The organism is Microbulbifer harenosus, assembly GCF_005771435.1.
In the GTDB taxonomy this organism is placed as follows: Bacteria; Pseudomonadota; Gammaproteobacteria; order Pseudomonadales; family Cellvibrionaceae; genus Microbulbifer; species Microbulbifer harenosus.
Genome location: NZ_VANI01000001.1, coordinates 1 through 115,343, shown reverse-complemented (window position 1 = coordinate 115,343; position 115,343 = coordinate 1). Strand labels below are relative to the sequence as shown.

94 protein-coding genes, 1 tRNA gene, 1 other RNA gene, 1 pseudogene and 1 riboswitch (1 of these 98 running past the window's edge) are annotated in these 115,343 nt (G+C 58.8%); of the genes and pseudogenes, 38 read left to right on the top strand and 59 right to left on the bottom strand.

The window, feature by feature from the left end:
- The 18 genes from FDY93_RS00490 to FDY93_RS00405 all read right to left on the bottom strand — a co-directional run.
- Window positions 1–5,701: the beginning of a DUF11 domain-containing protein gene (locus tag FDY93_RS00490; RefSeq protein WP_220446064.1), read on the bottom strand. 7,955 nt of this gene lie to the left of the window's left edge; only the first 5,701 of its 13,656 coding nucleotides appear in the window; the start codon lies at window positions 5,699–5,701; its stop codon lies beyond the left edge, outside the window.
- Window positions 5,702–6,143: 442 nt separating this feature from the next.
- Window positions 6,144–7,523, bottom strand: a complete 1,380-nt coding sequence (locus FDY93_RS00485; protein ID WP_138233778.1) for an AgmX/PglI C-terminal domain-containing protein — start codon at window positions 7,521–7,523, stop codon at window positions 6,144–6,146.
- A 9-nt stretch (window positions 7,524–7,532) separates the two neighbouring features.
- A complete protein-coding gene (locus tag FDY93_RS00480) occupies window positions 7,533–8,108 on the bottom strand; it encodes an ExbD/TolR family protein (RefSeq protein ID WP_240914326.1) in 576 nt (191 codons plus the stop codon).
- Complete coding sequence (locus FDY93_RS00475; RefSeq protein ID WP_138233777.1) at window positions 8,105–8,707, bottom strand: ExbD/TolR family protein; 603 nt, start codon at window positions 8,705–8,707, stop codon at window positions 8,105–8,107. The genes FDY93_RS00480 and FDY93_RS00475 overlap by 4 nt, the downstream gene beginning before the upstream one ends.
- A complete protein-coding gene (locus FDY93_RS00470) occupies window positions 8,707–9,483 on the bottom strand; it encodes a MotA/TolQ/ExbB proton channel family protein (RefSeq protein WP_138233912.1) in 777 nt (258 codons plus the stop codon). The genes FDY93_RS00475 and FDY93_RS00470 overlap by 1 nt, the downstream gene beginning before the upstream one ends.
- 287 nt (window positions 9,484–9,770) lie before the next feature.
- Window positions 9,771–10,079, bottom strand: coding sequence for a hypothetical protein (locus tag FDY93_RS00465; RefSeq protein ID WP_138233776.1), 309 nt, complete (start codon window positions 10,077–10,079; stop codon window positions 9,771–9,773).
- Window positions 10,079–10,663: a tetratricopeptide repeat protein gene (locus FDY93_RS00460; protein WP_138233775.1), complete on the bottom strand. Its 585-nt coding sequence runs from the start codon at window positions 10,661–10,663 to the stop codon at window positions 10,079–10,081. The genes FDY93_RS00465 and FDY93_RS00460 overlap by 1 nt, the downstream gene beginning before the upstream one ends.
- On the bottom strand, window positions 10,663–13,935 hold the full coding sequence (locus FDY93_RS00455; protein WP_246068399.1) for a tetratricopeptide repeat protein: 3,273 nt from the start codon (window positions 13,933–13,935) through the stop codon (window positions 10,663–10,665). Before FDY93_RS00455 ends, FDY93_RS00460 begins: the two co-directional genes overlap by 1 nt.
- Window positions 13,928–16,021 (bottom strand): tetratricopeptide repeat protein, encoded by a 2,094-nt coding sequence (locus FDY93_RS00450; RefSeq protein ID WP_138233773.1) that lies wholly within the window; start codon window positions 16,019–16,021, stop codon window positions 13,928–13,930. The genes FDY93_RS00455 and FDY93_RS00450 overlap by 8 nt, the downstream gene beginning before the upstream one ends.
- 2 nt (window positions 16,022–16,023) lie before the next feature.
- Window positions 16,024–16,533, bottom strand: a complete 510-nt coding sequence (locus FDY93_RS00445; protein ID WP_138233772.1) for a hypothetical protein — start codon at window positions 16,531–16,533, stop codon at window positions 16,024–16,026.
- 358 nt (window positions 16,534–16,891) lie between these two features.
- Window positions 16,892–17,392 (bottom strand): molybdenum cofactor biosynthesis protein MoaE, encoded by a 501-nt coding sequence (locus FDY93_RS00440; protein WP_138233771.1) that lies wholly within the window; start codon window positions 17,390–17,392, stop codon window positions 16,892–16,894.
- 1 nt (window position 17,393) lies between these two features.
- On the bottom strand, window positions 17,394–17,642 hold the full coding sequence (gene moaD / locus FDY93_RS00435) for a molybdopterin synthase sulfur carrier subunit (protein ID WP_138233770.1): 249 nt from the start codon (window positions 17,640–17,642) through the stop codon (window positions 17,394–17,396).
- Window positions 17,639–18,130, bottom strand: a complete 492-nt coding sequence (gene moaC, locus FDY93_RS00430) for a cyclic pyranopterin monophosphate synthase MoaC (RefSeq protein WP_138233769.1) — start codon at window positions 18,128–18,130, stop codon at window positions 17,639–17,641. Before moaC ends, moaD begins: the two co-directional genes overlap by 4 nt.
- Before the next feature lie 8 nt (window positions 18,131–18,138).
- Complete coding sequence (gene moaB / locus FDY93_RS00425; protein ID WP_138233768.1) at window positions 18,139–18,654, bottom strand: molybdenum cofactor biosynthesis protein B; 516 nt, start codon at window positions 18,652–18,654, stop codon at window positions 18,139–18,141.
- A gap of 285 nt (window positions 18,655–18,939) precedes the next feature.
- Window positions 18,940–19,923 (bottom strand): GTP 3',8-cyclase MoaA, encoded by a 984-nt coding sequence (moaA, locus tag FDY93_RS00420; protein WP_220446063.1) that lies wholly within the window; start codon window positions 19,921–19,923, stop codon window positions 18,940–18,942.
- A riboswitch (molybdenum cofactor riboswitch) is annotated at window positions 19,906–20,059 on the bottom strand. It overlaps the preceding gene by 18 nt.
- A 168-nt stretch (window positions 20,060–20,227) precedes the next feature.
- Window positions 20,228–21,703 (bottom strand): pyruvate kinase, encoded by a 1,476-nt coding sequence (pyk, locus tag FDY93_RS00415; RefSeq protein WP_138233766.1) that lies wholly within the window; start codon window positions 21,701–21,703, stop codon window positions 20,228–20,230.
- 16 nt (window positions 21,704–21,719) lie between these two features.
- Window positions 21,720–23,036: a glycerate kinase type-2 family protein gene (locus tag FDY93_RS00410; RefSeq protein ID WP_138233765.1), complete on the bottom strand. Its 1,317-nt coding sequence runs from the start codon at window positions 23,034–23,036 to the stop codon at window positions 21,720–21,722.
- 89 nt (window positions 23,037–23,125) lie between these two features.
- On the bottom strand, window positions 23,126–24,436 hold the full coding sequence (locus FDY93_RS00405; protein ID WP_138233764.1) for an NCS2 family permease: 1,311 nt from the start codon (window positions 24,434–24,436) through the stop codon (window positions 23,126–23,128).
- A gap of 199 nt (window positions 24,437–24,635) precedes the next feature.
- Here FDY93_RS00405 and FDY93_RS00400 point away from each other — a divergent pair, with 199 nt between their 5' ends.
- Complete coding sequence (locus FDY93_RS00400) at window positions 24,636–25,361, top strand: YebC/PmpR family DNA-binding transcriptional regulator (RefSeq protein WP_138233763.1); 726 nt, start codon at window positions 24,636–24,638, stop codon at window positions 25,359–25,361.
- A gap of 50 nt (window positions 25,362–25,411) precedes the next feature.
- On the opposite strand, the gene FDY93_RS00395 is transcribed toward FDY93_RS00400, so the two are convergent.
- The 12 genes from FDY93_RS00395 to rlmE form a co-directional block, all read right to left on the bottom strand.
- On the bottom strand, window positions 25,412–26,227 hold the full coding sequence (locus FDY93_RS00395; protein ID WP_220446062.1) for a metallophosphoesterase: 816 nt from the start codon (window positions 26,225–26,227) through the stop codon (window positions 25,412–25,414).
- Window positions 26,228–26,609: 382 nt separating this feature from the next.
- Window positions 26,610–26,882, bottom strand: coding sequence for a hypothetical protein (locus tag FDY93_RS00390; RefSeq protein ID WP_220446061.1), 273 nt, complete (start codon window positions 26,880–26,882; stop codon window positions 26,610–26,612).
- Between the two features lies 1 nt (window position 26,883).
- The gene (locus tag FDY93_RS00385) at window positions 26,884–27,447 is read right to left on the bottom strand and encodes a hypothetical protein (RefSeq protein ID WP_138233761.1); all 564 of its coding nucleotides are present in this window, start codon (window positions 27,445–27,447) and stop codon (window positions 26,884–26,886) included.
- 285 nt (window positions 27,448–27,732) lie between these two features.
- Window positions 27,733–30,126 carry a S8 family peptidase gene (locus FDY93_RS00380; protein ID WP_246068398.1) on the bottom strand — a complete coding sequence of 798 codons (2,394 nt, stop codon included), beginning with the start codon at window positions 30,124–30,126 and terminating at the stop codon, window positions 27,733–27,735.
- Window positions 30,127–30,261: 135 nt separating this feature from the next.
- Entirely contained in the window at window positions 30,262–31,248 is a 987-nt protein-coding gene (locus FDY93_RS00375; RefSeq protein ID WP_138233759.1) for an AAA family ATPase, read from the bottom strand.
- A 423-nt stretch (window positions 31,249–31,671) separates the two neighbouring features.
- Window positions 31,672–31,756: transfer RNA gene (locus FDY93_RS00365), tRNA-Leu, on the bottom strand.
- 35 nt (window positions 31,757–31,791) lie between these two features.
- Window positions 31,792–32,238, bottom strand: a complete 447-nt coding sequence (gene secG, locus FDY93_RS00360) for a preprotein translocase subunit SecG (RefSeq protein ID WP_138233758.1) — start codon at window positions 32,236–32,238, stop codon at window positions 31,792–31,794.
- 58 nt (window positions 32,239–32,296) lie between these two features.
- Window positions 32,297–33,043, bottom strand: a complete 747-nt coding sequence (gene tpiA / locus FDY93_RS00355; RefSeq protein WP_138233757.1) for a triose-phosphate isomerase — start codon at window positions 33,041–33,043, stop codon at window positions 32,297–32,299.
- A gap of 109 nt (window positions 33,044–33,152) precedes the next feature.
- Window positions 33,153–34,499 (bottom strand): phosphoglucosamine mutase, encoded by a 1,347-nt coding sequence (gene glmM / locus FDY93_RS00350; RefSeq protein ID WP_138233756.1) that lies wholly within the window; start codon window positions 34,497–34,499, stop codon window positions 33,153–33,155.
- A 145-nt stretch (window positions 34,500–34,644) separates the two neighbouring features.
- Complete coding sequence (gene folP / locus FDY93_RS00345; RefSeq protein ID WP_138233755.1) at window positions 34,645–35,481, bottom strand: dihydropteroate synthase; 837 nt, start codon at window positions 35,479–35,481, stop codon at window positions 34,645–34,647.
- A 95-nt stretch (window positions 35,482–35,576) separates the two neighbouring features.
- Window positions 35,577–37,487 carry an ATP-dependent zinc metalloprotease FtsH gene (gene ftsH / locus FDY93_RS00340; protein WP_138233910.1) on the bottom strand — a complete coding sequence of 637 codons (1,911 nt, stop codon included), beginning with the start codon at window positions 37,485–37,487 and terminating at the stop codon, window positions 35,577–35,579.
- 226 nt (window positions 37,488–37,713) lie between these two features.
- Entirely contained in the window at window positions 37,714–38,334 is a 621-nt protein-coding gene (gene rlmE / locus FDY93_RS00335) for a 23S rRNA (uridine(2552)-2'-O)-methyltransferase RlmE (protein ID WP_105103419.1), read from the bottom strand.
- A 220-nt stretch (window positions 38,335–38,554) separates the two neighbouring features.
- Between rlmE and FDY93_RS00330 the strand changes: the two genes are divergently transcribed.
- Window positions 38,555–38,857: a YhbY family RNA-binding protein gene (locus FDY93_RS00330; protein WP_138233754.1), complete on the top strand. Its 303-nt coding sequence runs from the start codon at window positions 38,555–38,557 to the stop codon at window positions 38,855–38,857.
- A 128-nt stretch (window positions 38,858–38,985) separates the two neighbouring features.
- Here the strand turns inward: FDY93_RS00330 and FDY93_RS00325 are convergent, their stop codons facing one another.
- From FDY93_RS00325 to FDY93_RS00280, 10 genes are all read right to left on the bottom strand, one after another.
- Complete coding sequence (locus FDY93_RS00325) at window positions 38,986–39,759, bottom strand: rhamnogalacturonan acetylesterase (protein ID WP_138233753.1); 774 nt, start codon at window positions 39,757–39,759, stop codon at window positions 38,986–38,988.
- A 56-nt stretch (window positions 39,760–39,815) separates the two neighbouring features.
- Window positions 39,816–41,807, bottom strand: a complete 1,992-nt coding sequence (locus tag FDY93_RS00320) for a hypothetical protein (RefSeq protein ID WP_138233752.1) — start codon at window positions 41,805–41,807, stop codon at window positions 39,816–39,818.
- Window positions 41,808–41,976: 169 nt separating this feature from the next.
- On the bottom strand, window positions 41,977–43,374 hold the full coding sequence (gene pntB / locus FDY93_RS00315) for a Re/Si-specific NAD(P)(+) transhydrogenase subunit beta (protein ID WP_138233751.1): 1,398 nt from the start codon (window positions 43,372–43,374) through the stop codon (window positions 41,977–41,979).
- A gap of 12 nt (window positions 43,375–43,386) precedes the next feature.
- The gene (locus FDY93_RS00310) at window positions 43,387–44,931 is read right to left on the bottom strand and encodes a Re/Si-specific NAD(P)(+) transhydrogenase subunit alpha (RefSeq protein ID WP_138233750.1); all 1,545 of its coding nucleotides are present in this window, start codon (window positions 44,929–44,931) and stop codon (window positions 43,387–43,389) included.
- Window positions 44,932–45,541: 610 nt separating this feature from the next.
- Complete coding sequence (gene modA, locus FDY93_RS00305) at window positions 45,542–46,417, bottom strand: molybdate ABC transporter substrate-binding protein (RefSeq protein ID WP_138233749.1); 876 nt, start codon at window positions 46,415–46,417, stop codon at window positions 45,542–45,544.
- Window positions 46,418–46,494: 77 nt separating this feature from the next.
- A complete protein-coding gene (gene mobA / locus FDY93_RS00300; protein ID WP_138233748.1) occupies window positions 46,495–47,133 on the bottom strand; it encodes a molybdenum cofactor guanylyltransferase in 639 nt (212 codons plus the stop codon).
- A 293-nt stretch (window positions 47,134–47,426) separates the two neighbouring features.
- Window positions 47,427–48,209: an outer membrane protein OmpK gene (locus tag FDY93_RS00295; protein ID WP_220446060.1), complete on the bottom strand. Its 783-nt coding sequence runs from the start codon at window positions 48,207–48,209 to the stop codon at window positions 47,427–47,429.
- Complete coding sequence (locus FDY93_RS00290) at window positions 48,206–49,459, bottom strand: cytochrome c (protein WP_138233747.1); 1,254 nt, start codon at window positions 49,457–49,459, stop codon at window positions 48,206–48,208. The genes FDY93_RS00295 and FDY93_RS00290 overlap by 4 nt, the downstream gene beginning before the upstream one ends.
- The gene (locus tag FDY93_RS00285; RefSeq protein ID WP_138233746.1) at window positions 49,460–50,005 is read right to left on the bottom strand and encodes a (2Fe-2S)-binding protein; all 546 of its coding nucleotides are present in this window, start codon (window positions 50,003–50,005) and stop codon (window positions 49,460–49,462) included.
- A gap of 13 nt (window positions 50,006–50,018) precedes the next feature.
- Window positions 50,019–52,832 (bottom strand): xanthine dehydrogenase family protein molybdopterin-binding subunit, encoded by a 2,814-nt coding sequence (locus FDY93_RS00280; RefSeq protein WP_138233745.1) that lies wholly within the window; start codon window positions 52,830–52,832, stop codon window positions 50,019–50,021.
- A 352-nt stretch (window positions 52,833–53,184) separates the two neighbouring features.
- Here FDY93_RS00280 and FDY93_RS00275 point away from each other — a divergent pair, with 352 nt between their 5' ends.
- The 15 genes from FDY93_RS00275 to FDY93_RS00205 all read left to right on the top strand — a co-directional run bounded on the left by FDY93_RS00275 (window position 53,185) and on the right by FDY93_RS00205 (window position 72,758).
- On the top strand, window positions 53,185–53,388 hold the full coding sequence (locus FDY93_RS00275; RefSeq protein WP_138233744.1) for a hypothetical protein: 204 nt from the start codon (window positions 53,185–53,187) through the stop codon (window positions 53,386–53,388).
- A gap of 30 nt (window positions 53,389–53,418) precedes the next feature.
- Complete coding sequence (locus FDY93_RS00270; protein ID WP_138233743.1) at window positions 53,419–54,009, top strand: ANTAR domain-containing response regulator; 591 nt, start codon at window positions 53,419–53,421, stop codon at window positions 54,007–54,009.
- Between the two features lie 58 nt (window positions 54,010–54,067).
- On the top strand, window positions 54,068–55,120 hold the full coding sequence (locus FDY93_RS00265) for a CmpA/NrtA family ABC transporter substrate-binding protein (protein ID WP_138233742.1): 1,053 nt from the start codon (window positions 54,068–54,070) through the stop codon (window positions 55,118–55,120).
- Window positions 55,121–55,609: 489 nt separating this feature from the next.
- Window positions 55,610–57,088 carry a NarK family nitrate/nitrite MFS transporter gene (locus tag FDY93_RS00260; protein ID WP_138233741.1) on the top strand — a complete coding sequence of 493 codons (1,479 nt, stop codon included), beginning with the start codon at window positions 55,610–55,612 and terminating at the stop codon, window positions 57,086–57,088.
- A gap of 184 nt (window positions 57,089–57,272) precedes the next feature.
- Window positions 57,273–58,751 (top strand): NarK family nitrate/nitrite MFS transporter, encoded by a 1,479-nt coding sequence (locus FDY93_RS00255; protein ID WP_138233740.1) that lies wholly within the window; start codon window positions 57,273–57,275, stop codon window positions 58,749–58,751.
- Between the two features lie 133 nt (window positions 58,752–58,884).
- The gene (locus FDY93_RS00250; RefSeq protein ID WP_138233739.1) at window positions 58,885–60,633 is read left to right on the top strand and encodes a bifunctional protein-serine/threonine kinase/phosphatase; all 1,749 of its coding nucleotides are present in this window, start codon (window positions 58,885–58,887) and stop codon (window positions 60,631–60,633) included.
- Between the two features lie 448 nt (window positions 60,634–61,081).
- The gene (nirB, locus tag FDY93_RS00245; RefSeq protein ID WP_138233738.1) at window positions 61,082–63,610 is read left to right on the top strand and encodes a nitrite reductase large subunit NirB; all 2,529 of its coding nucleotides are present in this window, start codon (window positions 61,082–61,084) and stop codon (window positions 63,608–63,610) included.
- A 292-nt stretch (window positions 63,611–63,902) separates the two neighbouring features.
- Window positions 63,903–64,259 carry a nitrite reductase small subunit NirD gene (nirD, locus tag FDY93_RS00240; protein WP_138233737.1) on the top strand — a complete coding sequence of 119 codons (357 nt, stop codon included), beginning with the start codon at window positions 63,903–63,905 and terminating at the stop codon, window positions 64,257–64,259.
- A gap of 27 nt (window positions 64,260–64,286) precedes the next feature.
- A complete protein-coding gene (locus FDY93_RS00235; protein ID WP_138233736.1) occupies window positions 64,287–66,989 on the top strand; it encodes a nitrate reductase in 2,703 nt (900 codons plus the stop codon).
- A gap of 317 nt (window positions 66,990–67,306) precedes the next feature.
- The gene (gene moeA / locus FDY93_RS00230) at window positions 67,307–68,560 is read left to right on the top strand and encodes a molybdopterin molybdotransferase MoeA (RefSeq protein WP_138233735.1); all 1,254 of its coding nucleotides are present in this window, start codon (window positions 67,307–67,309) and stop codon (window positions 68,558–68,560) included.
- Window positions 68,561–68,763: 203 nt separating this feature from the next.
- Entirely contained in the window at window positions 68,764–69,057 is a 294-nt protein-coding gene (locus tag FDY93_RS00225) for an antibiotic biosynthesis monooxygenase family protein (RefSeq protein WP_138233734.1), read from the top strand.
- A gap of 218 nt (window positions 69,058–69,275) precedes the next feature.
- The gene (trmH, locus tag FDY93_RS00220) at window positions 69,276–69,962 is read left to right on the top strand and encodes a tRNA (guanosine(18)-2'-O)-methyltransferase TrmH (RefSeq protein ID WP_138233733.1); all 687 of its coding nucleotides are present in this window, start codon (window positions 69,276–69,278) and stop codon (window positions 69,960–69,962) included.
- Between the two features lie 232 nt (window positions 69,963–70,194).
- Window positions 70,195–70,923 carry a dienelactone hydrolase family protein gene (locus FDY93_RS00215; protein WP_138233732.1) on the top strand — a complete coding sequence of 243 codons (729 nt, stop codon included), beginning with the start codon at window positions 70,195–70,197 and terminating at the stop codon, window positions 70,921–70,923.
- Window positions 70,924–71,029: 106 nt separating this feature from the next.
- Window positions 71,030–71,977: an ABC transporter ATP-binding protein gene (locus tag FDY93_RS00210; protein ID WP_138233731.1), complete on the top strand. Its 948-nt coding sequence runs from the start codon at window positions 71,030–71,032 to the stop codon at window positions 71,975–71,977.
- Between the two features lie 19 nt (window positions 71,978–71,996).
- Window positions 71,997–72,758 carry an ABC transporter permease gene (locus FDY93_RS00205; RefSeq protein ID WP_138233908.1) on the top strand — a complete coding sequence of 254 codons (762 nt, stop codon included), beginning with the start codon at window positions 71,997–71,999 and terminating at the stop codon, window positions 72,756–72,758.
- Window positions 72,759–72,932: 174 nt separating this feature from the next.
- Here FDY93_RS00205 and FDY93_RS00200 read toward each other — a convergent pair whose 3' ends face one another.
- Entirely contained in the window at window positions 72,933–73,577 is a 645-nt protein-coding gene (locus tag FDY93_RS00200) for a TetR/AcrR family transcriptional regulator (RefSeq protein WP_138233730.1), read from the bottom strand.
- Between the two features lie 230 nt (window positions 73,578–73,807).
- Here FDY93_RS00200 and FDY93_RS00195 point away from each other — a divergent pair, with 230 nt between their 5' ends.
- Entirely contained in the window at window positions 73,808–74,965 is a 1,158-nt protein-coding gene (locus FDY93_RS00195) for an efflux RND transporter periplasmic adaptor subunit (protein ID WP_138233729.1), read from the top strand.
- Between the two features lie 73 nt (window positions 74,966–75,038).
- On the top strand, window positions 75,039–78,080 hold the full coding sequence (locus FDY93_RS00190) for an efflux RND transporter permease subunit (RefSeq protein WP_138233728.1): 3,042 nt from the start codon (window positions 75,039–75,041) through the stop codon (window positions 78,078–78,080).
- Between the two features lie 107 nt (window positions 78,081–78,187).
- On the opposite strand, the gene FDY93_RS00185 is transcribed toward FDY93_RS00190, so the two are convergent.
- From FDY93_RS00185 to FDY93_RS00165, 5 genes are all read right to left on the bottom strand, one after another.
- Entirely contained in the window at window positions 78,188–79,000 is an 813-nt protein-coding gene (locus tag FDY93_RS00185; RefSeq protein WP_171018841.1) for a glycerophosphodiester phosphodiesterase family protein, read from the bottom strand.
- An 11-nt stretch (window positions 79,001–79,011) separates the two neighbouring features.
- Window positions 79,012–80,400: a hypothetical protein gene (locus FDY93_RS00180; protein WP_138233726.1), complete on the bottom strand. Its 1,389-nt coding sequence runs from the start codon at window positions 80,398–80,400 to the stop codon at window positions 79,012–79,014.
- Window positions 80,401–80,615: 215 nt separating this feature from the next.
- Window positions 80,616–81,740 carry an ABC transporter permease gene (locus FDY93_RS00175; protein WP_138233725.1) on the bottom strand — a complete coding sequence of 375 codons (1,125 nt, stop codon included), beginning with the start codon at window positions 81,738–81,740 and terminating at the stop codon, window positions 80,616–80,618.
- Window positions 81,737–82,708: an ABC transporter ATP-binding protein gene (locus FDY93_RS00170; protein ID WP_205828109.1), complete on the bottom strand. Its 972-nt coding sequence runs from the start codon at window positions 82,706–82,708 to the stop codon at window positions 81,737–81,739. Before FDY93_RS00170 ends, FDY93_RS00175 begins: the two co-directional genes overlap by 4 nt.
- Window positions 82,709–82,710: 2 nt before the next feature.
- The gene (locus FDY93_RS00165) at window positions 82,711–83,841 is read right to left on the bottom strand and encodes an HlyD family secretion protein (protein ID WP_138233724.1); all 1,131 of its coding nucleotides are present in this window, start codon (window positions 83,839–83,841) and stop codon (window positions 82,711–82,713) included.
- 481 nt (window positions 83,842–84,322) lie between these two features.
- Between FDY93_RS00165 and FDY93_RS00160 the strand changes: the two genes are divergently transcribed.
- From FDY93_RS00160 to FDY93_RS00130, 7 genes are all read left to right on the top strand, one after another.
- On the top strand, window positions 84,323–84,916 hold the full coding sequence (locus tag FDY93_RS00160) for a response regulator transcription factor (RefSeq protein ID WP_138233723.1): 594 nt from the start codon (window positions 84,323–84,325) through the stop codon (window positions 84,914–84,916).
- Window positions 84,917–84,918: 2 nt separating this feature from the next.
- Complete coding sequence (locus FDY93_RS00155) at window positions 84,919–85,365, top strand: curli production assembly/transport protein CsgE (RefSeq protein WP_240914329.1); 447 nt, start codon at window positions 84,919–84,921, stop codon at window positions 85,363–85,365.
- Window positions 85,365–85,784, top strand: a complete 420-nt coding sequence (locus tag FDY93_RS00150) for a curli assembly protein CsgF (RefSeq protein ID WP_240914330.1) — start codon at window positions 85,365–85,367, stop codon at window positions 85,782–85,784. The genes FDY93_RS00155 and FDY93_RS00150 overlap by 1 nt, the downstream gene beginning before the upstream one ends.
- 124 nt (window positions 85,785–85,908) lie before the next feature.
- A complete protein-coding gene (locus FDY93_RS00145; protein ID WP_138233722.1) occupies window positions 85,909–86,772 on the top strand; it encodes a CsgG/HfaB family protein in 864 nt (287 codons plus the stop codon).
- 22 nt (window positions 86,773–86,794) lie between these two features.
- Window positions 86,795–87,349: a hypothetical protein gene (locus FDY93_RS00140; RefSeq protein WP_166217555.1), complete on the top strand. Its 555-nt coding sequence runs from the start codon at window positions 86,795–86,797 to the stop codon at window positions 87,347–87,349.
- Between the two features lie 40 nt (window positions 87,350–87,389).
- Window positions 87,390–88,283: a hypothetical protein gene (locus FDY93_RS00135; RefSeq protein ID WP_138233720.1), complete on the top strand. Its 894-nt coding sequence runs from the start codon at window positions 87,390–87,392 to the stop codon at window positions 88,281–88,283.
- A gap of 520 nt (window positions 88,284–88,803) precedes the next feature.
- Window positions 88,804–89,691, top strand: coding sequence for a hypothetical protein (locus tag FDY93_RS00130; RefSeq protein ID WP_138233719.1), 888 nt, complete (start codon window positions 88,804–88,806; stop codon window positions 89,689–89,691).
- Between the two features lie 204 nt (window positions 89,692–89,895).
- Here FDY93_RS00130 and greA read toward each other — a convergent pair whose 3' ends face one another.
- The 7 genes and pseudogenes from greA to dapB all read right to left on the bottom strand — a co-directional run bounded on the left by greA (window position 89,896) and on the right by dapB (window position 98,580).
- Window positions 89,896–90,372, bottom strand: a complete 477-nt coding sequence (gene greA, locus FDY93_RS00125) for a transcription elongation factor GreA (RefSeq protein WP_138233718.1) — start codon at window positions 90,370–90,372, stop codon at window positions 89,896–89,898.
- Between the two features lie 114 nt (window positions 90,373–90,486).
- Window positions 90,487–93,717 carry a carbamoyl-phosphate synthase large subunit gene (carB, locus tag FDY93_RS00120; protein ID WP_138233717.1) on the bottom strand — a complete coding sequence of 1,077 codons (3,231 nt, stop codon included), beginning with the start codon at window positions 93,715–93,717 and terminating at the stop codon, window positions 90,487–90,489.
- Window positions 93,718–93,838: 121 nt separating this feature from the next.
- The gene (gene carA, locus FDY93_RS00115; protein WP_138233904.1) at window positions 93,839–94,975 is read right to left on the bottom strand and encodes a glutamine-hydrolyzing carbamoyl-phosphate synthase small subunit; all 1,137 of its coding nucleotides are present in this window, start codon (window positions 94,973–94,975) and stop codon (window positions 93,839–93,841) included.
- Window positions 94,976–95,557: 582 nt separating this feature from the next.
- On the bottom strand, window positions 95,558–96,181 hold the full coding sequence (locus tag FDY93_RS00110) for a YfiR family protein (RefSeq protein WP_246068396.1): 624 nt from the start codon (window positions 96,179–96,181) through the stop codon (window positions 95,558–95,560).
- Between the two features lie 164 nt (window positions 96,182–96,345).
- The gene (gene rimK, locus FDY93_RS00105; protein ID WP_240914358.1) at window positions 96,346–97,266 is read right to left on the bottom strand and encodes a 30S ribosomal protein S6--L-glutamate ligase; all 921 of its coding nucleotides are present in this window, start codon (window positions 97,264–97,266) and stop codon (window positions 96,346–96,348) included.
- Between the two features lie 84 nt (window positions 97,267–97,350).
- Window positions 97,351–97,752 (bottom strand): annotated as a pseudogene (locus FDY93_RS19670) (ATP-dependent zinc protease family protein); the annotation flags it as partial.
- A gap of 18 nt (window positions 97,753–97,770) precedes the next feature.
- Window positions 97,771–98,580, bottom strand: coding sequence for a 4-hydroxy-tetrahydrodipicolinate reductase (dapB, locus tag FDY93_RS00100; RefSeq protein ID WP_138233715.1), 810 nt, complete (start codon window positions 98,578–98,580; stop codon window positions 97,771–97,773).
- A 184-nt stretch (window positions 98,581–98,764) separates the two neighbouring features.
- Between dapB and FDY93_RS00095 the strand changes: the two genes are divergently transcribed.
- The gene (locus tag FDY93_RS00095; protein ID WP_138233714.1) at window positions 98,765–99,208 is read left to right on the top strand and encodes a hypothetical protein; all 444 of its coding nucleotides are present in this window, start codon (window positions 98,765–98,767) and stop codon (window positions 99,206–99,208) included.
- 83 nt (window positions 99,209–99,291) lie between these two features.
- Here FDY93_RS00095 and dnaJ read toward each other — a convergent pair whose 3' ends face one another.
- The 3 genes from dnaJ to grpE all read right to left on the bottom strand — a co-directional run bounded on the left by dnaJ (window position 99,292) and on the right by grpE (window position 103,314).
- A complete protein-coding gene (dnaJ, locus tag FDY93_RS00090; RefSeq protein WP_138233713.1) occupies window positions 99,292–100,410 on the bottom strand; it encodes a molecular chaperone DnaJ in 1,119 nt (372 codons plus the stop codon).
- Between the two features lie 167 nt (window positions 100,411–100,577).
- Window positions 100,578–102,521: a molecular chaperone DnaK gene (dnaK, locus tag FDY93_RS00085; protein WP_138233712.1), complete on the bottom strand. Its 1,944-nt coding sequence runs from the start codon at window positions 102,519–102,521 to the stop codon at window positions 100,578–100,580.
- A gap of 187 nt (window positions 102,522–102,708) precedes the next feature.
- Window positions 102,709–103,314, bottom strand: coding sequence for a nucleotide exchange factor GrpE (gene grpE / locus FDY93_RS00080; RefSeq protein ID WP_138233711.1), 606 nt, complete (start codon window positions 103,312–103,314; stop codon window positions 102,709–102,711).
- A gap of 318 nt (window positions 103,315–103,632) precedes the next feature.
- On the opposite strand from grpE, the gene recN reads away from it, so the two are divergent.
- Together recN and FDY93_RS00070 are read left to right on the top strand one after the other, a co-directional pair.
- A complete protein-coding gene (gene recN, locus FDY93_RS00075; protein ID WP_138233710.1) occupies window positions 103,633–105,285 on the top strand; it encodes a DNA repair protein RecN in 1,653 nt (550 codons plus the stop codon).
- Between the two features lie 173 nt (window positions 105,286–105,458).
- Window positions 105,459–106,052 (top strand): 1-acyl-sn-glycerol-3-phosphate acyltransferase, encoded by a 594-nt coding sequence (locus FDY93_RS00070; RefSeq protein WP_138233709.1) that lies wholly within the window; start codon window positions 105,459–105,461, stop codon window positions 106,050–106,052.
- Between the two features lie 84 nt (window positions 106,053–106,136).
- On the opposite strand, the gene fur is transcribed toward FDY93_RS00070, so the two are convergent.
- Complete coding sequence (gene fur / locus FDY93_RS00065) at window positions 106,137–106,547, bottom strand: ferric iron uptake transcriptional regulator (RefSeq protein WP_138233708.1); 411 nt, start codon at window positions 106,545–106,547, stop codon at window positions 106,137–106,139.
- Between the two features lie 363 nt (window positions 106,548–106,910).
- Between fur and FDY93_RS00060 the strand changes: the two genes are divergently transcribed.
- On the top strand, window positions 106,911–107,255 hold the full coding sequence (locus tag FDY93_RS00060; RefSeq protein ID WP_138233707.1) for an outer membrane protein assembly factor BamE: 345 nt from the start codon (window positions 106,911–106,913) through the stop codon (window positions 107,253–107,255).
- 30 nt (window positions 107,256–107,285) lie between these two features.
- Here the strand turns inward: FDY93_RS00060 and FDY93_RS00055 are convergent, their stop codons facing one another.
- Window positions 107,286–107,612: an RnfH family protein gene (locus FDY93_RS00055; RefSeq protein ID WP_138233706.1), complete on the bottom strand. Its 327-nt coding sequence runs from the start codon at window positions 107,610–107,612 to the stop codon at window positions 107,286–107,288.
- Window positions 107,609–108,064 (bottom strand): type II toxin-antitoxin system RatA family toxin, encoded by a 456-nt coding sequence (locus tag FDY93_RS00050; RefSeq protein ID WP_138233705.1) that lies wholly within the window; start codon window positions 108,062–108,064, stop codon window positions 107,609–107,611. Before FDY93_RS00050 ends, FDY93_RS00055 begins: the two co-directional genes overlap by 4 nt.
- Window positions 108,065–108,319: 255 nt before the next feature.
- Between FDY93_RS00050 and FDY93_RS00045 the strand changes: the two genes are divergently transcribed.
- From FDY93_RS00045 to FDY93_RS19890, 8 genes are all read left to right on the top strand, one after another.
- On the top strand, window positions 108,320–109,738 hold the full coding sequence (locus tag FDY93_RS00045; RefSeq protein WP_138233704.1) for a sodium-dependent transporter: 1,419 nt from the start codon (window positions 108,320–108,322) through the stop codon (window positions 109,736–109,738).
- A gap of 46 nt (window positions 109,739–109,784) precedes the next feature.
- Window positions 109,785–110,264 (top strand): SsrA-binding protein SmpB, encoded by a 480-nt coding sequence (smpB, locus tag FDY93_RS00040; protein ID WP_138233703.1) that lies wholly within the window; start codon window positions 109,785–109,787, stop codon window positions 110,262–110,264.
- Between the two features lie 131 nt (window positions 110,265–110,395).
- Window positions 110,396–111,742: a sodium-dependent transporter gene (locus FDY93_RS00035; protein WP_138233702.1), complete on the top strand. Its 1,347-nt coding sequence runs from the start codon at window positions 110,396–110,398 to the stop codon at window positions 111,740–111,742.
- A gap of 48 nt (window positions 111,743–111,790) precedes the next feature.
- Entirely contained in the window at window positions 111,791–113,182 is a 1,392-nt protein-coding gene (gene rlmD / locus FDY93_RS00030) for a 23S rRNA (uracil(1939)-C(5))-methyltransferase RlmD (protein WP_138233701.1), read from the top strand.
- A 122-nt stretch (window positions 113,183–113,304) separates the two neighbouring features.
- Window positions 113,305–113,693, top strand: a transfer-messenger RNA (tmRNA) gene (gene ssrA, locus FDY93_RS00025).
- Between the two features lie 373 nt (window positions 113,694–114,066).
- Window positions 114,067–114,369: a type II toxin-antitoxin system HigB family toxin gene (locus FDY93_RS00015; protein WP_138233699.1), complete on the top strand. Its 303-nt coding sequence runs from the start codon at window positions 114,067–114,069 to the stop codon at window positions 114,367–114,369.
- A 17-nt stretch (window positions 114,370–114,386) separates the two neighbouring features.
- A complete protein-coding gene (locus FDY93_RS00010; protein ID WP_138233698.1) occupies window positions 114,387–114,755 on the top strand; it encodes a helix-turn-helix domain-containing protein in 369 nt (122 codons plus the stop codon).
- Complete coding sequence (locus FDY93_RS19890; protein ID WP_421654322.1) at window positions 114,748–115,143, top strand: TOTE conflict system archaeo-eukaryotic primase domain-containing protein; 396 nt, start codon at window positions 114,748–114,750, stop codon at window positions 115,141–115,143. Before FDY93_RS00010 ends, FDY93_RS19890 begins: the two co-directional genes overlap by 8 nt.
- Window positions 115,144–115,343: the final 200 nt, after the last annotated feature.

Genomic DNA, 115,343 nt, shown 5'->3' with positions numbered 1-115,343 from the left:
AAGAGGATTCGAAGCGCACTTCCGGCGGCAGAATATCCAGCACATTCAGGTCGAAGGCATCGACCGTAGAAGCACCGGTGTGACGGATGGTCAGTACATATTCAAGTACATCGCCGCCCTGGGCGAGGCCGGCGGATCCGGTGGTGTTGGTGACCGCCTTCAGGATTTCCAGATCCGGTTCCACCGCGGTAATTGCCGCCGTGGTGTCGGTGATTGCTTCTTCCGCACTGGTTTCGCCATTGCTGTAATTCAGCGTGGCATCGTTGCGCAGGCTATTGCCGTTCTGGGTCTCGACAATTTCATTATCGATACGGGCAAAGTAAGTGATGGTGATGGTCGGCACTACAGGGGTAGCACCCGCATCGTCCTCACTCACGGTATCCACGGTGCCGATGTCCCACACCACATCGCCGGTCGCATCGGCGGCGGGAACGCCGTTGAAATTACATGCGCCATCGACCGGTGCGGCGCCGTTGATCAGCTCGATGCCGACATAGGTACAGCGGATGTCGTAATTGGCATCGCGGGCCAACACATAACTGGTACCCCCCGCTGCAAGGCGGTCGGTGATGCGCACATTGTTGGTGACACCATCGGGCAGTACGACATCCAGCTGGAACTCGCGGTGTGCACCAATGGTGCGGTTTTCCGCCGCGGCGCCGTTTGCGGTGATGTCCTGTTTGGTGAATGCGAGCGCGGCCAACACGGTATCCACCGAATTGCTGCTCGCCTCGTAATCGTTGATGCCGTCACTGGCGTGGGGCAACTCGCCGATACGCTGGCCGTCCAGGGCGCCGTCGATACCGATCTCGCCGGTGGGGTTGAGCGCGGTGCTCTGTCCCGGCAAAGAGGTCCAGGCGGCGTGGGCAATATTGCTCAGCTGCTGCAGTGGCTGGGCGGTATCGTCGATGCGGACCTGGAAGCTGAACTCGCGGCTGGCACCGGGTGCCAGCGGGTTTTCCGGGTTCCACACAAATACCGGGCGATTCGCCCCGAAGGTGGTGATATCCACACTGTCCGGCACCGCGGCGCCGGTAACGCTGGTGTCGACGAACGTCATTTCGCTGTCGAGCAGATCGTCCCAGATGCGCAGGTTGTAAGCGTTGGCAGTGCCGTTGTTGGTCGCGGTCAGGGTGATGGTGATGAGATCACCGGCATCCATATCCGCCACGGCATTCCAGCTCTTGGTCAGCGCAACGAGCGGCTCGGTCACCTGCACTTCCACCTGGCCGTAATCCAGGCTGTGATCACTACCGCTTTCATCGCGCCATTCCAGGGTCGCGATGGTGGCTGGCTGGCCGTTGATCAGCGCCGTGCCGTCATTGTTTGCCGCACTGTTCTGAACACGGGCGACAAATTTGAGTTCGAAGGTGAAGCGGTTCGGGTCGCGATCCGACGAGGGATTGGTAAGCACCACATCGCCGAAGGACCACTGCACCTGACTGTCGCTACAGACTGGCGCAACATCGCCCACATTCGAGAGATCCGGGCGTTTGAATCCGGCCGCGCTCCACGGCGCATCGGTACTCAGGTCGATGGTGGGTGCATCCGCACACACCAGGCCCGCAGGCAATTGGTCGGTAACCGTGAGGTTGCGCAGCTGCGCCACCGGCAATTCGGCAGTGAGCGTGTATTCGATTTCCTCGCCGATTTTTACCGTCTGAACACCACTGCCTGCCAGCGGCGTTTCCGACAGGCCGGTAATGGTTTTCGGCTCGGTGGTCGGCTCACTGAACGTCAGCGATGCTTCCGCTTCGGTGTTCGCATCGGCCGCCGCGGGATAGGTGCGTGCGCCGCCCAGTTCGCCGCTGTCGGACATAACGACGGTCTGGTTGCCGTGCTCATTGCCACTGCCTTCCAGCGAATCGTAATAGGTCACGACGACGGTGTTAGTGAGGACTTCCGACGGCGCAATACGATCGTCCGGGTCTACCCGGTAATACATATATGCGCTGGCGCCCGACTCCAGGCGGCGCAGACCGGTACCGTCCACACCCTGGGTGTGCGAGAAGGTAATGGTGGTGACGTTGCCGTCGTTCATGACGTTGCCGACGATGCTGCCTTCACCATCGGTATCGGCACCATCCACCAGGCCATCGCCATCGTTGTCGATGCCATCGGCATTCAGGTCTTCGATGAACAGTAAATCCGGCAGCGTGTCTTCTACGGTCAGGTCGTATACCGGCGGCCGCGGATGGCCGTCAGCCGTGGCTTCACTGTTGACGGTCAGGCGGTAGATGTAGTCGTTGGTGGTCACAGCGCCTTGATAATCATCCGTCCAGCCGGCGCCACAGGCCCCGCTTGCCGCGTTGAAATCAGAAGCCGCACAGATTTCCTTCACCACACTGATCAGCGGTTCGGTAACCACAACGTCCACGCGGCGGATGGGTTCCTTGGGGTAACCCACGGTCTCTCCGCCGCCATAGCTGCCGAACTCGTACTCTTCCCAGATACCGGTGTTGTTGTTAAAGAAAACCCCTTTAAAAGAAGAGTCCAGCACGTTGGCGCTGTCGCTGCCGTGCGCGTTGGGCGCGGCGCGATCATTCAGGGTTTTGTTCAGCAACCGGCTCGTATTGTTGATCGTGAACCACTGATCGATATCGATCACGTAGTCTGCATTCGGTGCACCAGTGAACCCGGAAGGTTCGGTACCGGTAAAGCGCCAGCCAAACGGGCTGAGCTCGCCCAGCGCAGTGGTGGCTGGATCGTTCGGTGCCTGGGTGGCGCCGGCAATCTGCGGCGTCACCAGAGGCGCGGTGCTGGAAATATAACTCTGACCATTCGGGATCAGGTCCAGCACCTGGATATCGCGCACACCGATAAAGTTGAAACCGCGGGAATCGAAACCGAACCAGCCGCCGGTCTGGATGCGCACAGTACATTCCTCACCGATCTGCACATGCTCAGCGGGTTTGGTCTGGCCGGGAAAGGTGTTGGCCGGCGCGCGCGTGACGGCCGCGGTGTTTTCGTTACACACACCGAGATCCGGCAGGCCACCGAAATTGCCGGACGCGGTATCACCGGCGGTCACCTGGTCTTTTTTAAGGTTGAAGCCGATACCGCGGGACCAGTGCGCGTCCAGGGAGTAGAGGTTGCCGCGATCCACTTCGCCATCGGTGCGGCTGTTGCCGGCACTGCCCGGGGCCGGGAACCACAGCGGATGGCCATTGGTAATCCCGGTGGGGTTATTGACGGTGATATTGGAAATGCTGCGGTCACCGCCACGGTCGACCTGATTTACATTGACGGTGCCGTAATTGATCTGCGCCGGCGTGATGGCGAAGTCGCTGAGAGTGAAGATTTCACCCACCACATCGGCGCGGAAAGTCAGGTCGTCTGCGGCAATACCCGCGGGGCTGGTGGTTTTGTTCACCTCGAACTCGAAGGTGGCGCTGGCGCCCGCGGCCAGTGCAGCATTGAACGGCGAGCCATCCGGCTGACACTGGTACACGGTGCCATTGGTCGGCAGCAGCATATGCATTTTGTCGACCTGATCCGGCGCCGGGTTTACGGCCCAAACCTTATAGGGATCGGGGTGTCCCATGGGGCGGCCGTTGCCATCCACACTGGTCTGCGCAATCGGTACCGCCGCACAGCTGAAGCCCATAGGCGGTGTATCGTTGACCACGTTGATAGTGGCACCGAAGCTGATAAACACACGGAAGTCACGCGCCTCGTCGCCACCGCGATTGGTCACGGTGACGGACAGCGGCGTGGTCTGGCTGCGGTCGTCGGTGATGATGAACGTGGGCTGGTCGATATTGACGTCCAGCTCCTCCGGCGAGAACTGCACCGGGGTGCCGGCGCTGTTTGCGGCGAAGGTATCGTTCAGGCCATTGCCGGTCATGCGGGATTGCAATGTGCCCTGGGTGTTACACAGGGTTTTGATCTGCATTTCGACAATATTGTCGAAACCATTGAAGCCACTCAGGTCAGGGTCCGTACGCTCTCCGGGGCGCTTGAACAGGGCAACTGCCGGGTCTTCCTCCAATACATCCAGATCTGCCGCGCGGTCGAAATACTCCGCCGCTTTCATCACCACGGCAAAACGGATCACCACCACATCGCCGTGGCGCATCAGGCCGGTGCTTTCCTGGGCCTGGTCGGCATCGGTATCCGTGGTGGTACTGGTGAGCTTGAACTGCGGCTCCGAGTTGTTCAGGTAGCTGGTGCTATCACCGGTATTGCCGGGGATTGCGCCCTGGGCGTTAACCCAGTCCAACGTGTCCACACGACCGGGGTAGGCGCCGTAGAGGGAGTTCTGGGTTTCGATTCTGGGCGCGTAGCTGGGGTCTACCACGTATTCATCCGGCAGCTCGTCGCGCAGATGCCAGGCCATCGAAGGATCAAACCAGACGGTGCCACGCCCTTCGTTGCGCAGGGTGATGGTCATCAGGCCGCGCATGCCGACGGGGCCTGTGCCGGTGATGCCGGTTAGTTGGCGCTCCACGCGCAGGGCATTGTTGCCGCCGTTCAGTCCGTAGTAGGTATCGAGACGCGCGGTCTCTGATTGATTGGAGTCGATACCACCGGGCGGCGACTGCACCGCGCAGCCGAATTCCACATCGTTGAAGGTATTGGTCAGTTGCCCCGCGGCACAGGAGCCGTTATTGCGGATTTTGCCGACCACATACAGATTGATGGACTGCCCAGCGCGAATATCAATGGCGTCGCCGGAAGTACCGGAGGTTACCGCATTCACGGTATTCGCATAGGGATTGGGGATGTCGTCATTGTGGCCAAAGGGGGCATCCACATCCCAGTCGGCCAGTACCAATCCCGTGGTTGCATCGGTAGCCACGCAGCTCGAGCCACCGGGTAACACTCCGTTATTTGCGGCAACCGCATCAGCAGCATCCGCGGAAGGACAGACGTAGTTTGCCGTCATCACATCCGCACGGCTCAGCAGATCGTCGATACGCAGATCCTGCAGCCGTGCGTCGCCGGTATTGCGGACATTGATTCGCCAGACGATATCGTCGTCGTTGTGACCAAACACCTGGTCACTGCGGGTATCCCGACGCTGGCCGCTGTCGTAGTTCCAGCCCTGTTTGTTCAGTGCAATACCCGGCTGCTGAATATAGACATTGCCGGTGTGTTGGCTGTCAGGGCGGTTGTAGTTCTGCCAGAAGTCGGTGGGATAATTGTCAGGATCCTCCCATGGCGCACAGCTGTTGCCACCACAGCCGTCGTACCAGGTATTGTCATTGCGAAAATTCTCACGCAGGCCCGGGTTATCGTTACAGCTGTCCGCCATCGTGTAGTTGATGGTGGCGGTGGCCTGGGGATTTGTGCCGTAAAGGGACTCAGGGCTGTTGGTGGGCCGGCGGTGCACCGGGATACGCAACGTCCGGGTCTCGCCTGGTGGCAGATCCGCCATATTGTTAACGGAAATGGTTGTGGTACCGCTGAGCGTGCCACCCAGCGGCAGCGATGCTGCGGCCCCCGTATACAGTTCCAGACCGTTGTTCAGGTCAATAGTCAAACCGCCGGAATTGCTGAAGTTCAAAGAGGGGTTTGAGGAGCCGTAGTCGTTATTGCGACGAGTCTGGGTTCTGGTATCGCCAAAAATGGTAACGACGCGCGTCTCATAGGGCTGGTTGCCATCGGCAGCATTGGTGCCTCTTCGATAAGGGTTGGTGATCCGAACCTCGACATAGCCGTAACCACAGAATTCACAGTAACTATTCTGGACCGTCACCAGTCTGCTAGGCGCGCTCTCCTGGCCAACCACACACATATTGGTGTACGCAGCCAATGCTTGCCCCGAACTCAACAACAGCGCAGCAGAGAGCAACCACCGCACGGAATGTCTCAGTGTCGCCAGTGCATTTCTGAAAGATTTTCGCCCAGTTACTTCAGACTTCATCGCGTTCCGCTGCCAGTCAATTTGGAATTTCGAGAACTGCCGCACAGGCGACAGCACCGGGGAAGGGGCCGGTCGCGGAACTTTATTGGAAGGGGGTAGTCGGCACCGTGAAGCAAGTCAAACTTGTTGCGCCGTGGAGGGAACTTTTTCTACGTTTGCCAAACAGTTCTCAGGTAAAGCTCAGGTAATTTGTGAACTTTTTGGAACCAGGGCACAACCGCTTCACTTTTGCGAAGCGGTTGTGCCGATTGCGGCGCTGGGGCTCCGCCCCGGGTCAGGCCGCGGGGAGGAAGTCGATCGGGTAGAGGATGGTAATGGTCGGCACACCGGCTTTTTCGCCGAAGTTGAACCGCTTCACCCTCGCTACGATCTGGGAGTTGAGCGCGGGCGAATCCATATCGCTGCTCTCGACTTTGGCTGCGGATACCGAACCGTCTGGCTCGATGGTAATACGCAGTACCATCTTGCCCTGCAGCGCCGGGTTGTTGCGCAGCTCGCGATTGTAGATCCGGTAGAGTGCCGCTTTGTAGCGATCGAAGACGATCTGGATCTCTTCGTCGGTACGAGACGGACCTACGCCATCGCTGAGCGGTCGCTCTTCGCCGGCAAAGTCGCCCTCGGTGCCAATACCGCTGGATACCCGCGAGAAGCTGACACCGTCCAGTGCCGTACCGACACCACCGGCATTGCGGCTAAGCGCGGCCGTATTGATCCCGTCGGAACCGGATTTCGCCGCGGCGGTAATCAGGGAGCGCTGGCTGCGGCTCTCCTGCTTGCCGGCGGTGCTGAGCTGGGTCTGTTGGCCGAGACGCTGGTCGAGATCGTCCTGGATCAGGTCCTGGAAGTTGTCCTTGAACGCCAGCACGCCGGCGCGCTCGACTTTCTTGCTCACCTGCTTCTTCTCAACATTGGATGGCTTGGGTTCTTCCTTCGCCACTTCCTGTTTCGGTTTCTCAGGTTCCGGCTTCTTCTCTTCCGGTTTCTGCACTACCTGTTCGGGCGGTGGCTTTGGCTTGGTTTTCTTTTCCAGAACCAACTTGGCCAGACGCTCGGGCACTTCTACCACTTCGTTTTCATCAGGCTCCGGCAACTGCCATACGTGGATGCCGAAGCCGAGGAAGAACGCCAGCAGCAGACATGCGAGCAAGCTGATACGGAAGCGGCGCTCGTCTTCGCCGTTGGTGTTCCACGGCATGATGGCGTTGCGGAAGGCGGAGTCGCCCAACTCGCGCGTGACTTCATACTCGTAATGGACATCTTCTTCGGCCTGGCGAATCTCTCGGAATTCTGCATCCAGGTCGAACAGGTCATCACGGCAGTCTTCTATCTGGTCCTGCAGCTTGCGCTTGCGCTCGTGCAGCAGATTCAGATTGGCCTGATAGATACTTACGGTTTTCTGCAGCCGATGAATCAGCGCCTTGGATGCGTCCTGCTTATAGTGCTCCGCCCAAAACAGGTCGCCGGCACCGGCCTCTTCAAGCTTGCCAAGGCGATCGGAAATCTCGTCCAGCAACTGGTGCTTGGCTTCATCCCGGCGCAGCGTATCCAGCTTGCCATCCACCTGACCGTACTCGCTTTCGAGCGCGGCCAACTGCTGGCGAACCGCTTCCTGCTTCGCTGTCAGTGCCTGTCTTTGTTGATGAAAATTATTCACAAACGCTCACTAACTCTGAGATGCTTTTTGAATGACCGCCAGGGAAATACGCGTATATCCGGCATTGGTGCAGCTGGACATGACTTTTTTCAGCACGCTGAATGGCACACCGCGGTCCGCCAGAATGTTCACTTCCGGTGGTTCTTCCAGCAGTTCCGCGGCTTCTGCGGTGACGTCTTCACCGGCGGCGGCGCGCTCTGCCAGTTTGGCCTTGGCTTCTTCCAATTCAGTACCGGCCATGGTCATGGCCTTGCCCACTTCCTGGATCATCGCCTGCTGAATGGCTTCGATTACCAGCTCTTCGCTCTGGAACAGTTCCTCGGTGGTCATCACCGGCTTAGCTTCGATCAGCACTTCGTCGTGGGTGACCATCAGGGTGACGGTTTCCCGCGGCTTGGATTCCACCACCGAGTCCGGCAGGGTGATGACCTTGGGCGCTTCGATGGCCTCGTTGCTGGAACTGTTGGTGAGCAGGAAGAACACCAGAATGGTAAACACGTCCATCAGCGAGGTGAGGTTCATGCCCGGCGTTTTGCGCTTGCGGCTGCGCGCCATGCGCTTCATACGTCTGCTTTCACGTTTCACGGCGCGTCTCCCAGGGATATATCGGGAAAGAGTTCCATTGTTTCAGCCTTCGCGTCCGGATCTGGTACTGCGCCCTCTTCCGGTGTCGGCATGACTTGCGCACTGCGCACGGTATCCATGACGCCCACAAGGTGCTCATAAGCCACTTCCGGCTCCATCAGCAGTGTGGAATCGGTTTTGTCCGGATAGGTCTGCTTGATGCGGATCAGCTGCTCGCGCAGCTTCGCCAGGTCGTACACTTCTTCGGTGGGTGGAACAATGGGCAAGCCGTGTTCGTCCACGGGCGTTTCCGCCTGTGCCGCTTCATCTTCGCCCTCACCCGCTGCGGTTTGCCCCTGGTTCAGGTTGGGAAAACGCGCAATGACTTTGGAGCCATCGCTGATTTCCAGTACGTCTTTGCGCACCACCACTTCCAGGGTCACGCCGGGGTCGTCGGCTCCGCCACCGGCGCCGGTGGGCATATTGAGCTCGAGAATGGTGACCCTCGAAAACACTGCGGATACCAGCAGGAAGGGCACCAGCACCACCATCAGATTGAGGAAGGCGGTGATGTCCAGCTCCGGCGCTTCTTTGGATCTGCTGTGACGCCTGTTTCTCATTACGCGGATTCCGGTTTGGAATTTTTGTCGGCGCCGGCGTCAGCCGCGGCGGCGTTCTGCTGCGCTTTCTGGGTCTGCTCAATGTCGCGGTTGACGGGTTTTGCCGTCGGCGCTTTTTCTTCGGCGGACGCTTCGCTGCGGCGGCGGGTGCCGGAGGACATGATGTTGAGTGCTTTGACGGAGACCATTTCGAGGCTGTCGACGATCTGGCCGGTTAGGGAGTTGAGTAGTGCGTGCACGATGAGCAGCGCGATACCGACCATCAGGCCGAAGGCGGTGGTGTTCATGGCCACGGAGATACTGGCGGACAGGAGGTCGGCTTTTTCTGCGGGGTTGGCATTGGCTACGGCGGTGAAGGCTTCGATGAGGCCCATGATGGTGCCGAGCAGGCCGAGGAGAGTGGCGATGTTGGAGCCGAGCGCGACGTAGGGGGTGCGCTTTTCCAGCTGTGGGATGGTCTCCATGATGCTTTCTTCCATGGCGATTTCGATGTCTTCGCGGCGGCGTACGGCGCCTTGACGTTCGAGGCCCATGGCGAGCAGTCGGCCTACGCCGGTGTTGTCGTCTTTGACGAGGTTGCGCGCGCGGTCAAAGTCGCCGGTGTTGAGTACCGGTTGGAGCTTTTCCCAGGTGGCGCGGTTGGTGTGGCGTTCGTAGACGAGGCGGACGTATCGTTCGATCGCTACTGCGGCGCCGAGTGCGAATACCACCAGAATGGGGTACATGAATGCACCACCGGTCTGGAAAAACGCGACTACGCTGTTCAAGAAATCCATCATTTGCCCCTCTTGGTTTTCTTTCTCGGGTCCGCGGTTTGGTTCCGCTTTGCCTTGGTTTGACCTGTTGTGGTCGATTTTTGGTTAATTACTTCGTAGCTTTTCATTGAGCTCTGGTTAGGGCTCGGTGGCGGCGGGCCACCGGGGACGAGTTTTCAAAACCGCTGTGAATACATCCCTGTACGCTGCGTCGGCAACATCCCTGTTGCCGACGCTTTTGAAAACTCGCCCCCGATGTCCCTCCTTCAATTCGTATCATTGTGCTTCGTAAGCACTAATGGCTGCTCTTACTCATCCGTGAGGCTGAGTTGATAGAACTCGAGCTCTCTTGAAAATACTTCTTTGTCCAACGGCTGCAGCCTCGGGTCTAACAGACTGGAGTTGAGGCCGCTTTCAACGCCGACTTCCGAGCTCTTCCACGGCACGATGTAAAGAGACTTCGGAGCTTCTTTGTTGCCGATGATGGAGATGCCGGAGAGTTCCTTCACCTCCTTGTCGACTTTCGCTTCGCTTTCTTTCTGCTCTTCCTGTGCATTCACCGAAATCACGGTGAGCAGCAGGAAAACGGTGGCAATCGTCTGCAATGCGTTTTTCATCAGTTGGCTCTCCGCTTGAGGTCGGTTACCCAGATGGCGACTTTGGGATCTTCAGGCTGATACTTCAGGTACTGCTCGAATTGTGCGAGTGCACAATTCACATCCTGGAGATACAGGTCGCAGAGGATGCCGAGATTTTTGATGAGCGGCAGGTTTTCCGGGTGCAGCTGCAACGAATCACTGTAGGTTTTTTTGGCTTCTTCGAAGCGCCCCTGGCGGCGGTACAGCACGGCCAATTCGTTACTGGCTACCGGGTCCAGCGGGGCGGCGCGCAGGGCCTGGAGGAAGGATTCTTCCGCGTGCTTTTCGTCGCCGGTTCTGTAGTAGGCGATGCCGAGGTTGACGTAGGGGGCGGAAAGGCGTTGTTCGCGCTCGACGACGCTCTGTAGCAGTTCGATGGCTTCGGGGTAGCGCTCGCCCTGCAGGTATTCCACGGCCTGCAGGAAGTCGCGGTTGACGCTGCCGGAGACGCTGACGTTCATGGGGTCAACCGGGCGGCTGGAGGTTTGCGGGCCGCTGGCGCAGGCGCTTAACAGCAGTACTATTGCGCAGAGGGCGAGGCGCGGGATGTATGTGAATGGCATTAGCCCTGCTCCTCCTCGGTTGCGTTTTCGGCAATGACGGCCGGTGTAGTGCTTTCGCTTTCTTGCGGTTGCTCGGGTGCCGCATGCTCTGGAGCGGGTTCTTCCACAACCGGCTCCCCTGCCGCGGCCTCTTCCGCAACTTTGGGCACAGGCACAATGGTCATGACGATATTGCCGACGTCTTCCGGGCGCTCGTAGCGCGCGGGCATGAGGCCGGCGAGCTGGTCGATACTTTTGGCGACCCAGTTGTTGTAGATGCCCGCAGCCATCAGGTCGATGTTTTTCTCGTGTACAGAGATGGCGCGTTCTTCGAACGGGTAGATCTGTTCTTCCAGCGCCAACTCGTAGTCCTCCAGCTCCATCGCGTCGAGATTGGTGGGACGCTCGGAGTCTTTGAGGGCGCGGCTGAAGTGCAGATAGATTTCACCGAGGTAGAAGGTCGCCGCGGCGGTGACGTCGGCTACCTGGTAGTCGATCAGAGCGGTAAAGGCGCTGGTGGCGGCCTTCATGCGCGCGCGTTTGGTGTTGAGATTCTGCTCCAGCGGTGCGACCAGCGCGATTTCCGCAAAGGATTCGAATTTGGGCTCCGCGAGTTTTAGGGCGGCGTTGCCCGCAAGATAGCGGGTGCGGTCATTGCGCTCGTCACCACCGCGCGCTTCAAGGCGCACCATGTCATCAAGGGTGTTGAAGTACGCTTTCTGATTGCCGCTGTTCTGGTAGATGTCGGCAATTTTCTGGCGGGTTTCCAGTGCGGGCTCCATGGGACGCGGGAAGAGTTTGACGTAGCGGTTGAGAGCCGCCAGTGCCTTGTCGTAGCTCTTGGCCGCACTGTACAGGTCCGCAGCTTGGGTAAGCGCTTCGCGACGCACGTCTTCGTCTTCGGATTCGCGCTCGATGCGCTCGAACTCTGCGGCGGCCAGCAACAGCTGCCCACTCTCCTGATAGACCACCGCGAGCTTTTTGGTGACTTCTTTCTGCAGCTCGTGTTGCGGGTGGTTGTTGCGGAATGCTTTCAGCACATCCGCTGCGCGGGTCCAATTTTCCAGCTGAATCAGAGAGGCGGCGGCGTCGTATTCGGCGGTAGCGAGGATGCTCGCACCGGGCGCGGCATTGCGGATACGCAGGAAATGCTCCGCGGCCGCCAGGTGGTCTTCGGCTTTGCGCGCCTGGTCGCCCTGCTGGTATATCGCGCCGGCGAGGTTGTCCACCAAATCCCCGCGATCCTTGGCGTCGGCGGCGGTCAGGCCCAGCGCCTGGCGGTAGCCTGCTTCCGCATCGGCGTAGAGTTCGGTATCGAAGGAGGCGTGAGCCACCAACAGCCAGGCGGACCGGCGGATCTCGCGGTCTGCTGCGGGGAATTTTTCCAGCAGCAGTCGGCCGTTCTGGATCGTTTCCGGGAAGCTCTTCAGCTTGTACAGGTCGTCCACCGCGCCCAGCAGAATCTGCGGGGCCTTTTCGTGCTGCGGGAAGGTTTCCGCAAAGGTGAGGGACGAGCGGATGATTTCTTTCTGCACACCGGTCTTCTGCGCGGTGCTGCCGGTGGCGAGATCGTTTTTCAGGTGCTCGCGGTAGGCGAATACGGCGGCATAACCGGCTTCGCTGGCGTTCTTGTTTTCACTGTGTGCGCTGTACTGATACGCGGTGCGCTCATATTCCACCGCGGCGTTGAGGAAATCCTTGTTCTCCAGCATCAGGCCGGCGAGCTGGTAGTTGATTTCCGGCGCCTTGGGTTTATCCGCGAAGGACCCGAGGTAGCGGCGATACCAGTGGATGGCCTCGAGATAGTTCTCGCTGCGCTTCTTGGCGAATTCCTGATCCGTGGTTTTCACGTTCTGGTAGGCGGCGTGGTAGTGACTGGCCAGGTCGATCAGGTTGGTCTGCAGGAATTCCACCACGGTGGCGTATTCCTGGATATCGAACACGGTCCAGTACTGCGCATCCAGTGCGTAGGTATTGGCGAACGCTTTTTTCGCATCCAGCACCAGACGGGGGAATCCGCCCTTCTGGTAAATCTCGATCACGCGGATGGAAAAGTCGGGCGCCACCTTGTGCAGCGGGTTGCGCTCCACGAAGGCATTGTAGGATTCCGCCGCATCCTGGTAGCGGCGTTTGTCCAAGTAGTATTCACCCAAGTGGCTGTATACGTAGGACTCGTAATCCCGCGCGCCCTTGCGGGTGAAGTAATCCACGATGGATTCCGCACCCCCGAGATAGGAGAAGCTCAGGCTGATAACGCGGAAGGTATCCTCGATGTGCTTGCGCTCGGTCTCGTTGGTCTGCTGTTCGAAGTCGTAGCCCTGGGCCACTTTGTAGTCGAGCATGCGCACGAAGTCGTCGAGCGCCATCTCGTACATGTCCTGTTTGAACAGGGCCCAGCCGCGCTTGTACATGGCCAGTTCGTAGAAGCTGGATACCTCGCCCATGTCGATCACACGGCCGTAGGACTCTTCTGCGTCGAGGTATTTTTTGCGGGTGAAATAGTATTCGCCAAGGCGGAAATAGGCTTCATCCAGATGGCGGGAGGCCGGGTACTTGGCCACCAGCTGACGCAGGATAGCGACGGCCTCTTCGATTTCACCGGTTTCCTCGTAGGCCCGGGAGAGCTGGTACATGACCTGGTCGTTGCGCTCATACAGCGGATACTGCACCAGCAGTTTCTTGTACAGGGCAATCGCCTCGCGGGCGTTGGCGGCGAGCAGCGCATCCGCATTGTCGCCGGGCACGGTGACATCCGCACCGCTCTGCATTCCACTCAGATCCACGGCACCACTGGCGCGGGACTCGAAGTCGGACTGACTCTCGTCCTGGATATTGGCAACGCTATCCAGTGCAGCCTCGGATGCGGTTGCGCTGGAGGCTACACCAGCCACTTCCGGTGCATCCAGTTCCGCACGCGCCGCTACGGCCTTTTTGCTCGCGAGCTGGTTCGCCGCGGCAACATCTTCTTCCGACAGGATACGGGTTTCGGTACTGCTCGGCAGAATGCCCTCTTCCGCGCGGTGCGCCTGCTTGATCTTCAGGTCGGCAATACGGCGAATGGCCTCCGGCGTGAGTGCGGTTTCCGGAGTTTCCTGCAGGTATTTCTGGTAACTGGCGAGCGCCTTTTCCAGGCTGCCATCGATATGGGTTTCCTGGATCTTGATATCGACCTTCTGCAGGCTGCCGATGGTCTGGCCGCTATTGCTGGCACAGGCGCTGAGCAACAGCGCGACGGAAGCGGCAGTGACGAGGCCGAAGGTATTGATCGCCGCGGAGAGCTGAGTTTTATTCATCGGCATCTCCCGTTTCGCGCTCCGGAGCCTCGAGTTCTGGAGGATTGTCCGTGGGCAGCGGTTCGCCATCGGGATTTGCGGCCGGCTCCGATGGCGGAACGTCGGGCTGAGCAGGTGCGGACTGTTTGAGTTCTTCCATCCGCTGCTCGTACTCCTCGATCTTGCGCTGATCCGCGCGCTGTTCCTGCAGCTCGTTGGCGCGGTCGTAGCTGTCGGCCAGGGCAAAGCGAGCCTTGATCTGGTAGCTCTCCAGCTGCGCGCGGCGCTGGTCCAGTTCGTTGATCGCCAGCTGCTCCAGCATACGACCCTGCCGCGCCATCAGCAGCTCGATGCGATCCTGGGCGCGATTGAGCCCGGCGCGCAGACTGGTGATCTGGTCGGTATAGCCCTCGTAGCTATGGGTTGCCGCCTGGCGGGTGCGCACGTATCGCTGATAAGTTTCCTGCAGGGTGGCGATGACAGTGTCCAGTTCCTGCAGGTGTTTGTAGGCTTCGGTCAGCCGCTCGTCGAATTCGCGGGACAGGCGGAATTTCAGCACGCCTTCGAGACGCGCGATGCGCGCTTCGGTTTCCTCGCTGTTCAGGCTGGGGTTGTAGGCGAGGATTTCGCGGATCCGCTCCAGGAGCAGGCGGGATTCGGTTTCGTCACTTTTCGCCAGCAGCTCGGGGCGGCGATTGACCAGCAGATTTTCAATGCGTGCGGCGAGGTGCTGGCGCTGCTCCAGGCGCATCTTGATGCGGGCGTCGACCTGGCGGAACTGCACATCCAGCCCCGGCAGGATCGGCTCGTAGTAGCCACGACGCACCGCAATGATTTCCTCAAACGCATCCAGACTCTGCAGCCAGTCCTTGTTGCGCTCCAGCAGATCGTTCAGATCCTGATAGTTGCGCAGGAATTCCTGATAATCGTTGGACGCCATCAGGTCCAGCAGGTAATGGGTTTCCGGGGCATCCGGCAGTTTGCGCAGCTCCACCACCCAGTTCTTCACCTGGCTCGCCTCTTTGCGGCGCAATGCTTCCAGCAGCTTGCCCTCGCGGATGCTGCGAATAGAGCGGGTGAGCACATCCACCTGATTGCCGAACAGGTCCAGCGCCTGGCCGTAATTCACCGCCGCGGTGCTGTGTACATCCAGCTTGCCATAGGCATAGGGCACCGCGAGCATGGCCTCCTGCACCGCGGCATTGGTGGACTGGCGCTGGGTGAGCAGTTGCCACGGCACCAGCGCGCGATCGAAGCGGCCCGCGTTGGCCTCTACCCAGCCGGCGCCCAGCAGTGCCTGATTGGAAAAGGGGCCGGAAAGCTGCACGCGATCGAAATAGGTGCGCGCGCGCTCGTATTCTTTGGCTTCCATCAGCTGGTAACCGAGCAGCAGATTGGTTTTGTCCTGCAATGCGCTTTTGGCATCGCCGCTGCCGGCGTTGCGTCCGAGGCCATCCAGTTCCAACACACCTTTTTCGGTTTCGCCCGCTTTCAGCAGCGCGATCCCCAGGTTGTACTCCACAAACCCGGACAGGGATTTTTCGCCCTTCAGGTCTTTCAGCAGCGCTACCGCCTCTTCGAAGCGGCCCAGCTGCATGTAAACCCGCGCGCGCAGGAACTGCTCTTCTGCGCGCACGCGCTCGGGCACCCGTCCCTGGATCAGCTCCAGGGCGTGCAGGGCGTTGGCAAACTGTTGTTTGTGGTAGTGAATTTTTGCCAGACGGTAGGCGGCTTCGTTCTTAATGGGTTGCGATACATCGCCGTTCAGCACCTGTTCCATGGCACGGCCGGCTTCCCGGTGCATACGATAGGAAAGCTCGAGGTCACCCACCGCAAATTCCGCCTGACCAAAGTGCAGGCTGAATGGGTCCAGTTCCGGGTCGTCCAGCAGGCGAAACTGCTTGAGCTCCGTATCCAGGCCCGTGATCGCGTCGAAATAGTTGTCCTGATACGCGTCGAACAGCGCTTCGCCGAAAAACAGATCGCGCAGCGTCTTGGTCTGCAACGCGCTCGGATCGGAATCGACGGGGGCTTTGGCCTGCGCAGGCACGGCGCACAGCGCGGCGAGCGCAGCACCAGCGATCGCACTGGCCAGACGGGAGTTCATGCTTACCAGTCCTTGAAGTTGATGGCGGACTGGTTGCCGGCGATCTGGATCTCAACGAATTTTGGACCTACCGCCTTCTCCACGCTGTAACTGGCGGTCGCGCGGTACTCCTTGCCGGACTTGGACTTGCCGAAATAAGTCACCTCCAGCGGGTGCGCACCGGTCTGCACGTTGGCGGTGTGAATACGCTGCACGCCGCCCTGCTGCAGGGCTTCGATTTCGCGGTAGGTGTAGAGGTGGTGGGCAACGATCTGGTTATCGAGCTTCACCTCGACGGATTCCAGACTGAACTCTTTACTGTTCGGCAGGGAGACAAACAGGGCAACCTGGGTGTTAGAGGGGAAGAGCAGTTTTTCTTCAAGACGGTTGAGCTCAGACGTGAGACCGATCACATCCTTCTTCACATCCTGGATCTGCTCATCGAGGCCGCGGATTTCTTCCCGGCTGACTTCTTGCGCATTGGTCGCAACCGCCAGCATCAGCGCGGCGGCTGCCATCAGAATTCTGTACATATCCCTTTTACCTCGAACCCCAACCCTGAATTGGATTTCGCTCGCCATAAATGTCAGGCAAGAGCGATTTGCCGTGGGATTGTATGGCAAGGGGGGCGCAGGGATATGTGAGGCGCTTCAAAACTCGCGCAGAGAGTTGGATAAGAATTTTTTCTTAAAATTCAAAGCACAAGAGAAAAAAGCTCGATTATGTGACAGGTTTCACGAGCGTTGCGCAAAGTACCCTTGTGCGCGCGGTCACGTTTTTGGATGCAACGGCGGAACCAAATCAAATTTCGTGCGGATAAATAGCGAGCACTTCAAATATTTCAGGGTCAAGCGCAAAAGCGAGTGCTCACTTCTGGCTGTGGAGAATTCGCTACCATTTTTTCAGGGCATCCTCGTCACTGTGGCGTGCCTGCACCCAGTGACCACTCTCTGCGCCTTGCCCGATCTCCTTTTTCCAGAAAGGTGCACGACTTTTCAGAAAGTCCATGATAAATGCACAGGCATCCAGTGCCGCTTGGCGATGGGCGGAGCTGGTGCCCACAAACACGATCTCCTCTCCAGCCCGCAACTGCCCGAAGCGATGTATCACCCGCACGCGCCCGAGCGGCCAGCGTTGGGCAGCCTGCCGTGCAATGTCAGTAAGCGCCGACTCCGCCATGCCGGGGTAATGCTCCAGCTCGAGTACTGCAACCGAATTGCCCTTACTGTTTTCGACTGGGGAGCCTACGGGCTCTATTGGCGAAAAGTCCCGCACGTTGCCCACAAACATGGCAGTGGCGCCGTCGGCGAAATTTTCGCTGCGCAGAGACCGGTATTCCTCGCCCGGATCGAATCCCTCGGCCTGTACGGAAACGGAAATTATTGCGGCCACCTCAGCCTCCCGTGACCGGCGGAAAGAAGGCGACTTCGTCGCCGTCCTTGACGTCGGCGTGCATGGTGGCGAGCCGCTGGTTCACGGCCACCTGCAATTGTTCGCTAGCAAGAGCGGACTGCCATGCAGCGTCTTTTCCGGCAAGCCGAGTGCGCAATTGGGCGATGCTGGCGATGTCCGCCGCATCCACGTCCAGTGCGTCGCAACCGAGCTGCTCCCGCAGGCCGGCAAAGAACAGTACCTTGATCACGTGTCGGTCTCCGTATTTTCCGGTGTCCAGTGGCCGCGCTTGCCACCGATTTTTTCCTGCAGTTTAGTGGGACCGATGACCATGGCGGGGTCGACGGCTTTGCACATGTCGTAAATGGTGAGTGCAGCTACGCTGGCGGCAGTAAGCGCTTCCATTTCCACCCCGGTGCGGCCGGCGAGGCGGCAGAAGCTGGAAATATTCACGGTGCGGTTTGCTTCATCCAGTTCGAAATCCACCTGCACTTTGGTGAGGGCGAGCGGGTGGCACAGGGGAATGAGATCGGCGGTTTTCTTGGCGGCCTGGATGCCGGCGATGCGTGCGGTGGCGAGCACATCGCCTTTCTTGTTGTTGCCAGCTTGGAGCTGCGCAAAGGCGTCTGCGGACATGGCGACGGCGGATTGGGCGCGCGCGGAGCGGTCGGTGATGTCTTTGTCGGTGACATCGACCATGCTGGCTTCGCCTTTCTGGTTAAGGTGTGTGAGGGTCATGGTGTTGATTACTTAGTCAGATAGCCTACGAAGTTGCAGGGGTTGTGCGAGGCGGTGAGCTGTTCTCTGAGCAGTTTGGTCCAGCCGGTTTTACAAGCGCCGGTGGAGCCGGGGAGGCAGGCGACGAGGGTGCGATTGGCGATGCCGGCGAGGGCTCTGGATTGGATGGTGGAGGAGCCGATTTCTTCATAGCTGATGGAGCGGAACATTTCGCCGAAGCCGTCGATGTGTTTGTCGAGTAGCGGGGCGATGGCTTCGGGGGTGGAGTCGCGGCCGGCGAAGCCGGTGCCGCCGGTGGAGATGATGACGTGAATCTCTGGGTCGGCGATCCAGGCGGAGACTTTGGCGCGCAGGAGATATTTGTCGTCGATGACGATGGCTTTGTCGGCGAGGGTGTGACCGTCCTCCTGCAGGGCTTCTACCAGGTATTTTCCTGAGGTGTCGTTTTCTTCGGTTCTTGTGTCGGACACCGTCAGTATTGCGATATTCAATTTTTGGTTTTTGTCTGTTGGGGCGTGAGACATATTTTGCTCCGTAGCCTTTGGGTGCTCTGTTCTTGGTCAAGTGGCGCGCGGTCATCGGGTGAAAGGTTTCAGGACCGCTGTGAACCCATCCCTGGGCGCTGCGGCGCAAACATCCTGTTTGCGACGCTCCTGAAACCTTTCACCCGACGCCCGCTCTTCAATTCTGATTCTTTTACTTCGTTAGATTTAAGGGGACCTTAAAACTCACCTCACGTCACCCCCGCGAAGGCGGGGGTCCAGTTACCTCGGGGTGAAATAACGTTGTATATGGTTACTCTTAAATAGCTACCCGCCGATTATCGAGAGGTTTTGGGTTCCACCCGTATTTCCCTGTTGCAAATAGTGGCTGACTTCTTTGTTGCCGATCAGTGCTCTCACCTTTTCTGCCAGTGCGTCGGCGTCGCCGGTGCGGATGGTTTCTCTCAGGTCGAGGCCGGTGTCGGAAAACAGGCAGAGATGCAGTTTGCCCTGGGCGGAAACGCGCAGGCGGTTGCAGGTATTGCAGAAGTCTTTGCTGTAGGGGGTGATGAGGCCGATGCGGCCGGCGTAGTCGGGGTGGACGTATTCCCGTGCGGGGCCGGCGTCGAGGGGGCGTGGCAGTAGTTGCCAGCCACTTTCGATGAGCTGTTGTTCGATGTCGGTGCCGCGCAGGTGGTTGCTGGCGAAGTAGTCGCGGTTGTCGCCGGTCTGCATGAGTTCGATGAAGCGGAGGGTGACCGGGGTGGTTTTGAGCCAGGCCAGGAACTGGTGTAGACGGGTGTGCGCACCATCGTTGAGCAGTACGGCGTTTACTTTGGTTGCAATGCCCAGTTCCAGTGCGCGGTCGATGCCGGTGAGGATTTTGGGCAGGCAGTCGTGGCCGGTGATGTGGGCGAATTCTTTCCGGTCGAGGCTGTCGATGCTGATGTTGAGCTGGTCGAGGCCGTTGTGGTGCCAGCGGTCGATGACAGAGGGGAGTTTGTAGCCGTTGCTGGTGACGGCGACGCGCTTTATGCCGGGGGTGGTTTTGGCGCTGTGGATAAGTTCCGGCAGGTCTTTGCGCAGTGAGGGTTCACCGCCGCTTAAGCGCACTTTTCTGGTGCCGAGCTGGGCGAAGGCGCGCATGACGGTGCTGGCTTCGGCGACGCTGAGGTCGGGCTGTTGGTGCCGGGCCTGGTAGCCGTGGGGCAGGCAGTAGTCGCAACGGAAGTTGCAAGCGTCTGTCACGGACAGGCGCAAATAGTAGAAGCGACGGCCGTGGCCGTCTTGCAGTATGTCGTTCTGTTTCATCACCTTTCCAAATGCGGGAGGCCGTTCGGTTTCCCTTGCGACCCTGGCGGGCTGGCGTTGCCGCCCGCGGCCATCCGCGCGTATCCGGGATCGGATCCCGGGACTTAGCGCGGCTGGCTCGGTGTAATTCGACCATTAGCGGCCGGGTTTGGTTTATTCGGTCAGTCTAGCGGTCCTTTGAACAATGTTGGCCTTTGACTGGCATCGGCTGTAGACGGTCATCTATACCGGCTTCGGCCGCTTGCTGCAAATGTTCTCGTGCAGGTTTTCCCTATGCAAAATTTCAGCCATAACGCACCAGGGGTTACTCTACATCCAGGATCTTCAGGGTATTGGTGCCGCCATGGGACTGCATCAGATCGCCCCGGATCAGTATGACCTTGTCGCCACTAGAGACGATGCCGCGGTCTTTCAGCACTTCCAGTGCGCGCAGGTTGAGCTCGCGGTCGCCCTCCCCTTCCCCTGGCACAAACAGTATCGACGTTACTCCGCGGTACAGCGCCATGCGTCGCTGGGCGAGCGGGTCGTGGGCGAGGCCGACGATGGGGAGGCCGGAGCGGATGCGCGAGGCGATGAGGGGGGTGTAGCCGGTCTGGGTCATGCAGGCGATGGCGGTGACGCCCTCCAGGTGATTGGCGGCGTACATGGCGGAGAGCGAGATGGTCTCGTCGATGCGGGTGAAGCCCTGATGCATGCGGTGGCCGGATTCCTGCGCGGAGCGCTCACGCTCGGCACCGAGGCAGAGTCGGTGCATGGCCTGTACCGCTTCCACCGGGAAATTGCCGGCGGCGGTTTCGGCGGACAGCATTACCGCGTCGGTGCCATCCAGCACTGCGTTGGCCACGTCGAACACTTCGGCGCGGGTGGGCAGTGGTGCGGTGATCATGGTCTCCAGCATCTGGGTGGCGGTGATTACCGCGCGGTTGAGCTGGCGCGCGCGCTTGATCATGCGTTTCTGCACGCCGATCAACGCGGCATCGCCGATCTCCACCCCCAGGTCGCCGCGGGCCACCATCACCGCTTCTGACGCGCAGATGATATCGTCCAAAGTCTGTTCGTCCGCCACCGCTTCCGCGCGCTCCACCTTGGCGACGAGGCCGATATGCCGGCCCGCCTCACCCAGCAGTGTGCGCGCCTCCTGCATGTCCGCGGCGTGGCGGGGAAAGGACACGGCGAGGTAGTCCACACCGATCTCCACGGCGGTTTTCAGGTCTGCCCTGTCTTTGTCGGTGAGCGCCGCGGCGGAGAGGCCGCCGCCCTGTTTGTTGATGCCCTTGTTGTTGGAGAGGCGGCCACCCACGGTTACGGTGGTGTGCACCTCGGCGTCGCTGACCGCATCTACCGCTAACACCACGCGGCCGTCGTCCAGCAGCAGCACGTCGCCGGCGGCCACATCTGCCACCAGCTCCTTGTAGTCGCAACCCACGCGCTTTTCGTCGCCCTCGTTGGTATCCAGCGCCATATCCAGCACAAAATTGTCCCCTTCGTGCAGGGTCACGGCATTGTCCTTGAAGCGGGCAATGCGGATCTTGGGGCCCTGCAGGTCACCGAGGGCGGCGACGGTCTTACCCAGGCGCTCGGCAATTTCCCGCACTTTCTGCAGGCGGCTGCGGTGGTCTTCCGCCGTGCCGTGGGAGAAGTTCAGCCGCACCACATCCACACCGGCCTTCAGCATTCGCTCCAATACGCCGGGCTTGTCGCTGGCGGGGCCGAGGGTGGCGACAATCTTGGTACGACGCAGGGGGCTGGCGGTGCGCTGACCGCCGGGCAGTTGAGACATGAACACCTCTTAGATTCTATTTTTCAGGCAGCACCAGAATAGCGCGAAAGTCGTTGACGTTGGTCCTTGTGGGGCCGGTGACGATCAGATTGCCGAGTTCCGCGAAAAAACTGTAGGCGTCGTTGTTGGAAAGATAGTTCTCGGGGCTCAGCCCCTGTGCGCGCGCTTTCTGCCAGTCCTGCGGAGAGAAACATGCGCCGGCATTGTCTTCGGAGCCATCGATGCCGTCGGTATCGATGGCGAGCCCGTAAATACCCGGAGCGCCTTCGAGCGCGCTAAACATTCCAAGCAGGTATTCCACATTGCGCCCGCCTCTGCCATTGCCCGTCACCGTCACACTTGTCTCGCCGCCGGAGAGAATCAGCAGCGGTTGCGCAGCCTGCTGCTGGCTCAGGAGTGCCAGTGCCGCGTGGGAGGCCCCCAGCTCCCGCGCCTCGCCTTCGAGATTGTCGCCCAGCACGCGCACCTCAACGCCCACTGCCGCTGCCACATCGCGCGCGGCCTCGAGCGCATCCGCGGCCTTTGCCAGCATTACCGCCCTGTCACCGGAAAATTCCGCATCCGCCGGATCGGGTGCTGTGTTCGCGGCCTGCAGATGTGCGCGCACTTGCGCGGGAATGTCGATGCCGTAGTGCTCAAGTATCGCCAGCGCGTCTGCCGGGGTTGAGGTATCCGGCAAGGTTGGGCCGGAGGCGATCAGGGTGGGATCGTCGCCGGGCACATCGGAAATCAGGTAAGTGATAACCCGCGCGGGATGTGCGGCGGCGGCGAGACGCCCGCCCTTGATCGCGGAGAGATGGCGGCGCACGGTGTTGATATCGCGAATGGGCGCGCCACTGCGCAGCAGCGCGCGGTTGATGGACTGTTTCTGCGCGAGTGTCAGGCCCGGTGCCGGTAGGCTCATCAGTGCGGAGCCGCCGCCGGAAATGAGCGCGATCACCACGTCTTCCTCACTGAATCCTGCCACCGCATTCAGCATCCTCCGGGCCGCCTGTTCACCCAGTTTGTCTGGCATCGGGTGGGCCGCTTCCAGCACCTCGATATGTGCGCAATGTGCGCCGTGCCCGTAGCGCGTCACCACCAGCCCTTCAATATCCGCGCCGGGATAACACTCTAACCACGCGCGCTCCAGCGCCGCCGCCATCGCCGCACTGGCCTTGCCGGCACCGACCACCAGGGTTCTGCGCCCGGGCTCAGGCAGAGCTGCGGGAACGAGGGCGGGCATCAGGTTGTCCGGGTGCACCGCAGCGACGGCGAGTTCCGCCAGGTTGCACAGCCACTGGTTCAGGCTGGGGACGTCCATATCGGCAGTGAGAGGCGGTAGCGGCTTCATTTTTATGTCTCCCTGGTTGTCGTGCGATTCTGCATTTCCACAACCCTGCAAAAATGGTTCCGCCCTCCGGCACACCTCCACGACGGGCCTTAGAGAAACGCGAACCTGGCGAGAAAAATCGCACTCAGAATATACAGGCTGAGGGAGATCTGCCGGTACTGGCCGGTGAACAGCTTGAGCGCGGTATAGGTCAGGAAGCCCAGCGCGATGCCATTGGCGATGGAAAACGTCAGCGGCATCATGATCATCGTCACCAGCGCGGGGATGGCGTCGGTCAGCTCCTCCCAGTCCACCCTGGCGATCCCGCCCATCATCAGCATCGCCACATAGATCAGTGCGCCGGCGGTGGCATAGGCGGGAATCATCGCCGCCAGCGGTGCAAAGAACACACACAGTACAAACAGCACCCCCACCGTCACCGCCGTCAGCCCGGTGCGCCCACCGGCAGCCACCCCGGCAGCGCTCTCCACAAAGCTCGTCACCGGCGGGCAGCCGAGGAACGCCCCCAGCACGCTGGAGGTACTATCGGCCTTCAGCGCCTGCGGCAGCTTCTCGATGCGCCCATCCGGCTGGATCAGGTCGGCGCGGTGGGCAACGCCCATCAAGGTGCCCGCGGTATCAAAAATATTGATGAACAGGAAGGCGAGCACCACGCTGATCATGCTGAGATCCAGCGCCCCGCGGATATCCATCGCCATCCATGTCGGTGCCAGGCTCGGCGGCGACGACACCAGCCCCTCGTAATGCACAAGACCTATGCCGAAGCCGATGGCGGTGACCACGAGAATACTGATCAGGATGGCGCCAAACACCCGCCAGAAACTGAGCACCCCGATCAATAGAAAACACAGCCCGCCCAGCAGCGGCTCAGGATCGCGGAACGACCCCAGTGTCAGCAGCGTCGCCTCACTGGGCACCACGATACCGGCGGATTTGAGCCCGATCAGCCCCAGAAACAGTCCCACGCCGGCCCCCATGGAATAGCGCAGGCACATGGGGATGCTGTTCATGATCCACTCGCGCACCCGCGACAGGCTCATGAGCACAAACAGCACGCCGGCAATAAACACCGCCCCCAGCGCCACCTGCCAGCTGTAGCCCATCTCCCCGACTACCGTGTAGGCGAAAAAGGCCGTCAGCCCGATGCCCGGTGCCAGCCCCACCGGCCAATTGGCGTAAAAGCCCATCAGGAAACAGGCGATGGCACTGCCTAGGCAGGTGGCGACAAAGATCGCGCCGTGGTCCATCCCCGTACCGGCGAGCATGTTCGGGGTCACAAACACCACGTAAGCCATGGTTACAAACGTGGTCAGCCCCGCCAGCAGCTCGCGGCGCGCCGTGGTGTGATGCGCGCGCAGGGCAAACAGGCGCTCAAAAACAGTGTTCGACAACGATTGCACTGACGACTCCGGCAATAATTTCGGGATTGGAGGGGGCAAGCCCCACCCAATATTGTGGTCAATATCCACAAACCTGCCCAAACCCCGCCGCTCCCGGCCAGCCCTGGCGCACGTAATGGCTTCTCATCCCCCCGGCCCGCCAGTAAAATTGCCGGCTTTCAATAATTCTTACTGATATCCAGCGATACCGGAGCACCCCATGGGCAGAGCCTACCAGAACCGCAAAGAGTCAATGGCCAAGACCTCGAACATGAAAGCCAGGGTCTACAGCCGTTACGGCCGCGAGATTTACATGACCGCGAAGTCTGGAGGCCTGGACCCCAACGGCAACCTAGCCCTGCGCAGCCTCATCGACCGCGCCAAGAAGGACCAGGTCCCCACCCACGTGATCGAAAAGGCCATCGAAAAAGCCAAGGGCGGCGCCGGTGAAGATTTCGCCCGCGCGCGCTACGAAGGCTTCGGCCCCGGCGGCTGCATGGCCATCATCGAATGTCTCACCGACAACCCCAACCGCACCTACGGCGACGTGCGCCAGGCCTTCACCAAGACCAAAACCAAGATCGGAACCGAAGGTTCCGTCAGCCACAGCTTCGATCACCTGGCCATCCTCGTGTTCAAACACGACGACGAAGAAGCCGTGCTGGAAGCACTGATGGAAGCGGATGTGGATGTAACAGACATCGAAAATGAAGACGGCAAACTCTCCGTCTTTGCCCCGCACACCGATTACTTCAAAGCCAAGCAGGCGCTGATTGAAGCTTTTGGTGATATCGACTTTGAAGTGGATGAAATCCAGTTTGTACCGCAAACCTATACCGAGATCAGCGGTGATGACGTCGCGCTGTTTGAGAAGTTTATGAATATGCTGAACGACCTGGAGGATGTACAGGCGGTTTATCACAATGTGGAAAATGCAAATTCATAAGGCGCGCAGACCATTTGCACTTTCGCGGGAAATATCCCGCGGAAGTGCCGCTAATGCGCGCTGATGCACTGGATACTCAATTCCTCGTCCGCTCCCCCGCGGTAAGAATCCAGGAAATAACAATTCCCCAGATTGACGGCCGTTGGCACAAAGGTGTGTCCCATATACACGGCGTCAATTCCCCGAATCTGAAATGGACGAATCAGCGCCGGCTCCGGAGCCAGCAGTCTGGACTTCCGATCCTCAAACGCCCGCTTATCCTCGGACGCCGTTCTATTGCCGGAACCCAGCTCCAATACTTTCTGGTACAGGCGGGTAACCAGGGTTCTCTGCCACATCAGAGGCTGCGCAACGAGGGCCAGGCGCTCATCAGAAAGCGATGCGCCCGCGGACCAGGCCGGGCTGATCTCACCGAGCAGCCTCTTTACCAGCGTCCAGTTACTGTTAGGGACATCCGCGTGCACCAGCCCGACCCGCAGCTGGCCCACTCTGACATCCAGAGCCCAGGGCCACTCCCTCACCTGCTCGACGATCGCCCGCTGCCGGCTCCGCGGCAACGCATAGAACCACGCCCCGCCATTGGCTTGATGTAATTCTACTAAGCCGGGGTCCTCGAAGCCCGCAATCAGCATCGCCTCGTGATTGCCAAGAATGCTGATATAGGTGCGCTGATCAATCATCTCCACAAGACCAGCGCTATCCGGCCCCCGATCCACGATATCACCCACAAAGAAAAGGCGATCAGCGCCGGGGTGGAACTCGAGGGCGTCCAACTGGGCTTGCAGTTGCGCCTTGTGTCCGTGCACATCCCCAACAACAAAATCCCGACCTCGGGAATTGCACTCGACACTCCAATAGGTACTCATCCCTGCCATTCTCAAAATGCTTGATTGCACAAGGGTAGCAAACCAAATGGCGAGCCCCGGGCAACGTCGAGAGTCGATTTGATGCCATCGAGGGAGAAAAATATTCAGATAGATATGAACGCCGCTTTGCTGATGTCGGGCTACCGAAAAGATACGGAAGGTCCAGAAATACAAAAGCCCCGCAATGCGGGGCTTTTGTAAGGATACCGGACTCATGAAAAATCCGGCTTTCAATGTGGTGTCCAGGGCGGGATATGAAACAGACTCTAAGCGATTGATTTACAAGGCCTAAAACTCGCCCGGAAAATCGGTACCCCCACAGGTTGGCTGTACCGCGGGTTCAAGTGACACACCCGATTTATCCACAGATTTCGGCTAAATATCACTCACTTTCGCCGCGTTTAGATCCTTCTCCCTTGTGAACTTTAAAGTGCTCACGGCGCTCTTCAGGAGTGTATTCCTCGATTTCATCGGGAAAGAGCTCCGCATCGCTCTTGTCCAGGCTGCCCGCATCACCGAAGATCGCTCCGCCGGTCTCGAAATCGGCAGGCCGGTGATCATCCCCGAGGATGTCATCCACGTGTCCCTTGGACTTCTTCTTCAGCCACTCCTTGAACTCAGGGGAGTCAATAGGAGGGCGCTTGTGATCGCTCATCTCACAGGTCCCTGTAGCAGAAGTTGCCGCGCTCATTGAAAGCGAAGCCGGGCTTGCTCAAATAGTGATCTTTCACTGCGGTGTTGACCGGATTCATGATTCGGAGCTGAGTCGCACCTATGGCATTGGCGTAGACCATGCCGGCCGCGACACTGATGTCTGTGACCAGACCATCAAGCGGAGTTCCCATTGGGTGAGACTCGATATAGTCAAGCCTCAGCTTTCCGCCGCTCCATGTGGGGCGGCCTATGCTCGCTCCGCTCAGCTCCAGCCCCTTGAACCAGATGGAAAGCTCGAACCGCTTGGGATGGGTGCGGTAGCTCTTTGATACTGCCTCCCAGTCCCAGGCCACTCTCCGCAGGCCGGATCGCTCCCAGCTTTTGAGCTTGCGCTGGGCTTCGAAGGTAAAGCCGTCGATGCCAATGTTTCCTCGAAGGATGGCCTGACCGAGTCTGTTCTTCAAAACCGGCGCCAACTGCTCGTAGGTTACCTCCCGAGAAATCTCGCGGACCTTTTCGAATTTCTCTTTTACTTCTTTGTACGATGGTTTCAACTGACCGGCCACATTCTGTTCCTTTGAATATTGACGAAGCCGACTATTTAAACATCTATCACCGCAGCCCTTGCGAAAACATCTGCCAGAATTGCCACGCCTCCACTACCAGAAAGCGAATACGCAATTTACCCCTTGACTATTCACGCTGGGCCTCCACCACTTGTCCCGAGTCCCAGGACACGGGACAGTCAGAACAAGATATTCCGGAGAATTCAATCCCGACTCCTAATAACTCTCGGCTCCCCATTTCCCTTCGAATTATCGAGGAACACTACAGATGCGATCCTCGGATAATTAAACCGACACCTCTACAACGGCCTCAATTAGGCTCTCAACCGACGTGTAAATATCAATATTTTCATCAGGGGTATCAATACTCACAACGAGGCTATACCGCACCTCATTCTTCCAGCGATCCAGCGCTGTGCGGTACTTCCACCAGCCACCGACCGGGTAAACAGCAATCGTGTGCATATCTGCAAGCGCCGCTGCAGGGCCAATCCAAGTATCGGAATGCAATGAGCCTCTCGAACGAAGGGCAGAACCTAAACCCCATCCGTCGCTGTCGCCCTCGGGGCCGGTATAATCCTCCATCGCTTCGTTTGCCACTTTGTTGATTGAAGCGCGGAAGTTCTCAAGCGATTGACCAGGGCGAATGACGTCGAACCGCAACCCATGAGATGGGTAGGTATACCGGCTTCTATAGCCGCGGCGTCCCGGGTTCGGCTCGATAAAATATGACAGGGTCACACGAAGCTGCACTTCGAGCTCAGGAGGTAATTGTTGTAGCGCATGGATTGGCCACGGTAATTCGTGCAGTCTCATTTCGTTCAGCTTCGGATCCGCTGAAGCCGACGCATTGCTAACTTTAACAAACGGTTGCAATTCACCTTGCGCAAGCAAGGTAAGAGTATGATTCGCGCTATAGCGCGCCCGCTCCAGATTCGGCACCCCGAATCCAAACGTTCGCAGCATGGTCTCTTTCGCGATTTTCGGGCTATGACTTTTATTAAGCAGTCCGAATCGCTCCCGCATCTTGGGGGTCCACTCGGCAGAATGGACAAGTAATGCGCGGATGGACTCAGGCCAAAAATCCGGATACTCCGCCATCAAAATAGCAGCATGCCCCGATACCTGAGCACAAGCTGCGCTTGTATCCGCAGATACTTCGAACAACTGCCCACTACTTCGGCCGGATGTCGTGAGCAGAGAGACGGTGTCAGCATCGGTAACTTCAGTTTTATCTGGCGAGAGCAGTCGATTTCCACCCTCTGCAACCAATTCAGGCTTAAAGGGGGCAAACTTTCTCCACTCCCAATTTACCGAGGAGCGTGAAGCGGGCGCTATATCACCGGAAACCGCCAACGGCGACCAGCCATCGAAATCGGGGTCATCATTTGTGGTACGCTCTGTATAAGCGCCAATCGTCAATGCGTTCCAGGATTGTGCGGGATCCTCTATCTCGGCCAGCTGAACTTGTTCCCAATAATCCAGATTTGCGGCTATAGAACGGTTGTTACCGGCCGAAATCACAAACAATCTCAGCTTTCCATCCTCAAACCCTGCAGAAAACTGGTCGAGCTCTGAGGACCAGGAGGATGGTAGACCACCTATAGAATCAGGCTCGGCAGTTACCGACAGAGAAAAGACCCGGTTAATATCTGGGGCGTCGATTTCCAGCTTTGAGGCTGTCCCTACCGTGATATCCCCGTACAGCTCCGGCTCGTTATTACCGCTTGGAGGCAGAATTCTGGCAGACTCGATGCAGTGATTGAGCTCGATGGTCTCCGTGCTTACCAATGCGGAGTGTAAATCCCCGAAGACCGCAAGCCCTGCCTGCCTGGTTCCATGATCATTGAAACCGAGAACGCCATAAGTATCGAAATGTGGCCAGTCAGGATCCCAGCAATCTGCCCGCTCGCTTGAACAAACCAACTGAATTAACGGGTGATTGTAGTTAACACCGGCATCAAGAATAGTTACCGCTGTGGACACATCTTCGCTGATTTGGACGCGCTCGCTCAGATTAGCAACCCATTCCTGCTGCTCTTTTGGTGATGACTCAACCAACACCGTCGGAGTTTCTTTTGCCCGTCTTAATTCTTGCAGGTTCGAGATCAATTCCGGGGCAGATTTCAGCTGATTGGCAGACGCTCGGATGAGTACCACAACGCTATCAAAAAAGCTGAGCGAGGTATTTCCTAAACAGCCCTCAATGCGCTGCGCCAGTTGGTGCGCGATACCGAGGGGATCCTCCTCTTCCGGCCGCCTTTTTAACCAAAGCTCCCACCAGACAGCTTGTTGCTCGTTTTCCGGAAACAGAGGAATATCATCAGTCCAGAACGAACGGAGATCAGCGAGCTTGACCTCAGATATGCTGCCTATCAGCTTGTGGTTACTGGGCACACCGCTCTTGTTATCTTCCTCTGGATCCAGATACAGCTCCAACTTTTTTTGGAATACATTTCTGCGATTCTCAGGAATAAATACGACGGCCACTTCTCGATTATCGACTTTCCGGCAGGATCTGAGCTTAAAGTCGCGGTTATCTAAGCTCTCCAGCGTTAGTGGGCAGTCAGGCATGCCGATTATCTCGACATAAATTCCGATATCTTCAGTGATTGGCTCAGGCGCAGCCTTTCGCTGGCTGTCATAGCCGCTCTGAATCGCGGCATACTGCTGGGTCAATGCTTGACCGTGAGAGGCTCGGTTTTGGAGTGGGACTTTCGCACCACGCCCCGTACGGCGGGACTGAAAGTCTTCGTTCTGAACAAATCCGTTCAATAATATATGGGGTTTCCTTTCCGCCATTAATTCTTCTACTTATATATTTCCAGATTGCCGACGTTTTATCGCCTTTAGCAGTAATGCCGTAGTAATTCGGGCATCGTGGTGAAGCACCGCGTCTTTGGCGGCATCTTCGCAGGCTCTCGCAACCTCTGCTGAGCTCAGCCCAACAGCAGCTGAAGAAATCTTCGGCCAATCCATTGACTCTGTATCAAATAAATTTAGCCGATTTTCAATAATTTTCCTGACTTGCTCTTCGCCCGGTTTTTCAAACGGAATGATGTCATCAAAGCGGCGATGGAGAGCCTTATCAAGCAATTCCGGGTGGTTGGTTGCCGCAACGATGACGCTTTCAGATGCATCCTGCTCTACAAATAGCAAAAATGAATTCAATACTCGACGGATTTCGCCGACGTCGTTCTGTGCACCGCGCTGCGTACCAATCGCGTCGAACTCATCAAACAAGTAAACCGCGCGAGCTTGCCGGATATGATCAAAGATCAATCTGAGCTTGGCCGCGGTCTCGCCCATAAAACGGGTGATCAGATTATCCAATACAATGGTATACATCGGTAGCCGCAGTTCAGTCGCCAAGACCGCTGCGGACATCGTCTTTCCCGTTCCAGGAGGGCCGGTAAACAGAAGTTTACGCCGGGGCAGGAGACCAAATTTAGCGAGCCGATCCTTTTGACGCTGTTCTAGCAAGACTTGGTTGAGCCGATCCTTGACCTCGGGTGAAAGGACCAACTCACCACTTCTCACTGAAGGATGGGTGAGCTCAAGCAGGCCTTTCAGGTCACCTTTGGGTTGCTGTACCAATGGGGTCGGCTTAACGGAAGAGAGGCTCGACTCTTTCTTCTCACGCTGAGATTTCTCAATCAGAGCTTTTATATCGCTAGCCAGCTTATGATGCCCCTGCCTAGCCTCCTTTGCGGCCACCTGTAGGGCAATAGAATAGAACCGCTGGTCATCATGATCAGCGTGGCTCTTCAATAGCGCCTTTATCTGTTCTGCGGTAGCCATAGTATGTTCACTCCCGTGGAGCGCAATGATAGCGAGGTTTGCCCGCTGAATGAAATTAAGCAACTCTATCGAAGATTAATGCAAAAGTATGACTGAAAATCCGGCTATAGTCACAACACTGCGGCTGCTACCGATACCCGGCCTACCCAATGTGAATCCCCGGCAGCTGCAGCTATGCCTCAAGATCATCCAGAAATTCAGACATCGGATCGACCCCACTCACCAACAAGTGATTCCGAGCTCTGGTACAGGCTACGTATAAGAGGTGTCGTTCGGTATCGTAGACCTCCTCCAGCTCCACCTGATCTGACACGGTCTCGATTCTGGTTTGCTAAGGAATGACTTCGTCATCACAGGCCAAAACGAAAAAGCCCCGCAATGCGGGGCTTTCCGGGTTGCTTCAGACATCTGAAGACTTTGATGTGGTGCCCAGGGCGGGACTTGAACCCGCACGACCGAAGCCACTACCCCCTCAAGATAGCGTGTCTACCAATTCCACCACCTGGGCAAAAACTTTTCAGTTTTTGATTTAAGCCTTGCGGCTTACTGAGGCTGTTCCTCAGTTTTCTGCTCTTCCGCTCCGGCTTCCGGCAGTTCCGCCTGAGGGGCTTCTTCTGCTGCGGGCAGGTCACCTGCCGCCGGGGCTGCATCCTGAACTTCAGGAACATCGCTTTCGATTACTGCCGGTACGTCGTCCTGCTGTTCGCGGGATTCGATCGCCGCCGGAACTTGCGGAACACCGTCCAGATCCGGGGCTTCGTCGCGGCTGGCCAACACTGCCAGACCGAAGCTGGTGGCGAAGAATACAGTGGCCAGAATTGCAGTCAAGCGGGAAAAGAAATTTCCGCTGCCCTGGCTGCCAAAAACGGTCTGGGAAGCACCCGCACCGAAGGAGGCACCCGCTTCCGCACCTTTACCCTGCTGCAGCAAAATCAGGCCGATAATACCCAACGCTGTGAGGATGTGAACCACTAAAACCAGTTTTTCCATTGTCCAGAAAACCTGTTATGGGCATGCGCCCTTGCTCAAAAATTTTCAACCGGTTGCGCTAGTCAGCAGCGCGACAGATCTGGATAAATTCGTTTGCCTCGAGAGAGGCTCCGCCCACCAGGGCGCCGTCGATGTCGTCCATGGCAAACAGTTCAGCAGCATTTGCTGCCTTGACGCTACCCCCGTAGAGGATCTGCGTTTCCGCTCCCGCGTCGCCCAGTTGCTGGCGAATGAACTGGTGCACTTCCTGCGCCTGTTCCGGGGTGGCGGTCTTGCCGGTGCCGATGGCCCAGACGGGCTCGTAGGCCACCACGGCATTGTGCCAGGTACCTGCCAGGCCCAGGTCGATAACAGCCTGAATCTGCCCGGCGATCACGTCCAGTGTTTTGCCCGCCTCGCGCTCCTGCAGCGATTCCCCTACACAGAGGATCGGCGTCAGGCCTGCGCTTTTGGCGGCGGCAAACTTGGCCGCGACCAGCTCGCTGCTTTCGCCATAGAGGCTGCGGCGCTCGGAGTGACCGACGATCACGTAGCGCACGCCGCAATCCAGCAGCATATCTGCAGAGACTTCCCCGGTGAAAGCACCGGCGGGCTGCTCGCTGAGGTTCTGAGCCCCCAGGGCCAGCTGCTCCACATTCTCTGCCGCCACACCCACTACCCCGAGGTAGGGAAAGGGCGGGCAGATAACCACTTCGGCGGAGCACTCGCCGGACTCCAGTCCGCTGTTCAGCTCGGCCAACAGTTGCTCGGCAAACGCTTTGCTACCGTGCATTTTCCAGTTGGCAGCTACCAGTGTTTTTCGCATCGGTGCTCCTCCAAGGGGCGCAAATCTTAGCGGTATTGCCGGGAACATACAACCAGGGTTTCCGGATATTTATTGATTTTTCAATGGCTTCCGGAGTCCGCTGGCCGATTCAGGTATTGCCGACCTGCTCCACCACCTTGGCGATTTCCCCCGCCAGACGTTCCACCAGCGCGGCGTCTTTACCCTCGACCATTACCCGGATCAGGGGCTCGGTGCCGGACGGGCGCAGCAGCACACGGCCGTCGTTGGCGAGGGTGGACTCCGCGTGGGATACAGCGGCCTGCACATCGCCGTGCTCCAGCACGCCGTCGCGACGGGCCAGGCGCACGTTGATCATGTGCTGCGGCAGCATCTGCATCTTCTCGCTGAGCTGGTCGAGGGACTCGCCGAAGTCGCTCACCGCACGCAGTACCTGCAGGGCGGAGATAATGCCGTCGCCGGTGGTAGTCACGTCGGTGCACACGATATGCCCGGAGGATTCACCACCCAGGGACCAGCCGTTTTTGTACATCATTTCCAGCACATAGCGGTCCCCCACCTTGGCGCGGGCGAAGGGGATCTTGCGCTCTTTCAGCGCCAGCTCGAAACCGTAGTTGCTCATCAGGGTGCCGACCACGCCGCTGCAGCCGCCGAGGAACTGCTGGCGATGGATGGCAATGAGGAACAGCAGCTGGTCGCCGTCGATCAGATTGCCGTGGCGGTCCACAAACATGACGCGGTCGCCGTCGCCGTCAAACGCGATACCGAGGTCAGCCCCGCGCTCCATCACTGCTTTCTGCAGCTGCTGGGGCTTGGTGGAGCCACAGTCCAGGTTGATGTTGAGGCCGTCCGGCTGCACACCGATGGCGTGCACCTCGGCACCCAGCTCGCGGAATACCTTGGGGGCGATGTGGTAGGTGGCGCCGTTGGCGCAGTCGAGCACGATGTTGAGCCCCTGCAGGGAGTAGCGCCAGGGCGTACTGGCCTTGCAGAACTCGATATAGCGGCCGACGGCGTCGTCGATGCGCCAGGCCTTGCCGAGGTCGCTGGCGGTTTCCATGGGCAGGTCCAGCGCCGCTTCGATCTCCAGCTCCACTTCGTCCGGCAGCTTGCTGCCGTCGGTGCTGAAGAACTTGATGCCGTTGTCGTGATAGGGGTTGTGGGAGGCGCTGATGACAATCCCCGCCTGGGCGTGGAAGGTGCGGGTGAGATAGGCGATGGCCGGGGTGGGCATGGGGCCCAGCAGGCCGACATCGACGCCGGCGTTGATCAGGCCCGCCTCAAGGGCCGCCTCGAACATGTAGCCGGATACGCGGGTGTCCTTGCCGATCAGGATACGACTGCGGCCCTTGCCCTGGCGATTGGCGCCGAGCACCTTGCCGGCGGCGTAGCCCAGGCGCAGCATGAAATCCGGGGTGATGGCGCCCTCGCCTACCTGGCCGCGGATGCCGTCGGTGCCGAAGTATTTTCTTGTCATCTTGTAACTCTCACATCTAGGTGTCGTATCGGGTGCGCTGTGCTGGGCCCAACCTACGGTCAAATTTCTTTGTTCCCCCTGCAGGCAGGCTCCTACAAGGTCTCACCCTACAAGTGGTTCGCCTGCAGGCAGACTCCTACAGGTCTCAGCTTGCAAGCTGCAGTAATTTCAGCACATCTGCGGTTGCGGCCACGTCGTGGACGCGGATGATATGGGCACCGCGCTGGGCGGACAGCATGGCCAGTGCCAGGCTGCCGGCGAGGCGCTCGTCTACCGCGCGGTCCAGCAGGCGGCCGATCATGGATTTGCGCGACAGTCCCACCAGCAGAGGCTGGTCCGGCGGCGCCAGCTCCGGCAGGCATCGCAGCAGTTCCAGGTTGTGCTGGTCGTTTTTGCCGAAGCCGAAACCGGGGTCGTAGATTACCTTTTCCCGGGCGATGCCCGCAGCCACGCAGGCGGCGAGGCGCTCGTCGAGATATGCTCGCACTTCCCTCACCACATCGCGGTACTCCGGGTTCGCCTGCATGGAGCCGGGCTCGCCCTGCATGTGCATGACACACACCGGCAGACCGGTGGCGGCGGCGGCTTCAAGGGCGCCGTCGCGCGTGAGTGCGCGCACATCGTTGATGATGCCGGCGCCCGCGGCGGCGGATTCTCGCATTACCGAGGGGGTGCTGGTGTCGACGGAGATCACAACATCGAACCGCTGGTGAATCGCTTCTACGGCTGGTACCACGCGATCCAGCTCCTGCTGCTCGGTCACCACCGCGGCGCCCGGGCGGGTGGATTCGCCGCCGATATCCACAATAGTGCCGCCCTCACGGCAGATCTGTTCTGCGCGGTGCAACACCAGATCAAGATCCAGCCCACCATCGGCGTAGTAGCTGCCGCCGTCGGAGAAGGAGTCCGGCGTGGTATTGAGAATACCCATCACCTGGGGACGGGAGAGGTCGAGGGTGTGCTTGCCGCAGTTCAGTTTCATAGAATCGTTATCAGGTCGTAAATACAAAAACGGGCCCGGAGGCCCGTTTTTTGATCGGTGTTTGTTTATTGCACCGGAAAGCGCCAGCTAAACAGTCAGTGGCCGTTGACCGGTCCACCGACTGGGTTTTCGCCTTCATCGGGTTTGGTCTCGGGCTTTTGCACATCGTCGGCGGAACCGCCGCCGGTGTAGTCATTGTCGTGCCAGTCGCGCGGCGGACGCACCTTGCGGCGGGCCATCAGGTCGTTGACCTGTTCGGCATCCAGGGTCTCATACTCCATCAGCGCGTCTTTCATCGCCTCGAGAATATCGCGGTTCTCCTCCAGCAGCTTCTGCGCGCGGGCGTAACAGGTGTCGATGATACGGCGAACTTCCTCGTCGATCTCGTTGGAGGTCTTGCCGGAAATCGGATTGCCGTGGCCGGGCTGGCGACTGTCGTCTTCACCGTAGTGCAGCGGGCCGAGCTTCTCGGACAGGCCCCACTTGGTGACCATATTGCGCGCGATGTCGGTAGCGCGCTCGATATCGTTGGAGGCACCGGTGGTGACACCGTCGATGCCCAAGGTCATTTCTTCCGCAATACGGCCGCCGAACAGGGAGCACAGCTGGGACTCCAGCGCGCGCTTGGACAGGCTGTACTTGTCCTCTTCCGGCAGGAACTGGGTCACGCCCAGCGCGCGGCCGCGGGGGATGATGGTGACCTTGTGCACCGGGTCGTGCTCCGGCACCAGGCGGCCAATGATGGCGTGGCCGGCCTCGTGGTAAGCGGTGTTGGTCTTTTCCTTCTCGTTCATCACCATGGATTTGCGCTCGGCGCCCATCATGATCTTGTCGCGGGCGCGCTCAAACTCGTCCATGGTCACCATGCGCTTGTTGGCGCGGGCGGCGAACAGCGCGGCCTCGTTCACCAGGTTGGCGAGGTCGGCACCGGAAAAGCCGGGGGTGCCGCGGGCAATGGTCTGCGGGTCGACACGCTCATCCAGCGGTACCTTGCGCATATGCACTTTCAGGATCTGTTCGCGGCCGCGGATATCCGGCAGGCCGACAAACACCTGGCGGTCGAAACGGCCCGGGCGCAGCAGCGCGGAGTCGAGCACGTCGGGACGGTTGGTGGCGGCGATGACGATCACGCCCTCGTTGCCTTCGAAGCCGTCCATCTCGACCAAGAGCTGGTTCAGGGTCTGCTCGCGCTCATCGTGACCGCCGCCCACACCGGCACCGCGGTGACGGCCGACGGCGTCGATCTCGTCGATGAAGATGATACACGGGGCCTGTTTCTTGGCCTGCTCAAACATATCGCGCACGCGGGACGCACCCACACCCACGAACATTTCCACGAAGTCGGAACCGGAGATGGAGAAGAATGGCACCTTGGCCTCGCCGGCGATGGCCTTGGCCAACAGGGTTTTACCGGTACCGGGAGGGCCCGCCATCAGCACGCCGCGGGGGATGGCGCCGCCGAGACGCTGGAATTTGGACGGGTCGCGCAGGAACTCCACCAGTTCCTGAACATCTTCTTTCGCCTCATCCACGCCCGCCACATCGGCGAAGGTGGTTTTGATCTGGTCTTCACCTAAAAGACGCGCCTTGCTCTTGCCAAACGCCATGGGGCCGGAGCGGCCACCGGCGCCGCCCTGCATCTGGCGCATGAAAAACATAAACACGGCGATGATGATCAGGATCGGGAAGCTGGCCACCAGCAGCTGCTGCCAGATGCTGGGGGACTCCGGCTCGCGGCCGTTGAACTGCACGCCGCCGCGCACCATTTCATTGGTGAGCTCGTCGTCGATGATCTGCGGCTGGATGGTCTTGAAGCGGCTGCCGTCGGCCTTTTCACCGGTGATCACCAGGCCATCTACCATCACGCTCTTCACCTGGCCGGACTGCACGTCCTGCACAAACTGGGAATAGCTGAGGGATTCGTCCCTGGACTGCGGCTTGAAGTTCTGGAAGACCATCAGCAGCACCGCAGCGATGATCAGCCACAACACCAGATTCTTTGCCATATCGTTCAAAGGGTATGCCCTCTTGCCTTAGCTTCGGCGTTTGCCTCAGCCGGTAATTCCATTCCACCCAGTATAGGCGGCGAAAATCGTAATCCTGTCGCTCCGGTCACCCGGCCGCCACCGGCGGCGGGCAATCGCGGAGATTTGGCGCTTGATCCTTTTACCATACCGGGTCGCCCGCGCCAAAACACCGGCCCGTATCGGCATCCGCGCTTGAAACCGCGAGTCAGCCCTTAAAACCGCGGGCAACTACGTAGACCTCGCGGGAACGCGGACGGGATGCACCGGGTTTGCGGGTGACCACCGTCTGGTACTGACTGCGCAGGTCGCGGATCAGTTCATCAAACCCCTCGCCCTGAAACACCTTCGCCACAAAGGCACCGCCGGGTTTCAGGGTCTGGCGCGCCATATCCACGGCCAGTTCCACCAGATACATGGCAGCGGGCTGGTCTGCCGCGCGTATCCCACTCATATTGGGGGCCATGTCGGAAATCACAAGGTCTGCGCGCTCTTCGCCCAGCTTTTCCAGCAGCTCGTCGAACACCTTTTCCTCGGTGAAGTCCCCCTGCACAAAGTCCACCCCGGCCAGGGCATCCATCGGCAGGATGTCGGAGGCCAGCACCCGGCCCTTGTGACCAACAAGTTCTGCCGCCACCTGGGACCAGCCGCCAGGGGCCGCCCCCAAGTCCACCACCGTCATGCCGGGCTTGAACAGGCGGTCTTTTTCCTGCAGTTCCTGCAGTTTGTAGGACGCCCGCGAGCGGTAGCCGTCCTTCTGGGACTGCTTGACGTAGGGGTCGTTGAAGTGTTCGCGCAGCCAGCGGTGGCTGCTCTTTGATCGGGCCATCAGTTACAATACATCGCTGAAATCCGGGCGCTACCGCAATCAATGCGTGGCAGGCCGGGATCGGGGTTGATAGAGGCGGGCACATGCAACGCTGCTGCTGACCACACTTTCGTATGACAGCAGGCTTTGTTCCTCTACGCTCACATATATAGACAGCGTAGGGAATTGCACTGCCTGCCCACAGCGGCAGCCTCTGCCGCATTTAAGGATGGAGTATTGTATGCCTTTAACCGCCGACCGCAAAAAAGCCTTGCGCACTATCGGTCATAATCTCAAGCCCGTGGTCACGCTTGCCGAGAAAGGCCTGACCGAGGGAGTGGCGGAAGAACTGAATCGCGCCCTCAACGACCACGAGCTGATCAAGGTAAAACTGGCCGTGAACGACCGCGACGCACGCCGTGAGCTGATCGCGGAGCTGTGCCAGCAGAGCGGCGCGGAGCTGGTGCAGGAAATCGGCAAGATCGCGCTGATCTTCCGCAAGGCGGACAAGCCCAACGCCAAGCTGTCCAACCTGCTGCGTTGATCCGCCGGCTTTGACGCCCTCGGGCCGGTTCCCGGAACCGGCCCACTGCCACAACCGCTATCGTCGGCCTCCCCTGCCTCAAGACGCTTCCGACAACTCGGATACATCCTGACCGGCCAGACTGATTCTCAGTATTTCAGCGCCAGATGCTTCGGGTCCGCGTTGCGCAGACGCTTGGCCAGAGGGTGCTCGCGCTTGCGCAGTTCCGCCAGCACCAGTTGCGCCACTTCACGCGCACCGAGGTTGTTCAGGTGAGTATCGTCGCGCACCCCCACCGGGTAATTCGGGTGCAGGTCCGGGGCGATGTGCATAAAGCGCAGCGCGCTGTCCCGGTCGCCCATGGCCTGGAAGTACTCGCGGGTGACCACTTCCATATCGATGAACTCTACTTTTTCCTCAGCAGCCACTTCCCGTACCAGCGGTGCGTAGGGGTGGGTGTGCTTGATTTTGTGCTCACCCTCGAAATAACGGCGGGTGATGGGCGACATCAAGATGGGCTCGGCCTTGGCCTTGCGCACATCGTTGATGAAACGGGACAGGTTGATTTTGTACTGTTCCGGGGTGGTGTAGCGGTCTTTCTTGCTTTCCGACTCGTCGTTGTGACCGAACTGGATGATTACATAATCGCCCGCCTTGAGTTCATCCATGATGCCGGCCCAGCGTCCTTCCTCAATAAAGGTCCGGGTGCTGCGACCGTTCATTGCGCGGTTGTCGACCTTGACGGAATCCTCGAAAAATACCGCGAAAGGTACACCCCAGCCGGTCTCCGGGTAATCCTTGATTTCCTTGATAGCCATGGTTGAGTCGCCGGCCATGAAGACGGTGGTTTCTGAATCCGCCGCGCACGTTGCGCCGGCTGCAAGCAGTGCACTCACAGTGAACAGCTGTTTCAAAATTTTCATAACACCTCTCATCATTGGTCTGTGATTCATTATTCAGTCGAAGTAAACATTGCCGTTCAGAAACGTGTCGGAGGCAGGAAACTACGCGGCAACTCCGTGGGCATAGGGATCGCTCCACTGGGTTGCGGCGCAGCGAAACGCAGCAGGCCGGACTGGCCTTCGCACGCGGGGTTCAGGTTTTGCCCCCAGCCTTCGCCAGAGCAAAGCGCCACCGGAATCAGGGATTGCAGGTGCGCATCCGCACTGGCCCAGGCTTCCGGCAACAGCCACTGCACCGCGGTGCTGGCGCGGGCGCGGATACGCCCGGCACCGATGCGACCGCGTTGGCCCTGGTAAACGACGAAATCATCCGCCGACGTCGGGCTCGTCGGACTGTTGGTGACGGCTACATCGCGCTCGATACCGAAGCGGAGACTCATCATGGTCTCCTCAAACAGCATCGCGGTGTCTTCCCAGGGTGTGACGTAGGCATAGAAGTCGGTTGCGGTATCAGGGAAAAAGAATCCGGCAACATCTTGGGGAGAGTAGGTTCTCTGCTCCAGCGTGGCCGGCTCGCCGCGGTAGCGTACCTCCGCCAGCGCAAAGAGCTGTTCCGACTGCAGTCCGTTCACCGCGCTGACGGATTTGTTGACAACAGATCCGCTCTGAGCCTGATTAAAGAAAATATCCTGGCGGTCCAGGCCGCGGTTTATTTTCGCCTGCGACATCGCATCGTTGGCATGGGCCAGTTCGTGGTACAGCAGGGAGCCCAGATCCGCCTCAAGGTCGCTGAAGGGGCGACTGTTACGATCCGCCGGGTAATAGCTTGCAAAGGCGTAGTTATTGTTTTTTACGTAGCGCCACGGTGTAACAAATCGCAGCTCCGATCCGAATCCACTGCGATAATCCGGCTGCTCGTTGATCACGTCCCGCTCCTCCGGCGTCAGCCAAAGACTCTCCGGATCGAGATAGATGGCACCGGTGAGCGACCAGTAAAACGATGGGCGAATATCGCTGGAAATGACGATGGCCGTGGTCGCACGCAGCAGATTGGCGAAATCCCCATAGGGATCCAATTCCTTCAGGAAACGTTCGAACCGCGCTCCCATCCAGTCGTGCGACACCAGCACGTGATCCATAATCAAGTCCACACTCGGTGCACTGTTTTCCATGCCTATTACCGGCAGCTGGCCGAGCGTACAGAAATTGTCATCCCCTAATTGATTTGAGTAAACGCACGCCGCCAACCGATCGCCATACGGGCTCTGGGCGCGATAGCTGTATACCGGGTTTAGGGGACTAGTCGTTGCGCAGTAATCGCCAGTGCCATCACAAAAGTATTCGCTGGTCACTTCCGGGCGATCCTGCACCACCACGTAAGCGATGTCGGAAAAAGAACCGGTGGTGGTTTCCAGGGTGCCGCGGAATGTCAGCACCTGATCACCGGTGACTTTGGGCGCGGTGACAAATAGTATCGGTTGACCGGAGTCGTCTTCATTCAGCGAGGCCCGAGGGCCGGAAATCTGTTCGAAACCCCAAGAGGTGACTTCACCGGAGTAGTTGCTTGCATTTAGGCGCAGAGAAAATTCTGCACCTTCACTCACCGCGCGGTCCGCTCTGAGTTGCACACTAGAACCTGAACTTCCCGCATCCACATTGATATCAAAAGTATCTACCAGGTCCTCACCTGTAGGACTGCTGGCGGTCAGGCGAAAACGGTATGAGCCTCGGAAGGGAGCATCAAAACTGATACCCGCGGTGCCGTTACCTGCGAGGTTGCCGAGCGCGGGGCCAGACAGCTGCTCCCATCGAAAACGGTTGTAACCCAGCTCAGAAACACTCGCCACCACACCTACCGAGTCGCCCACTTCGGCGCTGGTGTCGCCACTCAGAACAAGTACCGCGGGCGCCGGGACGATCGGCGGTTGATTGTTGTCGCCGCTGCTGCCGGAGCCGCCACCGGATCCCCCACCGCCACAGGCGGAAAGCACCGCCATCAGAGCGGCAACCAGGGAACCACGCAGGGTCTGTTTCAGAGAATCGGGGAAAAAATGCGTTTCAGCCGGCATAGGGAAATCTTTTTATTGTCGGGTCGTTTTGTGGTTGTTAGACAGGCGCCATAGGTTACCACCGGCCTGACCAATGATCGAGACCGGTGAAACCGGCCGAAACACACACAAAAAAGCGGCCACCTTGCGGGGCCGCTTCACAAAGGATGCCGAATTACTCTTTAAGTAATCAGGCCGGGTTCAGCTTACCCAGTACGCTCTGCAGGCTCTCTTTCGCATCGCCGAACAGCATGCGCGAGTTTTCTTTGTAGAACAGCGGGTTGGCGACGCCGGCGTAGCCGGAAGCCATGGAGCGCTTCAGCACCACCACTTTGCCGGCCTTCCACACTTCCAGCACCGGCATACCGGCGATGGGAGATCCGGGTTTTTCCACCGCATCCGGGTTGACGGTGTCGTTGGCACCGATGACCAGAACCAGATCGGTTTTCGGCAGGTCGTCGTTGATCTCTTCCATTTCCAGCACGATGTCGTAGGGCACGTTAGCTTCCGCCAGCAGTACGTTCATGTGCCCGGGCAGGCGGCCCGCCACCGGGTGGATACCGAAGCGCACGGTTTTGCCGGCCTTGCGCAGTTTGTCGGTGAGGTCGCTCACCGCCTGCTGCGCGTGGGCCACGGCCATACCGAAGCCGGGCACGATCACGATGCTCTCGGCGTTGCGCAGGTCTTCCGCCAGCTCGTCGTGTGAGGTGGCAACCACTTCGCCTTCCACTTCGCCGTCACCGCCGGCGACTTCACCGTCGGAGCCGAAGCCACCCAGGATCACGCTGATAAAGGAGCGGTTCATGCCGCGGCACATGATGTAACTGAGGATGGCACCAGAGGAGCCCACCAGCGCGCCGATCACGATCAGCAGGTCGTTACTCAGCATGAAGCCAGTGGCAGCGGCGGCCCAACCGGAGTAGCTGTTCAACATGGAGATCACCACCGGCATATCCGCACCGCCAATCGCGGCGATCAGGTGGATACCCAGCAGCAGCGCGATGGAGGTCATCACCAGCAGATAGACGATGGTGGTGGGGCCCACATCCGCCGGAATAAACCAGGCACCCAGCAGCACGCACACCAGAATCGCGATCAGGTTCAGCCAGTGGCGCGCCGGCAGCATCAGCGGTTTGCCGGAGATCAGCCCCTGCAGTTTGCCGAAGGCGACGATGGAACCGGTCAGAGTGATGGCACCGATGAACACACCGATGAAGATCTCGGTGTTGTGCACGATATGGGCCGCACCCACCAGGTTCACACGCGGGTCGAGGTAACCACCCCAACCGATCAGCACCGCCGCCAGGCCAACAAAGCTGTGCAGCAGGGCAACCAGCTGTGGCATTGCGGTCATCTCGACCTTGCGCGCCAAGTGGATACCCACCACCGCGCCCACGCCCATGGCGATGGCCACTGGCAGGTAGGCGCCGGAGGTGATGCCGGCCACGGTGGCGATGATGGCAACCGCCATCCCCACCATGCCGTAGTAGTTTCCGCGTCTTGCGGTCTCGTGTGTGGACAGTCCGCCGAGGCTCAGGATGAACATCACCGCGGAGAACAGATAGGCCATGGATATAACACTGTTCATGTCTGTTTCTCCTTATCGACGGAACATTTTCAGCATACGGTGGGTTACGAAGAAGCCACCGAAGATGTTGATACTGGCAAACAGTACCCCCACGAAGGCCAGCACGGTCACCAGCAGGGAACCGGTGGCGCCCACCTGCAGCAGCGCACCGATGATGACGATACCGGAGATGGCGTTGGTCACACTCATCAGCGGCGTGTGCAGGGCGTGGGACACGTTCCAGATCACCTGCCAGCCGATAAAGATCGACAGCACGAATACGGTGAAGTGGGCGACGAAGTCCGCCGGCGCGGATTTACCCAGCGCCAGCAACAGCGCGCCGGCCACGGCCCAGAAGGCCACCAGTGACAGCGGAGAAGTCTTCTTCTCCGGCTTCGGTTCCACCTTGATTTGCGGCGCGGTCTCTTTCGGTTTCTGCGGCGCAGCGGACAGTTTCGGCGGGGGCGGCGGCCAGGTGATCGAGCCTTCCTTCACCACGGTGGCACCGCGGATCGCCTCATCGTCGAAGTTGATATTGATCTCGCCATTCTTCTCCGGAGTCATGTCCGTCAGCAGGTGGCAGAGGTTGGTGGCGTACAGGGTAGAAGACTGGGTGGCCGCACGGCTCGCCAGGTTGGTGTAACCGAGAATGGTCACGCCGCTCTTCACCACTTTCTTGTCCGCTTCGGTGTAGTCGCAGTTGCCGCCCATTTCCGCGGCCAGATCCACCACCACAGAGCCATCGGCCATGGTATCGACCATGTCCGCCAACCACAGCTTCGGCGCCGGTTTTCCAGGAATCAGCGCGGTGGTGATGACGATGTCCACTTCCTTGGCCTGCTCGCGGAACAGGGCCATCTCGGCATCGATGAATTCTTTCGACATCTGCTTGGCGTAACCGCCGGTGCCGGAGCCGTCTTCCTCAATCTCCACGGTGAGGAATTCCGCTCCCATGGATTCCACCTGCTCGCGCACTTCCGGGCGGGTGTCGAAGGCCCGCACGATGGCGCCCATGCTCTTGGCGGTACCGATGGCGGAAAGGCCCGCCACACCGGCGCCGATCACCAGCACCTTGGCCGGCGGGATCTTGCCGGCGGCGGTGATCTGGCCGGTGAAGAAGCGACCAAACTCGTGGGCTGCCTCAATCACCGCGCGGTAACCGGCGATGTTCGCCATGGAACTCAGCGCGTCCATCTTCTGCGCGCGGGAAATACGCGGAATAGATTCCACCGCCAGCGCGTTGATGTTTCTGTCCGCCAGTTTCTGCAGCAGCTCGCCGTTCTGCGCGGGCTTCAGGAAGGAAATCAGGGTGGCGCCGCTGGGGATCAGCTCCAGCTCCGCGTCGGTCGGCCCCTGTACTTTCAGAACCAGACCGGCCTGGCTCAGGCAGTCGGCCGCGTTGGCGCAAATTTTGGCACCCGCTTTTTCATATTCCGCATCGGGGAAGTTTGCGGCCTCCCCGGCGCCCTGCTCAATCACAACATCAAAGCCCAGCGATTGCAGTCGCAGTACGCTGGCTGGCGTTGCCGCAACCCGCGCCTCGCCCGGCGCCGTCTCCTTTGGAATGGCAATAATCACCGTTTGTGCTCCCGTTCATTAATCGTCGTTGTTATATAACCCGTGAATCCGGGCTTGCCCTGAATGGGCATTTTGAGTACCGCTGAATTTATTTCCGGATATTTATTTCCTGTATAGCGCCGATCTCAGGGCACCCGACGACAGAGCGAAGACGGGCGCCCCCGGGGAAATAAATTCTTCCAGGAAATTAAAACCTTTTCGGTAGACCGGTGCATTAAAGAAAATAAAATTCGGCGACGGAAATAGAGGTTTCTTATTAGGCTCGCAATAGAATTCTATTGAAAACGCACAAAAAACAGTCTTTCCGAGCGCAAAACACACTGAAAACAACTGAAAAATAGTGACTTTAATGCCAATCAGTCCAATCTATCGGCGAACTGCACTTGGCCGCAGAATTAAATCAAATTTCCGCCAATCGCCAATATCCGTTCATATAAAGGAATATTTAATCAACTATTCCAAACGGTTTAAAAAAATAATAACCCTTTGAAATAGATATCAGTCAGTAATGGAATAGGTATCAAATAAAACCAATCGTTGGCGCGAATAAAAACGGATTTATCTGAAACCTTTTCAACGGTAACCGTTTGCGGAGGCGCACCATTCCGCTTTACTCGGAATTCGTCACCCGTGCCCCGTCAGGTGAGATCGCCTTATCCGGGCTATCGCCGGTTCCGGCAATCGCAAGGTAGCCCAGGGATTCCAGGCGCGCCTGCACCGGTGGGGACTGCAGATATTGCAACAACTGTATGGCGCGGCTGCGCTCGCGGGTGTTGCGGAGTATCACCAGCTGATGGTGAATGGGCGGGTGGAAATGTGCGGGGATACGCATGTACTGCCCGCCCCTGCCGGAAGCCAGCGCCTGCCCATAGGGGATCACCCCCATCTCCCCCTCCCCCTGGTGTAGCAGGATCTGGGCATGGCCGGCGTGGCCCGCGTATACCATGCGGTTCTTCAGGCGCGGCCACAGGCGGAATTTTTTCAGCATTTTCACCGCCGCATCGCCATCGGGTGCCAATTGTGGGTCGGCAATCACCAGGCGGTGCTTGCCCTTCCCCAGCAACAGGATCAACTGCCGCGGCGTAAGCTCGGTACGATTGCTGGCGAGTTCGGCGTTCAATGTGGAAAACCCCGCGGATTTTTTCTCAGAAAGCTGCCGGCTCACCCACAGCGCCAGTTGCCCGCGGGCATACTCCTGACGGCTGGCGGGCACGATAAAACCCGCCTTTTCCAGCAGCACCGGGCGCGCCATGTCGCCCGAGAGGAAAACGTCGAATAGCTCTCCGCCGCGAATCTGGCTATATAGCAGGCCGCTGGAGCCGGCAGTCACCCTGAGCAAACAGTTGCACTGCGCCTCGAAATCCCCACGCAACGCTTCCATCGCTGGCTGGAATCCTGCATCGACAGCGACCCTGAGTTCAGGGCGGTCGCGATGGCAGCCCGCCAGTAACAGCAGCAGTGAGCACAACAGAAACCGTTTGAGCATAAGCCTGAACCTCCCGTGTTCATTGCCCGCAACACCACCCGCCAAGCGGTCACAGAGAGACGCGGCCCCATACACCGCTACAGGTTCAGGCGCTCGAAATCCTGCGGGCGGTTGACGTTGAGATGCCAGTCGCCTTCCGGCACCGCCAACTGCATGCAGCCGACATAGCCGAACAGTGCGCGCATAGAGGCAACCGCGTTGCCCATGGCCGCGGCGTCGAGATAGTGGCGACAGCGCGGGGTCAACGGCAGCCAGCAGGGTAGATAAAAGTCGCCAAAGCACACCGCCTGTTCTACCTCCCGCCCCGCCAAGCACAGCTGCCGCAGTAGCGCCGGGCTGAGCAGCGGCATGTCCACCGGGATCACCAGCATGGCATCACAGGAGGAGCCGCCATCCTGCTCCTCCTCTGTGAGAAGCCGGGCGATAGCCTGCAGCCCGCCGAGCGGCCCTGCACGGGACACACGGTCCGGAATACCACCCGTGCGATTACCGCTGATCAGAACTGGGGAGAAACGAACGCCAACTGGCGGCTCCAATCTCTCCAGCAAGGTCTGCGACCGTGACAATAATGTCTCGCCATCTGGTAATTTTAGCAGCGCCTTATCGCGCCCCATGCGACTGGAGAGTCCACCTGCCAAAACCACTGGGCAGACATTTCTGGTGACCATCTGGGAATTGACGCCCCCCTGACCGATGTATGCTGGTGAAATGTTCATCTTGCGGTTGTTGCATCCTTTTGAGCGATCTCATGCCATCTCCCCGCGGTGGCCATCGCTCGGTAGACAGCCCTTGCGCATTTTACGGCAACGGGGAAGAAACCCTGCTCCGAGCCTCTGTCGCCAGCAATACCGCTAAGTGCAAAGTCTGCTCAATATCCGTCATGGTGTCGATAACGAAGGTCGAATCAGGGGCTGGCGCGAGCTGTTCACAATAGCGTGAAGGAAGGGGGATCAGATTCTTGGCCCCGAAGTCGCCATCAACTGCGATCTGGCTCCCTGCGGGCCACAACTCAGAAACGCCATACAACCAGCGCCTGTACGGCGCTTTCATCGATTTCGTTTCCCAGTTTATTGCGCCAGTACTGGTACTCGATACCAATAAATAGTTGTTTGGGACTCCTGAACAGGGCCTTTCCAAGGTCCCAGCGAAACTGGGGTTGCGCAAGTACCCAGCTTTTCACGTCGCCGAATTCACTGGTGCGGTTATGGATGTATTCAATGTGCCCCTCGATACTGAAATCCTGATTGCCGATACTGAACGGAAAGGCACCATTGAAGTCGATCATATAGCTGTCGCCTTCTTTTGGTGCGCCGTCGCCATAGCCGATATCCTGAAAGCCCGTAATATCAGTATTCAGGAACGCCTCTCCAGGCATGGCCCAGGCAATACGGATACCCGGCAGGAACTTTTCCACATTGGCGTCCGCGGAGTAATTGAACCCCGCCACCAGGCCAAAATCTTTCACCGGCCCGAAACTCAGATCGCACCGGGTGATCTTCCCCAGGCTGAAGCTTGCATACCACTCGGCGTACACATCGGTGTCATTGAAGCCATCGCGCACGCCATCATTGATAAAGTCCACGAAGAAGAAATTATCTCCATACTTCCAGCCGCTCGCGTGCTGAAGGGTGAGAATGGTGGTATCCGTGGCCCCTCCCGCAAATGGATTGTCCAGCCGGCCGTACTGCAGCTGCGCCTCTGTTGCTGACCAGTCCGCAGCCTGAGTCGGCAGCAGGTAACACACCCCCAAGAGTAATGTAGAGAGCCTCGCCATACGACCGTTTATGCTCATTCCACCGCACCGAGGTAACCATGTTCCCGCAGTTGGCGGCGAATTTCTGCCACATCTTCCACCGTTACGGGGTTCTCAGCCCCTCCCCATGCGGTGCGCATGTAATTCACCAGATCGGCCACTCGGACATCGTCCAGTTCGCGATGGAATCCGGGCATGCCGGCCCGGGCATTGGTGCGATCCATACGCTGCGCCGCCAAGCCGCGCAAAATGACTGCGATTGTGTTGTAGGGGTTATCGCCGCGAACAGCGGCGTTGCGATCCATTGGCGGCGCGAATGAAAGTGTTACCCCACGGCCTTCACGACCGTGACAGGCAGCGCAGTATGCGACAAAGTCCGCACGCCCCTGTGTGTATCGCTTTTCGGCAGCTTGTGGGTTACCGGCGTTTCCGGCCATCTTCTCGCTGTCATCCAGCAGATAGGTAATGATCGCATTGATGTCATTATCGGAAAGATGACGCAGGCTGTACTTCACCACGCTGAACATTTCTCCAAATGCGGTCCCATGCTCGCTGGCGCCGGTGGTAAACAGCAACCGCAGTCGTTCTCTGTCCCATCCCTGGCGACGAAGTGCTGCGGGTCGGATATCGACCGCGTCCCATCCCTCAAGTATGTTGCCCGAAAATTTTTCATCGTTTTTCATGGCAAACGCGAAGTTGCGCGGTGTGTGGCACTCACCGCAATGGCCCAGTGCATTGACCAGATAATTACCGCGTTGCCAATCCGGGCTTTTATCTGCAGGCTGCGAGAGTGGCGCCTTGTCGAAGAAAATCCGGTTCCAGACACTCAGCCCAAATCTCAGGTTGGCTGGAAAAAACAGGTCGTTGTCGGGCGCCACATATTCCACCGGCGGCAACTGCATGAAATATGCATACAGCGACGCGATATCCTCATCGGGGATCAGGTAATAAGAGGTATAAGGCATGGCCGGATAAAGATTGCCGTGGGCACCCTTGCCCCGACGCATGGCCGCCGTAAAATCCTCCAGAGTGTAGTTGCCGATGCCGGTTTTCTTATCCGGTGTGATATTGGTGGAGTAGAGAATACCGAATGGCGTATGGAAGGGTCGGCCACCAATAAATGGACGGCCATTGGTTGCCGTGTGGCACGCGACACAGTCGCCAGCGGCCGCCAGATAGCGGCCCTTTTCCACCGGTGACTGCTTTGCTGATGCCTGCGCATGCGTCGGCTGTGCCGCGACATTCCCCCCTATCACCAGGAAGAAAAAAACGAAAGCAACCTTGCCCATTTAATCTGCTTCCTTCAGTAGCCCGGGCGTCGACTCGATCACTTCCCGCACGGCCCGGTAGTAACGCACATAACCTGTGCAGCGACAGATATGTTCTCCCAGCGCTTCATCGATAACCGCCTCAATGGTATCCGCTGGAACCGGCTCGCGCCTTAGGTGGTCGATCAGCGCCGTGGCGGCATTCACAAAGCCCGGGGTGCACCACCCACACTGAAACGAAAAATTGCGCAGAAATGCCTGCTGTATCGGCGACAGCGCCACGATATCGCCCTCGCTGTTGTACTCGGCCTGCCCTTCAACGGTAGTGACGGTTCTACCGTTAAACCGGCCCACATTGTTGATACAGCTGCGCACCGGCTCCAGGGAACCATCTTCTCGCTCGACCAGGATGGTGCAGGAACGACACACGCCAATTCCACACCCAAGCTTGGTGCCCGTCAGATTCAGGTACTCCTGAAGAAAATCCAACATCGAGGTATATTCCTCCACCTCAAGCGGTCCGACTTTCTCACCGTTTACAACCATAGCCACCGGAATTTTCGCCATCAGATTCGTCTCCTCACAGTACCTGGGGATTAAGCGCGCGGCGCAGTCTTTCCGGCGTGATGGGAACTTCGTTAAATCGCTTGCCTGTGGCCTGGTAAATCGCCTCTGCCAAGGCGGCCACGATGGGGATCATCACCACTTCGGCAATCCCTTTGTGAGGGTCTTTTTCGGTAGCGGGCGGCAGAATTTCGTGCTGTTGGTTCCATACCGGCACATGCTTTGCGAGAGGCACCTGGTAGCGGTTCAAATTCCAGGTGCCATTGCCGGCACCCTCCGCAAGTGGTGGCAAATATTCGTAAAGTGCGTGGCCGATCCCCATGGCCACACCGCCTTCTATTTGCCCCTCCACTAACGGGCGCACAATCGTGCGGCCGCAGTCCATATAGTTCTGCAGTCCGTGGATGCTGACTTCGCCATTCCCCGGATTCACGACGACTTCCACCAGCGCCGCAGTCGGCGCATAGTAGGTGACCATGGCATTGTTCAACGCGGTTCTCGGATAGCGTACCGCCGAGCGTTTCTCGACCTGATATTCATCGGCGCTAACCTTCTCCGCGCTTCCACCTCGACGCAGCGCGAGGCCATCGATGCTCCCGGTCCATTGCCGGCCATGCAGTTCGAAATCCGCCTCGGCCCACTCCCAGCGATTGAAACTGTGCACCATTACCCCTGTGACATCGCCATTGCGATGGGCCTCTGCCGCCAATTGTTCCAGCGCCAGGGGCGGCAAATTTCCATAATGAAGCTTGCCCTCCCGCCACTGCGTTTGCCCGTCTTCCAGTTCATTTCTTTTCCACAGACGGCGGGCGGCGGGAAGCAATCCCTGCTGGAAGAGTATTTCCGCTGCCTGCTGTGTAGCGTGGCTCTGAAAATAGGAAGACATGGACGCGGCGCTCGCCATGGCCGTCACCGGAGTCCACAGCGGGTTAGCGGACTGCTGGTCCTGGTGTTGCTGACTCATGGTGTAAGGGCTTTCGGTCTGGAACTGCTGCAGGGCATGCCAGGCGTCCACCTCCCCCACCGTGCAGTGATCCGCCGCCCGCCCGAGAACAGTTTCCAGCAGCAGGGATTGGGAGGTGCCGATACCTGTGCCCATTTCCATGAATTCCACGGCCATCGACAACCGGCCCGCCGTATCAAACTGGACCGCCGCACTCGGGGCGGCGGCTCCGGTACCGTAATCCTTGGTAGCAATGGCATAGCCGGTGCCGAACAGGTAGCCGGGATTTTCCTGCTCGAAAGCTCGCTTGCGCTCCATCCGATCGCGCCACATGGGATGTTCCCGGGCGCGCTCCAGCAATTCCCGGTAGCGCACACCTACCTTCGGAACGGCGCCCTGAGTATTGCGCCAGCCGTCCTGAAAGGCGTTGCGCAGTCGCAGCTCTATGGGATCAATTCCAAGCTCTGCCGCAGCCTGGTTTACCATCATTTCCATGGCTGTCATGGTCTGCAGTGTTCCGTAGCCGCGCATGGAGCCGGAGTCCACATTCATTGACTGATTGGCGACGGAGGAAATATCGTTGCGAGGAAGATAATAGATGCTTTGAATCGCACTGGCGCCCACCATTGAGACGGACGCACTGAAGTTTTGCCGACCGCCACCGTCCACCTGCATCTCGGCAATCAGGGCCTGAAATTTCCCATTCTTTTTGTCGATCGCCAGGGTATTGCGCATGCCGAAAGGGTGGCGCTTCAAACCCGCCTGGAACTGCTCGAATCGGTTGTTGGCCAGCCGCACCGGCGCAGTGCCAAACAGTCCGGCTACCAAACCGTAATAGGGGAAAATAGAGTGGTCTTTGGCACCAAAGCCGCCCCCAACGACCGCGGAGTGCACCACAATATTCTTGATCTCTGCGGCGAACGCACTTTCGGCAATCATGTGCGCCGCCAGTTCCTGGAAATCCTGTGGCGACTGACTGGTGAGGACCAGATGTAATGTTTGCCGTTCACCGTCGAACCAGACGTTAGCAGCCTCCGGCTCCATCATCATCGGATCAACGATCTGAGTTCGATACTCTCCCCGCACAAGGTGCCAGTTACCGGATTCCGCTTCACGCTCGGTTGTAGCGCGAATCTGCTGTGCGTAATACATGCCGCGCTCGCTGACACTTCCCGACAGATTCGCAGCCCTCGGCCACTCTGCTTTGTGATCGCGGTAATTGGGAAAGAAGAGACCATCCTGCATGGGCGAGTACAGGTCTTCATCCTCGGGTCCTTGCGGCCCCTCAACACGAATGATGCGCCAGCTGGCGTAAGGGTCCCGCTCTACAGGAGGCGTTTGCGCGCCATAGCGAATCACTTGCTCATTAAACTGGAGCGCCTGTTTGGCAGTGGCGTATTTCTCAAAGTCATCGAACAAAAGCATGGCCACCGCATGGCCGTAGTAGAGCGGCGATGCACCCTCAGATAGCAGCATTGCCTCGCCGTAGAAGGCGGGCAATTTCAACTTTTTCTCAGCCAGCGTCTCCGCGGTTACTTTCGCATAGGGTTGAGCCTCCGCGGGCAACTGGGTCCAGTCCACACCATCGAAGCGTCGTTCCACCCGGTTGCAACGCAGCACCAAAGCGTAGTGTTGCTGCGGTTTCCACCCTGGCATGTCCCGGGCGCGGAAGTCCCGGCCAAAAATTTTCTGACCGGTCACTTTGGCTACGCCGTCTGTGCGGAATGCGGGATCGGAGCCTGCTCCCCGCCAATTCAACACGTCTCTCGCTGTTTCAGGATTTTGAGCCTTCCCCTTCTGCCACAGCACCGGCGCAGCGAATACCGTAATACCCGTAACAGTGCACAGCTTAATGAAATTGCGCCGATTGATGTTGAATCCTTCCATACTGCTCCTGGATTTATAGCGCGGCCATGGCGCGCAGATGCAAACGCTTACTCGCAAACGCCACATGTTGAGTTCATGCTGCTGGTTCCGGGCTCATGTCACGACTGCGCATTTCTACCCAGAGCCCACAAACTAATAGCCCTTTGTGCTGAGAAGTGCCACACCATCGGCACAGGTTTCCCTCGGAATAAATCAAACAGCATTTCCAGCCACAACACTCATCGCGAGCACCAAAAGTGAGCACGCCAACAGCGCGCGCACCTTCCGCGAGCAAAAACGCAACCCCGGTTGGCGGAAAAGCCTGCAACTCGGGTGACAGGCAGGTTTCCGGTCGCACGACCGGACGGGGTTCATGACGTTAATATTGGCAGCGCAGTCGTCTCTGGCATCAAGATTGCAGAACCTGCATAAACTCTATAGGGATCGCGACAGCCTGGACTACGGCAGGGAGCTGGACATGGCCGCGACCTATTACATAACTGAAAACATTGATCTGCGGGCCAGGCACACCAGGCGCGATGCTGACGAGTACAGCTGCGCTACTGACAGGTTCTGACTGCAGTTCGAACTGAAGTTCTGACAAGCGATGACGACGCCCCCCATCAGTATCCTGTTGGTCGACGACCAGCCTGAACGTGCCGCCATGGTGGCCGGACAGCTGTCCGCCGCCGGCTACAATCTGCTGGCACAACTCACCAGTGCCGAGGGCCTGTTGTTCCAGGTGGAAAAACACCGCCCGGATATTGTCCTGATCGACATCGAATCCCCCGACCGCGATATTCTCGAAAGTCTCGCGGTAATCAACCAGCACAACCCCACCCCGGTGGCGATGTTTTCCGTGCGCGGCGGCGCCGATTTTATCAGTAGCGCGGTGGAAGCCGGGGTCAGCGCCTATATGGTGGACGGCCTCTCCGCCGAGCGGGTGGCACCGGCGATTGAAATTGCCATGGCACAATTCCGCAGCTACCAGCAACTGCGCCAATCCCTGGCGCGTACCCAGCAACAGTTGGATGAGCGCAAGATCATTGAGCGCGCCAAGGGACTGCTGATGGCGCGCAAGAACATCAGCGAACAAGCCGCCCATCAGACCCTGCGCACCCTGGCGATGAACAGCAACTCCACCATGCGCAATGTGGCGGAGCAGATCGTCACGCATCTGCAGCGGCCTGTGAAATAGACAGTAAATACGCCGCTGAACCGCCGGCTCAACCAATAAAGAATTCGAGAGAACCACCGTGAGCAGTCTGCAAGTCGAAAAGCCCAACCTGAAACTCCTTTACCTGCGCCTGACCGATAGTGCCCCGCTGATCATTGCCAGTGAGCTGGGATTTTTTGCGCGCTATGGGCTCAAGGTCGAGCTGCAGCGGGAAACCTCCTGGGCCACCCTGCGCGACAAGCTGATTGGCGGTGCCGCCGATGCAGCCTCCATCCTCGCGCCCATGCCGCTGACCCTGAAGCAGACCCTGCCCCAGTGCGATGAACAACTGCTGAGCGGCCTGATTCTGAGCTGCAACGGCAATGCCATCACCCTTTCACAAAGTCTTTACGCGCAGCTCGAACAGACCTCCAGCGACGCCGGTGCCGCGCTCAAATCGCATATAGCCAACCGCGCCAGCGGTGAGAAGCCACTCACTTTTGCCAGTGTTTATCCATTTGCCAGCCATACCCTGCAACTGCGTCACTGGCTGTCTGCCGCCGGTATCGACCCCGACGGGGATGTGCGCATTGTGGTTCTGCCGCCAGAACAGATGGTGGACCACCTGCGCCGCGGCGATATCGACGGCTACTGCGTGGGCGAACCCTGGAACACGCTGGCGGTACAGGAAGGTATCGGCGTGATCGCCACGCCCGGTAACAGTCTGATGCCGGCGATGCCGGAAAAAGTGCTGGCCGTCACCCACAGCTGGCACGAGGCCCATCCCGCCACGCACCTGGCGCTGCGCGCCGCTCTGCTGGAGGCGTGCAGCTGGCTCGGCGATCGCAGTCAACGCCGGGATGCGGTGGGCATTCTCGCGCGCCCTGAGTATCTCGACCTGCCGGAGTCTGCTATTGCCGCCTCTCTGAACGACGAGCTGCTCACACAGCGCGGGCGGGCACCGGGTAAAAACCCGGGCTGGCACCTGTTCGCGCACCCGCAGAGCGACCACGGCCGCCCTACGGAAAAGAAAGGCCGCGAACTGTTATCACTGTGCAACGATATTGCACCCGTCGACAGCGGTACCGCGGAAGTATTCTGTTCCGACCTGTATCAGCAAACGCTGGACTTTGTCCGCCACAGCCAACGGTAAACTAAGCCCCACCTTCCTGAAGCCGGCTGCCCGACAACTATCCAGCAAACCGAGGAGCGCCCGCCTCAGGTGCAAATTCTTGCACCCCGGTGCACAAAACAGCCCAAAACAGGGCGCTTCGCGCGCGCAGACACTTTCCCTTGCACCCGGAACTAGCGTCAGATTTCCCCTGTTCGCCCCAAAAAATCACATTTTTCCGCCCCGGATTTTGACTTTGCCCTGAGCTGGCACAGAAATTGAATTCTTTTAATGCGAGAGTGACAGATTCCTGTGCAACAGTGATGACGCCCGCTCTCCGCCGGCGCAGAAAGGGAGTGGCAGCAGGCCACCTGAAATAAAAACTCCGGCGAAAAACTGAATACACGGACATCGAAGTCCACTGGCACGGCCCGTCTGTGCCTGTGGACTTTTTTTATGCCTGATCGCTTTTATGCGGGGCAGGCCGGTGTCCCCGAATAGTGATGCGCGATAAGAGAGTTACTCGAAGTAATGTCCCATAGCAGTCCGTCCGAACGCCTGAATCTGTTGTCCTTCAGTGGCAACGTCAAAGTACTGCACCTGTCCTGGCTGGCCTTTTTCCTGTGCTTCTTTGCCTGGTTCAGCCACGCACCGCTGCTGATGGCCATTGCCGACAGCCTGGCGCTGACTCCGGATCAGGTGAAAACCCTGCTGATCCTGAACGTGGCGCTGACCATTCCCGCGCGCATGATTATCGGCATGCTCACAGACAAGTACGGCCCGCGCCTCACCTTCTCCGCGCTGCTGGCCATCGGCAGTATTCCCTGTTTTGTATTTGCATTAGCCGACAGCTTCGCCCAAGCGGCGATTGCCCGTTTTTTCATGGGCTTTATCGGTGCAGGTTTCGTGATCGGCATCCGTATGGTGTCCGAGTGGTTTCCCGCCCGTCACCTCGGCACGGCCGAAGGTGTGTACGGCGGCTGGGGCAACTTCGGCTCCGCCGCCGGCGCCATCTGCCTGCCGACAATTGCGCTGATGTTTGGCGGTGAAGACGGTTGGCGCTACGCCATCGGCCTCACCGGTGTCATCGCGCTGCTGTACAGCGCGATCTATTACAACAGCGTTACCGACACGCCCAAAGGCGCCACTTATTTCAAGCCGAAAAAAATCGGTGCGATGGAAGTGACCAGCAGTGGCGATTTTCTGCTGCTGATGTTGATGAAGTTGCCCATGTACGGCGCCCTGGCGCTGCTGACCTGGAAGCTGTCGCCGGCGGAGGCCGGGCTGCTCAATCAATTCTGGACCTGGGCGATTTACATATTCCTCGCCGCACTGTATCTGCTCGAACTGAAAAAAACCTGGAGTATCAACCGCGAGGTATTCAGCGCGCCGCCCGCGCCCATCCACCGGTACAAATTCAAACAGGTGGCAATCCTGAACCTGCTGTATTTCGCCACCTTCGGCTCCGAACTCGCGGTCATTTCCATGCTGCCGCTGTTCTTCTTCGAAACCTTCTCCCTCGATCCGGTAAAGGCCGGACTGGTGGCCTCCGCCTACTCCTTTATGAACCTGGTCTCGCGCCCTACGGGCGGCATGCTGAGCGATAAATACGGGCGCAAGCTGGTGCTGATGATTCTGGTCGCCGGCCTCGCCGGCGGCTACCTGCTGATGGCGCAGATCGGCGAGAGCTGGCCGCTGTATCTGGCGGTGGGTGCGGCCATGCTGTGCAGCTTCTTTGTGCAGGCTGGTGCCGGGGCCGTGTTTGCGGTGGTGCCACTGATCAAGCGCCGCCTGACCGGCCAGATTGCCGGCATGACCGGGGCCTACGGCAATGTGGGCGCGGTGTTTTTTCTAACGGTGCTGACGCTGGTGGATTACCACACCTTTTTCCTGGTGATCGCCGGTACCGCCGTTTTCAGTTTTCTGATTCTGTTGCTCATGGAAGAGCCGGAAGGCCATATGGTTGAAGTCATGCCCGACGGCAGCGTCTCCCTGATCGACGTGGCCTGACTTTTCCCCCGTCATTCCCGCGCAGAAACGTCATGCCGGACTTGATCCGCTACGGGAATCCAGCGCCGCAATTTCTGGATCCCCGCTTGCGCGGGGATGAGGAGGTAGTGTTTTGGAAGACGGCTACAACAGAACAGAACAGAACAGAACAGATAAAAGTTTCATTTAAAAATGGGATACAACCATGTCTTCCGATTCTTTGAATCTGTTTTCCTTCACGGGAAAAATCCGGGTGCTGCACCTGACCTGGATTGCGTTCTTTATTACGTTCTTCGCCTGGTTCAACCACGCACCGCTGCTGATGGCGATTGCCGACAGTCTGTCGCTCACGTCCGAGCAGGTGAAAACGCTGCTGATCCTGAACGTAGCGCTGACGATTCCGGCGCGGGTGATCATCGGCATGCTGACCGACAAATACGGTCCGCGCCTGACCTATTCGCTGCTGCTGGCCATCGGCAGTGTACCTTGCTTTATTTTTGCGCTGGCCGACAGCTTTACTGCGGCGGCCATCGGCCGTTTTCTGCTGGGCTTTATCGGCGCCGGATTCGTGGTGGGTATCCGCATGGTGTCCGAGTGGTTCCCGGCCAAACAGCTGGGCACGGCCGAGGGCATCTATGGCGGCTGGGGCAACTTTGGTTCTGCCGCGGCGGCCATGACCCTGCCCACGATTGCACTGCTGGTCGGCGGTGACTCTCCAGGACAAGAGGGTTGGCGCTATGCCATCGGCATCACTGGCGTCATTGCGCTGGTATACAGCGTGATCTACTACCGCTCGGTGACCGATACCCCGAAGGGTGGTACCTATTTCAAACCGAAAAAAATCGGCGGCATGGAGGTTTCCAGCCCATCCGATTTCGTGCTGCTGCTGATCATGAAGGTGCCGATGTATGCGGCGCTGGCGCTGCTGACCTGGAAGCTCTCCCCCCAGGGCGTGAGTATGCTGTCGCAGCCGGTGGCGGTCGCGATCTATCTGGCGCTGGCGGCGCTGTATGTGTTTGATGCGAAAAAGTGCTACGAAATCAACCGCGAAATTTTCGTGAAACTGCCGGAGCCGATCCATCGCTATCAGTTCAAACAGGTGGCGGTGCTGAATATTCTTTACTTTGCCACTTTCGGCTCGGAGCTGGCGGTGGTTTCGATGTTGCCGCTGTTTTTCTCGGAGACGTTTACGCTGGATCCGGTGAAGGCGGGCCTGCTGGCTTCGGCTTATGCGTTTATGAATCTGATGTCGCGCCCGGCGGGTGGACTGATCAGTGATCGCTTCGGGCGCAAGAGTACGTTGCTGATTCTGACGGCGGGGCTGGCGCTGGGTTATCTGACGATGAGCATGATCGATGCACAGTGGCCACTGTATCTGGCGGTGGCAGCGGCGATGGCGTGCTCTTTCTTTGTGCAGTCTGGTGAAGGTGCGGTGTTTGCGGTGGTGCCGCTGATCAAACGTCGCCTGACGGGTCAAATTGCGGGGATGACAGGGGCTTACGGGAATGTAGGCGCGGTGTTTTACCTGACTGTTTTGAGTATGGTTTCTTACCAGACGTTTTTCCTGGTGATTGCGGGCACAGCGGTACTTGGATTTGTTACGCTGCTGTTCCTGGAGGAACCGGAAGGCCAGATGGCAGAAGTCATGCCTGACGGCAGTGTTTCACTGATCGACGTGGCCTGATCCACTGGATTTGTTGTGATCCGGCTCAACTACGCGCTCTACAAAAGTCGTCATGCCGGACTTGATCCGGCATCCAGCTTCGTAGCTATGGATTCCGGGTCAGGCCCGGAATGACGAAAGAAGGCCAACCACTTTGAACACCACCTGCGAAACCATCACTGTGCCTGATTCCGATATTGCGGCATCCAATTCCGAAAAACTGGAATTTGCCACCGCCACCGAGTGCGGCCAGCGCGCATACAACGACGATGCGGTGGCGGTGTATCGGGCGAGCGGGAGCGAGTTGCGGTACCGCGGTTCGCTGGCGGCGATTGCAGATGGCGTGGGGAGTGCGGAGGCCGGGGGCGCGGCGGCGCGGGCGGCGGTGAGTGGGTTTATTTCCGACTATTACAGTACGCCGGATTCCTGGTCGGTGAAGCAGGCGGCGGCGCGGGTGTTGCACGCGCTGAATGGTTGGCTGTATCGCCAGAGCGGCGGTGCGGATGAGATTCAACGCGGGTGGCTTACGACGTTTTCAGCGGTGGTGTTGAAGGGGTCGACGGCGCATCTGATCCATATCGGGGATTCGCGGATTTACCGTCTGCGTAACGGGAATCTGGAATGTTTGACGCGGGATCACAGTCGCACGCTGGGGCCGGACAAGACGTTTCTGAGTCGCGCGCTGGGGATGGATGCGCATATCGAGGTGGATTACCGGCAGGAGCCGCTGGAAGCGGGCGACTTGTTCTGTGTGACGACCGACGGCATCCACGATTTTTTGCCGCTGCCGCAGTTCGCGACGTTGCTGGAGCAACATCAGTTGGAGGCGGCGCAGCCGCTGATTGCGGCGGCGCTGGATAACGGCAGCAAGGACAATTTGAGCCTGGCGTTGTGCCGGGTGAATGTGCTGGAAGCACTGGAATCCGACGATCTGATGCTGACTGCCGGCCAGCTGCCCTTCCCACCTCCGCTGCAGCCGGGCAACAGGATCGATGGCTATGAGGTGCTGCAGGAACTGCACGCGAGCAGTCGCAGTTATCTGTATCTGGTGCGGGATCTGGACAGCGGCATCCTGTGCGCACTGAAGGCGCCATCGGAAAATTTCATTGACGACCCGGCCTATATCGAGCGCTTTATCGCCGAGGAGTGGACCGGGCGCCGGCTGGATCACCCGGCCATCGTCAAGGTATTTCCGCCGAAGAAGGAGCGCCGGTTTCTCTATCACGTGATGGAGTATGTGGACGGACAGAATTTGCGGCAGTGGATGCAGCTGCACCCGAAGCCGCCACTGGATCAGGTGCGCAATCTGGTGGGGCAGCTGGTGAGCGCGCTGCGCCGGCTGCAGAGGCTGGAGATCGTGCACGGTGATCTGAAGCCGGAAAACATAATGGTGGACTCCTCTGGGCGCCTGAAGCTGATCGACCTGGGTGGTGCCAATGCAGCGGGACTGCAGGAACTGCTGCGCTATCAGGACAGCGCGCCGCCCGGCAGCAAGAATTACTGCGCGCCGGAGTATTTTGTGGGCGACGGCGCCAGCCATCGCTCGGATATTTTCTCCCTCGGGGTCATCGCCTACGAAATGCTTACCGGCGAGTACCCGTATAAAGAGCGCTTCGGCAGTAACCACTACCAGCTGAAAAATTACGCGGGCATGCGCTACATCAGTGCGCGCCAGCACCGTGACGATATTCCCGACTGGATCGACGGCGCACTGCGCAAGGCCTGCTCACCAGACCCGAAAAGCCGCTACCCGGCACTGTCGGAATTTGTGCACGATCTCAGCACGCCCAATGTGCGCTTCGCCAGTGTGGAGAAACCGCCCTTGATAGAGCGCAATCCGCTGTTGTTCTGGCAGACGGTGGCGGTGCTGGCGATTCTCTCGCACCTGCTGTATTTCTTGTGATCCAAATTTCGGCGCGCGCAAATCCGCTCTGAAACTAAAGAGTGACGAGGCGGCACCCTGTAGGAGCCAGCCTGCTGGCGAATAACCGCGCTGCCAATAAGCATCATCGCTTCGCCAGCAAGGCTGGCTCCTACAATAGTCGCGACCCGTAGGTTGGGCAATCAACCCAAAGGCCCCGCATTGGTGCGCAACCGGCCGTCGCGCACCAAGTTGCACCACCCCGACATGCAAAATCGCCAATAACCCGCACAAACCCTGTGGTTTCCTCACCACCTGCGCCATCTCAACAAGTTGGCACAGAGATTGAATACTTTTAGTCACAATCCGAAACTTTTCAGCAAGGCAACGGCGCCTGACACTCTTCGACAGAAGAGGGGCAGCCGTGCGACCCGATCCCACCAAGCTCCCCCCCTCCTGCCGAAGCACTCAGGTTAAAACGGCAGAGATTATGGTTAAGCAAAAAATCGTCGTCATCGGCAACGGCATGGTGGGTCACCACTTCCTGGAACAACTGGCGAACCGCCCCGAGCGTGCAATGTTCGACGTGCTGGTGTTCTGCGCCGAACCCCGCCCCGCCTACGACCGGGTACACCTGTCCGAATACTTCGGCGGCCGCACCGCGGATGACCTGGCCATGGGCAAGGTGGAACAGTACCGCGAGTGGGGTTACGACCTGCGTCTGAACGACACCGCGGTGAGCATCGATCGCGAAAATAAAATCGTCACCTCCGCCAGCGGTGCGTCCGAAGCCTACGATCATCTGATACTGGCCACCGGCTCCTATCCCTTTGTCCCACCAATCCCAGGTCACGAGCACGAAAAATGCTTCGTTTACCGCACCCTGGAAGACCTCGACAAGATCCAGGCCGCCGCCAAAAACGGCAAGGTCGGCGTGGTGGTGGGCGGTGGCCTTTTGGGCCTCGAAGCCGCCAACGCCCTGAAGCAACTGGGCCTAGAAGCCCACGTGGTGGAGTTTGCCCCCGGCCTGATGTCCGTGCAGCTGGATGAAGGCGGTTCGAAACTGCTGCGGGAAAAAATCGAGGAGCTGGGCGTTACCGTACACACCAGTACCGCCACCGAACTGATTGAGGAAGTGGACGGCGGTCGCCTGCGCATGCAGTTCAAGGGTGATGAAGAACTCATCGCCGACCTGATCGTGTTCTCCGCCGGTATCCGCCCGGAAGACAACCTGGCACGCTCCGCCGGTATTACACTCGGCGAGCGCGGCGGAATTGTGATCGACAACCACTGCCGCACCTCCGACAAGAACATTTTTGCCATCGGCGAGTGTGCCCTGTTCGACAACCGCATCTTCGGCCTGGTCGCACCGGGTTACTCCATGGCCCGCACCACGGTATCCCTGCTGTGCGGCGAGGCAGCTGAGTTCAACGGCGCCGACATGAGCACCAAGCTGAAGCTGCTGGGTGTGGAAGTGGGCTCTATCGGCGATGCCCACGGCCGCACCGAAGGTTCCGCCGCGATCACCTTTGTGGACGAGCAGACCGGTGTGTACAAACGCATGATCACCGACCGCGCGGGCAAGAAACTGCGCGGCGCAGTGCTGGTGGGCGACACCGGGGATTACGACACCCTGCTGCAATACCACCTGAACGATATGGATCTGCCGGAACACCCGGAGCAACTGATCCTGCCGGCGCTGGACGGTGCCAAACCGACCCTCGGCGCGGGCGCACTGCCGGACACCGCGACCATCTGTTCCTGCCACAACGTGAGCAAGGGCGACATTATCGGTGCGGTGCAGGGCGGCTGCTGTTCCGTGGGCGAAGTGAAAGACTGCACCAAGGCAGGCACCGGCTGTGGCGGCTGTTCCGCGCTGCTGAAAAATGTGGTGGACGCGGAGCTGGCGGCGCTGGGCGTCGAGGTCAATAACGATCTGTGCCCGCACTTCCCCTATACCCGCCAGCAGATTTTCCACATGGTGCAGGTGGAGGAAATCAAGACCTTCGACGAGCTGCTGCACAAGCACGGCCGCGGTAAGGGCTGTGAAATTTGCAAGCCCACCGCCGGCTCCATTTTCGCGTCGCTGTGGAATGAACATATCCACAAGAAACCGCATGTGGGCCTGCAGGATACCAACGATACCTTTATGGCGAATATGCAGAAGAACGGTACCTACTCCGTTGTTCCGCGCATCGCCGGCGGCGAGATCACGCCGGACAAGCTGATCGTGCTGGGCCAGGTAGCGAAGAAATACGACCTGTACACCAAGATTACCGGCGGCCAGCGTATCGATCTGTTCGGTGCGCGTCTGGAGGAGCTGCCGGAGATCTGGCGCGAGCTGACGGATGCGGGCTTTGAGACTGGCCACGCGTATGGCAAATCCCTGCGTACAGTGAAGTCCTGTGTGGGCAGTACCTGGTGTCGCTATGGCGTGCAGGACAGTGTGGGTATGGCACTGACTGTGGAGAACCGCTACAAGGGCCTGCGTTCGCCGCACAAGATCAAGATGGCGGTGTCCGGTTGTACCCGTGAGTGTGCGGAGGCGCAGAGCAAGGATATCGGGGTGATCGCCACCGAGAAGGGTTGGAACCTGTATGTGTGTGGCAACGGCGGTATGCGTCCGCGCCATGCGGATCTGTTTGCGACGGATCTGGATGATGTAACCCTGATCAAGTATATCGACCGGATTCTGATGTTCTATGTGCGCACGGCGGACAAGTTGCAGCGGACTTCGGTGTGGCTGGAGAACCTGGAGGGTGGCCTGGATTACCTGCGCGAGGTGGTGATCGAGGACAGCCTGGGGCTCGCTGAGGAACTGGAGCGTCAGATGGGCAATGTGGTGGGCACTTACCAGTGTGAGTGGAAGACTGCGATCAATGACCCTGAGATGGTGAAGCGTTTCCGCCAGTTTGTGAACACCGATGCGAAGGACGAGAAGATCGTATTCGTGGAAGAGCGCGAGCAGCGCCGCCCGGCGACCCGCGAGGAGATCGTCAAGATTTGTGAGCCGGCTTGATTTAGCCCGCTGCCACCGCCCGCTCTGAATGGGTTTGGTGGCGGTGGAGCACCGGGTGTGGGGTTTCAGGACCGCTGTGAACCCATCCATGGGCGCTGCGGCGCAAACTTCCTGTTTGCGACGCTCCTGAAACCCCACACCCGGCACTCCACCTTCGCGCCGTGCGAAAGTGTTTTTAATTCCTTTCGTCATTCCGGCGCAGGCCGGAATCCAGCCCCACAGAAGCTGGAACAGAACTTAGACTTTTAGAATTTCACCACCCTACTCTTTCATCAAGATGTGGAGAACCAGAATGAGCGAAGTTGCCATAACCCGCGCCGAGTGGCTGCATGTCTGCAAGCGATCAGATCTTGTAGCCGATTCCGGAGTGTGCGCTCTTGTGGGCGGTCGTCAGATTGCCCTGTTTTTTTTACCCGATCAGGAACCCCAGCTGTACGCCATCGACAACTGGGACCCGATCGCCGATGCCGGTGTGATCGGCCGCGGTATTGTTGCGGAGATCGACGGTGAGCTGACGGTGGCGTCGCCGCTGTACAAGCAGCATTACCGACTGAGCGACGGTCAGTGCCTGGAAAAGCCCGAGTATAAACTCGAGGTTTTTCCGGTCGCGTTTGAAGGCGACGATGTGCTGATTCAGGTTGATCAATAACAACTTTTAAAAGATAAGCAGTAGACGATGGCTTTAACAGAACTGTTCAGCGCTCGCAGATCCTGCACTACCTGTCCTTACTGCGGCGTGGGCTGCGGTGTCGCGGCGACGCGGGAGATGACGTCGGCGGGTGGTGAGGAGGTGGTTCGCATCCAGGGCGATGAGCAGCACCCGGCGAACAAGGGCAAGCTGTGTGTAAAGGGCTCTTCGCTGGCGGATACCCTGGGCAACCACGGCCGTCTGTTGAAGCCACGCCTGCACGGTGTGGATTGCGACTGGGATACGGCGCTGGATTTTGCGGCGTCGAAGCTGCGTGAGACCATCGACGAACACGGGCCGGATTCGGTGGCCTTTTATCTTTCCGGGCAGTTGCTGACGGAAGATTATTACGTGGCCAACAAGCTGATGAAGGGATTCATCGGCACGGCGAATGTGGATACTAATTCGCGCCTGTGCATGTCGTCCGCGGTGGCGGCGTACAAGCGTGCGCTGGGCGCGGATGCGGTGCCGTGTAATTACGAGGATCTGGATGAAGCGGAGTTGGTGGTGCTGATCGGCTCCAACGCCGCCTGGACCCATCCGATCCTGTTTCAGCGTATGCAGGCGGCCAAGTCGAAACTCGTCGTCGTCGATCCCCGCGGCAGTGCCACCAGTGAGATGGCGGATCTGCATCTGGCGATTACACCGGGCAGTGATGCGGCTCTGTTCAACGGGCTATTGCACTACCTTGCCGAGTTCGGTGCGCTGGATCAGGGGTTTATTGAAAACCACACGGAAAACTTTACCGAAGCCCTGTATACGGCGGCCGAGTGGACGCCGGAGAAGGTGGCGGAGTATTGCAGCCTGGAGCTGGAGCAGTTGCTCGAATTCTACGAGCTGTTCCGCACTACGGAAAAAGCCATCAGTTTCTATTCCCAGGGCGTCAACCAGTCCAGCACCGGGACCGACAAGAACAACTCCATTATCAACTGCCATCTGGCTACCGGACGCATTGGCAAGCCCGGTTGCGGCCCCTTCTCAATTACCGGCCAGCCCAATGCCATGGGCGGGCGCGAGGTGGGGGGGCTGGCGAATATGCTCGCCGCGCATATGGATTTCACTGCAGACAATGTCGAGCGCGTGGGCCGATTCTGGAATGCGGCCAATATGGCGAAAGGACCAGGACTCAAGGCGGTAGACCTGTTCAATGCGGTGGAGAGCGGCCAGGTAAAAGCGGTGTGGATCATGGCCACCAATCCCGCGGTAAGCATGCCGGACGCGCGCCGTGTGGCTGCGGCGCTGAAAAATTGCCCCACGGTGATCGTATCCGACTGCGTGGCGGATACGGATACCGCGCGCTGCGCGGATCTGCTGCTGCCTGCAACCACTTGGGCGGAAAAGACCGGTACCGTCACCAACTCCGAGCGCCGCATTTCCCGTCAGAAAGGTTTCCTGCCGAAGCCAGGGGAAGCGCGCCACGACTGGGAAATAATCTGCGATGTGGCGAGCCGCCTCGGCTTTGCAGAGGCCTTCGACTACGCATCGGCTGCGGATATTTTCCGCGAACACGCGGCGCTTTCCGGATTTGAAAACAACCGCGAGCAGGTGCGACGCGCATTCGATATTTCCGCACTGGCGAATATCAGCGATGCGGAGTACGACAACTTTACCCCGGTGCAGTGGCCGGTCAACGCCGCCAATCCGCAAGGTACCGCGCGATTGTTCAGTGATGGCGACTTCTTTACGCCCAATGGACGTGCGCGTTTTATTGCCGTTGATCCCCAGTGTCCAAAGCAGGAAACCCGCGACGAATATCCACTGGTACTGAACAGCGGCCGCCTGCGCGACCAGTGGCACACCATGACCCGCACCGGCCGTGCGCGCAAGCTGCTGGATCACAGCGAGGCGCCGGAGCTGCATATACACCCCCAGGAAGCGCGGAAGTACGGCATCGAAGATGCACAGCTGGTGCGCGTGGAAAGCGAAAAAGGCCAGTTCTTCGGGCGCGCCCGCGTCACCGCCAGCCAGAAACCCGGCCAGCTGTTTGCACCCATTCACTGGAGCGACAGCCTTGCCCACAACGCTACTGTGAGTGCGCTGGCCATCCCCTTCACCGACCCCTTTTCCGGCCAGCCGGAACTGAAACAGGTGGCAGTCAAGATCGAACCGCTCAGTGCCCACAGCTATGCCTGCCTGCTGCTGCGCACCAAAGCTGCGGAGGAACTGCATACCCGCTTGCAGGCCGGTGATGCACAGTTGTTCGACACCATACTGCATTGGTACCGGGTACCGGTGGACGGCGGCTACCGCTTCGAGCTGGCCCTGAAAACCCAGCCGGACTGGCAGGCCATGGCAGACAAGCTGTTCAACCTCAGTGGTCAGCAGCTCAACCGCAAACGCCTGCAGTTGCCGAGTGGTGAACGCTGGCTGTTACACAGTGAGCAGATGGAGTTGCTGGTGTTCACCAGCGCTGAATGGCAGTCCCTGCCCGACCGGAAAACGTTGGAAAACGCCCTGCAACAACCCCTGCCGGATGCGCCGGCCAAGCTGTTGCACGACGTGCCTGCCGGCGCGCAGATGGTTTGTACCTGCCTGCAGGTGTCCCGCAAGGAAATCGAAATCGCCATCGCCGAAGGTGCGGCATCGGTGGAGGAACTCGGTGAATTGCTGGGCTGCGGCACCAACTGCGGTTCCTGCAAACCGGAAATCTCCGCACTGCTGACCACCAACTTGGCCGTCGCTGTCGGTTAAGTACCATACAAAACACCGTCATGCCGGACCTGATCCGGCATCCAGCTTCGTGGCACTGGATTCCGGGTCAAGCCCGGAATGACGAATCACGATAGACGTGCGATGCTTTTGAACCGATTGGGAGATGCACTGCACCTGCCCACCTCACAGAATCAACGTCATGCCGGACTTGATCCGGCATCCAGCTTCGTAGCGCTGGATTCCGGGTCAAGCCCGGAATGACGGTGGTCGTGCGGGCCACCCCTCTGAAGACTTGGCAACTCCCACCCGTCCCGGCTATCTTCCCAGCCAAGCAGACAATAAACAGGGCCATAGCGATGTCAGACGCCTGTGCAGAAAACGGCCTGCGCTCCGTAGAAGCCGCCAAACAAATGCTGATCGACAGCATCAATCCAATTACCGAAACGGAAATTATTCCGTTGAGCCAAGCCTGCGGCCGCGTACTGGCCGCACCGGTACTCTCCGCCCTCAACCTGCCCCCCTGCGACAATTCCGCCATGGACGGCTACGCCCTGTGTGGTGAATCTGAGCGCTACACCCTCATGGGCAAGAGCCTCGCCGGCCACCCGTTCGCCGGGACACTGGAACCGGGTCAGGCCACCCGCATCACCACCGGCGCCGCCGTACCCGCTGGCGCCGACCGTGTACAGATGCAGGAAAACTGCACATTAGAGGGCGATCAGCTCACCATGAGCCGCCCCGCCAAACCCGGCGAGAACATCCGCCGCCGCGGCGAGGACGTGCACACCGGCCAGAGCCTGATTCCCGTCGGCGCCAAAATAAAAGTCCCCCACATCGCCCTGCTCGCCGCCGCCGGCGTGGCCGAAGTCACGGTCCTGCGCAAACTCAAAGCCGCCCTGCTTTCCATCGGCGACGAACTGAAACCCCTCGGCACGCCCGCGTCAGAATTGGGCGACGGCGATATCTATGACAGCAACCGTATCGCTCTTTACGCTGCACTGGAACAACTCGATGTGGATATCCTCGATCTCGGCTGCTATCCCGACCAGCCTGAGGAAATTCGCGAGGCGTTCATTCATGCACGTAACAATGCGGATTTCGTAATTACCAGTGGCGGTGTTTCCGTGGGCGAAGCGGACTACACCAAGACGGTGTTGCAGGAACTCGGCGAAATCGATTTCTGGAAACTCGCCATCAAACCCGGCAAACCTTTTGCCTTTGGTCGCCTGCCAAAAACGAACGGAGAAACCCTCTTTTTCGGCCTGCCCGGAAACCCCGTATCCGCCATCGTCACCCTGTACCAACTGGTCGTACCAGCACTGGAAAAGCTCCGCGGCACCTCAGAACAATATCGCCAACCCCCCGTGCAATTGCGCGCGCGATTGCTGAATGGCATTCGCAAGAAGCCCGGTCGCACAGATTACCAACGCGGGTTTACCTATCGCGATGGCGATGGGATTCAGGTGGTGGAGACTCGCGGTATTCAGGGGAGTCACATTCTCTCCGGCTTTGCCTCCGCAAATTGTTTTGTGGTTTTACCTCGGGAGGGGGGGGACTGTGAAACCGGGGACTGGGTTACCGTTGAACCGTTTACAGCGCCTCTGAAATAGATTGGTGGTCCTTGGTAAGGGAACTCGGTGGCGGCAAAGCACTGGGGATGGGGTTTCAGGACCGCTGTGAACCCATCCCTGGGCGCTTCGGCGCAAACATCCTGTTTGCGACGCTCCTGAAACCCCATCCCCAGCACTTTGCCTTCGCATGACGTTTTGAGCTTTTATTTGACGAATTTGAATTTTAGTTTTTGGGGAACAGCGTGATTCTTGAAGTAGCGATTCTGGATATCAAGCCCGGTCAGAATAAAGAGTTTGAAACTGCCTTTCGAAAAGCCCAGTCGATAATTTCGGCTATGCCTGGCTACATAAACCATCAATTTCAAAAATCCCTAGAGAAAGAAAATCGCTACATTCTCTTGGTTAACTGGGAAAAACTCTCAGACCACACAGAAGGCTTCCGAAAGTCACCCCAATATCAGGACTGGAAAGCCCTTCTCCATCACTTCTACGACCCGTTCCCCGAAGTGGAACACTACGCACTCGTCGAACTGTAAAGTCCCAGATGCGAAGGCGGAGTGCCGGGTGTGGGGTTTCAGGATCGTCGCAAACAGGATGTTTGCGACGAAGCTCCCAGGGATGGGTTCACAGCGGTCCTGAAACCCCGCACCCGGCAATCCGCCGCCACACACCACCCAAGCAGGCACCACAAAACCCGCTCCAACTCACAATGCTATAATCCGCGGCCAGTTCTGAATCCGAAGAAAGAAGTACCATGAGCCGCAGCCGCTACGAGAAATTCAAGCAGGTGCTCCGCCTGCGCCAGCACGACATGACCCTGCTCACCGACCAGGTCCACAAAGGCCAGAACATCTCCGCCATGCTGCGTACCGCCGACGCCGTCGGCATTCCTGAAATCCACATGGTCCAGCCCTCCTACGGCACCCGAATCTATCGCAACACCGCCGGCGGCAGCGGTAAATTCACTGGCAACAGCGTCTATCCCGATATCCAGAGCGGCATGGCCGAACTCAAAAGCCGCGGCATGCACCTGTACGCCGCCCACTGGTCCGACCGCGCCATCGACTTCCGCGAACCCGACTACACCCAACCCTTCGCCCTCATCATGGGTGCCGAAAAAGACGGCCTCAGCGACTACGCCGCCGAACACGCCGACGACCACGTCACCATCCCCATTATCGGCATGGTCGAAAGCTACAACGTCAGCGTCGCCGCCGCGATCATCCTGCAGGAAGCCATGCATCAGCGCATGAAAGCCGGCATGTACGACAACAAAACCCTCGACGAAGAAGACCCCGCGGTCAAAGACATTTTGTTCCGTTGGATGCACCCGAAAATGGTGAAGTATTGCGAGAAGTACGATTTGCCATTTCCGGACTTGGATGAAGATGGCGATATTATTCCGCCGGCAGATCCGAAGTACCGCCAACCCAACCAGTAAGTAACTCCGAATTTCGATGCGAAGGCAAAGCGCTGGGTATAGGTTTTCAGGAGCGTCGCAAACAGGATGTTTGCGCCGCAGCGCCCATGGATGGGTTCACCGCGGTCCTGAAAACCTATACCCAGTGCTTTGCCGCCACCGGACTTTCCAACCATTTCTTGCGTTGCGTTGCCCAACCTACGGGGCTAACCTCTCGGCTAACTTATTCAAACGGACATTTCAGGGAATAAAAATGCACACCGAAGAAATCGAATACACCGTAGACGGCGAATCCTTTACCGGCTACCTGGCCTACGACGACAGCATCGAAGGCAAGCGCCCAGCCATTCTCCTCGTGCACGAATGGTGGGGCATGAATGATTTCACCCGCGAAGAAACCGAACGCCTCGCCGCCGAAGGCTTCACCGCCTTCGCCCTCGACATGTACGGCACCAACGTCGGCGCCGACAACCCCAGCGACGCCGCCGCCCTCATGAACAAAACCCTCGAAACCGAAGGCGCCCCGCTCAAACGCTTCCAAGCCGCCCTCGACCTCATCAACGCCCACGAAACCGTTGAAGCTGGCCAGGTAGCCGCCCAGGGTTACTGCTTCGGCGGCGCCGTCGCCCTCACCATGGCCCGCCTCGGCCTGCCGCTTAAAGGCGTGGTCAGCTTCCATGGTGCCCTGCAAACCGACGTGAAAATCAAAAAAGGCGACGTCAAAGCTCAAATCCAGGTCTACACCGGCGGCGACGACGACATGATCCCCGCAGACGACGTCGCCAATTTCGTTGTGGAAATGCAGAACGCCGGCGTGCGGTTTGACGTCATCAGCTACCCCGGAGCCAAACACGGCTTCACCAACCCCGCCGCCACCGCCCGCGGAGAAAAGTTCGGTGTTCCACTGAGATACAACGAAGCCGCCGCCAATGACGCCTACGAAGGTGCTGTCGCCTTCTACGACAAAATTTTCGGGCACTGATCTTCGCTATCCCTCCTTTTACCGACGGAAGGTGGCAGCGCCCATACCGTTCGGGGCACAATACCGGCCGCAATAAGCGCCGCCAGTTATTCCAAGGGGGGGAAGCGTGCAAGCGATCATTTCAGTAAAGGGCGTCGGTAAAACCTATGCCGGTGGTTTTACCGCGCTCAAGTCCGTCGATCTCGACATTCAGCGCGGGGAAATTTTTGCCCTGCTCGGGCCCAATGGCGCCGGCAAGACCACCCTTATCAGTATCATCTGCGGTATCGTCAATCCATCCATCGGCAGGATCACCGCGGATGGCCACGATATTCAGCGCGACTTCCGCGCCGCACGCAGCAAAATCGGGCTGGTGCCGCAGGAGCTGTCCACCGACTCCTTCGAGAGTGTATGGGCCACAGTCAATTTCAGCCGCGGCCTGTTCGGCAAGGCACCGAATCCTGAATACATCGAAAAGATCCTGCGCCAGCTTTCTCTCTGGGACAAAAAAGACAGCAAGATCATGGCGCTCTCAGGCGGCATGAAACGCCGCGTGATGATCGCCAAAGCGCTATCCCACGAGCCCTCCATCCTGTTTCTCGATGAGCCCACCGCGGGCGTGGACGTGGAGCTGCGCCGGGACATGTGGGAAATGGTGCGCGGCCTGCGGAAAAGCGGCGTAACCGTGATTCTCACCACCCACTACATTGAGGAAGCCGAGGAAATGGCAGACCGCATTGGTGTGATCAACCACGGGGAGCTGGTCCTGGTGGAAGACAAGCACACGCTAATGCGCAAGCTGGGCAAAAAGCAGCTGGCAATTCAGCTGCAAAACCCGGTGTCGACACTGCCGGAATCCCTGCACGCGTTCACACTGGAAGTCGCTGACGAGGGCAACCAGCTGATATACACCTTCGACACCCAGCGCGAACACACCGGCATCGCCGAGCTGCTGCGGGCGTTGAACCAACAGGGTATTGAGTTCAAGGACCTGCACTCCAGCGAGAGTTCGCTGGAGGAGATTTTCGTGAATCTGGTGCACCAGAACCAGAATGAACGTCAGCTGGTCGGGTGAAAGAGAGGAAGTTATGAGTATGAACGTTTACGGCATCCGCGCCATCTACAAGTTTGAAATGGCCCGCACCGGGCGCACCCTGATGCAGAGTATCGCCTGGCCGGTAATTTCCACCTGTCTGTATTTCATCGTATTCGGCACCGCCATCGGCGGTCGCCTCGGCGAGATCGAAGGGGTGAGCTACGGGGCCTTCATCATTCCCGGTCTGATCATGCTATCGCTGCTGTCGGAAAGTATTTCCAATGCCTCGTTCGGTATTTTCTTCCCGAAATTTTCCGGCACGATATATGAGGTGCTTTCAGCACCGGTGTCGGCGTTTGAAGTCGTTGCCGGCTATGTGGGTGCCGCGGCAACCAAGTCCGTCATCATTGGTATTCTGATCCTGATTACCGCGCGCTTTTTCGTCGACTACGACATCGCTCATCCATTCTGGATGTTTGGCTTTCTGATTCTGACCGCGGTCACCTTCAGCATGTTCGGGTTCATCATTGGGGTGTGGGCGGACGACTTCCAAAAACTGCAGATAATCCCGTTGATGGTGATCACGCCACTCACCTTTCTCGGCGGCGCCTTCTATTCCATCAATATGCTGCCGGAATTCTGGCAGAAGGTGACGCTGTTCAACCCGGTGGTGTACCTGATCAGCGGGTTCCGCTGGGCGTTTTACGGTATCGCCGATGTAAATGTCGGCGTTAGCCTGGCAATGACGCTACTGTTCCTGTTTGCCTGTATGACGGCGGTGTGGTGGATTTTCCGCACCGGTTACAAGATCCGGACTTGAGTTAATTTCACCAGACCTTCCGCGAGAGGGCCCGAAGGCGCCGCGAATACATGGCGCGGCCGGGCCACCTCGCGGAAGGGCCCCCATGGATAGGTTGCTGAGCTGGGGTTAGCTCGTATCTCGCAAGGCTGCCACCGGTAGCGTCACCGCTACCAGAGCCTTTCAATCACAAATTCACGCCCCGTAGGCGCGCATAAATACCCGCACTACTTCCTCTACGTGCGCAGCAATTTCTTTCGGCGACGGCGGCGTGCTGCAGCCCAGTATGATCTGGATATGTGTGCAGCCGCCCAACAGCATGCCGAAAAACACCTCCGATGCCCGCTCAGGGTTCGGGACCCGCAACTGATTCAAATCACACGCCCGCTTCAGGAGCCGGACCATCTCGGTGCGCGTGCGCATGGGGCCCGCCTCGTAAAATAGATTGGCCATGGTCCGGTCCTGAGCGCCCACGGCACTGATAAGGCGGACCAGATTCAGTGAGTCCTCCTGGTAAATCATGTTCAAAAACGCTTCGCCGATTTTCTGCAGAATATCTGCCACCGGCATGCCTGGCTCCAAATTGAACATGATCACCGGCATCTGGCTGACACACTTGGCCTCAATGGCGGCAGTAAACAGCGTTTCCTTATCGGAAAAGTGGTTGTACACCGTGAGCTTGGAGACGCCCGCCTCACTGGCCACGGCATCCATGCTGGTGCCGGTAAACCCGTGGGTCAGAAACAGATGCTTCGCCGCATCCAGGATCGCCTGCCGCTTGGCGAGATCTTTAGGGCGGCCGCGGCTGGCGGCCATCATCAGGGATAGGTCTTCATTCATGGGTCGTCATCGTCACTCTAACGCGCCCTTCCATCGTCCTGAAACTGGGCGTTGAAACACGCGCTCGCTGGCCAACTAATTAGTAGACTCACGAGTTTAATATACTTACTATACTCACCAGTATAGCAATGGGTGCCGGGTCGGCGGGTGGACAACTGTACCAGTTTCCGCCCGGCGCCCCACCCCCAAACCCAATCTGCACACTGTGAACCACAAGGATAGAGGCATTCATGTACCGTTTCCGTCCCCTCCGTTTCGCCACTACGAAGCGCGCCTTGCAGCTGACCACCGGCCTGATTGCGACGCTGGCGCTGAGCGCCTGTTCTCCGCCGGATACCAGCGAGGCCAAGCCGCCACGCCCCGCCATTGTGGTGCACCCGGTAGCCACCGGCGCGCAATTAGCAGTCTACCCGGGCGAAGTGCGCGCGCGGCACGAGCCGACACTGGCATTCCGGGTAGGCGGCGCAGTGACCCGCCGGCTGGTGGAAGCGGGAGACCGGGTAAAACAGGGTCAGCCGCTGGCGGAGCTCGATGCCGAAGACCTGCTGCTACAGAGGGATGCGGCGCGCGCGCAACTGGAGGCGGCGGAAACAGAAAACCGCAATGCTGGCAATGAGCTGACGCGCTACCGCGAACTGCTGGCACGCAAGCTGATTGGCGAGTCCCAGTTCGATGCGGTCAAAACCCGTCACGACAGCAGTATCGCGCAGCTGGAACGCGCCCGCGCCCAGTGGAAAGTGGCGAGTAATCAGGCGGAGTACGCGGTATTGAAGGCACCCCGCGACGGCGTGATTGCCCGCCGCATGATCGACGCCGGCCAGGTGGTAAGCGCCGGGCAGACGGCGTTTGTGCTCGCCGCTGACGGTGAACGGGAAGTACGCATCGACCTGCCAGAACAGGAAGTGGGTCGTTTTGCCGTGGGGCAACCGGTGAGCATCGAACTCTGGTCCAAATCTGGCGAGCCATTTAGCGGTCAGGTGCGTGAGATATCTCCGGCAGCGGAAGCGGGCCTGCGTACCTTTGAAGCACGGGTCGCGTTCGACAATGCAGAGGCCAATGCACAGCCCGGGCAGAGCGCGCGCGTGTTTGCCCCCAGCAAAGCCAGCGATGGCCCGCAGTCCCTGCAGTTACCCATGGCCGCCATTACGGCCGACGGCGACCGCGCTCACGTGTGGAAGCTCGACCCGGAGCATTTCACCCTGCATAAGACCAATGTCAGGGTGATCCGTTTCGGCGAGGAAACCGCCGAAGTCATTTCTGACCTGACTCCGCGAGACTGGATTGTTGCCGCCGGAACCCAGCTCGTTACCGAAGGACAGCGGGTGCGCCCGGTGGATCGCCATAACCGCGCGATTGAACAAGACACCAGCGTGGCACGGGGCTTTTAAGCAGCACCGGCACGCAGTCATTTATTCCTGAAGAACTCCTCCGCACCACCGCACACCGTCAGGACACTTCACCATGCGATTCAATCTCTCCGAGTGGGCACTGAATAATCGTCCACTGGTGCTCTACGCCATGCTCATGCTCGGCCTGATGGGCGCCCTCTCTTACACGCAATTGGGGCAGAGCGAAGACCCGCCGTTTACCTTCAAGGTGATGGTGGTGAACACCCTCTGGCCCGGCGCCAGCGCCGAAGAAGTCTCGCGCCAGATTACCGAGCGCATCGAAAAGAAACTGATGGAGACCGGCGAATACGACCGTATTACCTCGTTTTCCCGCCCCGGCCAGTCACAGGTCATGTTTGTGGCCCGCGACAGTATGCGCTCCGCGGAAATTCCCGATCTCTGGTATCAGGTGCGGAAGAAAGTCGGCGACATCCGCCACACTCTGCCGCCGGATATCCAGGGACCGTTTTTTAACGACGAGTTCGGCACCACATTCGGCAACATCTATGCGCTCACAGGTTCGGGGTTTGACTATGCACTGCTGAAAGACTATGCCGACCGCCTGCAACTGGCGCTGCAGCGGGTGGACGATGTGGGCAAGGTGGAACTGCTCGGCCTGCAGGACGAAAGAATCTGGGTGGAAATTTCCAATACCAAGCTCGCGTCCCTCGGTATTCCCCTGGCCGCCGTGCAGTCCGCACTGCAGGCCCAGAACCAGATGGCGGAAGCGGGTTTTGTGGAGGCGGTTTCCGATCGCGTCCGCATCCGCGTCAGCGGCCAGTTCCAAAGCGTGGAGGAGATCCGCCAGTTTCCGATTCATGCCAACGGTCACACCATTGCACTGGGTGACTTTGCCCGCGTCGAGCGCGGCTTCAGCGATCCACCACAACCGCGCGTGCGCTTTATGGGTGAGGATGCCATCGGCATCGCCGTGTCGATGAAAGCCGGCGGCGACATTCTGCAGCTGGGTGAACGCCTGGACGCGGCGGTTGGTGAACTGCAGCAGGACCTGCCGCTCGGTCTCGAGTTGCGCAAAGTGTCCGACCAGCCGGCGGCGGTAAAAAGCGGCGTGGGGGAATTCGTCAAGGTGCTCGTGGAAGCGCTGATCATCGTGATGCTGGTGAGCTTTTTCTCCCTGGGCTTCCGCACGGGGTTAGTGGTGGCACTGTCGATTCCGCTGGTGCTGGCAATGACCTTTGCGCTGATGAATTACTACGACATCGGCCTGCACAAGATCTCCCTCGGCGCGCTGGTACTGGCGCTCGGCCTGATGGTGGACGATGCCATCATTGCGGTGGAGATGATGGCAATCAAGATGGAGCAGGGATTCTCCCGGCTGAAAGCCGCGGGTTTCGCCTGGACCAGCACCGCATTCCCCATGTTGACCGGCACTCTGATTACGGCGGCGGGGTTCCTGCCCATTGCCACCGCGCAGTCTGGCACCGGCGAATATACCCGTTCGATTTTTCAGGTGGTCACCCTGTCGCTGCTGGCATCCTGGGTCGCCGCGGTGATTTTTGTTCCCTATCTCGGCAATCGTCTATTGCCGGAGCGCGGTGCGCATGCCAACCATACGGACCCCTACCAGAAACCATTTTACCTGCGGTTCCGCCGGGTCTTGCAGTGGTGCCTGCGCTACCGAAAAACCGTGCTGCTGCTGACCGCACTGGTATTTGTCGGTGCGATTATGCTGTTCCGCTTTGTACCGCAGCAGTTTTTCCCCTCGTCCGCGCGCCTGGAGCTCATGGTAGATCTCAAGCTGAATGAGGGCGCCTCTCTGCGCGCCACGGAAGAGGAAGCCGGGCGGCTGGAAACGCTACTGGCTGAGCACCCACAGGTGGAAAACTATGTGGCCTATATAGGCACCGGTTCACCGCGCTTTTACCTGCCCCTCGACCAGCAGCTGCCGGCGGCGAGCTTCGCCCAGTTTGTGGTGCTGACCCGCAACATCGAGGATAGGGAGGCGGTGCGCCTGTGGCTCATCTCCACGCTGGCCGAGCAATTCCCCAGTGTGCGCTCGCGGGTATCGCGGCTGGAAAATGGCCCGCCCGTAGGTTACCCGGTGCAGTTCCGCGTTTCCGGAGAACATATTCCGGAAGTGCGCCGAATCGCCCGCGAAGTAGCAGACATCGTGCGAGGCAACCGCGACGTAGCCAACGTGCACCTGGACTGGGAGGAGCCCAGCAAGGTGGTGAACCTCGAAGTGGACCAGGCGCGCGCGCGGGAAATGGGCGTGAGCAGCGCGGCGTTGTCGCAGGCACTGCAAGGATCGCTTTCCGGTGCCGCGGTGGGTCAGTACCGCGAAGACAACGAGCTGATTGCAGTGGCGGTGCGCGGTGAGGAGCGCGAGCGCCAGGCACTGGCGCAGCTGGGCAATCTCGCCGTGCAGACCGAGGGCGGCGAATCCCTGCCGCTAAACCAGGTGGCAACGCTCGACTATGCCTTTGAGGAGGGTGTTATCTGGCACCGCGACCGTTTGCCTACGGTGACCGTACGCGCGGATATTTACGGCAAGCAACAGCCGGCAACGGTAGTGGCGGAGATCTGGCCGCAGCTGCAGAGCCTGCGCGATGCCCTGCCTCCCGGCTACCTGTTGGAAATCGGCGGCAGCGTGGAAGAGTCCGCGCGCGGGCAGAAATCCGTCAACGCCGGCATGCCGCTGTTTCTGCTGGTGGTGTTCACACTGCTGATGTTGCAGCTGCGCAGTTTTTCCCTGTCCACCATGGTGTTTCTCACCGCGCCGCTGGGGATCATTGGTGTTACGCTGTTCCTGTTGCTGTTCAACCAGCCGTTCGGGTTTGTGGCAATGCTCGGCACCATTGCGCTGGCTGGCATGATCATGCGCAACTCGGTGATCCTGGTGGATCAGATCGAGCAGGATAAACAACAGGGGCTCTCCCCCTGGGACGCCATCGTGGAATCCACGGTGCGCCGCTTCCGGCCCATTGTACTGACCGCACTCACAGCCGTGCTGGCGATGATTCCGCTTTCGCGCAGTGACTTTTTCGGGCCCATGGCGGTAGCGATTATGGGTGGGTTGATCGTAGCTACGGCGCTGACGCTGTTGTTTTTGCCGGCGCTGTATGCAGCTTGGTTCAGGATCAAAGAGCAGTAAGCACGTTCGAGTATCGCGGCCCCGCTAGCTGGTTCTGTGGCAGTACCGCTAGCGGGTCGGAGTTTTCAGTTCAACGGCCACAGTACAAAGAACTTTCGCTTTAGTCGTTATTCTTCCAGTAATTCGAGCAGCCTGTCCGGCCGGTTGGTAACGATGCCATCGAGACCGAGTGCGATATAGTGTTGCATCTGCTCGCGCTCATCCACGGTCCATACGGAGAGGTGCAGGCCGTGTTTGCGCGCCGCTCTTACAAAGCGCCGTGAATACACATTCAAGCCGAAATAGTGCATAGGCAGTTGCATGGCCCGGTAGCCGCACCGCAACCTGTCTGATACACCCAGCCACTGCGCCACATAGAACCGCAGCGCCTCCGGCATGGTTACACCGGTGTATATCTGTGGGCACAGGCGGCGGAATTCGCGGATAACGGCGCGGTGGTAAGAAGAGACGATGATCCGCTCGCCACAGCCGGCCTTTTCGATGGCGCGGCGTAGCGATTCTGCCGCAACCGGTGAATCGTTTTTCAATTCGATGATCAGCGGAGTGTCGGGGATCTGTTCGAATACCTCGTCAATAGTGGCAATTCGCAACGGCTTGTCCCGATAGGGGAAGTACTCGCCGTCGCGGCTCCAGTTGTACGCGGCATTAACTTCGCGCAACTGCGCCAGAGAATGCTCGATCACCGCGCCGCAGCCATTCGTGGTCCGCTCAAGTGTGGCGTCGTGCATCAGGATCAAGTGGCCGTCTGCGGTGAGATTGAGATCCATCTCCAGCGCGTCCACGCCCAGCTCGACCATCCTGTGCAAATACAGCAGAGTATTGCCGGGAAACAACCCGCAGCCGGATTCGTCGCCATGGGCGATTACCATCGGGCGTTTTTGCCCGGTTCTCCACAGAGACACTCCGGAACCATTGCTCATTGCGGATTCGATTACGACGCACTCCCGGCTTCGGTATCGCTGCGTCGCGCCACCTGCTCCCGCCAGCGCAGAAAGCTCGCCTCCAGCCATAGCGGGAGGAAAATCACGATGTCATACAACCGCACCAGCAGGTCGCCGCTTTGCCTGATGCCACTGCCAACAAGGCGCAGACCGACGGCGAGGGTGCGCAGAGAAAATGCGCCCAGGATACCGATCATGGTGCGGCTGGAAGCGATAAAACTCTCCAGTGGAATGGCGGCAAAGATCAGTGCGAACGGCAGAACCACCCCCAGCCCCATCCGCGCGGCGATAGTGCCCCAGTGGACCTCACCGGCACTCTGGGGGAAAACCCCGCCAGTGGTGAACATGGATTCTGACATCAACGCGAGCCCCGCTTCCACGGCAACCAGAATAAACAGCAGTGCGCACGCGCCCCATAGCATGCGCAAACGCACCTTGTCATGGAGGGCCGCGATCACCGGGAACAGACGGGTAATTCGCAGACACTCCATCACCAACATGCCCACTGCGACCTCCAGCAGGAGGATCACCAGCGCGGAAATATCCGCGATTCTGAAGCCGCCGATCTCGGCGGAACCGCCCACAATTTCCGTCATGGGACGCGCAATCAGGTAAAAGTTGATCAGCGCACCGCCCAGCACAATGGCAAGTACAAACGCGGAAATGAAAAACTGGCTGAGGGAAGAGGACGACAGCATGCGCTGGGCGCGGTCACTGCTCTGCAGGATTTCCTCGTAGCGATCCATATGACGGTCGACCACTGTTGTCCGCTGCTGCACCGTGGTAACCGTTTTGTTGACCTTGCCCAGACTTTGAAGAATTGCGCGCCAGGCGGGCATCATGCGCTTCAGCAACTGGTGTCGCTCGCGCGCGGACTCCCGGTACGCTTCCAGTGCCTTGGCTTCCGCCTTGCGCATGGAACCGTGAATGGTCTCCAGCACATCTCCCAGAACCGGATCCTGCTTGGAAGGGATTTCTGCCACTGCCTTGATGGCATTGACCCAGTTGGAGGGTTCCGGGGGCACCTCGGCACTGCGCACATAGTCTTCGTCGACGGCTGTCAGTTGCTCGCACAGTTTGCGGTGCAGGGTTGGATACTGCGCCAACTCCTTCTTCATTGCGCCCTCGATACGATCGAACTCCCGCTCGATATGCCGCTCTGCGGCCTCGCGGCCGGCGGCCATCAACACTTCCCGGTTGCGCAATTGCAACCGGGCCTCTGCGGCGGCCACCGCATTGGCAGCAAGGCGAAGAGACTGGTAGAAAAACCGCGCCAGGGCGTAAATCCCCTGATGCATAGGTTTACGCGCCAAAAACAGCGCTACCAGCGCGATAACAAACCACAACCACGGTGGCAAACTCTGGAAAATCTCGGTCATGGTACAGCGCCCTCCCCTGCTGGTACCCAGCACAGTCCTAATGTGTACAGACCAGACATCAGTCTTGAAATAGAGCGGATGGCGGAAATTGCCACCTGCAGAAATGAAATGGTCGAGGCATGGTATCAAACACTAAGGCGGAGTTTCATTTATAGGGTCACAGCCCCGGTGCAAAACGCCTTGCACGGACCAAACTCCCCAAAACCATGCGGACGTCAATCGAGCCGCTTGCGGAAACGCCGTACGGCCAGGGTCATCATCAGGATGATAAATACAACCAGTGCCAGCAGATCCGGCCACAGTTCGAACACCCCGGCGCCCCGCAGCATCACACCGCGGATCAGGCGCAGGAAATGGGTGAGCGGCAATATCTCCGCCAGCCACTGCGCCGCTTTTGGCATGCCGTCAAAGGGAAACATAAAGCCGGACAGAAGTATGGAAGGCAGAAACACAAACAACGTCATCTGCATGGCCTGGAACTGGGACTGGGCGCGCGTGGAGATCAGCAGCCCCATAGTCAAGTTCGCCAGAATCAGCAATAGCGAAGCAATATAGACATCCAGCAAACTGCCGCGAATGGGTACGCCAAACAGCCAGGTGCCAAGCAGCAGGATCAGGCTGGTCTGGATCAGTCCGACCAGGCCGTATGGGAGTACCTTACCGAGCATCAACTCAATGCTGCTCACCGGGGTGGCAATCAGCAACTCCATATTGCCCCGTTCGCGCTCACGCACAATGGCCACCGCGGTGAACATTACCATGGTCATGGTGAGGATGATCCCAATCAGCCCCGGGACGATATTGATCGCCGACACCCGCTGCGGGTTGTAGAAGCTGACGATGCTCACCGGGCCTCGCGGCAGCGGCACCGAGGATTGGCGATTGGGCAGGCTGATGTTGTTCTCCGGCGGCGGCTCACCCACGGGAACCTGCGCCAGCTGCGCCGCAGCGCTCTGCACCACCGTATCGCTACCATCCACCAGAATCTGGATCGCCTCCTGCCCGAGCGCCAGTCGGCGCTCGTAGTCGTAAGGAATGACAATGCCCACACTGATTTCGCCGCGGCGCAGCATGGTCATCACCTGCTGCGGCGTCTGCGCATCCGCCACCGGCTCGATCACCTCTGTGGCGAGCATGTCCATCACCTGCCGGCGCGAGGCGCTGGTTTCCGCCTGATCGGCTATGGCCGCAGGCAAATGACGCAGGTTCAGGTTGATGGCGTAGCCGAACAATACCAGTTGCATCATGGGGATCCCGATGATCATCGCCAGGGTCATGCGGTCCCGACGCATCTGCCGGAACTCCTTTTGCAATACCGCGAACAGGCGACGACCGTTCACGAGTTTTCCTCACGGGGCGACGCACGCTGTTCCGGCGTCGGATCAGAGTCGCGGTGCGTCACCGCAACGAACACGTCCTCCAGGCTCGGCTCCACCGGTGCAATCTCCGCCTGGATACCCTCGGCGCGCAGCGCGCCCCGTAGCTCTTCGGCGCTCACTGGATCTTCCGTCGTCAACAGTCGCAAGCTGTTGCCGATTTGTGCCGCACTGATCACACCAGGCTGACTCAGAAGTACATTGCGCGCGCTGCGCTGGCGCCCGGTTTCCACCAGCAGGGTTCGCCCGTCGAGTTTTCCGGTCAGTTCCGCGGGGCTGCCGTCCGCCACCAGCCGGCCGCGGTTCAGAATCGCAAGCCGATGGCAGCGCTCTGCTTCGTCCATGTAGTGTGTCGAAACCAAAATCGTGGTACCGGCATCGGCCAGCTCAAACAGTTTTTCCCAGAAATCCCGGCGGGATTCCGGGTCCACCGCACTGGTAGGTTCATCCAGAAACAACAGCTCCGGTTTGTGGATCACCGCGCCGGCCAGGGCCAGGCGCTGCTTCTGTCCGCCACTCATGGTCCCGGCCAACTGATCCGCCCGGCCCTCAAACTGAAATTCCGCCAGTAACTCTTCGATACGCGCCCGCGCGTTCCTGACCGGCATATTCTGTACTGCCGAGAGAAACTCCAGGTTCTCGCGCACCGAGAGGTCCGTAAACAGGGAAAACTGCTGGGTCATATAGCCGATGCGCTGGCGCAGGACTTCCGCCTGCGCGGGAATTTGCAGGCCGAGGACCTCAATATCTCCGGATGTGGGGGTAAGCAGACCGCACAGCATGCGAATGCTGGTCGATTTACCAGACCCATTGGGGCCGAGAAAACCGTAAATCTGCCGCGCCGGAACCGTGAGATCCACATCATCCACCGCTTTGAGACTGCCGAAATGCTTGCTGAGTCCGCGCGCGCGAATGGCGATGTCACCTTCCATTTCTATTTGCCACCGTCAAAGGATGCCTCGTGGTCGGAAGCTCGCCGTTGCTCTGTCGGCGCACTCAGCGTGGAAGGATCTACCGTGTCCTCCGCGCCGTCGCCACCCGCTGCTTCATCGCCGGGTTCTATCTGCCCGCCCAATGGCGGGGGCGCGGGTGGCGCACTATCGACATCTGTCGATAAAAATGCCGCGCGCAACGGCAACCCTGCGGGCAACGGCGCGGCGTCCTCGCGCAATTGAATTTCGGCGATATAACTGAGCCGCGCCACGTCGTCCCCGGTCAGCGCATAGTAGGGCGTAAAGCTCGGATCATTGCGCACCATGCGCACACGCCCGACAAATGTACCCAGGCTATCGCCGCCGACACCCGTCAGCGTAACGCGGGCGACACTGCCCACATGGAGCTTGTGGCGGATAGGCTGCGGAACATAGACACGCGCATAGGGGGTGTTGCCAGTCAACATCACCACGAGCGATGCGCCAACCGGTGACTCGTCGCCGAGTTTGAAAGGGATACTGTCGACAATTCCGCCGCGTGGAGCGCGCAACGTCAGCTTTTCCAGCAGAACGCGTAGCGCTTGCGCCTCACCCTGCGCCTGGAGCAACGCGGCTTTACCTTGTTCTATATCTTCCGGGCGATTGCCGCGCTCCAGTTCAAGCAATTGCTCGCGCGCCGCGCGCACCTGAGCGCGGGCACTGTCTGCGGCCGCGAGCGCGGCGTCTATCTCGGATCTGGATACATAGTTTTTATCTCCAAGCGCACTCAGGCGACGGTAATCCGCCACCTTGTCTACGGCGTCCGCCTCCGCTGCCGCAAGCGCTGCGCGCGCACGTTCGATCTCTTCCTGGCGCGGTCCCACCTCAAGCTCCGCCAGTGCCGCCGCCTGACGAGCCACCGCCGCCTCGGCCGCATGCAGCCGCGCGCGCGTCTGCGCCGGATCCAGCTGCAGCAATATCTGCCCCTGCACCACGCGCTGCCCTTCCACCACATGGATCGCCACAATTTTTTCCGCCACAGGTGCAGGCAGAGCAATCCGATCCCACTCCAGAGTTCCCAACGCGACATCCTCTGTCTGGCTGCAACCAGAGAGTGAACTCAACGACAGCACCAGCCAGAGCGCGAACGCCATTCTTCGCGCTTCGATAAAATGCCGGCGAATAGGAGTCTTAGGTGGCTCTTTCGTCAAAAAATCACCATCGCCTTCAGCATGCAAAGAGGTTAACGATTATTGCGTCATTCATAAAAAATGTTCCTCAGAGGGGCTCAAATAAGGAACTAATTCCTTAAAACTATAAAAACCCCGAACTCAAAAAAAATCACTCTTAAAAAAGTAATTTTTAATTGGAAATATTATGGAACGACTGTCACAACATTTTTCAGTAACTAAGACAAAGCCGACTACACTCCATACAAACTTCTCAAGGCATGAGATTTTCCACTTAAACGGACTGGCGTCACTTCCTCTACACGGGCGGCCGTTAACGCCCTTAAAAGAAGTTAGAAGAGGAATTTACCGTGCGACGACCTGAATGCGACAGATTCGCGACATACAGGTTTCGCAGTGGCGTATCTCTGCCTTGCGGCAATAAGGGCTAATTTTGGGGTTTTCTATGCCGATTCTCTTTCTGAGCGATTCCGGCCTCCATGGGGATCTTCTGTATTCGCTTGTTTCAGAAGCAATCCCGCAAAATTGGGAAAAATCAGAATTCGGGAAACAGAAATTATGTCTCATTAATTACGACGCCATCGTCGTGGATTGCTTCAGCTTCTCATCAAAATCCGGACCCAGTGCGGAGTTCACTTACCTAAAAACCGTGAAACACCCCCGTGTGTTACTGGTCAACTACCCGCCAGATCTTCCTGCATCCATTCTCTACCCGTTGCAGGACCGGAAATTCAATTTCCTGTGCGACTGTCGCGCAAGCCAAAGGGAACTGGTCAGCAAGCTGACTCTCGCGATTCAGAATTCGAGGCCTGTCAGCGAAGTGGACTGCCGGTCCAGAATACTGCTGACAAAGCGGGAACAGGAAATTCTGTCGCAGCTCACGACCGGAGAGCCGAATAGCATCATTGCTTCAAAACTGCACCTTAGTGAACACACCGTCAAAAACCACATGTACAACATTTTTCGAAAAATCGGTGTGAAAAACCGCCTCCAGGCCAGCAACTGGGCAAAACTGCATCTGCAGGCGGAGAGGATTTAAGCGTGATTCCGCGGTATGTCATTTCCATTTTCCTGGCACTGCCACTTGCGACACTCGCGCAGGTGGACAACGGCGCTCTGGAGGAAAGCCCGCGCGCCAGCCCCGACAGCGGCGGTATTGAAGATGAAATCAGCGGCTTTAACGTTGACCAGACAATCACCCGCACCGGTCATGATTTCGCGCGTTTCATGAGCGAGTACCGCAACCTTCATTATCCCGACAGTACGTACAACCTGACCATTCTGGAGCGCCCTTCCGCGCGCTGGGGCAATCTGATCTGGATAACCTATAACAACAAAACGGTTTTTCGCCGTTTTATCAGCCCCAGTACCAATAACATACGGGCGGTGGCAGAAGAGGCATCGCAAATGATTCACGAAATGGTGCAACAGGAGAAAATCCGCGAAGCACTTACCGACCACTTTGACATCGGCAGGGATGAAATCTAATGAAAACAGGAAAGATGGCAGGAGTATCATTTATTCCATGCTTGGTATTTTTCGGTGCAAACGCTTTCGCGACTCAGTTGATTTATGAACCGGTCAATCCGAATTTTGGCGGGAACCCTCTCAACGGCACGTTTCTTCTGCAAAACGCACAGTCCCAGGACGACAATCAGGATCCCACCGACATTGACAACCTGTACAAGCAGCCGAGTGCACTGGACCGCTTTACCGATTCACTGGAAACACGCCTCTTGAACCAACTTTTGACAGATGTTGGCGACGGCAATAGTGGTGAACTCGTCACCGACGACTTTATCGTACAGATCGTCGATAACGACGGTGTGCTCACGGTGCTGATTACCGACCGTACCACCGGAGACAAAAGTGAGATCGTGGTGAGCGGTCTCAACCCGACAAACTGAAAGCTCTGCCAGCTAACGCACGACGTCATCCACAGGAAGCATAAAAATTTCTCTTCCTGATACGCCATAACATCTGGATTTCCTGAAATCCTGAATAATCGCGAAAAATTCTGGAGAAAGCGTGATGTATATAAGATGTCCGAAAATCGCTATTGCCCTCGCCTGTATCACGGCACTCAGCGGCTGTGGCGCGATCAAGGGAACCGGCGACGCACTTTTTGGCCCCGGTCGTGATGATGCGAAATTGACACCTCGCAACAATACCTTTCGCGACCTGCTGAATCTGCCCCAGCCAAAGGGAAAAATTCTCGCCGCCGTGTATAACTTCAGAGATCAGACCGGTCAGTATCGCCCGTCTCCAGCCAGTAGCTTTTCAACGGCTGTTACTCAAGGCGCAGCGTCGATGCTGATGAATGTACTGAATGAATCCGGCTGGTTTATCCCCTTGGAACGGGAGGGGCTCCAGAACCTGCTCACTGAGCGCAAGATTATTCGGGCAGCACTGGCAAAGCCGGACGCACCGGAAAACAACAGCATTCTGCCGTCACTGATAGCCGCCAATATTCTTCTCGAAGGTGGCATTGTCGCCTACGACACCAATCTAATGACCGGTGGCGCCGGCGCACGCTATTTTGGTATCGGCGCCGATGAACAGTATCGGGTCGACCAGATTACGGTGAATCTCCGCGCCGTTGACATACGCTCCGGCCGGGTTCTGCACTCGGTACTGACATCAAAAACCGTCTACTCCAAAGCCATCAGCATGGACGTGTTTCGCTACGTGAAATACAAACGCCTGCTGGAAATCGAAGCGGGCACCACGACCAATGAACCTGCACAGCTGGCTCTACTTTCTGCGATGGAGTCTGCCGTCATCCACTTGATTGGTCAGGGTATCGTCAACAACTCCTGGGCACTGCAGAATCCCGATGATATCAGCAGCCCGGTACTTCAGTATTACCTGAATGAAAGTGCAACCATCCTGTAAGCCATCCAAACCAGAGCAGTCTATGAAACGCCTCAATCCTGTTCCGATGCTACTGCGAATTTTCAGCCTGGTCCCGCTTCCACTCATGGCGTCCGTGCCTCATGTGTCCGCGCAGGAGATCGCCGGAATCCAGGATCTCGCAGCCTACAATGAACTCGACCTGGATGGCGGCAGCTCCACCGCAAATCTGGCGATCATCAATCAGTCGGGACTCTCGAATCACGTCTCCGCAACACAGTCCGGCACCATCAATTTTCTGTCTGTACAGCAGACTGGTTACAGGAATGTGCTGTTGACGACTCAGGTGGGTGAAGTAAACAGTTTGATTGCGGCGCAAACCGGTGAGAACAATGCGGCGGCACTGATTCAGGCGGGCTACGAAAACCTGATACTGCTCGAGCAGACAGGATTCGCGCATCAGGCGGGAATCACCCAATTCGGGGTGCAGAATTTTGTCAATGTTCAACAGGTTGGCCTGGCGCATCAGGTCACGGTCAATCAACGGGGCAACGGGCTCAGCACAAGCATTACCCAGGTTGGGGTATCCATGAAAACCACGGTAAACCAGCGCGACTGATAGATTTCACACAGCGCCTTCAGGGAAGTCAGGGATTAACATGCCACACAAGTATTCTCCGGTATCTGCCAGCCTGTTACTGCTATTCGGCAGCCTCGCCTCAGCCGAGGATAATACGGTTTATCAACACCAGATCGGTATTGAAAACATTGTCGCTTCAGACCAGGCAGCCGCCGTGACTTCGGACAACACGGTGAATCAGGAACAGGACGGTATCCACAACAGTGCCGAGGCCGCGCAGGCGGAAGTATCCCGCAGCAGTATCCGCCAGATTCAAGACGGCGTCGCCAATCAGGCGCACTCGCAACAACAATACGGTGAGTCCAACGACGTCACGATTTTACAGGCGGGTGCATTGAATTCCTCCCGTTCCCTGCAGTCTGTAACCCGTAACAGTTCGCTCACTACACGGCAGGGAGGTTTTGCCAACCGTGCCGAGATCGATCAGATGAACGGGAATTTCAACCAGGTCCAGGTAACCCAGATTGGCACTTCGAACCAAAGTGACATCACCCAGGTCATCAGTTTTCACAATCGGGGATTTATAGATCAACGGGGAACCGAACAGCAGGCGAATCTGAAGCAGACAGGGTACGGGCATTTCTCTGCGACGGTTCAGGATGGCATGTTCAATGATTCCGAGATCAGCCAGTCAGGCGCTTTCCAGGAAATAGAGCTTCTGCAGAGTGGGTTTTCCAATGACGCCGAACTCTCGCAGGGTGACAACTACAACGGCATCAGCATCACCCAGAGTGGCTCTTTCAATCACGCGAATGTCCGCCAGAGTGGTACATTCGGATTGGGAGGCAATCACCAATCCATCGTCAGTCAGGTCGGAGGTCTCAACAGCGTCGGAATTTCCCAGGCGGGGGTTTCTTCGACCGCCATCGTAAATCAACTCGGGAGCGGCAACTCGGTTTCGTTGTCCCAATAACCCCACCGACAGTCCATCCAGGCCCTCTGCGCGGCCAAACATTTGTTTGCGCCGCCTTCGCATTTATTGCGCCCCCTCTTTCACACCAAACCGCATGCGCCTGTTCTGTGCCCACGCGCGTCCACACGACCAAATGTGGCTTTATACGCCAAAAACCGCAGATTCGGTTATCAAACGACGTTTTCCAGAATAAACGCTGATTAAAAATTGTACTTTTTTCCTACGCTTTCATTACTTCCCTCCTATAGCGACCCCCTGTCTCACCAGCAACACTCAATAACAAGATCACTTTTCGATCAAATTGATCGCAAAACAACCTCAAACAAGGGTTTGCGCCACACTAAAACCAGGGCGCTGCGGTCAGGTTGAAAGAAGCGATTTTGCGATGGCGGCTAAGGCGACGGCACGACCAAGCCCCCTTTGTACCGCCACCCGACCGAATATGGTGCGACAACCGTGCCATTTTTAATCAGCACCCCCGGGGCTGGTTTTACCAACGTCCGAAGTAAAGGAGCAACTCATGAAGACGTTTTCCCCCATCGCTGCAGCTATCGCTCTGGTCGCCAGTGCCAGCGCTTTTGCAGACAACAACACCGCTGTTCAAACCCAGGTTGGTGTATTGAACGTTGCAACATCTACCCAACTGGAGTTGATCGGTGGTTATAACGAGGTCTATCAGACCCAATTTGGTGTGCTGAACCTTTCAACCGCACTGCAACTCGGTGTTATCAGTGCGTTTAACGACATCAACCATCTGCAAGTGGGCGCGCTGAACAACGCTTTCTCGCTGCAGGATGGTTTTATTACCATCGATAGTAATGCCAGCATCACTCAGGTCGGCGTGCTGAACCAGGCCTACACCTTCCAAAGCAACTCCTTCTTCAACGATGCCGACATCGATCAGGTAGGTGTTCTGAACGTGGGTGTTATCACTCAGAACGGTTCCGCGTTCAACGATGCCTACATCAATCAACTGGGTTGGTTGAACTTCGCGAATATCGATCAGTCTGGCGGCCTGGGTAACACCGCCGTTGCCAATCAGACCGGTATTCTCAACATCGCCGATCACGATCAGCCCGGAAATGGCAACACTTCCGTATCCAACCAGCTCGGAATCCTGAACATTGCCGACACCTATCAGTCCGGCGACGACAACGATTCCTACATCACCCAGACTGGCATTCTGAACCTGGCCGAACATGACCAGTTCGGAGATGACAACTTCGCCAGCAGCTGGCAGCTTGGCGTGCTCAACGCCTCCTATATCAGCCAGTTTGGCGATGACAACCTGGCGTTTACCACTCAGGTAGGCGCACTTAACCTGCACATCACCTCTCAGTTTGGTGACAACAACCTGGGTGTAGCCACTCAGGTGGGTGTAGCCAACTTCGGTGTGATCATCCAGTAATCCATTCCATGTGAATGGTAACGGGCGGCCCTTGTGGCCGCCCTCGCATTTATAGCCGGCAAATCCCCACAAGGGGCTCGCCGGTGAAATCCGGACTTCTGCGAGGGAAGGCTTCTCAGAGGAAAAGGAGGGAGTGTAGTGGTCAGCGGTATTTGATCACTACACTTTTACAGACAGGGCAGGCCCGGCAATACACTGGGCGTTTTACAGATGCTCCACCGCATCAATTTCATATTCCACCGAGCCCGATGGTGTATTTACCACCACGGTATCCCCCTCTTCCTTGCCGATCAGCGCTCGGGCTATCGGGGAATTTACGGAAATTTTCTTGTTCTTCACGTCCGCTTCATCGTCACCCACAATTTTATAGGTCACTTCAGAGTCATCTTCCGTGCGAATGATGGTAACCGTAGTGCCGAAAATGACTTTGCCGGACGGTTCGATGGCCTTCACATCGATCACATGCGCCATTGACAGCTTCGCTTCGATCTCCTGAATACGGCCTTCAATAAAGCCCTGCTTTTCTCGGGCGGCGTGGTACTCGGCGTTTTCTTTCAGATCGCCGTGCTCACGGGCTTCGGCAATCGCCTGCACAACCGCCGGGCGTTGTACTTTTTTCAGGTCATCCAGTTCGGTGCGCAGGGCTTCTGCGCCTTCTACGGTCATCGGTACTCGGTTCAACGGAAGCTCCAAACAATCTCTCAGTTATTCATTAACGAAAAAGCTCTGCCATTAGGCAGAGCTTTTCGGTTTGTTCGCTCTTATGGCCACCGCAGTGGCCGTGGAGCAGGCCGATCAGTCTTGCAGGCGCACAACGCGCTGATGCAGTTCCTGCAGGCTGCGCACCTGGTGCGGTTCGGCAATCTGCATGGCCATGGCCATGGCTTTTGCCGCCGCGAGGGTGGTGGTGTAGCAGACCTGGTGATTCTCGGCGCTGCGGCGGATATCCGCGGAATCGCGAATGGCCAGGCGACCTTCGGTGGTGTTGACCACCAGCGCAATCTCGTCGTTCTTGATCATGTCGACGATATGCGGCCGGCCCTCGTTCATCTTGTTCACCGTTGTAACCGCAATGTCCGCTTCTTGCAAGACCTTGGCGGTACCGCGGGTAGCCACCAGCTCGAAGCCGAGCTTGGACATCTCGCGGGCCACTTCCACCACACCGGCCTTGTCCACATCCCGCACGGAGATGAACACCTTGCCAGACTCCGGCAGGTTGTCGCCCGCACCCAGCAGGGACTTGTCGAAGGCTTCGGCGAAGGTTTCGCCCACCCCCATCACCTCACCGGTGGATTTCATTTCCGGGCCGAGGATCGGGTCCACTTTCGGGAACTTGTTGAACGGGAATACCGACTCCTTGACGGAGTAGTAGTCCGGTACGATTTCCTTGGTGAAGCCCTGCTCCGCCAGGCTCACACCGGCCTGACAGCGCGCGGCGATTTTCGCCAGCGAGGTGCCGATGCACTTGGACACGAACGGCACGGTACGGGACGCGCGCGGGTTTACCTCGATCACGTAGATCTCGCCGTCCTGGTAGGCCAGCTGGGTGTTCATCAGGCCCACCACACCCAGTTCGCGGGCCATGGCTTTCACTTGCTCGCGCATCAGGTCCTGCACGTCCGCCGGCAGGCTGTAGGGCGGCAGGGAGCAGGCAGAGTCACCGGAGTGCACACCGCACTGCTCGATATGCTGCATGATCGCGCCGATCACCACGTCCTTGCCGTCGGACACCGCGTCGATATCCACTTCGATGGCGGAGTGCAGGAAGTGGTCCAGCAGCACCGGCGCATCGTCGGAAACCTGCACGGCTTCCTTCATGTAGGTTTTGAGTTCGTCTTCCTTGTAGACGATCTCCATGGCGCGGCCGCCCAACACGTAGGATGGGCGCACCACCAGCGGGTAGCCCACTTCCTTGGCTTTCTGGATGGCTTCGTACTCGGAGCGCACGATGGCGTTCTGCGGCTGCTTGAGACCGAGGCGCATGATCATCTGCTGGAAGCGCTCGCGGTCTTCCGCGCGGTCGATCTGCTCCGGGGTGGTACCGATGATCGGTACACCTTCGTTGGCCAGATAGCGCGCCAGGTTCAGCGGGGTCTGGCCGCCGAACTGCACGATCACACCTTCCGGCTTTTCCTTACGCACGATTTCCAGCACATCTTCCAGGGTTACCGGCTCGAAGTAGAGGCGGTCGGAGGTGTCGTAGTCGGTGGAAACCGTCTCCGGGTTACAGTTGACCATGATGGTCTCGTAACCGTCTTCGCGCATGGCGAGCGCCGCGTGCACACAGCAGTAATCGAACTCGATGCCCTGGCCGATGCGGTTGGGACCGCCGCCGAGCACCATGATTTTCTTCTTGTTGGACGGCTCCGCCTCGCACTCTTCATCGTAGGTGGAGTACATGTAGGCGGTGCCGGTGGCGAATTCCGCCGCACAGGTATCCACGCGCTTGTAGGACGGGAACACACCCAGCTTCTGGCGGAACTCGCGCACGGTTTTCTGGCTCACGCCCAGCAGGTCGGCGAGGCGCTTGTCGGAGAAACCCTTGCGCTTCAGGAAGCGCATGGTCTTGGCGTCGAGCGCGGAAGTCGGGATAGATTTCAGCGGCTCCTCGATATCCATCAGCTCCTTGATCTGCACCAGGAACCAGGGGTCGATGCCGGACAGCTCGTACACTTCGTCGATGCTCATGCCCATGCGGAAGGCATCGCCCACGTACCAGATGCGGTTGGCGCCGGCCACAGACAGCTCGCGGCGCAGGTGCTCCATGGAGCCCACTTCCGCCGGGTCGAGCTTCGGCTCGAAACCGAAGGAGCCCACTTCCAGACCGCGCAGGGCTTTCTGCAGGGACTCTTGGAAGTTGCGGCCGATGGCCATGACCTCACCCACGGATTTCATCTGGGTAGTCAGGCGCGCATCCGCTTCACCGAATTTCTCGAAGGTGAAGCGCGGAATCTTGGTCACGACGTAGTCGATGGACGGCTCGAAAGACGCCGGGGTCGCGCCACCGGTGATGTCGTTCTGCAGTTCGTCCAGGGTGTAACCCACCGCCAGCTTGGCCGCGACCTTGGCGATCGGGAAGCCGGTGGCCTTGGAGGCCAGCGCGGAGGAGCGGGACACCCGCGGGTTCATCTCGATCACCACCATGCGGCCGGTTTTCGGATCCATACCGAACTGCACGTTGGAGCCGCCGGTTTCCACGCCGATCTCGCGCAATACCGCGATGGACGCGTTGCGCATCAGCTGGTATTCCTTGTCGGTCAGGGTCTGCGCCGGAGCTACGGTGATGGAGTCACCGGTGTGTACGCCCATCGGGTCGAAGTTCTCGATGGAACACACGATGATGCAGTTGTCGTTTTTGTCGCGCACCACCTCCATCTCGTACTCTTTCCAGCCGAGCAGGGATTCGTCGATCAGCAGTTCGTTGGTGGGGGACAGGTCGAGACCGCGCTTGCAGATCTCTTCGAATTCCGGCCAGTTGTAGGCCACACCGCCACCGGAGCCGCCCATGGTAAAGGACGGGCGGATGATCACCGGGAAGCCGAACTCCTCAGGAACCTTCTTCGCCTCTTCCAGGCTGTGGACGATCTTGGCGCGCGGGGTCTCGAGGCCGATGGCCTTCATCGCCTTGTCGAACAGATCGCGGTCTTCCGCTTTTTCAATGGCGTTCTTGTCCGCACCGATCAGCTCACAGCCGAACTTTTCCAGCACACCGTGCTTGTCCAGCGCCAGCGCACAGTTCAGCGCGGTCTGGCCGCCCATGGTGGGCAGGATCGCGTCCGGGCGCTCTTTCTCGATGATCTTGGCAACCGTCTTCCACTCCACCGGCTCGATGTAGGTGGCGTCCGCCATGGCCGGGTCGGTCATGATGGTGGCGGGGTTGGAGTTCACCAGGATCACCCGGTAGCCCTCCTCGCGCAGGGCTTTACAGGCCTGGGCACCGGAGTAATCGAATTCACAGGCCTGACCGATGACGATGGGGCCTGCGCCGATGATCAGAATGCTTTGAATGTCTGTGCGTTTTGGCATCTTTCTTCCGTATCTAATCGGCCGTTATCCGGCGGATAAAATTCTGGTCTTGCTTGTAGGAGCCTGCCTGCAGGCGAACGGTTCGCTTGCAGGGCAAGCTCCTACAAAAGAGGAGCTTCGCTTAACGGCGCGCTTCCATCATCTCGATAAACTGGTCAAACAGCGGTGCCACATCGTGCGGGCCAGGGCTCGCTTCCGGGTGACCCTGGAAGCTGAACGCCGGTTTGTCCTTCAGGCGGATGCCTTGCAGGGTGCCGTCGAACAGGGACTTGTGAGTGATTTCCACATTCTCCGGCAGGGTGTTCGCATCCACTTCGAAGCCGTGGTTCTGCGCGGTGATCATCACCTTGGTGGAGTTCAGGTCCTGCACCGGGTGGTTGCCGCCGTGGTGGCCGAATTTCATCTTCGCGGTCTTGGCGCCCACGGCGAGGCCCAGCAGCTGATGGCCGAGGCAGATGCCGTAGGTGGGCAGGTCGGCATCGATGAATTCCTTGATCGCCGCAATCGCGTAGTCGCAGGGCTCGGGGTCGCCGGGGCCATTGGAGAGGAACACGCCGTTCGGGTTCATCGCCAATACCTCAGATGCCGGAGTCTCGGCAGGCACCACGGTGATGCTGCAGCCGCGGTCCACCAGCATGCGCAGGATGTTGCGCTTCACGCCGAAATCGTAAGCCACGACCTTGTAGGGCTGCGCGGCCGGCGCCGGCTTGTGGCCCTGACCCAGTTCCCAGGTACCTTCGTTGAAGTCGTATTTCTCCTTGGTGGAGACGACCTTGGCCAGGTCCATACCCTTGAGGCCGGCGAACGCCTGCGCCTGTTTCAGGGCATCGGCTTCGTCAATGTTGTCACCGGTGACGATGCAACCGCTCTGGGCGCCCTTGTCGCGCAGGATCCGGGTCAGGCGGCGGGTGTCGATATCGGCGATACCGACGATATTGCGCGCCTTGAGGTAGTCCTCCAGCGACTGCTCACTGCGGAAGCTGGAAGCCAGCAGCGGCAGGTCGCGGATCACCAGACCGGCGGCCCAGATTTCTGACGCTTCCTCATCTTCGCTGTTGGTACCGGTGTTACCGATATGGGGGTAGGTCAGGGTAACGATCTGACGGGCGTAGGACGGGTCCGTCAGGATCTCCTGGTATCCGGTCATGGAGGTATTGAAAACTACCTCACCGACCGTTGCGCCTTCGGCGCCAATGGCGCGACCGCGAAAGACACTGCCATCGGCAAGCACCAGCAGGGCCGGGGTGGTGCTGGGCATCAGGGATTCCGGCGTGAGAACGGCGTTGTTCAAATCAATCTCCAATCGTCAGAACGGCTTCCGGGCGGGGTGAGAGGGCGCAGCCGGGACGGCGACGCCAGTGGCAGTTTCAGCTGCAACTTTTTACCGGAAGCCTTTTATAAAAAAGCGAGATGAAACGGCTGCTTCATCTCGCTTTTTTATAAAGTTATTCACGGGCGCTCGCTGTGGCTTTCACCTGGGCTCTCACTGTGTGGCCGGCATCCAGGGAATGCGTGTCTGGAGGGCGAAATTCCGCCACAGCCGGCACTTTATCTGGCAGGAAAGCCACGGGCTCAGCGTCCTTATCCGCTAAAAGCAGAACCTGTTTCTGGCGCGAGCGACTGCTGTGGGGCCTTTCCAAGCCGGGCGCAGATTCTACGGGAAAACACCTTTTACCGCCAGTACAAATTTACGCCATAGACGCCGGAACCACGGGCGCCGATGCAGCCTAATTCGAGACGGAATACGGGGAGGAAATCGGCGGGCCCGAGGGGTAATGCTGTTCACTTAGCAAAATATCGGGCGAAGGTGGCGATGCGGCGTGGCTAGGGGAATGCCTGGTCAGTTTATCTCACGGCTCAGACGGAACAGGCTGTTGCCCATTTTCAGTTCCGCGCGGTCGAGCCGGGTCTTATTCAGCTGCAGGGCCAGGTTGGCACCGCTGCCTGCAAACTCCACCATGCCCCCGAGGTTGGCAAAGCGGCGGACGTCGCTGACGGTCAGCACCGGGAAAAACTCCAGCGCGCCCACTGCCTGGGCCAGACGCTCGGCGCCCATATCCCCCATCACAACGATCTGGCAGCGGCGCGCGCGCAGCATTTCGCCATCGTTGACCCGCTCCAGCGAGGCCATACGCCCCTGGATGCGGTGGTGGTGAAGCCTGGCAGTGAGTGGCGCGACCAGCTCGTTTTCCCCCATCACGCAGATACGGAAGGGAGCGCTGGCGCCGTTGAATACATCGATGGGCCACTGCAGGTGGTGAGCGAAATGGACAATGTAGTCCACCATCACCTTGCGTCCGAGATCAGTGTCGGAGAGCTGCTCGGCGTGGGCCCCGGCCGGCAGTTGGGGCAGCAGGAAAAGAAACAGCATCAACCCCGCGCTAAGCCGGGCAAATGGCAATGCCACCCTCCGGGCTTCCGATGCGTCAGCGTGTGGCTTGCGGGGAGAGGCGGCTTTGTACATCTTCTGGGTCACCGGGGCACTGGATTCGCCCCGGCGAAACAAAAGTCCACATGCGGGGCACCCCCAAATGGCACGGGGGCACCCCAAAGATTAGTACCGACAGCGTCTGCCCACCAATGAAGAGCAGCAGCCGCGCGCCAGAATTCCCGCGGACTGGAGGCGCCTTATTCGTCCTCGAAAGTGGTGGCGCCAGCGATGGTCGGGCGCCATTTGAGTGCGCGCTCGATCGCCATGATCATATTGCCGGCCACATCCTTGCGGGTGGCGCTCTCGATCCCCTCGAGACCTGGCGATGAATTCACTTCCAGCAACAGGGGGCCCTTTTTGGAGCGAATGATATCCACACCGGCCACCTTCAATCCCAGCACTTTGGCGGCCTTGATGGCCAGCTTGCGCTCTTCCGCACTGATTTTGACCACCGACGCGGTGCCGCCCTGATGAATATTGGCGCGGAACTCCCCCGGTGCCGCCTCCCGCTGGATCGCCGCCACCACCTTGCCGTCGATGACAAACAGACGCAGGTCCTTGCCCTGCGCCTCGCGGATAAACTCCTGCACCAGCAGGTTCACCTTCAGGGACTTGAACGCGTTGATCACCGACTCTCCCGCCTTGCGGGTTTCCGCCAAGACCACACCGCGGCCCTGGGTGCCCTCGAGCAGCTTTACGATCAGCGGCGCGCCACCGACCATTTCGATCAACTCGTTGGTGTCCATGGGTGAATTGGCGAAACCGGAAATCGGAATACTCAACCCGCCCTCCTGCAGCAACTGCAGGGAAAACAGCTTGTCGCGGGACTGACTGATAGCCGCGGAGCCGTTCAGAGCGAACACCCCGATGCTCTCGAAGTGGCGCGTTAGCGCGCAGCCATAGAAGGTCTGGCTCGGGCGGATGCGTGGAATCACCGCATCCAGATTGTTGAGGATACGGCCGTCGCGGTAGTGCACTTCCGGCTCGGTGGAATCGAGCTTCATGTAGCACTGGCGGATATTCAGGAAGGTCATGCGGTGGCCGCGCTCGGCGCCCGCTTCCATGATCCGCTGGTTGCTGTAGAGGTCCGGATTGGACGCCAGCAGGCCGATGCGCAGGCCGGTGCCCGCCATGTGGTGCTCGTCGTGGTAGTACTCTTCCAGCTGGCTGGGCGGCATTTCGCCGAGGCAAAAACTTTCCGACGGGTCCACCAGCATGCGCCCCATCATCGCCTCGCGGCCGAGCAGCATGCGGTAACCCATGGAGTCGCGATTGGTCAGCGTCAGCTCGATATCCCACACGCTGCCGCCAATGCTGATCGCGGTCTTGATCACCAGGCGCTTTTCCGCATCGCCGGAGGAGCTGCGCACCGTGCGCTTGTCCAGCACCCTCGCCTCGCAGCGCACCCGCGGACGGCGCAGGTTCTGCAGCGGGTGCGCCTCAAAGCTCACCCAGGGCTCGCCACCGCGGTTGAACGGCTGGATATTGTAGGCGTGCAGGCACGAGGTTTTGGCGCCAGAGTCAACCCGCGCTTTGATCGCGGGAATGCCCAACCCCGGAAAGGCGCACCATTCCTCGCTGCCGACGATGATTTTCTTTTCCAAACAAACGACTCCAAAAATTTATTTGAGCGCGAGCACGTCGCGCATGTCGTAGCGACCGGCATCTCGATCCGTCAACCAGATCGCTGCGCGCACCGCACCACGGGCAAAAGCCAGACGGCTGCTGGCCTTGTGGGTAATTTCAATACGCTCGCCGTCGGCAAAGAAGGACACGGTGTGCTCACCGACCACATCGCCGCCGCGCACGGTGGCAAAGCCGATGGTTTCCCGGTCGCGCGCGCCGGTCTGCCCCTCGCGGCCGTACACCGCCACCTTGGCAAGATCGCGGCCAAGGGTGTCCGCAATCACCTCCCCCATGCTGAGCGCAGTACCGGACGGCGCGTCCACCTTGTGGCGGTGATGGGCTTCGACGATTTCGATATCCACGTCGTCGCCCAGCACCCGGGCCGCAGTTTCCAGTAAGTTAAAGCACAGATTCACGCCGGTGGAAAAATTGGTGGCGAAACACAGTGGGGTTTTGTCGCCGGCACTCAGCATCTGCGCCTTCTGCGCGGGGTCGAAGCCGGTGGTCCCGATGACGATGGCCTTGCCGTGCTGCGCGCAGTAAGCCGCGTTGTCGAGGGTGGCGAGAGGCGACGTGAAGTCGATCAGCACATCAAATGTCGCCTGCTCCAGACTGTCGACGATTGCCAGACCGCTGCGCCCGAGACCGGCCACCTCGCCGGCATCCGCACCCACCAGGCTCGATCCCGGGCGCACTACTGCGCCGCTGAGCCTGGCTTTGCCCGCCAGTTCCGCCAGCGCCACGGCTTCCGCCAGCACACGCCCCATGCGGCCACCAAATCCTGTGATCGCTATGTTCACTGCCATGTTCAATCTCCTTCCCGCCGGCCTTGAAAGGCGCGGATTCTACCCCGGTTTCTGTTGCGGGCAATACCGCAGCGCACACCCCTGCTGACCATTGAACATATCAGAGTACTGACCGGGCAGTACGTCTTGCGGCGCGCCATTCCTCTACTAGGCTTTAAATAGTCCGTCGATTGGAGTGCCAGTCATGTCCCCCGAATCCCGCGATCCATTCTGGTCGTCCCTGTCCGCCGCCCTCTTCGCCCTGCTGTTGTTCACTGTGGTGTCCACCGGCAAGGCCGTGGATACCTCCGGCCTGGGTGCCGACTTCTGGGAAAAATACGACGACATCACGGATTGGGCCACCCTGCGCCTGCAACTCACGCCGGAGCAGGAGGAAAAGGCTCTGCCCCTGCTGCAGGAAAGTTTCGAGAAGAAACTCGCCATTCTCAAGGAATACGGATTCGACAAAGGCGTAATGCCTGAACTCACGGCCGATCAAAAGAAGGAGCTGGTCGCAAAGATTCTCGCCGCTCGCGCTGCCACCCGCGCAGGGATGGCCAGCATTCTGAATCCCCAACAGCTGGAAGAGTTGAAAAAAATCCAGCAGGAATTCCATGAAGAATTCCAGCGCCGTCTGGCGGAGCACTGATACCCGGCGCCGGCTGTCGCAAAGCAAAAAAGCCCGGGCATTTCGGCCCGGGCTTTTTCTGGTGCGAGTCAGATGAATGAAGATCAGAGCTTCATATCACCAAAGAAGTTCTTCACCCCTTCAAACCAACCGGTCTGACGCGGGGAGTTTTTCTTTTCGCTCAGAGTGCCGGCAAATTCCTCCAGCAGCTCTTTCTGTTTGGTGGAGAGGTTGATCGGGGTTTCCACCACTACGCGGCACAGCAGGTCGCCGGGGGCGCCGCCGCGCACCGGAGTTACACCCTTGCCGCGCAGGCGGAACAGTTTGCCGGTCTGGCTCTCCGCCGGGATTTTCAGTTTGACCTTGCCATCCAGTGTCGGCACTTCCATCTCGCCGCCGAGTGCGGCGGTCACGAAGCTGATGGGCACTTCGCAGTAGAGGTTCTTGCCGTCGCGCTGGAACAGCTCATGCTCCTTCACCATCACCTGTACATACAGGTCGCCCGCGGGTCCACCGTCCGGCCCGGCTTCACCCTCGCCGGCAAGACGGATACGGTCGCCGGTATCCACACCCGGTGGCACCTTGACCGACAGGGTCTTGGTTTCCTCAACGCGACCGCGACCGTGACAGCTGGTACAGGGGTCGGTGATCACGGTGCCGCGACCGCGACAGTTGGGGCAGGTCTGCTGCACCGAGAAGAAGCCCTGCTGCATGCGCACCTGGCCGGCGCCGCCACAGGTACCACAGGTTTGCGGCTTGGAGCCGGCCTTGGCGCCGGAGCCGTGGCAGGTGCCACAGTTGGCCAGCGTCGGCACACGGATCTTGACGGTGGTGCCGCGCACCGCGTCCTCCAGATCCAGCTCCAGGTCATAGCGCAGGTCGGAACCGCGCTGGGGTCCGCGACGGCCGCCACCGGCGCCGCCAAAGATATCGCCGAACACGTCACCGAAAATATCGGAGAATCCACCGAAACCACCGCCACCGTGGCCCGCCTGGCCATCGACACCGGCATGACCAAACTGGTCGTAGGCCGCCTTCTTCTGCGGGTCAGACAGAATTTCGTAGGCCTCGTTGGCCTCCTTGAATTTATTCTCCGCCTCTTTGTCATCGGGGTTGCGGTCCGGGTGATATTTCATCGCCACCCGGCGGTAAGCCTTTTTCAGCTCCTTTTCATCCGCCCCTTTGCTGACGCCGAGGACTTCGTAGTAATCGCGTTTGGACATAGCTCTGTGTGTTCTTTTTAAAACTGCATAAGGCGCGGGAGTTCAGGTAAACCCCCGCGCCTTCTATGTTCCCCTGTAGGAGCCTGCTTGCAGGCGAAGGAAGCTCGCCTTTGGCGAGATTCGCCTGCAAGCAGGCTCCTACATCTAGGGTTAAAGCGGTAAGTTAATTACTTACCGTCTTTCTTGTCGTCTTTGACTTCTTCGAACTCAGCGTCCACTGCGTCGTCGCCACCGGACTTACCACCGGAGCTGGCCTGCTCCGCCTGCTGTGCGGCGGCGTCCTGGGCCTGGGCCTGTTCGGCGTAGAGTTTCTGCGCCAGGGAGCCGGAGGCTTCGGTCAGTTTGGTGGTAGCGGCTTCGATCGCGGCCTTGTCGTTGCCTTTTACCGCTTCCTCTGCATCCGCCAGGGCGGCGTCGATCGCGGCTCTCTCTTCACCGGTCGCCTTGTCACCGGCTTCGTCCACGGTCTTGCGGGTGGCGGAGATCAGGCCGTCGAGCGTGTTGCGGGCCTGCACCAGCTCCTCGAACTGCTTGTCCGCTTCGGCGTTGGCCTCGGCGTCGCGCACCATTTTTTCGATTTCCTCGTCAGACAGACCGGAAGAGGCCTTAATGACGATGGACTGTTCCTTGCCGGTGGCCTTGTCTTTGGCGTGCACGTGCAGGATACCGTTGGCATCGATATCGAAGGTCACTTCGATCTGCGGCATACCGCGCGGCGCCGGCGGGATGTCGGCCAGGTCGAAACGACCCAGGGATTTGTTCTGTGCCGCCTGCTTGCGCTCACCCTGCACCACGTGAATGGTCACGGCGGTCTGGTTGTCGTCGGCGGTGGAGAACACCTGGGACTTCTTGGTCGGGATGGTGGTGTTCTTCTCGATCAGCGGGGTAGCCACACCGCCCATGGTTTCGATGCCCAGGGTCAGCGGGGTCACGTCCAGCAGCAGTACGTCTTTCACATCTCCGCCCAGAACCGCGCCCTGGATTGCTGCACCCACGGCCACGGCTTCGTCCGGGTTCACGTCCTTGCGCGGCTCTTTGCCGAAAAACTCGGTCACCTTCTGCTGCACCAGCGGCATACGGGTCTGGCCGCCCACCAGGATCACTTCGTCGATCTTGCCGGTGGTCATGTCCGCGTCCTGCAGCGCGATTTTTACCGGCTCCAGGGAGCGCGCCACCAGGTCTTCCACCAGGCTCTCGAGCTTGGCGCGGGTCAGTTTCACCACAAGGTGCTTCGGACCGGTGGCGTCTGCGGTGATGTACGGCAGGTTCACTTCGGTCTGCTGGCTGGAGGACAGCTCGATCTTGGCTTTCTCGGCCGCTTCTTTCAGGCGCTGCATGGCCAGGGGATCGCCCTTCAGGTCGATGCCCTGCTCTTTCTTGAACTGCTCTGCCAGGTAGTCGATCAGGCGCAGATCGAAGTCTTCACCACCGAGGAAGGTGTCACCGTTGGTGGACAGCACTTCAAACTGCATTTCGCCGTCGACGTCGGCAATTTCAATGATGGAGATATCGAAGGTACCGCCACCCAGGTCGTATACCGCGATGGTGCGGTCGCCGCCCTTCTTGTCCAGGCCGTAGGCCAGCGCAGCCGCGGTGGGCTCGTTGATGATGCGCTTGACGTCGAGACCGGCGATGCGGCCGGCGTCTTTGGTGGCCTGGCGCTGGGAGTCGTTGAAGTAGGCCGGCACGGTGATTACCGCAGCGTCCACTTTCTCACCGAGGAAGTCTTCCGCGGTTTTCTTCATCTTTTTCAGAACTTCGGCAGAGATCTGCGGCGGGGCTTTCTTGTCGCCCTTCACTTGCACCCAGGCGTCGCCGTTGTCGGCTTCAACGATGGAGTAAGGCACCATCTTGATGTCTTTCTGGACGACGTCGTCCTTGAACTTGCGGCCGATCAGACGCTTCACCGCGAACAGGGTGTTGGTCGGGTTGGTCACCGCCTGACGCTTGGCGGACTGGCCTACCAGCACCTCGTTGTCGTCGGTAAACGCAACGATGGACGGGGTGGTGCGATCGCCTTCAGCGTTCTCGATAACACGTGCCTTGTCGCCATCCAGTACCGCTACACAGCTGTTGGTGGTACCCAGGTCGATGCCGATGATTTTTCCCATTGATCTGTATCCTCACTTTGCTGCGCGCGCCGTTTTCTGTTCAGCGCCGCGCTTTTGTATTCGGTTGCCTGCTTATATTGGTGCCGCCGTTTCGTTTTCAAGGGCGGTTCCCGCAATTCCGCGGCACAAGGATGTGCCGCCGCGGACGTCTTTTCTGCTATTCATGAATGAATTGCAGAAAACTTAACTAAGGTGCTTTCGAAACTACGACCATGGCCGGGCGCAGCAGGCGGCCGTGCAGGCGGTAGCCTTTCTGGAACACGTCGAGCACAGTGTTAGGCTCCACGTCGCCATTCGGTACCTGGGTCATGGCCTGGTGCAGTGCCGGGTCGAAAGGTTCACCCGCGGGGTCCACCACTTCCACCCCGTGCTTGCCGAGGGTGTCGAGGAAGGACTTGCGGGTCAGTTCGATCCCTTCGATCACCGCCTTATTGGCCTCCTGCTCGCTGTCGATGGTGGACAGGGCGCGGTCCAGATTGTCGACCACCGGCAGCAGCTCCTTGAGCAGCCTCTCGACACCGAACTTATGTGCCTTTTCCACATCCTGCTCGGCGCGGCGGCGGGCATTCTGCACCTCGGCCTGGGCGCGCAGCACCATATCCTTGTGTTCGGCCAGTTGCTGGTGCAGGGAGGCGATCTCAATCTCCTGTGCACTCTCTACCGCCAGCTCTTCCTGCAGAACCTCCTCCGCCGCATGCTGCTGATCCGCGGTGGGAGTTTCTACTTCAGCGGCGTGCTCGCCGGTGTCGATATTCTGTTCGTCCTGTTGGTCTTCGCTGCGCTCTTTGGCCACTGCTGTCTCCGTCTGTACTCGTCGGCTTGCTGCCAGTTGGGTCAAAATCGGTAAAACGCCGGCGAACGCCGGCAATGCAGGCGTATATGGGGACGTTCCCACGCACTTCAAGCGCTGCCGCACACCTTCTCACCGACATCCCATGACCTTTTCCTTGGCATCCATCGGAAAGGCAGCTGCCAGATTAGGGTGGCACGGCGCTCACCGCGAAAATAAGACGAAAAATAATTGCCTCGCAATCCGCGCCCGGGGTGATTGAAAGTTTGTCGAAAAATACTGTATAAACAACCACTACTAACAACCACCAAGCGCGATCCCATGTTGCTGCATCTGTCCATCAGTCAGTTCACCCTGGTCGACCAGCTGGAGCTGGAGTTCGGCCCCGGCACAAGCACCCTGACGGGCGAAACCGGCGCCGGTAAGTCCATTACGCTCGACGCCCTCGGCCTCGCCCTCGGCGACCGCGGCAATGCCGAGCTGGTGCGCGCCGGCGCCAGCCGTGCCGACATTCACGCCACCTTCGATATCAGCAACCACCAGGACGCCCGCGACTGGCTGGAGGAGCAGGAACTGGACGCCGGGCGCGAGGTGATCCTGCGCCGCACCATCGGTGCCGACGGCCGCTCCCGCGCCTATATCAACGGCCAGCCGGTAACCCTGCTGCAGCTGCGCGCCCTCGGCGAGCAGCTGATCGACATCCACAGCCAGCACGAGCACCAGTCGCTGCTGAAGAAGGAAACCCATCGCCGCCTGCTGGACGAATACGCCCACGCCGAGGCGCAGAGCGCCGAAGTGCGCATTCACTTCAAAACCTGGCAGGACCAGTACCGCCGCTACCGCAAACTTGCCGACAGCGCCGAGGAGACCCAGGCGCGCCGCGACCTGCTGGAATACCAGTTGCAGGAACTGGAGCAGCTGGACCTCAAACAGTACGAACTGGACGAACTGGAAAGCGAGCAGCGCCAGCTGGCCAATGCGGGCGATATCCTGAACGGCAGCTATCAGCTGGCCGCGCTGCTGAACGGCGGCGAGGGCGATATCGCCGAGCAGCTGCACCGCGCCCTGCATCTGGTCAGCGCCATGCCGGAACAGACCCAGGCGCTGATGGACGTGGCGCAGATGCTCGACAGCGCGCGCATCCAAGTGGACGAGGCCGCCAGCACCCTGTCGCGGCATATCGACCGCTTTGAAATGGACCCCGAGCGGCTGGCGGAAGTGGAAGAGCGCCTCTCCGCCATCTACTCCCTCGCGCGCAAGCACCGGGTGCAGCCAGACCAGCTGCCGGAAGTGCAGCAACAGTGGCAACAGGAACTGGACGAGATCGGCGCACCGGATGCGCTGGACAAGCTGGCCGCAGACTGTGAGCGGCTGGAAAAAGCCTTCCGCACCAGCGCCGGCAAGCTCAGCAAACTGCGCGCGGCCGCGGCGAAAACGCTTGCCGATGCGATCAATACCCAACTGGCGGATCTGGCCATGCCTCACGCGCGCGTGGAGCTGGCACTGGTTGAACTGGAGAAGCCTACCGCCACCGGTCTCGAGGAAGTGGAAATCCTGATCGCCACCAACCCCGGCCAACCGGCGCGTGCACTGGGCAAAATTGCCTCCGGCGGCGAACTGTCGCGGGTCAGCCTGGCAATCCAGGTGGTCACCGCGCAGACCTCCCGCACCCCCACGCTGGTGTTCGACGAAGTGGACGTGGGTATCGGCGGCGCCACCGGCGATGTGGTGGGCAGACTGCTGCGTCAGTTGGGTGAACGCGGCCAGGTGATCTGCGTGACGCATCTGGCGCAGGTGGCCGCCCGCGCCCACCGCCAGTACCTGGTGGAAAAACACAGCGATGGCGCCGCTGCGTTTGTCGCCCTGCGGGAGCTGCAGGACGGCGAGCGCAGCGCCGAGATCGCGCGCATGCTCGGCGGCGAGGCCACGCCGCAGTCATTGGCCCACGCGGAAGAAATGCTGAGCCGGGCCTGAGCAAAGATCATCACCCACACTTCATTTGCAGACCCGATCAGTCACAGAAAGTCGGCCCGGATTTCCCGCCCGGGCCGAAATTGACCGAAAGCGGCGCTTAATTCACTTTATACTGCCGCGCCCTTTGCACAGGGTTCCAAACTAAACTGTCGGGCAAAGAACTCGGTCACATCATGCAGACAACCATTTTCAACACCCCCATTCTTACCCCCTGCCTGCGCCTGCTTGCGCGCGGACTTTTGAAACTGCACGGCTGGAAAGTCGTGGCCGACGAGAGCGCACTCAAGCTGAAGAAGTACGTGCTGCTGGCGGCACCGCACACTTCCAACTGGGATGGCTACTTTTTTATTCTTGCGGCACTGAAGCTGAAGGTGAATCCGCAGTGGATGGGTAAGGACAAGTTATTCAAATTCCCCCTCGGCCCGACCATGCGCTGGTTCGGCGGCATTGCCGTGGATCGCAGCAAGGCCAACAACCTGGTGGAGGCCACCGTCAATCAGTACAAAGCGCGGCAGGAACTGGTGATCGCTATACCGCCGGAGGGCACCCGCGGCAAGGCCGAGCGCTGGAAGACCGGCTTCTATCACATAGCCCGCGGTGCAGCGGTACCCGTGGTGTGCGGGTTTATCGACTTCGCAAAGAAAGAAGCAGGTCTTGGGCCGGTGATGGAAATGGGCGAGAACCTGGCAAAAGAGCTGGCGCGCTTTGGCAGCTTCTATGCCACCAAGGTGGGCAGATATCCGGAACACTATACGGCGCCGGTGTGACCGACGCCTCTATCCGAAAGCCCGACGCTGCCGGCGTCGAAACAAAAAAAGGGAGCCGACTGGCTCCCTTTTTCATGCTCGGGCTCAGCTGCCCTTTTTCTTTACATACAGCACCAGGCTGTGGCCGGTGAGTTCGTAACCGTGCTCCTCGGCAATCTGGTGCTGCAGTTCTTCAATCTTCTCGTTGTGGAACTCGATCACCTCGCCGGTATCGGTGCACACCATGTGATCGTGGTGGTCGCCGCGGTCCAGCTCAAATACCGAGTGGCCGCCGTCGAAATTGTGGCGCATGACCAGACCTGCACTCTCGAACTGGGTCAGCACCCGGTAAACCGTGGCCAGACCAACATCTTCGCCGGCATCCAGCAACATTTTGTACACATCCTCAGCACTCAGATGCTGGTCACTGGCACCCTCCAGCAGCTGCAGAATTTTGACGCGCGGCAGTGTGACCTTGAGGCCAGCCTTACGCAGTTCCTGATTTTCGTTCAACATGAGTAATACTTTCCGGATGTGTGCTCGTAATCGCTATGTCGTAATCATGCGCACGCCTGTCGGCAGGCGCGCAGTTCGGGTATTATCCACACCCAGTGCGCCCAGCGGAACCCCAAACCGGGTTTCGGTCCGGCGTTGCCCAAAATGACTGAATCCTGCGCGCTCCGGAATAAGTAAATACCCACTTACAGCCAGCGATGCGCGCGCGGACTGCGGGAAAGTGGTGCTATTGCCAGCTTTCTGATCGCCCCGGGGGAACTTTGCCGGCACACTGGCGACTATTCTCATGTCCCATGGCCGGACCGGCAACCGTTCGCGCCAGTGACAATTCGGAACCCAATAAAAATCCAGATGGAGCAATCAATGCCATCCGTTGTACGAATCCTGCTGATCGCTGGCGTCTGTAGCCTCGCTACCGCCTGCAGCCTGTTCAAGTTTCCCGGTGTGCACCGTATTCAGGTCCAGCAGGGCAATATCGTCACCCAGGAAATGGTGGACCAACTCAAACCGGGCATGACCCGGCGCCAGGTGCGCTTCGTGCTGGGCACCCCTCTGGTGGAAGATACCTTCAACCCCAATCGCTGGGATTACATCAATCGCGTCCGCGACCCCGATGGCGACGAGTCCCAGAAACGCTTTACGGTCTATTTCAACGGCGACCAGTTGATCGAGACCAGCGGCGACTGGCAGCCCGCCGGCTGGCCCTGATCAAAACCCCCACCGCCAGGCAAGCGGAGCTCAATCGCCCGCGGCCTGACGCTTGGCCTTCTCCGCCCGCTGCTTGCGCGCCTCTTTGGGGTCCGCAATCAGCGGGCGATACACCTCCACCCGGTCTCCCGGCTGCAGCACGTACTCGGAAGCCACCGCCAGCCCCTTGGTACCGAGCGCCTGGCCAAAGATCCCAAGCTTGGCGGTTGCCGGGTCCACCTCAGGATACTCCCGCGGGATTCCCGAAAGCTCCAGCGCTTTCAACGCCGTGGTTCCCGGCTCCACCAGCAGACTGATCAATCGCTGTTCGTGCGGGAGCGCATACACCACTTCAACCGCGATGGTTTTCTGGCTCATGGCTTCTCTCCATAAGAGTTCTCGCTATAAATCTTGCCGGCGCGTTCGCACATGGCATCCACCATCTGGTTGGCGATTCCCCCAAACAGTTTTCCCACCGCCGCGCCCAACAGCCGATTGCTGACCTCAAATTCCAGTGTGAAGGCCACTTTGCAGGCATTTTCCGCCAGCGGCGTGAAAGTCCAGCAGCCATTGAAGCTGCTGAACGGGCCATCTACCAGCGTCAACGTCATGCGCTCCGGGCGGTGCAGCTCATTGCGGGTCACAAAGCTCTGAGTGATCCCTGCGCGGGCGAGGTCCAGCCGCGCCTCCAGGGTATGTTCGTCCTGGTGGAGCACTTCCGCGCCCCGGCAGCCGGGTAAGAACTGTGGATAACTGGCCACATCATTTACCAGATCAAACATCTGCCCGGCACTGAACATGACCAGTGCACTGCGTTCTATTTTCGTCATTGATCAATACTTACTCATTGCTCAAATATTGTCCCTGGAGGCGTTTCTTTGCCTATTCTCTGCTGGGTAGGGCGTTTTTCGCTCGCGACGCTACTCAAGGCGGATAAATCCTGCAACAATCGGCTCCCATCCGCGCAGCTGAAATCTCGAAGCAAATGCGTGCTTGGGCTTTCGCTGCGGAAGAGTGCGCGCCATAAGACCGGTAACCGGCGGCAATCAAACAGACGACAAGAATAACAGGCAAGCGAGAAATCTATGTCCGCAGCACGAGAGCATTTTGGATCCCGTATTGGTTTCATCCTGGCCGCCGCAGGCTCCGCGGTCGGGATCGGTAATCTGGTGGCGTTCCCGGTAGCGGCAACTAAAAGCGGCGGTGGCGCCTTCCTGCTGGTGTACGCGCTGTTTGTATTTCTGATCTGTCTGCCGGTGATGATGGCGGAACTGGCGCTGGGTCGCAAAACAGAAAAAGATCCGGTGGGCGCCTATCGGCAGCTTTCGGGCAGCGCAAGGCTGTGGCATATCCCGGGATGGCTGGCCCTGATTACCCCGTTCATGATTGCGGTTTTCTATATGGTGGTCACCGTATGGGTGCTCGGCTATATGGTGGAGATTTTCAAGGGCAACCTTACCAGGCTTGCCACCGAGGCCTATTTCGGTGAGTTCATCAACTCCAAAGCGGTGTTCATCTACCTGATCGTATTGATGGCGATTATCAATGGGGTGCTGTCCCTGGGCGTAAAGGATGGTATCGAGCGCGCCGCCAAGACCCTGATGCCAATTCTGTTCGTCATGCTGGTGGCACTCGTGCTGTTCGTGCTCACCCAGAAAAATGCCTTTGTGGGTGTGAACTACTATCTGATTCCGGATTTCGCCAAGATCAATGCGGAAGTCGTCAGCAAAGCCATGGCCCAGGCGTTTTTCTCCCTGTCGCTGGGGATGGGCATCATGATCACCTACGGCTCTTACATGAAAAAGCAAGACTCGATTCCGGGTTCCGCCAAGGCCGTCGCCCTCACCGATACGCTGGTGGCTTTTACCGCCGGCCTGCTGATTCTGCCGAGCATTTTCCACTTCAACCCGCAGATTGACCCGGCAACCCTGAGCGACTCCTCCGCCGGCATGATTTTCCTGTTCCTGCCGAAGATTTTCCTGTCGCTGCAGAGCACCATCGGTTACTTTGGCGCCAGCGCCGTCGCTGCGGCGTTTTTCTTCCTGGTGTTCGTCGCCGCCCTGACCTCTCTGGTTTCCATCATCGAGGTCCCCATTGCCACCCTGCGCGATGAGCGCGGCATGAGCCGCAAGAAAGCCATTACCACTCTGGCGGTTGTACAGTTCATCCTTGCCGTACTGTGCGCCATGTCGTTCGGTATGGCGGACTGGTTGACCCACTTCGTGCAGATCGCCGGGAGCGATAAATCCTTCTTCGATCTGGTAGAAATCCTGTTTTACGATACCATTCTGCCCCTCAACGGCCTGCTGGTGTGTATCTTCGTGATCTACAAGTGGAAGCGGGCCAATTTCGACCAGGAACTGACCGTGGGTGACAGCGGGTTTGCCGGCACCCTATCGCAGAAGTACGTGAACTTTGCGCTCGGTACCTTCATTCCTGTAATTCTGCTGCTGATCTTCATCAACACCGTTGCCCTGAAGTTCTTCGGCACCAGCTTTATTTAAAGCCGGTTGTTTAAAGACAAAGCCCGACAAGGCGCAAGTTGTATCCATGGCAAAAAAGAAGAAAGCCCCGACTTCCAACACCATCGCTCTGAACAAGAAGGCCAAGCACGACTATTTCATCGAGGAAAAGTTTGAGGCGGGCCTGGAGTTGCAGGGTTGGGAAGTCAAAGCCTGCCGCGAAGGCAAGGCCCAGCTCACCGACAGCTACGTCCTGTTCAAAGATGGCCAGGCGTGGCTGCTGGGCGCCCGCATCCAGCCGCTGATCAGCGCCTCCACCCACTATGTGACCGAGCCGGACCGCACCCGCCGGCTGCTGTTGAACCGCAAGGAAATCGCCAAACTGATGGCGTCCGTGGAGCAGAAGGGTTACACCTGCGTGTGCACGGCACTCTACTGGAAAAAGCATCTGATCAAATGCGAGATCGCGCTGGCCAAAGGTAAAGCCCTGCACGACAAGCGCGATACCGAGAAAGAGCGCGACTGGAACCGCGAGAAGCAGCGCCTGATGCGCCACGATCATCGCTGATCCCGCGCAATGTTTTGATTACCTCGTTGTAGGAGCCTGCTTGCAGGCGAACAACACCAGGTTCGCCTGCAAGCAGGCTCCTACAGGCAAACCCTCACCACCGGCTTAGAAAAATAACAACGAGATTTACCATGAGTGCACCACGAGGACAGTTCAGCTCCAACTTCGGCTTCCTGATGGCCGCCGCCGGCTCCGCAGTCGGCCTCGGCAACATCTGGGGTTTCCCCACCAACGTCGCCTCCAACGGCGGCGCCGCGTTCGTGGTGGTATACCTGCTAATGGCCTTCATGCTCGCCTACCCGGTACTAATGGCGGAACTCACCATCGGCCGGCATGCGCGGCGCAACATGGTGCAGGCCCTGCGCGGCATCGCCACCGGCCCCGCGACCCGCGCCGTGGGCACCGCCGCTGGTCTCGGGGGTATTGTTGTCGCCTCACTGATCCTCAGTTTCTACGCCATTGTGGCCGGATGGATGGTGGCGCACCTCGCGGATCCGTTCGCGCAATTGGTTGGCGCCAGCGAGACCGCGCAGTGGCTCACCGGCGACAGCGCCGCGCGCAACTTCACCTTCACCGCCATCTTCAGCGGCCTCACCATGCTGATCATTGCCAGTGGTGTGGAAAAAGGTATCGAGCGCTGGTCCACACTGCTGATGCCGGCACTCATCATTCTGCTGCTGATTCTGATCGCCTACGTCCTTGCCCAGCCCGGCGCGCTGATGGGACTTGAAGCCTACCTGATCCCCGATTTCGGCAAGCTTTCCCCACAGCTGCTGCTGTCCGCCATGGGCCAGGCGTTCTTCTCCCTGTCATTGGGTGTGGGCACCATGTTGATCTATGGCTCCTACCTCAGCCGGCAAGAGAGTCTGCCGCGCCTGGGAGCGCTAGTGACCCTGATCGACGTGGGCATCGCATTTACCGCCGGCCTGTTGATCCTGCCCGCCATGTACGTGGCGCAGGAAGCCGGCACCCAGATCTTTGCCGAGACCGGTGAGCTGATTGCAGGCCCGGGACTGATCCTGCAGGTTCTGCCCGCGCTGTTCGACACCATGGGCACCAGCGGCCTGTTCGTGGCCATCGCCTTCTTTGCGCTGATGGTGATCGCCTCCCTCACCTCATCCATTTCCATGCTGGAAGTGCCGGTGGCCTTCTGCATTGAAAGCCTGGGGCTCAAGCGCAAGCCGGCCACCCTGCTGATGGGGGCCATCATTTTTGGCATCAGCAGCCTGATTATCTTCAATTTCGAGACACTGTTCGGCCTAGTCGTGTCCGTCAGCACCGAGTACGGACAGCCGCTGCTGGGCGTCGTCCTGTGTGTGTTTGCCGGCTGGATCTGGCGCAAAGACCAGCTGCTGGAAGAACTGAAGAAAGGTCACGAGGACATCGAGCAAACCCTGTTCTGGAAACTCTGGCCCTGGTACGTGCGCATCGCCTGCCCGGTGCTGATTCTGGCAGCGTTTGTCCAGTCCATACTGTAATCACCAATCGGGGCCGCAGACCGCGGCCCCGCGCTTTTGTGCTCCCCCATGCGTTTCAAGAAATCATCACCGCCACCGAAAAAAAGCCACCCGGGCAGCAGTCGCAACACCGACCGCCCGCGCCCCAATCCCCGGGAAACACTGGAAATCGACATCGAACAGCTGAGCCACGAGGTGCGCGGCATCGCCCGCTACCGCGGCAAAACCCTGTTTGTGGACAACGCACTGCCCGGGGAAAAGGTCAAAGCCCGCATAACCGCGAGCCGCGCCAAGTTCGACGAAGCGGTGGCCATTGAAATTCTGGAACCAGCAGCGATCCGGCAAACCCCGCCCTGCCCGCACGCGGCAGAATGCGGCGGCTGCTCCCTGCAACACATGGCGCCGCAAGCGCAGATCGAGGCCAAACAGCAGATCCTGCTCGACCAGCTGCAGCGCTTCGGCAAAGCCGCGCCAGAGGAAGTCCTGCCACCGCTCACCGGACCCGACCTCGGCTACCGCAGCAAGGCCCGCCTCGGCGTGCGCTACGTAAAACCCAAATCCGGCGGCAAGCCCGAGCTGGTCTTCGGATTCCGCGAGAAAGGCTCCAACAACCTGACCGATATCAGTCAGTGCCTGGTATTGCCGGAGGCATTTTCCGCGCTGATCCCCGAACTGAAACAGCTGGTGGAGCGCTGCAACACCCGCCGCCACATCTCCCACATCGAAGTTGCCATCGGCGAGGACACCACCGCGCTGGTAGTGCGCCACCTGCAACCACTGACCAATGAAGACCGCAGCCTGTGGCTCACCTTTGCGCAAGTGCACGATCTGCACCTGTACTTCCAGCCCGGCGAAGAGGCCCACAAGGCATGGCCCGAAGCGGGCCCCGAGCGTCTCGCCTACGCGCTGCCGGAATTCGGCCTGACCCTACAGTTCCATCCCCAGGACTTCATCCAGGTCAATTTCGGCATCAACCGAAAAATGGTGCACACCGCCATCGAGCTGCTGGACATCCAGCCCAAAGACCGCGTGCTGGACCTCTTCTGCGGTCTCGGCAACTTCACCCTGCCCATCGCCACCCGCGCGCGCGAAGTGGTGGGTGTAGAGGGCATCCTAGAGCTGACCCGCCGCGGTCAGGAAAATGCCACCGCCAACGGTCTCGCCAACATCCAGTTCCAGGCCGCCGACCTCACCGCCGACTTCACCCGCAGCCCCTGGGCCCGCGGCGGCTTCGACAAAATCCTGCTGGACCCGCCGCGCACCGGTGCGCTGGAAGTGGTGCGCAATATCGGCCACTTCAACGCCAGCCGCATCGTCTACGTCTCCTGCAACCCCGCCACCCTGGCGCGGGACGCTGCGGAACTTATCCAGCGCGGCTACCGTCTTAGTAAGGCAGGCGTAATGGACATGTTCCCCCACACTACCCATGTGGAATCCATCGCTCTGTTTGAACGGCAGTAACCGGACGGTCACTAAATTTCCATCCCACCCTATGGTGGGCCATGACCTTCAGGTATACTCGCCGCCACGCAAATGCGTTTCGTACGAGGCTGTTTCAATGCAGCCGCACTGACACAGTTTCCGGGGATGACTTGGATTCGACGCCGGTAACGAAACCATGGGTGCATGCCGTGATGGTAGCGAATCACGTAAATCCAAAGCTGCATTTTATTAGTTGCCAACGACGACAACTACGGTGCCCAACTGGCTGCGTAAGCGGCCCGTGACGCACTACTAAGGGTTCGCCCCTTAGCGGCCTTCAGTAAGGTTCCAGTACCGCGCTGCAGGCTGTCATACAGAACTGGATCGTCCTGAAGCGTACCTGACGCGGATGGCCTAAAACTTCTTCAGGTTCGCTCTCCACGTCCTGCCCGCTGGGCTGTAGAGAGCTAAATCAATAGGCGGAACTAAGCATGTAGAGCCTCTGGCAGAGTGCTGACGGACGCGGGTTCGACTCCCGCCATCTCCACCATCTTGTAAATAGCCCTAATGAGCCCTCGCCAGCCATTAGGGCTTTTTATTAACCCGCAACTTTACTATCAGGAAATTAGGGCTGATGCGGGCAATTGCGTACTAACCAACCTTCAAACAGCTTCAAACGTACTCCTTCTCAAGCAACTGGCCTCATACTCCGGCACATCTTCTCGCCTGTACCTCACTTGACCACACAGCTTCACGTAAATCGGACCTATACCCTCAGAACACCAACGCTCCAGTGTCGCTTCACTAAGCCGCCAACGATTACATAGCTCTCTTTGCGTCATAAGTGCTTGATATTCAATCATATTTGATTCTCTAGCATATTTCAGTTGAAGCAGTCCCATATTGGGACTACCATTGATTTCATGAGACTCATTGCCCTATCGACACTGAAAGCTTTCTGGGAAGAGAACCCAGAGTACATGGATGCTAAAGAGCCAACGCTCGCTTGGTATCGGCATGCCTTAGCAGCCGACTGGAACGCACCAGCTGATGTAAAGCAGGACTTCAGAAATGCCAGCATCCTCAAAGATGGGCGAGTGATTTTCAATATTGCAGGCAACAAGTACCGTTTGGTCGTATGGATCAACTATGCCTATCGCGTGGTCTACATCCGGTTCATCGGCACCCATGCGCAATACGACAAAATTGATGTACAAACTATTTAATTGCCGGAGGAAATACTATGGACATCAAACCGATCAAAACTGATGCCGACTACCGAGCGGCATTAAAAGAAATTAACAGCCTGATGATGGCAGGCCCTGACACTCCCGAAGGTGAAAAGCTAGATGTAATGGTCACGCTTATCGAAGCTTATGAGGCCAAGCATTTCCCTATGGAACTGCCCGATCCTGTTGAAGCCATCAAGTTCGAAATGGAACGTAAAGGTTTAACAGTAAAAGACCTCGAGCCTATGATTGGTAAGAGTAATCGAGTCTATGAGATCCTTAATCACAAACGCTCACTCACACTAAAAATGATCTGGAAGCTGCATGAGGGGTTGGGCATTCCAGCTGAATCCTTGATCAAACCACCTCAAGCTCATGCTTAATACTGATGAATTTCAAAACACAGCCGAGATTGATGCTCGGTTAGTCGAGCTTGAACAGGAGAAAAAGCAGCTTCTAGCTCTCAGAGAGCAACTACAGCAACCCTCACCAAATACATCAGACTCGCCCCTATATTCACCAGAACAAAAGATTGCCATCTTCAGAGGGTTGTTTCGGGGCCGAAACGATATTTTTGCTAACCGCTGGCAAAACAAGCAAGGTCGCAGTGGTTACTCTGTTGCCTGCAATAACGAGTGGGCACAAGGAATCTGTCACAAGCCACGCATCAAATGCCAGGACTGCAATCATCGTCAGTTTACAGAGTTGAATGACAAAATCATTTATCGCCACTTAACCGTATGCGTACGGCCAGAGAGCGGAACCTGCTAAAGCAGAGCAATCCGGTGATCACGACCCACCTGATGCCAGGGTAGCCCGATCACCAACGCCTGCAGCTGCTCCGCTGTCAGGGCAACCCGCTCGCCTTGCCAAGGCTTCCCCCTGTGTCAGGATAGATGTCGCGCTCACTTTCCAACCAATAGTGTATCAGGGGGCGGTCATAGAGTGAGCAATGCCGCGATACAACGAGG

What these genes read in the sequence shown, in the direction of transcription:
- FDY93_RS00010 (WP_138233698.1), top strand. Translation starts at nt 114,387, where the DNA reads ATGGACATCAAACCGATCAAAACTGATGCCGACTACCGAGCGGCATTA.
- FDY93_RS00200 (WP_138233730.1), bottom strand. Translation starts at nt 73,577, where the DNA reads ATGAATGAAGACCTATCCCTGATGATGGCCGCCAGCCGCGGCCGCCCT.
- trmH (WP_138233733.1), top strand. Translation starts at nt 69,276, where the DNA reads ATGAGCCGCAGCCGCTACGAGAAATTCAAGCAGGTGCTCCGCCTGCGC.
- moaA (WP_220446063.1), bottom strand. Translation starts at nt 19,923, where the DNA reads ATGAAACAGAACGACATACTGCAAGACGGCCACGGCCGTCGCTTCTAC.
- moaC (WP_138233769.1), bottom strand. Translation starts at nt 18,130, where the DNA reads ATGACCCTCACACACCTTAACCAGAAAGGCGAAGCCAGCATGGTCGAT.
- FDY93_RS00160 (WP_138233723.1), top strand. Translation starts at nt 84,323, where the DNA reads ATGCCGATTCTCTTTCTGAGCGATTCCGGCCTCCATGGGGATCTTCTG.
- moaB (WP_138233768.1), bottom strand. Translation starts at nt 18,654, where the DNA reads ATGTCTCACGCCCCAACAGACAAAAACCAAAAATTGAATATCGCAATA.
- FDY93_RS00140 (WP_166217555.1), top strand. Translation starts at nt 86,795, where the DNA reads ATGAAACGCCTCAATCCTGTTCCGATGCTACTGCGAATTTTCAGCCTG.
- folP (WP_138233755.1), bottom strand. Translation starts at nt 35,481, where the DNA reads ATGAAACTGAACTGCGGCAAGCACACCCTCGACCTCTCCCGTCCCCAG.
- FDY93_RS00270 (WP_138233743.1), top strand. Translation starts at nt 53,419, where the DNA reads ATGACGACGCCCCCCATCAGTATCCTGTTGGTCGACGACCAGCCTGAA.
- FDY93_RS00410 (WP_138233765.1), bottom strand. Translation starts at nt 23,036, where the DNA reads ATGAAGCCGCTACCGCCTCTCACTGCCGATATGGACGTCCCCAGCCTG.
- rlmE (WP_105103419.1), bottom strand. Translation starts at nt 38,334, where the DNA reads ATGGCCCGATCAAAGAGCAGCCACCGCTGGCTGCGCGAACACTTCAAC.
- FDY93_RS00130 (WP_138233719.1), top strand. Translation starts at nt 88,804, where the DNA reads ATGAAGACGTTTTCCCCCATCGCTGCAGCTATCGCTCTGGTCGCCAGT.
- FDY93_RS00455 (WP_246068399.1), bottom strand. Translation starts at nt 13,935, where the DNA reads ATGAATAAAACTCAGCTCTCCGCGGCGATCAATACCTTCGGCCTCGTC.
- FDY93_RS00150 (WP_240914330.1), top strand. Translation starts at nt 85,365, where the DNA reads ATGAAAACAGGAAAGATGGCAGGAGTATCATTTATTCCATGCTTGGTA.
- smpB (WP_138233703.1), top strand. Translation starts at nt 109,785, where the DNA reads ATGGCAAAAAAGAAGAAAGCCCCGACTTCCAACACCATCGCTCTGAAC.
- FDY93_RS00390 (WP_220446061.1), bottom strand. Translation starts at nt 26,882, where the DNA reads ATGAGCGATCACAAGCGCCCTCCTATTGACTCCCCTGAGTTCAAGGAG.
- FDY93_RS00215 (WP_138233732.1), top strand. Translation starts at nt 70,195, where the DNA reads ATGCACACCGAAGAAATCGAATACACCGTAGACGGCGAATCCTTTACC.
- FDY93_RS00470 (WP_138233912.1), bottom strand. Translation starts at nt 9,483, where the DNA reads ATGGATTTCTTGAACAGCGTAGTCGCGTTTTTCCAGACCGGTGGTGCA.
- FDY93_RS00195 (WP_138233729.1), top strand. Translation starts at nt 73,808, where the DNA reads ATGTACCGTTTCCGTCCCCTCCGTTTCGCCACTACGAAGCGCGCCTTG.
- FDY93_RS00475 (WP_138233777.1), bottom strand. Translation starts at nt 8,707, where the DNA reads ATGAGAAACAGGCGTCACAGCAGATCCAAAGAAGCGCCGGAGCTGGAC.
- FDY93_RS00035 (WP_138233702.1), top strand. Translation starts at nt 110,396, where the DNA reads ATGAGTGCACCACGAGGACAGTTCAGCTCCAACTTCGGCTTCCTGATG.
- FDY93_RS00280 (WP_138233745.1), bottom strand. Translation starts at nt 52,832, where the DNA reads ATGGAAGGATTCAACATCAATCGGCGCAATTTCATTAAGCTGTGCACT.
- FDY93_RS00190 (WP_138233728.1), top strand. Translation starts at nt 75,039, where the DNA reads ATGCGATTCAATCTCTCCGAGTGGGCACTGAATAATCGTCCACTGGTG.
- moeA (WP_138233735.1), top strand. Translation starts at nt 67,307, where the DNA reads ATGTCAGACGCCTGTGCAGAAAACGGCCTGCGCTCCGTAGAAGCCGCC.
- nirD (WP_138233737.1), top strand. Translation starts at nt 63,903, where the DNA reads ATGAGCGAAGTTGCCATAACCCGCGCCGAGTGGCTGCATGTCTGCAAG.
- FDY93_RS00180 (WP_138233726.1), bottom strand. Translation starts at nt 80,400, where the DNA reads ATGACCGAGATTTTCCAGAGTTTGCCACCGTGGTTGTGGTTTGTTATC.
- carA (WP_138233904.1), bottom strand. Translation starts at nt 94,975, where the DNA reads ATGCCCAGCACCACCCCGGCCCTGCTGGTGCTTGCCGATGGCAGTGTC.
- FDY93_RS00110 (WP_246068396.1), bottom strand. Translation starts at nt 96,181, where the DNA reads ATGTACAAAGCCGCCTCTCCCCGCAAGCCACACGCTGACGCATCGGAA.
- mobA (WP_138233748.1), bottom strand. Translation starts at nt 47,133, where the DNA reads ATGAACATTTCACCAGCATACATCGGTCAGGGGGGCGTCAATTCCCAG.
- FDY93_RS00465 (WP_138233776.1), bottom strand. Translation starts at nt 10,079, where the DNA reads ATGAAAAACGCATTGCAGACGATTGCCACCGTTTTCCTGCTGCTCACC.
- FDY93_RS00260 (WP_138233741.1), top strand. Translation starts at nt 55,610, where the DNA reads ATGTCCCATAGCAGTCCGTCCGAACGCCTGAATCTGTTGTCCTTCAGT.
- ftsH (WP_138233910.1), bottom strand. Translation starts at nt 37,487, where the DNA reads ATGGCAAAGAATCTGGTGTTGTGGCTGATCATCGCTGCGGTGCTGCTG.
- FDY93_RS00050 (WP_138233705.1), bottom strand. Translation starts at nt 108,064, where the DNA reads ATGACGAAAATAGAACGCAGTGCACTGGTCATGTTCAGTGCCGGGCAG.
- FDY93_RS00045 (WP_138233704.1), top strand. Translation starts at nt 108,320, where the DNA reads ATGTCCGCAGCACGAGAGCATTTTGGATCCCGTATTGGTTTCATCCTG.
- FDY93_RS00070 (WP_138233709.1), top strand. Translation starts at nt 105,459, where the DNA reads ATGCAGACAACCATTTTCAACACCCCCATTCTTACCCCCTGCCTGCGC.
- FDY93_RS00445 (WP_138233772.1), bottom strand. Translation starts at nt 16,533, where the DNA reads ATGTACAGAATTCTGATGGCAGCCGCCGCGCTGATGCTGGCGGTTGCG.
- modA (WP_138233749.1), bottom strand. Translation starts at nt 46,417, where the DNA reads ATGCTCAAACGGTTTCTGTTGTGCTCACTGCTGCTGTTACTGGCGGGC.
- FDY93_RS00320 (WP_138233752.1), bottom strand. Translation starts at nt 41,807, where the DNA reads ATGCCGGCTGAAACGCATTTTTTCCCCGATTCTCTGAAACAGACCCTG.
- FDY93_RS00145 (WP_138233722.1), top strand. Translation starts at nt 85,909, where the DNA reads ATGTATATAAGATGTCCGAAAATCGCTATTGCCCTCGCCTGTATCACG.
- FDY93_RS00285 (WP_138233746.1), bottom strand. Translation starts at nt 50,005, where the DNA reads ATGGCGAAAATTCCGGTGGCTATGGTTGTAAACGGTGAGAAAGTCGGA.
- FDY93_RS19890 (WP_421654322.1), top strand. Translation starts at nt 114,748, where the DNA reads ATGCTTAATACTGATGAATTTCAAAACACAGCCGAGATTGATGCTCGG.
- FDY93_RS00055 (WP_138233706.1), bottom strand. Translation starts at nt 107,612, where the DNA reads ATGAGCCAGAAAACCATCGCGGTTGAAGTGGTGTATGCGCTCCCGCAC.
- FDY93_RS00015 (WP_138233699.1), top strand. Translation starts at nt 114,067, where the DNA reads ATGAGACTCATTGCCCTATCGACACTGAAAGCTTTCTGGGAAGAGAAC.
- pyk (WP_138233766.1), bottom strand. Translation starts at nt 21,703, where the DNA reads ATGTCTCAACTGCCCGGCGGTCAGCGCACCGCCAGCCCCCTGCGTCGT.
- FDY93_RS00275 (WP_138233744.1), top strand. Translation starts at nt 53,185, where the DNA reads ATGACGTTAATATTGGCAGCGCAGTCGTCTCTGGCATCAAGATTGCAG.
- FDY93_RS00165 (WP_138233724.1), bottom strand. Translation starts at nt 83,841, where the DNA reads ATGGCGTTCGCGCTCTGGCTGGTGCTGTCGTTGAGTTCACTCTCTGGT.
- FDY93_RS00060 (WP_138233707.1), top strand. Translation starts at nt 106,911, where the DNA reads ATGCCATCCGTTGTACGAATCCTGCTGATCGCTGGCGTCTGTAGCCTC.
- pntB (WP_138233751.1), bottom strand. Translation starts at nt 43,374, where the DNA reads ATGAACAGTGTTATATCCATGGCCTATCTGTTCTCCGCGGTGATGTTC.
- FDY93_RS00460 (WP_138233775.1), bottom strand. Translation starts at nt 10,663, where the DNA reads ATGCCATTCACATACATCCCGCGCCTCGCCCTCTGCGCAATAGTACTG.
- FDY93_RS00185 (WP_171018841.1), bottom strand. Translation starts at nt 79,000, where the DNA reads ATGAGCAATGGTTCCGGAGTGTCTCTGTGGAGAACCGGGCAAAAACGC.
- FDY93_RS00290 (WP_138233747.1), bottom strand. Translation starts at nt 49,459, where the DNA reads ATGGGCAAGGTTGCTTTCGTTTTTTTCTTCCTGGTGATAGGGGGGAAT.
- FDY93_RS00400 (WP_138233763.1), top strand. Translation starts at nt 24,636, where the DNA reads ATGGGCAGAGCCTACCAGAACCGCAAAGAGTCAATGGCCAAGACCTCG.
- FDY93_RS00330 (WP_138233754.1), top strand. Translation starts at nt 38,555, where the DNA reads ATGCCTTTAACCGCCGACCGCAAAAAAGCCTTGCGCACTATCGGTCAT.
- fur (WP_138233708.1), bottom strand. Translation starts at nt 106,547, where the DNA reads ATGTTGAACGAAAATCAGGAACTGCGTAAGGCTGGCCTCAAGGTCACA.
- FDY93_RS00395 (WP_220446062.1), bottom strand. Translation starts at nt 26,227, where the DNA reads ATGAGTACCTATTGGAGTGTCGAGTGCAATTCCCGAGGTCGGGATTTT.
- rlmD (WP_138233701.1), top strand. Translation starts at nt 111,791, where the DNA reads ATGCGTTTCAAGAAATCATCACCGCCACCGAAAAAAAGCCACCCGGGC.
- FDY93_RS00235 (WP_138233736.1), top strand. Translation starts at nt 64,287, where the DNA reads ATGGCTTTAACAGAACTGTTCAGCGCTCGCAGATCCTGCACTACCTGT.
- FDY93_RS00325 (WP_138233753.1), bottom strand. Translation starts at nt 39,759, where the DNA reads ATGAAAATTTTGAAACAGCTGTTCACTGTGAGTGCACTGCTTGCAGCC.
- dapB (WP_138233715.1), bottom strand. Translation starts at nt 98,580, where the DNA reads ATGGCAGTGAACATAGCGATCACAGGATTTGGTGGCCGCATGGGGCGT.
- FDY93_RS00135 (WP_138233720.1), top strand. Translation starts at nt 87,390, where the DNA reads ATGCCACACAAGTATTCTCCGGTATCTGCCAGCCTGTTACTGCTATTC.
- dnaJ (WP_138233713.1), bottom strand. Translation starts at nt 100,410, where the DNA reads ATGTCCAAACGCGATTACTACGAAGTCCTCGGCGTCAGCAAAGGGGCG.
- FDY93_RS00375 (WP_138233759.1), bottom strand. Translation starts at nt 31,248, where the DNA reads ATGGCTACCGCAGAACAGATAAAGGCGCTATTGAAGAGCCACGCTGAT.
- secG (WP_138233758.1), bottom strand. Translation starts at nt 32,238, where the DNA reads ATGGAAAAACTGGTTTTAGTGGTTCACATCCTCACAGCGTTGGGTATT.
- FDY93_RS00095 (WP_138233714.1), top strand. Translation starts at nt 98,765, where the DNA reads ATGTCCCCCGAATCCCGCGATCCATTCTGGTCGTCCCTGTCCGCCGCC.
- FDY93_RS00295 (WP_220446060.1), bottom strand. Translation starts at nt 48,209, where the DNA reads ATGAGCATAAACGGTCGTATGGCGAGGCTCTCTACATTACTCTTGGGG.
- FDY93_RS00205 (WP_138233908.1), top strand. Translation starts at nt 71,997, where the DNA reads ATGAACGTTTACGGCATCCGCGCCATCTACAAGTTTGAAATGGCCCGC.
- recN (WP_138233710.1), top strand. Translation starts at nt 103,633, where the DNA reads ATGTTGCTGCATCTGTCCATCAGTCAGTTCACCCTGGTCGACCAGCTG.
- carB (WP_138233717.1), bottom strand. Translation starts at nt 93,717, where the DNA reads ATGCCAAAACGCACAGACATTCAAAGCATTCTGATCATCGGCGCAGGC.
- tpiA (WP_138233757.1), bottom strand. Translation starts at nt 33,043, where the DNA reads ATGCGAAAAACACTGGTAGCTGCCAACTGGAAAATGCACGGTAGCAAA.
- FDY93_RS00450 (WP_138233773.1), bottom strand. Translation starts at nt 16,021, where the DNA reads ATGAACTCCCGTCTGGCCAGTGCGATCGCTGGTGCTGCGCTCGCCGCG.
- glmM (WP_138233756.1), bottom strand. Translation starts at nt 34,499, where the DNA reads ATGACAAGAAAATACTTCGGCACCGACGGCATCCGCGGCCAGGTAGGC.
- FDY93_RS00255 (WP_138233740.1), top strand. Translation starts at nt 57,273, where the DNA reads ATGTCTTCCGATTCTTTGAATCTGTTTTCCTTCACGGGAAAAATCCGG.
- FDY93_RS00170 (WP_205828109.1), bottom strand. Translation starts at nt 82,708, where the DNA reads ATGGAAGGTGACATCGCCATTCGCGCGCGCGGACTCAGCAAGCATTTC.
- dnaK (WP_138233712.1), bottom strand. Translation starts at nt 102,521, where the DNA reads ATGGGAAAAATCATCGGCATCGACCTGGGTACCACCAACAGCTGTGTA.
- nirB (WP_138233738.1), top strand. Translation starts at nt 61,082, where the DNA reads ATGGTTAAGCAAAAAATCGTCGTCATCGGCAACGGCATGGTGGGTCAC.